The organism is Streptomyces sp. NPDC039480 (assembly GCF_055597165.1).
On sequence record NZ_JBVITX010000014.1, the window covers coordinates 1 to 115343 of the forward strand.

General features: G+C 68.6%; 98 protein-coding genes and 15 pseudogenes (1 of these 113 running past the window's edge). 65 read left to right on the forward strand and 48 right to left on the reverse strand.

All coding sequences use genetic code 11. The features are described from left to right. Positions 1-216 precede the first annotated feature (216 nt). Positions 217-966 carry an SDR family NAD(P)-dependent oxidoreductase gene (locus tag ACZ56E_RS34265; protein ID WP_471220295.1) on the reverse strand — a complete coding sequence of 250 codons (750 nt, stop codon included), beginning with the start codon at positions 964-966 and terminating at the stop codon, positions 217-219. Between the two features lie 123 nt (positions 967-1089). On the opposite strand from ACZ56E_RS34265, the gene ACZ56E_RS34270 reads away from it, so the two are divergent. Then, complete coding sequence (locus tag ACZ56E_RS34270) at positions 1090-1524, forward strand: Rrf2 family transcriptional regulator (RefSeq protein WP_471220296.1); 435 nt, start codon at positions 1090-1092, stop codon at positions 1522-1524. 385 nt (positions 1525-1909) lie between these two features. Here ACZ56E_RS34270 and ACZ56E_RS34275 read toward each other — a convergent pair. After that, positions 1910-2138: pseudogene (locus ACZ56E_RS34275) on the reverse strand (Asp23/Gls24 family envelope stress response protein); the annotation flags it as partial. A gap of 491 nt (positions 2139-2629) precedes the next feature. Between ACZ56E_RS34275 and ACZ56E_RS34280 the strand changes: the two are divergent. From ACZ56E_RS34280 to ACZ56E_RS34295, 4 genes are all read left to right on the forward strand, one after another. Then, entirely contained in the window at positions 2630-3079 is a 450-nt protein-coding gene (locus tag ACZ56E_RS34280) for an STAS domain-containing protein (RefSeq protein WP_471220298.1), read from the forward strand. Beyond that, positions 3079-3741 carry a hypothetical protein gene (locus ACZ56E_RS34285; RefSeq protein WP_471220300.1) on the forward strand — a complete coding sequence of 221 codons (663 nt, stop codon included), beginning with the start codon at positions 3079-3081 and terminating at the stop codon, positions 3739-3741. The genes ACZ56E_RS34280 and ACZ56E_RS34285 overlap by 1 nt, the downstream gene beginning before the upstream one ends. After that, the gene (locus ACZ56E_RS34290) at positions 3738-4496 is read left to right on the forward strand and encodes an ANTAR domain-containing protein (RefSeq protein ID WP_471220301.1); all 759 of its coding nucleotides are present in this window, start codon (positions 3738-3740) and stop codon (positions 4494-4496) included. The genes ACZ56E_RS34285 and ACZ56E_RS34290 overlap by 4 nt, the downstream gene beginning before the upstream one ends. A gap of 86 nt (positions 4497-4582) precedes the next feature. After that, entirely contained in the window at positions 4583-5299 is a 717-nt protein-coding gene (locus ACZ56E_RS34295) for an ANTAR domain-containing protein (RefSeq protein WP_471220303.1), read from the forward strand. A gap of 176 nt (positions 5300-5475) precedes the next feature. Here the strand turns inward: ACZ56E_RS34295 and ACZ56E_RS34300 are convergent, their stop codons facing one another. After that, positions 5476-6309 (reverse strand): DUF1206 domain-containing protein, encoded by an 834-nt coding sequence (locus ACZ56E_RS34300; protein ID WP_471220305.1) that lies wholly within the window; start codon positions 6307-6309, stop codon positions 5476-5478. Between the two features lie 170 nt (positions 6310-6479). On the opposite strand from ACZ56E_RS34300, the gene ACZ56E_RS34305 reads away from it, so the two are divergent. Beyond that, a complete protein-coding gene (locus ACZ56E_RS34305; protein ID WP_471220307.1) occupies positions 6480-7775 on the forward strand; it encodes a diacylglycerol/lipid kinase family protein in 1296 nt (431 codons plus the stop codon). A 508-nt stretch (positions 7776-8283) separates the two neighbouring features. Here ACZ56E_RS34305 and ACZ56E_RS34310 read toward each other — a convergent pair. The 5 genes and pseudogenes from ACZ56E_RS34310 to ACZ56E_RS34330 form a co-directional block, all read right to left on the reverse strand. Beyond that, entirely contained in the window at positions 8284-8562 is a 279-nt protein-coding gene (locus ACZ56E_RS34310; RefSeq protein WP_471220309.1) for an ANTAR domain-containing protein, read from the reverse strand. A 141-nt stretch (positions 8563-8703) separates the two neighbouring features. Further along, positions 8704-9060: a PRC-barrel domain-containing protein gene (locus tag ACZ56E_RS34315; RefSeq protein ID WP_468560865.1), complete on the reverse strand. Its 357-nt coding sequence runs from the start codon at positions 9058-9060 to the stop codon at positions 8704-8706. A gap of 55 nt (positions 9061-9115) precedes the next feature. Then, positions 9116-9475: an ANTAR domain-containing protein gene (locus ACZ56E_RS34320; RefSeq protein ID WP_471220311.1), complete on the reverse strand. Its 360-nt coding sequence runs from the start codon at positions 9473-9475 to the stop codon at positions 9116-9118. 80 nt (positions 9476-9555) lie between these two features. Beyond that, positions 9556-9825, reverse strand: a complete 270-nt coding sequence (locus tag ACZ56E_RS34325) for a hypothetical protein (RefSeq protein ID WP_471220313.1) — start codon at positions 9823-9825, stop codon at positions 9556-9558. 132 nt (positions 9826-9957) lie between these two features. Next, positions 9958-10137 (reverse strand): annotated as a pseudogene (locus ACZ56E_RS34330) (DUF6328 family protein); the annotation flags it as partial. A 456-nt stretch (positions 10138-10593) separates the two neighbouring features. Here ACZ56E_RS34330 and ACZ56E_RS34335 point away from each other — a divergent pair. The 4 genes from ACZ56E_RS34335 to ACZ56E_RS34350 all read left to right on the forward strand — a co-directional run bounded on the left by ACZ56E_RS34335 (position 10594) and on the right by ACZ56E_RS34350 (position 12258). After that, a complete protein-coding gene (locus ACZ56E_RS34335) occupies positions 10594-10770 on the forward strand; it encodes a hypothetical protein (protein WP_471220315.1) in 177 nt (58 codons plus the stop codon). A gap of 142 nt (positions 10771-10912) precedes the next feature. Next, complete coding sequence (locus ACZ56E_RS34340) at positions 10913-11098, forward strand: hydrophobic protein (RefSeq protein WP_471220317.1); 186 nt, start codon at positions 10913-10915, stop codon at positions 11096-11098. A gap of 117 nt (positions 11099-11215) precedes the next feature. Continuing rightward, positions 11216-11842, forward strand: a complete 627-nt coding sequence (locus ACZ56E_RS34345; protein WP_471220319.1) for a hypothetical protein — start codon at positions 11216-11218, stop codon at positions 11840-11842. Next, on the forward strand, positions 11839-12258 hold the full coding sequence (locus ACZ56E_RS34350) for a hypothetical protein (RefSeq protein WP_471220321.1): 420 nt from the start codon (positions 11839-11841) through the stop codon (positions 12256-12258). The genes ACZ56E_RS34345 and ACZ56E_RS34350 overlap by 4 nt, the downstream gene beginning before the upstream one ends. Positions 12259-13052: 794 nt before the next feature. On the opposite strand, the gene ACZ56E_RS34355 is transcribed toward ACZ56E_RS34350, so the two are convergent. The 4 genes from ACZ56E_RS34355 to ACZ56E_RS34370 are packed head-to-tail and all read right to left on the reverse strand — an operon-like array spanning position 13053 to position 23463. Further along, a complete protein-coding gene (locus tag ACZ56E_RS34355; protein WP_471220323.1) occupies positions 13053-14282 on the reverse strand; it encodes a hypothetical protein in 1230 nt (409 codons plus the stop codon). Between the two features lie 26 nt (positions 14283-14308). Continuing rightward, positions 14309-17950, reverse strand: a complete 3642-nt coding sequence (locus ACZ56E_RS34360; RefSeq protein WP_471220327.1) for a hypothetical protein — start codon at positions 17948-17950, stop codon at positions 14309-14311. Further along, on the reverse strand, positions 17950-20178 hold the full coding sequence (locus ACZ56E_RS34365; RefSeq protein WP_471220329.1) for a hypothetical protein: 2229 nt from the start codon (positions 20176-20178) through the stop codon (positions 17950-17952). Before ACZ56E_RS34365 ends, ACZ56E_RS34360 begins: the two co-directional genes overlap by 1 nt. A 6-nt stretch (positions 20179-20184) precedes the next feature. After that, entirely contained in the window at positions 20185-23463 is a 3279-nt protein-coding gene (locus ACZ56E_RS34370; RefSeq protein WP_471220331.1) for a DUF6603 domain-containing protein, read from the reverse strand. 1232 nt (positions 23464-24695) lie between these two features. On the opposite strand from ACZ56E_RS34370, the gene ACZ56E_RS34375 reads away from it, so the two are divergent. Together ACZ56E_RS34375 and ACZ56E_RS34380 are read left to right on the forward strand one after the other, a co-directional pair. Further along, positions 24696-24998: a transposase gene (locus ACZ56E_RS34375; protein ID WP_471220671.1), complete on the forward strand. Its 303-nt coding sequence runs from the start codon at positions 24696-24698 to the stop codon at positions 24996-24998. 15 nt (positions 24999-25013) lie between these two features. Further along, positions 25014-26225 (forward strand): IS110 family RNA-guided transposase, encoded by a 1212-nt coding sequence (locus ACZ56E_RS34380; protein WP_471220333.1) that lies wholly within the window; start codon positions 25014-25016, stop codon positions 26223-26225. Between the two features lies 1 nt (position 26226). On the opposite strand, the gene ACZ56E_RS34385 is transcribed toward ACZ56E_RS34380, so the two are convergent. Next, complete coding sequence (locus tag ACZ56E_RS34385; protein ID WP_471220335.1) at positions 26227-26703, reverse strand: hypothetical protein; 477 nt, start codon at positions 26701-26703, stop codon at positions 26227-26229. 605 nt (positions 26704-27308) lie between these two features. Here ACZ56E_RS34385 and ACZ56E_RS34390 point away from each other — a divergent pair. Continuing rightward, positions 27309-27584, forward strand: coding sequence for a hypothetical protein (locus ACZ56E_RS34390; protein ID WP_471220337.1), 276 nt, complete (start codon positions 27309-27311; stop codon positions 27582-27584). Between the two features lie 252 nt (positions 27585-27836). Here ACZ56E_RS34390 and ACZ56E_RS34395 read toward each other — a convergent pair whose 3' ends face one another. Next, complete coding sequence (locus ACZ56E_RS34395; RefSeq protein ID WP_471220339.1) at positions 27837-28373, reverse strand: DUF4240 domain-containing protein; 537 nt, start codon at positions 28371-28373, stop codon at positions 27837-27839. A gap of 181 nt (positions 28374-28554) precedes the next feature. Between ACZ56E_RS34395 and ACZ56E_RS34400 the strand changes: the two genes are divergently transcribed. The 8 genes from ACZ56E_RS34400 to ACZ56E_RS34435 all read left to right on the forward strand — a co-directional run bounded on the left by ACZ56E_RS34400 (position 28555) and on the right by ACZ56E_RS34435 (position 37460). Next, positions 28555-29079 carry a hypothetical protein gene (locus ACZ56E_RS34400; RefSeq protein ID WP_471220341.1) on the forward strand — a complete coding sequence of 175 codons (525 nt, stop codon included), beginning with the start codon at positions 28555-28557 and terminating at the stop codon, positions 29077-29079. A gap of 66 nt (positions 29080-29145) precedes the next feature. Next, positions 29146-29637 (forward strand): hypothetical protein, encoded by a 492-nt coding sequence (locus tag ACZ56E_RS34405; protein ID WP_471220343.1) that lies wholly within the window; start codon positions 29146-29148, stop codon positions 29635-29637. A 1364-nt stretch (positions 29638-31001) separates the two neighbouring features. After that, complete coding sequence (locus ACZ56E_RS34410; protein WP_471220345.1) at positions 31002-31502, forward strand: hypothetical protein; 501 nt, start codon at positions 31002-31004, stop codon at positions 31500-31502. Positions 31503-32183: 681 nt separating this feature from the next. Next, entirely contained in the window at positions 32184-32651 is a 468-nt protein-coding gene (locus tag ACZ56E_RS34415) for a hypothetical protein (protein WP_471220347.1), read from the forward strand. 1418 nt (positions 32652-34069) lie between these two features. Next, the gene (locus ACZ56E_RS34420; RefSeq protein WP_471220349.1) at positions 34070-34723 is read left to right on the forward strand and encodes a sigma-70 family RNA polymerase sigma factor; all 654 of its coding nucleotides are present in this window, start codon (positions 34070-34072) and stop codon (positions 34721-34723) included. Then, positions 34707-35372, forward strand: a complete 666-nt coding sequence (locus tag ACZ56E_RS34425) for a hypothetical protein (protein ID WP_471220351.1) — start codon at positions 34707-34709, stop codon at positions 35370-35372. Before ACZ56E_RS34420 ends, ACZ56E_RS34425 begins: the two co-directional genes overlap by 17 nt. 119 nt (positions 35373-35491) lie before the next feature. Further along, positions 35492-35701, forward strand: coding sequence for a hypothetical protein (locus ACZ56E_RS34430; protein ID WP_471220353.1), 210 nt, complete (start codon positions 35492-35494; stop codon positions 35699-35701). A 628-nt stretch (positions 35702-36329) separates the two neighbouring features. Then, a complete protein-coding gene (locus tag ACZ56E_RS34435) occupies positions 36330-37460 on the forward strand; it encodes a serine hydrolase domain-containing protein (RefSeq protein ID WP_471220355.1) in 1131 nt (376 codons plus the stop codon). Positions 37461-37492: 32 nt separating this feature from the next. Here the strand turns inward: ACZ56E_RS34435 and ACZ56E_RS34440 are convergent, their stop codons facing one another. The 3 genes and pseudogenes from ACZ56E_RS34440 to ACZ56E_RS34450 all read right to left on the reverse strand — a co-directional run. After that, the gene (locus ACZ56E_RS34440; RefSeq protein WP_471220357.1) at positions 37493-37825 is read right to left on the reverse strand and encodes a hypothetical protein; all 333 of its coding nucleotides are present in this window, start codon (positions 37823-37825) and stop codon (positions 37493-37495) included. Between the two features lie 57 nt (positions 37826-37882). Further along, on the reverse strand, positions 37883-38692 hold the full coding sequence (locus ACZ56E_RS34445; protein ID WP_471220360.1) for a hypothetical protein: 810 nt from the start codon (positions 38690-38692) through the stop codon (positions 37883-37885). Positions 38693-38753: 61 nt separating this feature from the next. Further along, positions 38754-38994: pseudogene (locus ACZ56E_RS34450) on the reverse strand (IS110 family transposase); the annotation flags it as partial. A gap of 238 nt (positions 38995-39232) precedes the next feature. Here ACZ56E_RS34450 and ACZ56E_RS34455 point away from each other — a divergent pair. Continuing rightward, positions 39233-39439, forward strand: a pseudogene (locus ACZ56E_RS34455) (ATP-binding protein); the annotation flags it as partial. Between the two features lie 30 nt (positions 39440-39469). Here ACZ56E_RS34455 and ACZ56E_RS34460 read toward each other — a convergent pair. From ACZ56E_RS34460 to ACZ56E_RS34470, 3 genes and pseudogenes are all read right to left on the reverse strand, one after another. Next, complete coding sequence (locus tag ACZ56E_RS34460; protein WP_471220690.1) at positions 39470-40042, reverse strand: hypothetical protein; 573 nt, start codon at positions 40040-40042, stop codon at positions 39470-39472. 272 nt (positions 40043-40314) lie between these two features. After that, positions 40315-41072: pseudogene (locus tag ACZ56E_RS34465) on the reverse strand (DUF4253 domain-containing protein). 943 nt (positions 41073-42015) lie between these two features. Next, positions 42016-44046, reverse strand: a complete 2031-nt coding sequence (locus ACZ56E_RS34470) for an alkyl/aryl-sulfatase (protein WP_471220362.1) — start codon at positions 44044-44046, stop codon at positions 42016-42018. Positions 44047-44699: 653 nt separating this feature from the next. Between ACZ56E_RS34470 and ACZ56E_RS34475 the strand changes: the two genes are divergently transcribed. Further along, a complete protein-coding gene (locus tag ACZ56E_RS34475; RefSeq protein ID WP_471220674.1) occupies positions 44700-45365 on the forward strand; it encodes a hypothetical protein in 666 nt (221 codons plus the stop codon). Between the two features lie 334 nt (positions 45366-45699). Next, positions 45700-46387 (forward strand): annotated as a pseudogene (locus tag ACZ56E_RS34480) (transposase family protein); the annotation flags it as partial. Between the two features lie 143 nt (positions 46388-46530). Here the strand turns inward: ACZ56E_RS34480 and ACZ56E_RS34485 are convergent. After that, complete coding sequence (locus ACZ56E_RS34485; RefSeq protein ID WP_471220364.1) at positions 46531-46884, reverse strand: acyl-CoA-like ligand-binding transcription factor; 354 nt, start codon at positions 46882-46884, stop codon at positions 46531-46533. 60 nt (positions 46885-46944) lie between these two features. Between ACZ56E_RS34485 and ACZ56E_RS34490 the strand changes: the two genes are divergently transcribed. Continuing rightward, a complete protein-coding gene (locus ACZ56E_RS34490; protein ID WP_471220366.1) occupies positions 46945-47391 on the forward strand; it encodes a zinc-binding dehydrogenase in 447 nt (148 codons plus the stop codon). 113 nt (positions 47392-47504) lie between these two features. Here ACZ56E_RS34490 and ACZ56E_RS34495 read toward each other — a convergent pair whose 3' ends face one another. Beyond that, positions 47505-48419, reverse strand: a complete 915-nt coding sequence (locus ACZ56E_RS34495; RefSeq protein ID WP_471220368.1) for an NmrA/HSCARG family protein — start codon at positions 48417-48419, stop codon at positions 47505-47507. 99 nt (positions 48420-48518) lie between these two features. Between ACZ56E_RS34495 and ACZ56E_RS34500 the strand changes: the two genes are divergently transcribed. From ACZ56E_RS34500 to ACZ56E_RS34510, 3 genes are all read left to right on the forward strand, one after another. Next, entirely contained in the window at positions 48519-49151 is a 633-nt protein-coding gene (locus ACZ56E_RS34500; protein ID WP_471220370.1) for a TetR/AcrR family transcriptional regulator, read from the forward strand. Between the two features lie 1164 nt (positions 49152-50315). Continuing rightward, positions 50316-51374, forward strand: coding sequence for a DUF6461 domain-containing protein (locus tag ACZ56E_RS34505; RefSeq protein ID WP_471220372.1), 1059 nt, complete (start codon positions 50316-50318; stop codon positions 51372-51374). A 118-nt stretch (positions 51375-51492) separates the two neighbouring features. Then, a complete protein-coding gene (locus tag ACZ56E_RS34510; protein WP_471220374.1) occupies positions 51493-51717 on the forward strand; it encodes a hypothetical protein in 225 nt (74 codons plus the stop codon). Positions 51718-52530: 813 nt separating this feature from the next. On the opposite strand, the gene ACZ56E_RS34515 is transcribed toward ACZ56E_RS34510, so the two are convergent. After that, a complete protein-coding gene (locus ACZ56E_RS34515) occupies positions 52531-54330 on the reverse strand; it encodes a sensor histidine kinase (RefSeq protein WP_471220376.1) in 1800 nt (599 codons plus the stop codon). 1 nt (position 54331) lies between these two features. Continuing rightward, entirely contained in the window at positions 54332-55066 is a 735-nt protein-coding gene (locus tag ACZ56E_RS34520) for a response regulator transcription factor (protein ID WP_471220378.1), read from the reverse strand. Positions 55067-55395: 329 nt separating this feature from the next. On the opposite strand from ACZ56E_RS34520, the gene ACZ56E_RS34525 reads away from it, so the two are divergent. From ACZ56E_RS34525 to ACZ56E_RS34545, 5 genes are read left to right on the forward strand one after another with little or no spacing between them, the layout of a single operon-like run. Beyond that, positions 55396-55770: a hypothetical protein gene (locus ACZ56E_RS34525; protein WP_471220380.1), complete on the forward strand. Its 375-nt coding sequence runs from the start codon at positions 55396-55398 to the stop codon at positions 55768-55770. A gap of 58 nt (positions 55771-55828) precedes the next feature. Next, a complete protein-coding gene (locus ACZ56E_RS34530) occupies positions 55829-57127 on the forward strand; it encodes an efflux RND transporter periplasmic adaptor subunit (protein WP_471220382.1) in 1299 nt (432 codons plus the stop codon). After that, positions 57124-57837 (forward strand): ABC transporter ATP-binding protein, encoded by a 714-nt coding sequence (locus ACZ56E_RS34535; RefSeq protein ID WP_471220383.1) that lies wholly within the window; start codon positions 57124-57126, stop codon positions 57835-57837. Before ACZ56E_RS34530 ends, ACZ56E_RS34535 begins: the two co-directional genes overlap by 4 nt. Then, positions 57834-59099, forward strand: a complete 1266-nt coding sequence (locus ACZ56E_RS34540) for an ABC transporter permease (RefSeq protein ID WP_471220385.1) — start codon at positions 57834-57836, stop codon at positions 59097-59099. The genes ACZ56E_RS34535 and ACZ56E_RS34540 overlap by 4 nt, the downstream gene beginning before the upstream one ends. Further along, positions 59096-59293 carry a hypothetical protein gene (locus ACZ56E_RS34545; RefSeq protein ID WP_471220387.1) on the forward strand — a complete coding sequence of 66 codons (198 nt, stop codon included), beginning with the start codon at positions 59096-59098 and terminating at the stop codon, positions 59291-59293. The genes ACZ56E_RS34540 and ACZ56E_RS34545 overlap by 4 nt, the downstream gene beginning before the upstream one ends. Here the strand turns inward: ACZ56E_RS34545 and ACZ56E_RS34550 are convergent. Further along, a complete protein-coding gene (locus tag ACZ56E_RS34550) occupies positions 59255-61924 on the reverse strand; it encodes an AAA family ATPase (protein ID WP_471220389.1) in 2670 nt (889 codons plus the stop codon). The two genes, ACZ56E_RS34545 and ACZ56E_RS34550, sit on opposite strands and share 39 nt — an antisense overlap. Before the next feature lie 267 nt (positions 61925-62191). Here ACZ56E_RS34550 and ACZ56E_RS34555 point away from each other — a divergent pair, with 267 nt between their 5' ends. The 3 genes and pseudogenes from ACZ56E_RS34555 to ACZ56E_RS34565 form a co-directional block, all read left to right on the forward strand. Further along, the gene (locus ACZ56E_RS34555; RefSeq protein WP_471220391.1) at positions 62192-63514 is read left to right on the forward strand and encodes an MFS transporter; all 1323 of its coding nucleotides are present in this window, start codon (positions 62192-62194) and stop codon (positions 63512-63514) included. 2 nt (positions 63515-63516) lie between these two features. Beyond that, on the forward strand, positions 63517-64890 hold the full coding sequence (locus tag ACZ56E_RS34560; RefSeq protein WP_471220393.1) for a carotenoid oxygenase family protein: 1374 nt from the start codon (positions 63517-63519) through the stop codon (positions 64888-64890). Positions 64891-65166: 276 nt separating this feature from the next. After that, positions 65167-65354, forward strand: a pseudogene (locus ACZ56E_RS34565) (IS110 family transposase); the annotation flags it as partial. Here the strand turns inward: ACZ56E_RS34565 and ACZ56E_RS34570 are convergent. Further along, entirely contained in the window at positions 65347-65832 is a 486-nt protein-coding gene (locus ACZ56E_RS34570; protein ID WP_471220394.1) for a hypothetical protein, read from the reverse strand. The pseudogene ACZ56E_RS34565 and the gene ACZ56E_RS34570 sit on opposite strands and share 8 nt — an antisense overlap. A gap of 185 nt (positions 65833-66017) precedes the next feature. Here ACZ56E_RS34570 and ACZ56E_RS34575 point away from each other — a divergent pair, with 185 nt between their 5' ends. Together ACZ56E_RS34575 and ACZ56E_RS34580 are read left to right on the forward strand one after the other, a co-directional pair. After that, complete coding sequence (locus ACZ56E_RS34575; protein ID WP_471220396.1) at positions 66018-66392, forward strand: hypothetical protein; 375 nt, start codon at positions 66018-66020, stop codon at positions 66390-66392. Continuing rightward, positions 66392-66736: a hypothetical protein gene (locus ACZ56E_RS34580; protein WP_471220676.1), complete on the forward strand. Its 345-nt coding sequence runs from the start codon at positions 66392-66394 to the stop codon at positions 66734-66736. The genes ACZ56E_RS34575 and ACZ56E_RS34580 overlap by 1 nt, the downstream gene beginning before the upstream one ends. Before the next feature lie 218 nt (positions 66737-66954). Here the strand turns inward: ACZ56E_RS34580 and ACZ56E_RS34585 are convergent, their stop codons facing one another. From ACZ56E_RS34585 to ACZ56E_RS34610, 6 genes and pseudogenes are all read right to left on the reverse strand, one after another. Further along, positions 66955-67284 (reverse strand): hypothetical protein, encoded by a 330-nt coding sequence (locus ACZ56E_RS34585; protein ID WP_471220398.1) that lies wholly within the window; start codon positions 67282-67284, stop codon positions 66955-66957. Between the two features lie 95 nt (positions 67285-67379). Further along, positions 67380-70178 (reverse strand): hypothetical protein, encoded by a 2799-nt coding sequence (locus ACZ56E_RS34590; protein ID WP_471220400.1) that lies wholly within the window; start codon positions 70176-70178, stop codon positions 67380-67382. A gap of 14 nt (positions 70179-70192) precedes the next feature. Continuing rightward, complete coding sequence (locus tag ACZ56E_RS34595; RefSeq protein ID WP_471220402.1) at positions 70193-70738, reverse strand: hypothetical protein; 546 nt, start codon at positions 70736-70738, stop codon at positions 70193-70195. Positions 70739-71220: 482 nt separating this feature from the next. Then, positions 71221-71379 (reverse strand): annotated as a pseudogene (locus ACZ56E_RS34600) (IS110 family transposase); the annotation flags it as partial. 6 nt (positions 71380-71385) lie between these two features. Further along, entirely contained in the window at positions 71386-72066 is a 681-nt protein-coding gene (locus tag ACZ56E_RS34605; protein WP_471220404.1) for a hypothetical protein, read from the reverse strand. Between the two features lies 1 nt (position 72067). Beyond that, positions 72068-72970 (reverse strand): hypothetical protein, encoded by a 903-nt coding sequence (locus tag ACZ56E_RS34610; RefSeq protein WP_471220406.1) that lies wholly within the window; start codon positions 72968-72970, stop codon positions 72068-72070. A 520-nt stretch (positions 72971-73490) separates the two neighbouring features. Here ACZ56E_RS34610 and ACZ56E_RS34615 point away from each other — a divergent pair. The 7 genes and pseudogenes from ACZ56E_RS34615 to ACZ56E_RS34645 form a co-directional block, all read left to right on the forward strand. Then, positions 73491-74128, forward strand: a pseudogene (locus ACZ56E_RS34615) (Tn3 family transposase); the annotation flags it as partial. Between the two features lie 219 nt (positions 74129-74347). Beyond that, a pseudogene (locus ACZ56E_RS34620) lies at positions 74348-75179 on the forward strand (transposase); the annotation flags it as partial. 66 nt (positions 75180-75245) lie between these two features. Beyond that, positions 75246-76022 (forward strand): PIG-L deacetylase family protein, encoded by a 777-nt coding sequence (locus ACZ56E_RS34625; protein WP_471220408.1) that lies wholly within the window; start codon positions 75246-75248, stop codon positions 76020-76022. 86 nt (positions 76023-76108) lie between these two features. Further along, positions 76109-76471, forward strand: a pseudogene (locus ACZ56E_RS34630) (NUDIX domain-containing protein); the annotation flags it as partial. A 230-nt stretch (positions 76472-76701) separates the two neighbouring features. Then, the gene (locus tag ACZ56E_RS34635) at positions 76702-77166 is read left to right on the forward strand and encodes an NUDIX hydrolase (protein ID WP_471220692.1); all 465 of its coding nucleotides are present in this window, start codon (positions 76702-76704) and stop codon (positions 77164-77166) included. Positions 77167-77274: 108 nt separating this feature from the next. Then, on the forward strand, positions 77275-77619 hold the full coding sequence (locus tag ACZ56E_RS34640) for a M15 family metallopeptidase domain-containing protein (protein ID WP_471220410.1): 345 nt from the start codon (positions 77275-77277) through the stop codon (positions 77617-77619). 301 nt (positions 77620-77920) lie between these two features. Continuing rightward, positions 77921-78601 (forward strand): hypothetical protein, encoded by a 681-nt coding sequence (locus ACZ56E_RS34645; protein WP_471220412.1) that lies wholly within the window; start codon positions 77921-77923, stop codon positions 78599-78601. Between the two features lie 112 nt (positions 78602-78713). On the opposite strand, the gene ACZ56E_RS34650 is transcribed toward ACZ56E_RS34645, so the two are convergent. Beyond that, entirely contained in the window at positions 78714-78953 is a 240-nt protein-coding gene (locus ACZ56E_RS34650; RefSeq protein ID WP_471220414.1) for a hypothetical protein, read from the reverse strand. An 88-nt stretch (positions 78954-79041) separates the two neighbouring features. After that, positions 79042-79178, reverse strand: a pseudogene (locus ACZ56E_RS34655) (IS5/IS1182 family transposase); the annotation flags it as partial. Positions 79179-79200: 22 nt separating this feature from the next. Here ACZ56E_RS34655 and ACZ56E_RS34660 point away from each other — a divergent pair. From ACZ56E_RS34660 to ACZ56E_RS34670, 3 genes are all read left to right on the forward strand, one after another. Then, positions 79201-79383: a hypothetical protein gene (locus tag ACZ56E_RS34660; RefSeq protein WP_471220694.1), complete on the forward strand. Its 183-nt coding sequence runs from the start codon at positions 79201-79203 to the stop codon at positions 79381-79383. A gap of 852 nt (positions 79384-80235) precedes the next feature. Continuing rightward, a complete protein-coding gene (locus tag ACZ56E_RS34665) occupies positions 80236-80616 on the forward strand; it encodes a nuclear transport factor 2 family protein (RefSeq protein WP_471220415.1) in 381 nt (126 codons plus the stop codon). Next, entirely contained in the window at positions 80616-80972 is a 357-nt protein-coding gene (locus ACZ56E_RS34670; RefSeq protein WP_471220417.1) for a nuclear transport factor 2 family protein, read from the forward strand. Before ACZ56E_RS34665 ends, ACZ56E_RS34670 begins: the two co-directional genes overlap by 1 nt. 67 nt (positions 80973-81039) lie before the next feature. Here ACZ56E_RS34670 and ACZ56E_RS34675 read toward each other — a convergent pair whose 3' ends face one another. The 6 genes from ACZ56E_RS34675 to ACZ56E_RS34700 form a co-directional block, all read right to left on the reverse strand. Next, complete coding sequence (locus ACZ56E_RS34675) at positions 81040-82980, reverse strand: right-handed parallel beta-helix repeat-containing protein (RefSeq protein WP_471220420.1); 1941 nt, start codon at positions 82978-82980, stop codon at positions 81040-81042. Positions 82981-83036: 56 nt separating this feature from the next. Beyond that, the gene (locus ACZ56E_RS34680) at positions 83037-85541 is read right to left on the reverse strand and encodes a discoidin domain-containing protein (RefSeq protein WP_471220422.1); all 2505 of its coding nucleotides are present in this window, start codon (positions 85539-85541) and stop codon (positions 83037-83039) included. Between the two features lie 61 nt (positions 85542-85602). After that, positions 85603-87165, reverse strand: a complete 1563-nt coding sequence (locus ACZ56E_RS34685) for a glycoside hydrolase family 13 protein (protein ID WP_471220424.1) — start codon at positions 87163-87165, stop codon at positions 85603-85605. A 75-nt stretch (positions 87166-87240) separates the two neighbouring features. Further along, positions 87241-88122, reverse strand: a complete 882-nt coding sequence (locus tag ACZ56E_RS34690; RefSeq protein WP_471220426.1) for a carbohydrate ABC transporter permease — start codon at positions 88120-88122, stop codon at positions 87241-87243. A 5-nt stretch (positions 88123-88127) separates the two neighbouring features. Further along, positions 88128-89078, reverse strand: coding sequence for a carbohydrate ABC transporter permease (locus tag ACZ56E_RS34695; protein WP_471220428.1), 951 nt, complete (start codon positions 89076-89078; stop codon positions 88128-88130). Then, entirely contained in the window at positions 89078-90445 is a 1368-nt protein-coding gene (locus ACZ56E_RS34700; protein ID WP_471220430.1) for an ABC transporter substrate-binding protein, read from the reverse strand. The genes ACZ56E_RS34695 and ACZ56E_RS34700 overlap by 1 nt, the downstream gene beginning before the upstream one ends. Before the next feature lie 547 nt (positions 90446-90992). Here ACZ56E_RS34700 and ACZ56E_RS34705 point away from each other — a divergent pair. Beyond that, entirely contained in the window at positions 90993-92021 is a 1029-nt protein-coding gene (locus ACZ56E_RS34705) for a LacI family DNA-binding transcriptional regulator (RefSeq protein ID WP_471220432.1), read from the forward strand. An 88-nt stretch (positions 92022-92109) separates the two neighbouring features. Here ACZ56E_RS34705 and ACZ56E_RS34710 read toward each other — a convergent pair whose 3' ends face one another. Then, positions 92110-92580: a hypothetical protein gene (locus tag ACZ56E_RS34710; RefSeq protein ID WP_471220434.1), complete on the reverse strand. Its 471-nt coding sequence runs from the start codon at positions 92578-92580 to the stop codon at positions 92110-92112. A 289-nt stretch (positions 92581-92869) separates the two neighbouring features. Between ACZ56E_RS34710 and ACZ56E_RS34715 the strand changes: the two genes are divergently transcribed. From ACZ56E_RS34715 to ACZ56E_RS34725, 3 genes are all read left to right on the forward strand, one after another. Beyond that, positions 92870-93448, forward strand: coding sequence for a YbhB/YbcL family Raf kinase inhibitor-like protein (locus tag ACZ56E_RS34715; RefSeq protein WP_471220436.1), 579 nt, complete (start codon positions 92870-92872; stop codon positions 93446-93448). An 8-nt stretch (positions 93449-93456) separates the two neighbouring features. Continuing rightward, entirely contained in the window at positions 93457-94149 is a 693-nt protein-coding gene (locus ACZ56E_RS34720; RefSeq protein WP_471220438.1) for a metal-dependent transcriptional regulator, read from the forward strand. Positions 94150-94356: 207 nt separating this feature from the next. Beyond that, complete coding sequence (locus ACZ56E_RS34725) at positions 94357-94713, forward strand: winged helix-turn-helix domain-containing protein (protein ID WP_471220440.1); 357 nt, start codon at positions 94357-94359, stop codon at positions 94711-94713. Positions 94714-95000: 287 nt separating this feature from the next. On the opposite strand, the gene ACZ56E_RS34730 is transcribed toward ACZ56E_RS34725, so the two are convergent. Next, complete coding sequence (locus tag ACZ56E_RS34730; protein ID WP_471220442.1) at positions 95001-95258, reverse strand: helix-turn-helix domain-containing protein; 258 nt, start codon at positions 95256-95258, stop codon at positions 95001-95003. Beyond that, positions 95258-95884, reverse strand: coding sequence for a hypothetical protein (locus ACZ56E_RS34735; RefSeq protein WP_471220444.1), 627 nt, complete (start codon positions 95882-95884; stop codon positions 95258-95260). Before ACZ56E_RS34735 ends, ACZ56E_RS34730 begins: the two co-directional genes overlap by 1 nt. Before the next feature lie 837 nt (positions 95885-96721). Here ACZ56E_RS34735 and ACZ56E_RS34740 point away from each other — a divergent pair. Then, positions 96722-97527, forward strand: a pseudogene (locus tag ACZ56E_RS34740) (helix-turn-helix domain-containing protein); the annotation flags it as partial. Positions 97528-99076: 1549 nt separating this feature from the next. Then, positions 99077-99779 (forward strand): annotated as a pseudogene (locus tag ACZ56E_RS34745) (transposase); the annotation flags it as partial. Between the two features lie 374 nt (positions 99780-100153). Here ACZ56E_RS34745 and ACZ56E_RS34750 read toward each other — a convergent pair. Continuing rightward, positions 100154-100873, reverse strand: a complete 720-nt coding sequence (locus ACZ56E_RS34750; protein WP_471220446.1) for an NADPH-dependent F420 reductase — start codon at positions 100871-100873, stop codon at positions 100154-100156. A 33-nt stretch (positions 100874-100906) separates the two neighbouring features. Here ACZ56E_RS34750 and ACZ56E_RS34755 point away from each other — a divergent pair. The 4 genes and pseudogenes from ACZ56E_RS34755 to ACZ56E_RS34770 all read left to right on the forward strand — a co-directional run. Further along, a pseudogene (locus ACZ56E_RS34755) lies at positions 100907-101111 on the forward strand (helix-turn-helix domain-containing protein); the annotation flags it as partial. Between the two features lie 116 nt (positions 101112-101227). Next, the gene (locus ACZ56E_RS34760) at positions 101228-101827 is read left to right on the forward strand and encodes an isochorismatase family protein (protein ID WP_471220448.1); all 600 of its coding nucleotides are present in this window, start codon (positions 101228-101230) and stop codon (positions 101825-101827) included. A gap of 10 nt (positions 101828-101837) precedes the next feature. Further along, on the forward strand, positions 101838-102746 hold the full coding sequence (locus tag ACZ56E_RS34765) for a GlxA family transcriptional regulator (protein WP_471220450.1): 909 nt from the start codon (positions 101838-101840) through the stop codon (positions 102744-102746). Between the two features lie 107 nt (positions 102747-102853). Continuing rightward, positions 102854-104092, forward strand: a complete 1239-nt coding sequence (locus ACZ56E_RS34770; RefSeq protein WP_471220678.1) for an FUSC family protein — start codon at positions 102854-102856, stop codon at positions 104090-104092. Between the two features lie 61 nt (positions 104093-104153). Here ACZ56E_RS34770 and ACZ56E_RS34775 read toward each other — a convergent pair whose 3' ends face one another. After that, entirely contained in the window at positions 104154-105602 is a 1449-nt protein-coding gene (locus tag ACZ56E_RS34775) for a CoA transferase (RefSeq protein ID WP_471220452.1), read from the reverse strand. A gap of 217 nt (positions 105603-105819) precedes the next feature. Between ACZ56E_RS34775 and ACZ56E_RS34780 the strand changes: the two genes are divergently transcribed. Then, positions 105820-107031, forward strand: a complete 1212-nt coding sequence (locus ACZ56E_RS34780) for a TolB family protein (protein ID WP_471220454.1) — start codon at positions 105820-105822, stop codon at positions 107029-107031. Here the strand turns inward: ACZ56E_RS34780 and ACZ56E_RS34785 are convergent. Further along, entirely contained in the window at positions 106962-107915 is a 954-nt protein-coding gene (locus ACZ56E_RS34785; protein WP_471220456.1) for an MBL fold metallo-hydrolase, read from the reverse strand. The genes ACZ56E_RS34780 and ACZ56E_RS34785 overlap by 70 nt on opposite strands. Positions 107916-107985: 70 nt before the next feature. Here ACZ56E_RS34785 and ACZ56E_RS34790 point away from each other — a divergent pair, with 70 nt between their 5' ends. Together ACZ56E_RS34790 and ACZ56E_RS34795 are read left to right on the forward strand one after the other, a co-directional pair. Then, on the forward strand, positions 107986-108441 hold the full coding sequence (locus ACZ56E_RS34790; RefSeq protein ID WP_471220458.1) for a winged helix-turn-helix transcriptional regulator: 456 nt from the start codon (positions 107986-107988) through the stop codon (positions 108439-108441). Positions 108442-108556: 115 nt separating this feature from the next. After that, a complete protein-coding gene (locus ACZ56E_RS34795; protein ID WP_471220460.1) occupies positions 108557-109054 on the forward strand; it encodes a DinB family protein in 498 nt (165 codons plus the stop codon). Between the two features lie 114 nt (positions 109055-109168). Here the strand turns inward: ACZ56E_RS34795 and ACZ56E_RS34800 are convergent, their stop codons facing one another. After that, positions 109169-110110, reverse strand: coding sequence for an endo-beta-N-acetylglucosaminidase H (locus ACZ56E_RS34800; protein ID WP_471220462.1), 942 nt, complete (start codon positions 110108-110110; stop codon positions 109169-109171). A 192-nt stretch (positions 110111-110302) separates the two neighbouring features. Further along, a complete protein-coding gene (locus tag ACZ56E_RS34805) occupies positions 110303-110899 on the reverse strand; it encodes a hypothetical protein (RefSeq protein WP_471220464.1) in 597 nt (198 codons plus the stop codon). A 283-nt stretch (positions 110900-111182) separates the two neighbouring features. On the opposite strand from ACZ56E_RS34805, the gene ACZ56E_RS34810 reads away from it, so the two are divergent. The 4 genes in view from ACZ56E_RS34810 to ACZ56E_RS34825 are tightly spaced (at most 57 nt apart) and all read left to right on the forward strand, a layout consistent with a single transcriptional unit that may run on beyond the window. Beyond that, positions 111183-112163 carry an ABC transporter permease gene (locus ACZ56E_RS34810; protein ID WP_471220466.1) on the forward strand — a complete coding sequence of 327 codons (981 nt, stop codon included), beginning with the start codon at positions 111183-111185 and terminating at the stop codon, positions 112161-112163. 1 nt (position 112164) lies between these two features. Beyond that, on the forward strand, positions 112165-113097 hold the full coding sequence (locus ACZ56E_RS34815) for an ABC transporter permease (protein WP_471220468.1): 933 nt from the start codon (positions 112165-112167) through the stop codon (positions 113095-113097). Next, positions 113094-115247: a dipeptide ABC transporter ATP-binding protein gene (locus ACZ56E_RS34820; protein ID WP_471220469.1), complete on the forward strand. Its 2154-nt coding sequence runs from the start codon at positions 113094-113096 to the stop codon at positions 115245-115247. The genes ACZ56E_RS34815 and ACZ56E_RS34820 overlap by 4 nt, the downstream gene beginning before the upstream one ends. A gap of 57 nt (positions 115248-115304) precedes the next feature. Next, positions 115305-115343: the 5' end (the start) of an ABC transporter family substrate-binding protein gene (locus ACZ56E_RS34825; RefSeq protein ID WP_471220471.1), read on the forward strand. The gene runs 1644 nt beyond the window's last position; only the first 39 of its 1683 coding nucleotides appear in the window; the start codon lies at positions 115305-115307; the stop codon falls past the right edge of the window.

The following is a 115343-nucleotide window of genomic DNA, read 5'->3' on the forward strand; positions in this document are numbered from 1 at the left end:
ACCTCATGACCCGCCGCCTCACCGGCGAAAGCACCCTGAACTGGCGCGGAACCTAACCCGGGATCAAACACACCTCACAGGGCGAAACACTCAGTAAGAGCTCGTAACACGATCACGATCCGGGCTTCTTGAGGTGTGTCCACGCACACGCGGGTCGTTGGCGGTGCGCGCCCCGAAGGCGCGATGTCCTTCGGAGCGCGCGGCAGGCGTTCGGGTTCAGGCGTTGTAGCCGCCGTGGGCGTCCAGCACTGCGCCCGTGACGTACGACGCGGCGGGGCTCGCCAGGAAGGCGATCGCCGCGGCGATTTCGTCGGGGTGCCCCATGCGTTGCAGGGACAGCGAGCTGACCAGGGACTTGAGGGTCTCGGGGTCCGGCGGTTGCATGCCGCCCTCCATCAGTCCGGCCTCCACGACGTTGGCCGTGATGTTCCGGGGCCCGAGGTCGCGTGCGACGCCCATGGTGTACCTCTCGATCCCGGACTTGGTCGCCGAGTAGTCGGCAAGGCCCGGGGCGCCGACCCGGGAGCCCAGTCCGGAACTCACTGTGATGATGCGGCCATTCTCGCGCAGCACTCGGGAGGCGGCCCGGATGACGGCGATCACGCCGAGGTAGTTGGTGGCGTGCATCCGGTCCAGTGCGGCGGTGTCGGCGTCCGGGTCGTCCACCGTGCCCGCCACGGAGATCGCTGCGTTGTTGACGAGGATGTCCAGGCCGCCGAAGTGCGCGACCACATCGTCGATCAGCGCCGACGCTCGGCTCGTGTCCGCCTGGTCGGACTGGAAGGCGACGGCCTTGGCTCCCTTGCCGTGCACCTCGTCGACGACGGCCTGCGCCCGTTTTTCGGAGCTGACGTAGGTGAAGGCGACGTCGGCGCCCTGCTCGGCCAGCAGTCGTACGGTCGCGGCTCCCAGTCCGCGCGACCCCCCGGTGACCAGGGCGACTTTGCCCGTGAGTGGCTTGCTCATTCTTCTCACCTCGTTGATTGACCCTTCCCGGCCGTCGCAACGTTAATTGTTACGACAGGATGTTGCAACCTTCGCTGTTACGACTGCGGTAATATGAAGCGTCGCGGTCCAGAGGAGGAGTCCATGAGCGCCAACAGCAGGCTGACCATCGCCGCCCACGCGCTGGCCTGGATCGGCCTCTACCAGCGCCAGGGCCATGAGGTCGCCACCTCCGAGCAGATCGCGACCAGCGCGAACACCAACCCGGTGGTGATCAGACGGCTGCTCGGCGAGCTGCGCCGGGCCGGGCTCGTGGAGTCCCGGCGGGGCGTGGGCGCGGGCTGGTCGCTGGCGCGCAAGCTGGAGTCGATGACCCTGCTCGACGTGTACGAAGCAGTGGAACCCGGCCCGCTGTTCGCAATGCACCGCACCACCCCGGACCAGGGATGCGTGGTGGGTCACGGCATCCAGCCGGCGATGCAGAGCATCTACGAGGGCATCGAGGAGACCCTGAGACACGAGCTGGCCCGCGTCACGCTCGCGAACGTACTCCGGGACGTACTCGCGGCACCTCGCTAGCCTCCCCTTTACGCCCTGACATCACCAAGACCCCATCCATGCCCGGGCCGGCGAACAGCCTGGCAACCAGTCACGCCGAAGACCGTTGCGGCGCAAACAAGTGAAAGAAGATCGCAGGTCAGGACAGGTCGGGAGCAAGCCGAACAGAGGCACGGTGCATTACGTGCACTGCAGGCGCTATGTGCGATCTCTTGACGCACGTTCCCAACCTGCGCAGAAAGCCCTCCGCCTCGACCGACACGGAAGCCGTCGAGGCGCTCACCACCGACCAACCAGGCTGTGCTCTTCGTCATCGCAGTCGCCGTCCGAGCCACCGAGACGTTACCGAGGCGAGCTTCAGCCCTACGAGCCTCATGCTCGTAGGGCTCGCCCTTCTCGCCATGCACTCGACGACCACCTCCAGGTCGATGGCGGTCTGCTTCTCGCCGACCTCGACACCGCGTCCCGCGCCGGCGCGTGCGCCGGGGCCGCGGTCGCGCATCGCGCATCGCGCCCATGGTGCGCCTGAATCCGCCTTCCGGAGCATGGATTCCGGTCACTTCGCGTGCGGCGATCCCGGCGATCTTCTCCACGGTTCCGTCCGCGATGGCCGTCTTGCCGCGGGTGGCCGCCAGCTCTCTCGCTCAGGGTTACAGCCTCGTGCCTACGACGGTCGCGAAGCCGCCTCCTTGGGGTTCAAGGGTTTCCCCACGCAGGCGGCTGTCGGCCGCCGCGTGTCGTACCAGTCTCCAAGTGCCTTGTGGCACAGCGGACATGCAATCCGGGTGCCGCTGAACCAGGCCGCCGTCCAGCCCATGAGGACGGGTGGCTTCCAGCCGCCTGCTTGGTGCGGGATGGGGGCTATCCTGAGGTACGGACGTCCTGGACCCCGGCGGACCTGTTGTTGCTCGACACAGATGGCTGCGGGGATCGGGCTCCTTCGTCCGATCACCTGGCGCATCCCCTGGAGGGAACGGGGCGGGCTCTCTGTCCCCCTGGACAGATTGCCGGACCATCCGTTCACTGCCTCCGCCGAATGCATTCCCTTGCCGTGAGCGACCGTGGAGGAGCCAGTGGTCCGGCCCCATCCCATGGCTCTGCCGGCAAGTCTCTGGAACGAGGCGTCATGCCCCTGCCCCCGTTGAACATCTATCGGCACGACAGAAGGACCCGGGCCCTGATCACCCTCGCGGGCGAGATCGACCTGGAGACGGTGCCGCTGATACGTACGAGCTTTGAGCGGTGTCTGCGCGATGGCGTGCGCACCATCCACGTCGACCTCACCCCTGTCACCTTCTGCGACTGCAGCGGCCTCAACGCCTTCATCGAGATGTTCCTGCACACCGCCATGGCCGGTGGGACGCTGCGTCTGCACTACCCGCCGCCCACGCTGGCCCGGGTGATCGACTTCACCGGTTCCGGCTTCTTGCTCGATGGTCCTTCGGCCGTACCGGGCCCGGTTCCTCGCCCTGCTGCTCTCTTCGCCACCGCGCCGGTCCCGCTTGCCGTAGCGGGCTTCGAGACGTCTCGTCGGCTGGTTCCGGGCACCCCCACTGTTTCGGGAGGTGTGCTGTGATGGCCTGGCCCCGGCGGGATTCTTCACGGGCGCCCGTTGGCGACGGATCGTCCGACATGGCCGGAGTACGGCTACGGCGGGTGAACCGCTGGCTGGCAGAGGGCATGCGCCAGGATCTGGCGGATCTGCACACGGCTTCCGATGAGACCGAACCCGAGGAGGAGTACCGCGGTCACGGTCGGGAGGAGTTCCTGAGCCGCCTCACCGGTGACATCCGTCGGCCGGGGTTCGCCATGGTGATCGCGGAGACGGACGGCCTGGTGGGCTGTGCCTTCGGATTCCCGGTCCGCGGCGACGGCACCTGGTGGCACGGCTTCGAAGGTGCGTTGCCCCGCAGTATCGAGCAACTCACGAAGTCCGATGTAGTTTTCGCGGTCACCAACGTCCTGGTCCGCCCTCACCCGCAGGACGATGACCTGGCACGCCGTCTGCAGGAGCGGCTGCTGGCCGGCCATCAGGCGTCGCTCGGGACGACCTTGGTGGATCCGACCGATCACCCGGCGCTGAATGCCTTCCGGTCCTGGGGATGGCAGGACATCGGAGAGATCTGGCGGCCGGGCCTGCCCACGACGTTCCGCGTGCTGGTGCTTCCCCTCGGAGAGCGAACCGTGGAGCGGCTGGAAGGGCTGGGCCATCACGCCTGGACCCGGTGGCCGGGGTGACACCCAACCGCCGGTCGTCCCGGATCCGCGTGCTGGTCGCCGAACAGGCGGCCCGACGCGGTGCCCGGGTGGGCGTGATGGATGTGTGCACCGCGGCGGTGACCTCGCTGCCGGTCGGCGGGGCCGGGATATCGGCGATGTCCAGGACTGCGGCGAGTCATCCGCTGTGCAGTACCGACGACATCAGCGAACGGCTGGAGGAGCTGCAGCTCACCCTGGGCGAGGGGCCGTGCGTGGACGCCTTCACACACGGCGAAGCCGTCCTGACGCCCGACCTGCAGGCCGGTGAACTGCAGAACAGCTGGCCCGTGTTCGCCGATGCGGCTCTGGAAACCGGAGCACGTGCGGTCTTCGCGCTCCCTCTGCAGATAGGAGCCATCAGTTCCGGCGTCCTGGATCTGTACGCGCAGGACCCGGTCCGGCTGAACGCGGAGGAACTGGCCGACGCACTGGCCTTCGCCGAGTTCGCTACGCTGGTCCTGCTCGACGCCCGGATCGACGCGACGGGCGCACCACCCGACGACGCGACCAAAAGGCACATCGAGGACCTGGGCGGCTACCGGGCGGAGATCTCCCAGGCCACCGGCATGCTCACCGTCCAGCTCGGCGTCGGCATGGACGAAGCCTTTGTCCGACTGCGCGCCCACGCCTATGCCCGGGGGCACCGGCTCACCGACGTGGCCGCCGACGTGGTGGCCCGTCGGCTCCGCTTCCCTCCGGGTGCGGAGCCGACCCGGACCGGCGAGGACACCTGATGCCCTCGCCGGGTCCGAGGAGCGCATGACGCCCCGCACTTCCCGCCCCACTCCGGCGGGACTAGTTTCTATCAAGGGTGTTGACGATGAATGAACGGCTCCTGGCCAAGACCTTCGTCGAGTTGGCGGACAATCTGGTCGCCGACTTCGACCTGATCGACTTCCTGCGCCTGCTGACCGACCGCTGCGTGGGGATGCTCGGGGCGAGCGCCGCCGGAGTGCTGCTCGCGGACCGGGACGGCGAATTGCGCGTGATGGCAGCCTCCGACGAACAGGTGCGCCTCCTGGAACTCTTCCAGCTGCAGAACGACAAGGGACCCTGCCTGGACTGCTTCCGCACGGGCGCCCCGGTGTCCGCCCCCGATCTGCGGAGGGAGGCCGCCCGCTGGCCTCGCTTCGCCGCCCAGGCCCAGCTCCGCGGGTTCGGCGCGGTCCAGGCCTTGCCCATGCGGTTGCGCGACGAGGTCGTCGGCGCGCTGAATCTCTTCCGGTCCACTCCCGGCCCCTTCGACCCGGTCGGCACGTCCATCGCCCAGGCCCTCGCCGATGTCGCCACCATCAGCCTGCTGCAACAACGGTCCGCCCAGCGCACCACGGTCCTCAACGAGCAGTTGCAGACCGCGCTGAACAGCCGCGTACTGATCGAGCAGGCCAAGGGCAAACTCGCCGAACGCCACGGCGTCGACATGGAACAGGCATTCAGCGCTCTACGCCGCTACGCCCGCGCCCACAACCGCCGCCTGTCCGACGTTGCCCGCGCCCTCATAGACGACAGCGAGCCCCTGGCCGGGCTGGTGTCCTGACCCAGGCACGGATCTGTCTCCCGGCCCGGTGCGGCCTTCTGCCGCGAACGCCGCACCGGCCCATCTCGGAACAGAGGACTCCCATGGGTGCCCATGTACTCTCGCGCCACCCCCGTCCATGATCGAGGTGAGCCCGACCGCGAGTGCCGGAGAAGGGCGGCCGTGGTGGCCCCTGCTCACAGGCGGCGCCAGCGGGCCGAGGCGAAGGAGAAGGCTCCGAAGAGGATCAGCCCGATCGCCACGACGACCAGGAGCCAGGGGCCCACCGGGGTCTGCGTGAAGCTGCGGAGCGTGGCGTCCACCCCCTTGGCCTCGTCCGCATCGAACTGGACGGCTGCGGTCAGGATGAAGATGCCGGCCGCCGCGAACACCGTGCCGCGGGCCACGCCCCCGCCCACCCCCAGGCCTGTCACGATCTGCCGTGTACGGTGACTCATCGCGCCCACGTCCAGCTGTCGCAGGAACTTGCGCATCGCCGCCCGGGCCGCGAGCACGACACCGATGCCTATCAGGAGGCAACCGGCGGCCCCCACAAGGACTTGACCGTACGACAGCTTCAGCACCGACGCAGTCCAGTCCTTCGACTTCGCATTGCCGCTGGAACCCTGGCCACCACCGGCGGCAAACGCCGCGGTCGCCCAGCAGACCGAGGCGTAGAAGACCGCCCGGCCGCCGTCCAGAAGCCGCGAGGCGGCCTTCCGCTCGGGCCCCCTGCTGAGCACCGCGCGGGATCCCCGCCACAGCGCCATGCAACCGAAGCCCACGGCCAGCGCCCACAGCATCACCTTCCCGAAGGGCTGCTCCGCGACCTGGTCCAGCGCTCCTTGGCGGTCCGCCGACTCCCCGCCGCTCCCCAGGGCCAGCTGGATCGCCAGGGCGCCGATGAGGACGTACACGACACCACGCGCCATGAAACCCGCCCGGCCCGCGGCGGTCAGCGTCTCCTCCTTGGCGGCATGGGCGGCAGAACCTGCGCCCCCACCCCTGTCCTGTGCATGAGACGACGTCACGAGGTCCTCCCCACGGCCATGGAGCGCGCAATGCGCGTCCTGGCCCCTGAGTACCCCCGGAAGGCGACGTGATGCCGTACTCGCAGCAGCCTGTTCACCGTTGGCAGGGGTACTCGGCCGGTATGCGAACCCATGAGCCGCGTCCCAGTGAACGCACGAAGCTCGCCTCTTTGACCGCGAAGCGCCTGACCGGCAACCGCAGCGCGCGCCGGGCCGCCCTGCGCGGCACCGGCTCGCTGGCCCTTGCCTGCGCCGCCATCCAGGTCGCTACCAAGGTGCTCGACAAGCGTCGACCGCTGCGGCATCCGCCGAGCGGGGCGGCGTCCTCCCACCGCACGGCCGGTGCGGCCGCCTTCGCGACGGCTGCCACCTTCGAGACACCCCGGCTGGGGGCCATCCTCCTTCCCGTCGCCGCGGGCATCGCCGTCTCCCGCCTTCGCGCGGGAGCACACCCTCCCGGCCGCGTGCTGGCGGATGCCGCGTTCGGCGTGGGCATCGCCGCGGCAACCTGCCGCTGGTGGCCGCTGCACCGCGACGAGCCCGCAGACAGCGCCTGGCCGAAGCTCCCGGTCCCCGCTCTGCCGTCCGGCGAGGGTCTTGTCGTCGTCGTCAACAGCGACGCCGGCGGCGAGGTCCCGGCCGAAGTCGAACTGCGCACCCTGCTGCCCAAAGCGGACCTGCGGGTCTGTGAAGCCGGCGCGGACCTGTACACCGTGCTGCGACAGGCCGCCGCGCAGGTACAGGCGCGCGGCGGCGCGCTCGGGGTGGTCGGGGGCGACGGCACGGTCAACGCGGCGGCCGTACTGGCCGTCGACAACCGACTGCCGCTCGCGGTGTTCCCCGGCGGCACCCTCAACCACTTCGCCGCCGACCTCGGCCTTTCGACCTTGCGGGAGGCCGCCGAGGCCGTGGAGGCGGGCCGCGGCGGAACCGTCGACCTCGGCCGGATCACCGGCGACGGCACCTGCACCTATTTCCTCAACACCTTCAGCATCGGCGTCTACCCCGAACTCGTCCGGGCCCGCGAAGCGCGCGAGACGTCCCTGGGCAAATGGCCGGCCCTCGCCATCGGCCTGCTCCGCGTCCTGGCCGACGGCACCCCTGTCGACGTCACCCTCGACGGACGGCCCCGGCGGCTGTGGCTGCTGTTCGCCGGAAACAGCCGCTACGACCCGCCCGGCTTCGCCCCCTCCTACCGCCCGACCCTGGACGACGGACTCCTCGACCTGCGCATCGTCGACGGAAAGCACCCCTTCGCCCGCACCCGCCTCGTCGCGGCCTTCCTCACCGGCACTCTCGCCCGCTCCCGCGTCTACCAGGAAACCACCGCCACCCGGCTGCGCATCGACGGTGTGGGCAAGGCAGGCGACTACACCCGGGACGGCGAAGTGAGTCCGGCCGCCGACACCCTCGTCCTCGACAAGAGGAGCCGCGCCCTCACCGTCTACTTGCCCGCCCCTCAGTGATCCCGTGCCATCGGCACACGGCAACACAATGCCCGTCCGGGGCAATGCCGCAAAGCAGACGCCCCAGACCCCGGCCACGCACTGCCAGTCGGGCACGATGCCTGTCCAGCACGTCTTTCGGGCACCTGAACCGAGGCGCCCCATGCACACTCAGCAGCACCCACACGAAATCGACAGCTCAGAGCCGTCCGCCATGGACGCCGTGCGTCCGCGCCGGCTGAACCGCTGGCAGGCCGAGGACCCGAGTGAGGATCTGGCGGACCTCTTCGTCGAGTCCTCCTTGGCCGCGCCTGGGTCGCGCTCCTCGCCCTGAGCGCGAGCTCGACGACACCGGCCGGAGTGCCCTCCGGCGCAACGGGCACCGCCCGCACCAGCATGCCCCTCCCCGTAAAGGTTTGGGATCCATGTGCAGGGCCACCCGATGAGGGCGTCCGCCGATCGGCCGGGACGAAGGCACCGGAGAGTTGAGTTCACAGCTCCCGGTGCCGCCCGCTGGACACCCGAGCCGTCACCAGCGGTCATGGAGGCGCCTCAGCGCACGGCGCAGTTCCCGCCGCATCTGCTCGGGGAGCTCCTCCTCTCGCGTCGTGGCGACCAGAGCCGCCGCCACGTCACGGAGCTTCACGTTGCAGTGCTGCGACACGTCCACCAGCAGGCCCCAGGCCCGCTCACTGTCACACGGAGCCAGGGCCATCAGCATGCCGCGCGCCTGGTCGATCACCGCACGGCTCGACAGCGCCATGGCCAACTGATCGTTCTCCGCGCGCAGTTTGATGAGCTCGGCCACCAGAGACGCATCCCCTGCCGAAGCCCCAGACGTCACCTGCTGTGCGGCGTGGGGCATGGTTGCTCGACGCATGGTGCCTACCTCACAACGCAGTGATCAGGAGCCATGGCCTAGGCATGCCTTCCTGGGTGCCACAAGCGGTCAGCGGCGGGCGAGTTGCCGCTCCCCGGCCGCACCGGGCTCGTAAGGCAGCCCGTAGTGCTTGAAGATCCCCGCCTCGTCCTCGGCGGGCAGAACGTCATCGGTGCCGATCGAGGGAGCCGTCTTCACCAGTGCTTTGGCATAGGCGACCTTGAGGTAGCCCGGCCCGGTGATCGCGTCGTCGAGGGGGACGAACATCAGCTGGTGCCGGGTGGGCAGCCCGGTCCTCACGGTGGCCATGGCCGGTTCGTCGGTGGTGGTGTCCACGTAGATCGATTCCAGGACACCGATCTTGCGCGAGTCCGTGTCCACCACGTCGAGGCCGCGCCACTCACGGACATCGGCTGACTGGATCATGGTCTTCTCCTGTCTGGGTTCATCCGCTGGGTGACGCGTGCTCGGCGCAAGTTGGTCATGTCCGGTCTGTCGCGTGCAGGCGCCCCAGCGCACCGCGTAGCGCCTGGTCCAGGTGCTTGGGGAAGGGGCTTCCCTCGGAGGTGGCGACGAGAGCGGCAGCCACCTCTCGGCGTGAGAGACCACTGTGCCGCGCGACGTCCGTCAACAGGGTGCCGGCCTCCCTGCGGGGGCACGGAACCAAGGCCATCATCATCCCGAGGGCCCGGTCGATCACCGCCCGGTCGCCCAGGGCCCGGCGCAACCGCGCAATCTCGGTGTGCAGTTCGACGACAGCCGGGTCCAGGGCTGCATCGCCCCAGGCCACCTCGGTTGCCATCATCCACCGGTCTTCCTGGATCCTGAGTTTCTGCTTCATGACACCTGCCTCACCACGCACTGAATGCGCCCGCCCGACCAAGTCGGCGCGGGACGCATGGGCACCGGAATCCGAATCGGTCACCGGTGGTGCTGCTCGTCCCGACGGTCCTGGCGCCTCCAGAGTCCCTGGCGCTGTCGCCGGTAGCGACGGTCCCATCGGTTCTCGCGGTCTCTGTGGTCCCGGTAGTCGCGGTACTCGAAATTTCCGCCCTGCACCCGGCTGCCCCCACGCCCCCGGCCGTAGCGCACGGCCACGAACATCAGCACGGCCGCGACGGCCCACCACAGGGGATTGAGGAAGCCGAGGCCGAACAGGACCACGATCAGGATGGCGAACAAGGCGATCACGGTGGGCCTCCCCGGGCGGAACGGAACCTCGCTGCCGGGGGCTTGGGCCTCGCTGCACAGCGTAGTCCTTTCAAGAGGCTGTGGATACGCCCGGACCGACGACGAGCAGGGCGGAACCGGTGAGAGCCCGCATCAGAACGCTCGGCCCCCGCCCGAACTGGATCCGCACGGCGCGCGATGTACCTCACCATGCTGTTGAAATCGGAGGGTGAGCGCCGACGTCAGCAGGCACGCGAACAGGATCTCGACCCCGCTTTGGATGTTCCTCAGTTCCTGCAGCGGCTCGCCGTAGTTCCGGTCGGCCCACTCGAGCGCCGTCTCATCGCGGCGTGCGGATGGTGTCCGCGGCGTCCTCGGTCACGTCCCGGCAAGCCACTCGTCGCCCGCCGTCCAGCCCTCCTGTGGGTCGTGACCGCCCGGCTCGTCCCGTCGGCGGGAACCGGGCTGCGGGGTGCGTCAGCCCTCGTCCTTGCCTCTGCTGCCTTCCGGCACCGCCTATCGGGCTGGCTGCTTGCGACCTGTTCAGTGCATGTGGCGGAGGCTAGCGTGCGCGGTGCCGCCCCGGTCCCCGGCAGGCATCCCTTGGTTGTCGCGCCCCAGGGCGCCCCCGCGTATCGGAGCAGGCATCCACCGCGGCACGATCACGCGCGGCGCCGCCTCCACCCTCCGCCGCCCCCACAGCGATTGCGGCTCAGGCCCGATGCGCCCCGCGCGGGCAGCCCCGCCGGTGCCCGTCCCACCGCACGCACGCTTCAGCAGGCGGTACCCATGTACGCGCTGGTCGTTCTCGTTCCCTTCGTACTGCTCGCCACGGTGATGGGCCTGTCCTGGTGGGAGGACCGCATCCTGCCGTCCACCGATCCGGACGACGCTCCCGGCACGGTCCGGGCAACCTCAACAGCCCCGGACCAGGCGTCCGACCCCGCCCTGCTCAAGGGCCGTTGACACAGGAGCCGGACAGGCGTTGACTGACGGCACGGCGTAGGGCGATGCCACTCCGGACCGTTCGGCGACGCATTCCACCTTCCCGCTTCGCCCGGACCCCGCGGATATCAGGAACCATTCCGCGCGATCTGGAGGCCCGGCGATGCTCATGTGGATTCTCCTCCTTCTGCTGATCCTGGTGATCTTCGGGGCCGGCTTCGCCATGCAGATCCTCTGGTGGGTCGCGGCTGTACTGCTGGCCCTGTGGGTCATCGGCTTCCTCATGCGAGGCCGCGGTGGCAGTCGCAGCAGCGGCGGGCGGCGCCGGTTCAGCCGCAGCGGCAGGTGACCTCACACCCGCCCCACCCGGTGGACGAACCAAGGACAGCCAACTCTTAGGGCGCTAAAAGAGGTTGAGGGAAATGGAGCACAGCAGCGCACGAGGCCCGAGCCGCAGAGGGCAGCCATGATCACCGTCGTGATCATCGCCGTGGTGGCCATCGCGGCAGGCACTCTCCTCTTCATCGGACGCACCCGGGCTCCCGGCGGTGGCAGGCGCAGCCTGCAGCGGCGATTCGGCCCCGAGTATCAGCGGTCCGTCGACCGCCACGACGGCGACGTGAAAGCGGCCGGGCGGGAACTCGGCGAGCGCGTCAAGCATCACCCTTCGCTCCACGAGCAGACGCTGCCACCCGAGGCCCGCGCACGCTATGCGGCCCAATGGGCGGACTGCCGGGAGCAGTTCGTCGAGTCACCACACAAGGCTGTCGCCGTGGCCGACGCGCTCCTCGCACGGCTGGTAGAGGACCGCGGCTATCCCGACGGCGACCGGTTCGAGGAGCAGCTCGCCGCGCTCTCCGTCCACCACGCCCACTACGTCCACGGCTACCGCAGCCTGCACACGGTCGCCCGCGGCCAGAGCAGCACCGAAGAAATGCGGGAGGCCATGTTCGACGCCCGCCCCCTCTTCGAGGCCTTGGTCACCGATCAGTCGGCGGGCTCGCGCCGGCGCCATCCGCAAACCCCCGACGCCCGCAGCCACACACCGTCGACACAGAGCCGGCGCCACGCGAAGGGAACTGGCACACGATGATGTACGACCAGGAACGCGCACAGCAGCCTCAGACCGACAGGCCGAACCTCGCCGAGCAGCATGCCTCGCAGTTGCCCCGCTCCGAGCCGGCTCGCACACTCGGTCAGCCGGTCATCAGCACCACCGACCCCGACCACACTCCCAGCCTCGTGCTTCTCCCCCGAAGCGATCGGGACAAGCTCACCATGCGGCTCCAACAGGCCCTCAGCACCTTCGTGGAAAGCCCACGACAGGCGCTGGAGGAGGCCGACGGCGTCCTCGACGAAGCCGTCACCCAGCTGACCGCGACCCTTGCCGAGCGGCACCGTGTCCTGCATGCAGGCTGGCGGGATCAGGGCACTGAAGCGCGGACGGAAGAACTGCGGCTCGCGCTGAGGCAGTACAAGGAGACCACAGAATTGCTGCTGCGCATGTAGCGCCCGCCGGTCAGTGACGCTGCCACGCAACAGGAAGCACAGCCGCCGCAGGAACTCGGTGCGCGAGCCCGCACCGGTTGACATGCGGTGGCTGTCTCCTGGAGTCGGCTCGGTCTGATTGACGCCCGGCGACATGGGCCTGGAGGTACGAAGGCGGTGTCTGCGCGACGTCCGCAGCGGTACCTTCGGCGGCGTCCCGGTAGACGGAGTACAGCTTGTCGTTGCAGACGGTCATACCGGGACGGGAAGCGGACACCAGGTGAGGAACGGGGACGGGCATGAACCATTTCCAGGCTCGACGGGCTCCTGCGCGGCCTCTGCCGTCGGTGCCGGAGCTCCCGCGGAGTGCACCCGGAGGTCGACGGACTGGCCCCGCCGGGACCAGAACAGGGTCAGCGTCTTGAAATAGCGCCAGACGTCAGAGATCACTTCTGAGTATACGTAGAACGCCTGGTCCTTGCGCAGCGGAATCGAGAGCGATGCCATGCTGGCAAGCGCCGGAGGGGTGACGTAGTTGTAGCGGCCCACGCTATAGACAATCAGACTGGCATTGGTGCCGGAGACGCCGCTCGCACGCCTCACGTGTACCGGTCAGGATTCCGTCAGTGGGGGCGTCCGCGAGGAACCAGTTGCTGTAGCCCGGCACGCCCTGTGACCAGGAGCGCCGGTAGCCTGGGGGGCGGAACGCCTCCACTGTTACGCATCGCCGATCAGAATGGTGCCCGCGCCGGCAGAACTGACGGTGACCGGGGCCAATGCGTGAGCTGCACCGGCGCCCCCCCCCGGCGGCCGGGTCAGAGTTCCGGGTCTGGGGTGACGGTCCGCTCATCCTGTGCGAGGTCTTCCGGCTCCTGCATTTCCTCCGGCTCCTTTCCGAACGAGCTGGCAGAGGAGAGATGCTGTGTCCGCCAGGCGGCGTTGCTGTAGAGGGTCCTAGAGGTTTGGGCTACCTCCTTCTCGCCGCCATAGTCGGGCCCCTCCTGCAGGTACCTATTCTTGTGGCTTACGAAGCGGAGCGTGTCGCCCGCCCGGAGCACCCGATTTCCTCCGGCCTTGATATTGCCTGCGGCGGTGACATCTCTGATGGTCGTGATGCTGTTGTTGAAGGTGCTCGCCCCGGTGACGTTCAGGACCGCGTCGACCTTCAGGCCCGCGTTCTGGCTGACCCGCAGCGGGTTGCTGCCCGCACCGCGCACCGATCCGGCGACCGTCAGGTCCTTGGCGGTGTTGCTGAGGCTGACGCTGTCGGCGAATGTGGCCGGGCCCTGGACGGTGAGGTTCCTGACGACGAGGTCAGGAATGCGTACGGTGACCGCCGTGGTCAGGGTGTGGGTGAGGGTGACGCCACCGGCTGTGACTTCGGCGCGCAGCATGAAACCGGTGACGGTGGTCAGACCGCGCGGGGTGGACCAGACACGTTCCTTGTCGAGGGAGACTCCGGCGGGGGTGTCGCCCCAGTGCATCGTGTACTTCGCGTCCGAACCCTCCCAACGGAGCACGGCGACTTCACCGTTCTCCACCATGATCTTCTCGGGCGCGAAATTCCGGAACACGAACCCGGCCGGGAACTTGTCCACCTCGACCGCAGCGTCCTTGTTGGTGAAACTCCCGTTCGTCCTTGACGAACTCTCGACGATCGCGATGGAGACCTGACCCGCCGTGCGGTTGACTGCGATGTTGGACAGGGTGAGGGTGACGATCTGCCCGGTGAACTGCACCGCGCGGGCCGGGGTGAAGGTGATGACCGCGAAGCCGCCGGAGACGGTGGGGGCGGACGGCGTCCAGCCGGTGCTGGCACCGGTCTTGATGTCGGCGCCTTCGGTGGTGAGGTGCTCGGCCCCCGCGCCGACCGGCACCCGGACGGTGATTTTGTTGCACCAGGCCGACGTGGTGATGCCGCCGCCGACATTGATGTTGACGGAGCCGTATTCGGTTTCCTCGGCGGAGCTCACCCGCAACGGCTTCGGGTCGGTCGATGGTTCGTACGGCAGCAGGTTGGTGGCGTTCACCATGACAACGCTCATGCAACGGCCTTTCTGTAAACGGAGGTTCAGGATGTTTCGGTTGCGTCGAGCAGCAGGTATCCGTACCGGGCCTCCGCCTGCGGATCCCCGAAGTGCGCCGCGGAATCAGCCGGAACGATCGGCAGCTCCACCCACTCGGTCTCCGATCCGCGCGGCTCAGCCCAACTCCACGCTCCGTGCCACGACGCGGGCTGCGGTAGCACCACACCTGCCTCCGTCGGCTCCTCCCCCGCCCGTGCCCGCCGGGCTTCCTCGGCCTTGTCGACCCGCTCGGCCGCGAGCAGTGGGCCGAGCCGGAAAGACGCCCGGATCCGCCGCATCGCCTCGGACACCAGGTCGTCGGGCAGCTGCACCTTGGTCACCGGGAGGATGTCCGTGGTGGCATGCACCGCCGCGTACGGATCCATCAGCAGCGTCAGGTGGTGCGTCACCGGCTGGTCCGGGGTGCGGGCGGGCACGGCCAGGCCGTGGCCTTTGTCGATCGGGGTCAGGTAGCCCCCGCCGCCCTGCGGCATGACCGCGTGGAAGAGTTCGTATGAGGTCTCCTGGTCGGGCCCGGTCGCCCCGGCGAAGTATCCGATGAGGCCGTCGCCGAGCCGCTTCTCGTTGCCGAGCCGGACCGGCCAGCGGTAGCCGTCGTACTCCTCCTCCGACTCCCCCAGTACCTGGTCCCAGCTCGGGTTGCTCAGCAGCGGCCCTTCGAGCTCGACGCCCAGATCGGCGCGCACCAGTGCGAGCGGGCGGCCGATGAGCCGCAGCGGAGAGCCGTCCTCCTGGGCCGCGTCGTCGAGGATGGTGTCGAGGGTCTGGTCGATGGTGGCGAGCAGACCGGTGAGTGCGGTGGCGGGTTTGTCCTTCAGGGTGCGGACGAACCGGGCCAGGTGCGGCATGGCGTCCTCGAACTCCTGGGCGTCGACGTCGGGATGGGGCGAGCCGGGGAGCGGTAGCCACACGCTGTCGTCCGTGCCGTCGATGTCCTTGACGACGCGGAGTTCGCCGAGGGAGACGCCGTCGGGGCCGTGGACGACGAGGGTCTGGTCGAGATGGTTGAGCAGCAGCCAGCCGGCCAGGGGGTTTTCCGTCGTGGCCGCGCGGGCCATCGGCGAGAGCCGCTGTCCGTCCACGGCGCGTACGGTCTCCAGCCGGACGCGGGCGCCCTGGAGGAGACGCGGGCCGAGCTGGACGAAGCGGGCCGTGCCGATGAGGTCTTCGTGCAGGACGCGGTCAGGGGCAACGCTCTCGGCGAGGGTGAGGGAGACCTGTTCGTGGTTGCCGCTGTTGACGATGTCGTAGGTGCGGCCGAAGCGGTCGACGATGCGCAGGTCGTGGAAGGTGAACTGGCCGGCGCGGACCGGCTGGAACGGTGTTCCGGGGTCGTCGGCGGGCGGTTCGAGCGGGCCGCCTTCCGGGACGCTCTGGATGTCGCCGACGAGCCTGGCGGTGGCCTCGGGGACGTGCACGGTGGTCCTGGCGGTGCCGTCCTGCTGGACGAGCCAGTCGTGGAAACCGTCGAGGCGCTGGGAGAGCATTCCGGGGTCGCCGAGTTCCTCGCGCAGGGCGAGCAGGCCTTCGGTGGGGGCGCCGGAGTAGGTGTCGAGGTAGCGGTCGATCTGCTTCTGCAGGACGAACGGCGCACTCGGGGTGAGGAACGCCCGGTTCTTGAAGGTGAGCCACCGCAAGTTCGCTTCGCCGCTGCCGGGTTGGGCTCCTCGGCCGGACCATTCGTAGCGGCTGCCGTTGAAGCTCCAGTAGGTGGTGTCGCCGGCCTGGAAGGGCGTGGGGCAGTACTTCAGTTCGTATTCGAGGTGCATGGGCAACCAGGGCTGCCGCCACGGCGCGGTGTACTCGGGGACGGGCCCGGCGACGGCGGCGGGGTCCGCGAGAGCCGCGTCGAGAGCGCCGGGGACCCGGGCCACCTGGTCCAGGAGGGCGAACTCGGCGAGCAGCGGGGTGCAGGCGTCGGGAAGTCCGGCCAGTCCCGGGCTGGGCGGAGTGGTGGGCCGGTCGTAGGTTTTGCCGTCGACGGTGATCCGGGTGATCAGGGCCTCGGGAAGGCGGCAGGGCAGCGGGGTGTCCCGGGTGAGGGGTTCCTTGGCGCCGGTGTCCTTGATGAGCACGACCGGGTCGGCGGGGCGGTAGTAGGACTCGCGGGCGGTGCGCTCCAGTTGGTAGCGCGGGTCGAGTCCGCGTTCGGTCGCGTACTTCCCGATGTCGGCCGCGAGTTCCTCCGGGGTGCCTCCGGTGGGCAGTTGCCTCAACAGCACGAACTGTTCGCCGAGCAAGGCCTTGGTCCGCCCGGCCAAACTCGTCGCATCGCTCTCGTTGAGTTGGACATCAGCTGCGGCGTCGAACCCTGCGGGGTGCTCAGGGGTGAACGCGGGAACCGGCTTGTTGCGCAGCCACCAGATGTTCCACAGGCGCTGCTGAGAGCGGCGGAGCCTGGGCGTGAGGTCGTCGTACTGCCGTTGGACATCGTTGAGTTCGGTCAGCCACCCGGGTTCCGGCGGCGGGGGCGGCAGCTCGTCGTCGCCTTCGACGGGGCGCGCGGTCACCTGCCACACATGGCCGCCGTCGGAGCCGGAGAACCAGGAGTGATGGGTGAGGGTGTCGAGGTCCTCTTGGCCGTCGGCGGTGTCGAGTGTTTCGAGGGTGCCGTGGAAGAGCGAGCGTACGAGGTCCCCGGTGCGCGCGGACCGGGTCTGGCGGGCGGCCAGCCGGCCGAGGGCTTCGGCGCTGCTGCTGCCCAGCGTGAGGATCTTGCTGAGCTCGATGTTGCTCGGTTTTTCGGACTCATAGGTGGCACCTTCGCGCTGCCAGTCGACTCCCAGCGCCGAGCCGCTGTAGAGGGTGCGGTCAAGGGCTTCGGCGGCGGTGTCTTCGGGGGTGTCCCAGCCGAGGGCTTCGAGGAGGTCGGCCGTCCCGCCCGCGCCCGGCGGGAGCAGGCCGGGCACGGACGCGGCGCGGTTGAGGTAGTCGAGTGCGTCGTCGCTGTACCAGCCGACGACGAAGTAGCTCAGCGTCGCGTCGGGTGGGTAGTTGTCCAGGTCGCCTTTGAGGTCCTCAAGGGTGTCGTGGATCGAGAACACGTCTTTGTTGTACGGCTGGTAGGCCGCGAAGCCGGGCAGCCCGGGCCCGGCCGCGGTCAGGTGCGGCTTCTGGGCAGGTGGTTCGGTCCAAGGCGCCTGGGTGAGGTCGTGGCGGCGGCCGAGGAAGGTCAGCTCCAGCGGAGCGCCCTCCGGCGAATCGGGGTTCGGGTGCTTGGTGGTGCCGTAGACGTCGTTGCCGTCGGCGTCCTGGACCGGGCGGCTCTCCAGGTAGTCGCTCTGCACGATCCACCCGACGGCCTTGCGGTCCGCCGCCGCCGCTGTGGTGCTGTAGCGCACGACCAGCCAGCGGTTGGGGACGAAGGGGAAGGTCGTCTCCCCTGTCGTCTGGTCGTAGTGCCCGTTGGCCAGCGCCTCGGGCAGCTGCCAGTGGACGTAGACGCCTTCGCTGTCCGGGCCCATGGTCTCGGTGCCGACGCCGGGGGGCGGCTCCGCGCCCGCGCCCTCCTCGATCATGGCGTCGAAGTTCGGCGTCCACCGGTTGAACGTCTCGGCGGTGCGGGTCAGCCGGTTGACGACAAGGGCGTTCACCTTGACGGGGACGATCAGGTCCGTGGCGCTCATCAGGCGGTCTCCGTCCGGGCAGGGGTGCCGGTGGGGCTGAGGATTTCCTGTTCCAGCGGGGCATTGACGAGTTCCAGGGCCAGTTGTCCGGGGTCCAGGTCGGTGAGCCCGAATTCCCGGGCCAGGGCGGGCACCAGGCCGCCGGTGCCGAACATCTGAAGCACCGCGGGTCCGGTGTCCGGGTCGGAGCGCAGGTGGAGGTCGAAAAGGCTGCCGGTGGCGGGGTAGTAGGTCTCCAGCGGGGTGCCGATCGGCGGGTCGGTGGCCAGGCTGCGCAGGCCGAGGCGGTTCCCGGCGTCGATGCCGTAGTGGATGCCCTGTCCCGGTTCGCGGATGACGACCTTGTCGGGAACGCCGTCCCAGAGGACGAGCAGGATCCTCTTGTCCGGTTTGGCGCGGCGCAGTTCGGTGAGGACGGTGCCGTCCTCGAGGTAGGCGTTGACCTTGATGTCCAGCCAGGCGGGGATGAGTTCGGAGTGGATGAGCAGCCCGCCGGCGGCCCGCTTCGTGTTGCCCGACCGGGCGGTGGCCCGGTTGAGTTCGGGGGCGAGGCGGCTGTCGACGGAGGTGTGCACGCCGACGTCGGCGGCTCCGGCGACGAGCGCGTCCAGCCAGCCGTGGTCGAGGCGGAACATCCGCAGGGATTCCAGGGGCAGCATGCGCGGGTCGGGCACGAGGTGGTGGAACGGCACGCCCTGGAGCAGGCCGAGGCGGGCCTGCCAGGCGGCGATGGTCTCGGCGTTGCGTTCCGCGGTGGTCCGCAGCAGGGAGACGGCGCGTTCTTCCGCGAGCACGGACCTTGACTGTGCACGTGTCATTCTCAACTGCGGTGTCCTGCGTCCGGCGTCGTCCGGGAGCTGCGGGCTCGTGAGCCCGGAGCTGAGCCGCTCGCGGAAGCCTGCGGAAGCGAGTTCGCGCAGCGCGCCGAGGGCGGGCGGGACATCCGGGTCGACCGAGGCCCGCGCCGGATCACCGGCCAGCGCCATCAGTGTCGTCGCCCGGTTGGCGAGTTCGCGGCGGGCCCGGCCGACGGCGGTGGTGTATTCGGGGTCGGCCAGGCCGATGGTGCGACCGAGAGTCCAGGCGACGGCATAGCTGACGTCGAAGATCCCGTGCTCGGGCTCGTAGATGAGCGCGTGGTCGGAGGTGGTGTGCGGGCCGGGGCTGTGCTCGGTGGGCACGTCGAAAGCGGTGACCGGCGTGGCCGGGCCGCGGTACCAGGCGAAGGTGCGTTCGCCGGAGAAGGTCAGCTGCGGGACGGCGGTGTAGCCGAGGGCGAGGCGGTCGCGGACGTAGTCGTCCTCGGTGTCGTCGGTGACCGGTGCGGTCACCGGCAGGCGCAGGGCGAGGTCTTCGGGGTCCGCGGCGCCGGGGGCGACGAGGTTCTCCAGCAGCGCTCCGGGGTCGGCGGCGGGCCCTTCGCTGCTGGTGAAGCTCCAGCTGTGCAGCGAGCACAGGCGGACGGCGGTGGTGCCGCCGGGCAGGGTGCCGGACAGGCGGCCCTCGAAGCCTTCGAGGGAGACGAGGTGGACGGCGTAGTTACCGGGGTTGTGGGGGAAGCGGTTGGCGTTGACGACCGCGTACTCCCCTTCTTCGAGGACTTCGCCGTCGGCCCGGGTCTTGTTCGCGTCGACGACCTTGCGGACGTGGGCGAGGTAGTACATCTCGTCGTCGCGCGGGGCGACCGCGTTGAAGAGGTCCGCCGGGACGTCGATGGTCTGGCACTTGCTCCGAGCCTCAGTCTCGTCGACACCGCCGGACGGCAGGTTCGGGCCCTTGACCCCCGCCTCGGCAGGGTTGCGGAGCTCCTCGACGGTGCGCAGCACGGTGTTCCCGGACGCGGCGGGGTCGTCGGGCAGTTCGTTCTCGCCGAAGACGAGCAGGGCGAGCCAGGGCGGGCGGGCCGGGGGCTGCTCGGCGCGGGTTCCGGCGAGGTTGCGTTCCCAGGGCAGGATCGACCGGCTGAGCGTGATGTGCGGCAGGGTCCTGGTGTAGGCGCCGGTGCTCTCGCGCGGCGGGTAGTAGGCGTGGACGGACGCTTCGCTGAGCACGAAGCGGACGGCCTTGATCTCGAAGGTCTCCTCGGAAGGGAGCAGCTTGTCCTGGGCGTCCAGTTCGCCGCCGGGGTCGCTGAGGGTGTTCTTGACCACGACCCGGTAGTCGCCGGGGGTGGCACGCGGGATCAGGTGGTCGAGGAAGTGGATGCGCAGATCCGGTTCAGCGGGCACGGCCGGTCACCTCGTCGCGGTGGTGGTCAGGGGCGGGGTGGTCAGGCTGCGGCCGGCGAGTGCGGCGTAGCCGGTGAGCGGACTGTCGCTGTCGGCGCCGGGCCCCGCGCCGAGCCGGGCGAGGGTGCTGAGCACGGCGGTACGGCGGGCCTTGACGGTGGGGGCGGCGACGGTGTCGACGATGATCCGGACGCTCTGGTCGTCGGCCCGCGGCTCGGGCCCGGCGGGGTCGGACACGCGCAGGGGCATGCGCCCGTCCGGGAGTCCTTCGTACGACAGCGCCTTCGAGGTGACGGGCCCGGTGTCGGTGCCGTAGTCCGGCGTGGGGAGGGTGATCCTCAGTCCGGTGAGGCGGTTTTCGAGCAGCTGGTCGCCGTCGAGCGCATCACCGGGTTTGGCCAGGGGCTTGCCCCACAGGCCGGGGGCGACCGTGCCGGTGACCGGCTTGACCACCCAGTGATGGTCGGTGGGGTGGAAGGTCGTGCCGTCCTTGGTGATGGTGACCCCGTGGGCGGAGGTGACACCGGTCTTCCGCATGGGGCGGATGTCGATGCTCCCCTCATCGGACTGCTTGATCAGCCGTTCATTGATGTACAGGTGCGAGGCGGGGATGCCGGATTCGGTAGTGAAGGTGAATCCGGCCGAGGAGACGAGGGTCGGTTCCTTGGTGGCCTCTCGCCGGGCGATCTCGCCTTGGTCGGCGTCGGCGAGCAGGCCCTCGTTGGGGATGACCCGGGCGGGTGCGGGGATCTGGGTGCGGAACTCGGGCCAGTCCACGGTGGGGGTGTTGTCGCGGGAGGAGCCGAAGCCGAAGCTGAAGGAGATGAACCAGAGTTTGACGGTGGCCCGGCCCCCGAAGGGCGGCAGCCACAGGTGGAGGTCGATGCCGACCTCGACGGAGATGCGGACCCGGACGAACCAGACCTTGATGGTGGCCGCGACACCGATGCTGATACCGAGCCGGAGATCGAGGTAGAAGGGCTTCCACTGGACCAGCACCTCGAGGTGTGCGGTGAACCACGCGGAGAAGATGCCCTTGTCGTAGACGGCGGCCAGGCGCCCGCCGAACATGAGCGCGGCGGGGGTGATCGCGGCGTAGGCCTCGGCCCGCACGGTGATGTCGCTGGCCGGGGACCACACGAACCCGAGTCGCTTGGGCCGGGGGTAGTGGGCGGGGACGTTGTAGTCGGGGTGGTAGCCGCCGAGGCTGATGGCGAAGTCCCCGGCGCGGCCTCCGCCGGTCCAGACATAGACGGCAATGCCACCGGTGAGTTCGATCGACGGATCGAGCACATAGCTGCCGGGCAGCAGGGCCACGTCCATGGACAGGCAGTGCTCGGCGGAGCTGAAGCCGAGGCTCAGACCGATGTTCACCCTGGCGATGGCCCGGGCGCTCGGGTTGAGGGTCCGCGGCAGGCTGACGGAGGTGCGGCCGAGCAGCATGGCCTTGACGGAGTCGCCGAATTCGATGACGGCGAGGGCCTTGGTCTCGATGAAGCCGAAACTGGTGAACTTCACCCCGGCGGCGACCCAGTACTGGCCCTCGGTGGGGCGGATCCAGCCGGTGGGTCCGGTCAGGGCCTTGAGCGCGTCCTCGGGGGTGTACGGCGTCGGGGCCGGCAGGCCGGGCAGGGCCTGGGCCGCGTCCAGCCGTGCCACCAGAGGGAATTCGGCGATCTCGGCGCCGGTGGGGACCTTCTTGAAGGAGCTGTTGATCCCGAATCCGGCGGAGAAGCCGGTGACGGTGAAGGGCGGCGGGCCGAAGACTGAGGCGCCACCGAGGAGGGAGATCTCACCGTAGATGAAGACTGAGTGCCAGCCTTCGACGCTGCGTGCCCACACGGCCTGGGCGCCGAGTTCGACCGCCATCGCCTGGACCAGGATCAGTCCGGCGAGTTCGAAGTCGAGGGTGGGGTCGTCAGGTGTCTTGTTGAGCAGTCCGCCCTTGAAGCCGATGAGCCCGTCGGCGGCGGTGGCTTCGATGTTCATGCCGTGCAGGAAAGGCAGCAGCGGGAAGCCGCCGCTCATGCCGACGTAGAAGCCGAGTCCGGCGACCTGCCAGGTGAGAGAACCGATCGTGACCTGGCCCTGAAGCTCGATCAGCAGGCCCTTTTTGAAGTCGTAGCGGAATACGATCGACGAGAGGTAGACCGGACCGAACTGCTTGCCGATCACAAACTCGTATTCGAGCTTCGGCTTCTCCGGGCTCTGCGGATCCGGTCCGAACTTCGGCGGGACGGTGATCACCAGCGCCGGGGTCGGCTTGCCCATGACCGCCAGGTAGACCGCCGCACTCACCTTCTTGCCCAGCGGGACCCCAGCTGCCGCGTTCACCACCGGCAACTGCTGGAGCGGGCCGAGGTTGTACTCCGTGACGACCCGGTTGATCTTGATGACGTCTTCGGCGCTGAGGTTCTCGGAGACGTACATGATCTGGAGCGCGGGCAGGGACAGCAGCCCGTTGCCGATCATCGGTCCGACCACCGGCAGCCCGGAACCGCCCCAGTCCGTGCGGACCCGGACCATGGCGACGGTGGTGGCCTTGGGTTTGCCGTCCTGGCCGGTGCGGCCGAGCGCCGTGGTCCGCAGCACCAGCAGTTCCACCGGGTTCGCGCCGGTGCCATGGTCCACCGGCGCTTCGGCGGTGACCATCAGGTTGTCCATCTTGCCCATCGGGTGCTGGTGCAGCTGGACCCGCTCCAGCCAGTCGACCAGCGGTCCGGGCAGTTCCACGCCGTACTCGCCGAGGGCTTCGAGCAGCGGGGTGATCAGCAGCGGCGGTCCGTCGAGGGGCTGGGCCGTGCCGATGGACTCCTTGCGCAGTTCGGCGCGGAACTCCAGCGGTTCGGCGACTGCCCCGCCGAGCTGGAAGCCCACCCAGGGCCCGTTGCCGGGGCACCGTCCGGCCGCGGCCGCGGCCTGTCCGGCGGCCAGCAGGACCCGCAGTGACCGGCCGCCGGACAGTCCGGACAAGTCGACGCGGGCGACGGCGGTCTGGAGCAGCCAGGTCGCCGGGCTCGCCTCGAAGAGCAGCGCGTCGACCGCCGTGCCGGTGGCGAAGAACCGGGCACTGGCCGGCATCTCCTCACCGGCCAAAGTGACTTTGCCGGTCACTGTCAGAGCGGTGCTGTCGGCAGTCGCCTGAGTGAGGGTCAGAATGCCGCTGGGCAGGTGCTCCAGGGCCTCGGACTCGCCGGTCAGCCCGAGCCGCCCGGTGTCGAGCTCGAACGTACCGGCACCCCCCGCCGGGAAGAGTGCAACTAGTTCGTCGACCGTCAGCGCCATGGGTGACCCCCGCCTGTGGACACGGTTGGTTGAGGCGCCCGCGGAAATGCGGGGCCCCTGTGCCGTTATGTGCCGTTACGGAAAATAAAATAGGCGAGGGGCACGGAAACATCAATAAGGAGTGTGCGCATGGTATAGCCATTCGGCCATCACGTCTGGAAAACACCGGCCAGGAACCTGAAAATGGGCACCTCTTTCCCGCCAAACATGATTTCACGCATGTGAGGGGATTTAGGATATTTTACGCGCCACCGAAAGCGGACGCTTGAGCGAAGGGCCGTTCCGAGAATCGATTCGGCCAGCACATTTGCTGACGACCGAGTCCGCTGTCCGCTTCACTTCGCGATCCACCATCCTGAATGAATGACAGAATTGCGGGATTCAGCCATGTACCCCCAGGGCAGCGTCAAAGTCAGTTGGTCAGGTAGCGGGGCGGTCCAGACCGACGGGCGGGTAATCCGACCATGGGAACGCTCGGTGTGGACCTGCTCCCCCACTTCGGGGACCGCGGGTGACAGAGCTGACTGGACACGGGCGAGCAGGGCTGCCCGCTTGGCCTTGACCGCCAGGACGCAGTGCGCGTGTGACGCTGTTCCACCAGGTAGGCACCGGCGGCGCAGCAAGTGTGGGCGGCGTCGACGTTCTGGAGCATCCGTCGGATGGTGGGTTCGCTGGCCGCGCCTTGCCGGCGGGACATCGGCGGTCGGCAGCTTATCGACTAACTTGCGATGGAAATCGCTGGAATTCGAAGTGGCCCCCGCCACGTAGAACGACACACTCAAGTTACGCTCTGCGGGGCGCCCGACTTTTCCCTCATGGTGACATAGATGCAAAAACACGGCTCCTGTGTCGACGACGCTAGATCGATGCCCGTGAAGTAAAGGGCATTTCCAACCCTGATGACATCGTAGACACGAGAGTAACCGGGAGTGTTGGAAACTGTCAGATGAAGGGGACCGCCCGAATGCGTCACGAACTCCAGCAGAGCGGGGTGCGGGTTAGAACAGCTGATTGTTTCGCGTTCCGCCACCTGTACCACTTACCCACACGCCCGGACTGACTGCGTCGCCTCGTGGCTCGATGAGGGCCGGCCGGTTCGGGATCAACCTCAGTCACTGCGGGGTCCAGTCAATGAGTGGCGTCGCCGGGGACGACGCCATCGCGCTGCGGGGTTCGTTGTCTGAGAGCATCACCAACCTCAACCGGACAACAGCCCTGTTCAACTCGGGCGACTGCCCGATGCCGAGTCGGAGTTTGTCCGGCCGTTGCTGCCCGAGTCCTTGCTGGGGCGGAAGCGGCTGGACGACCGCAGGGTCCTGAACGGGATCGTGTGGAAGTTCCGGACCGGGACAGCCTGGCGGGACGTGCCCGAGCGTTACGGACCGTGGGCCACGCTCCCTACGCGCTTTCGCAGGTGGGCGGCGGACGGGACGTTCGACCGGATGCTGCGGGCCACGCAGGCGAAAGCGGACGCGGCGGGCGACATCGAGTTTGGTGTCTGCTCAGTGCCCTGGCAAGGCCGGACGAAAGCGTGATGGAGGGGCCTGCACATGATCGACACCGGCGGCATCGACGTCTTCCTCGGCCTGGACGTCGGCAAGGGCGAACACCACGCCACCGCCGTCACCCAGGCCGGGAAGAAGGCGTTCGACAAGCGGCTTCCCAACACCGAGCCCAAGCTCCGCGAGCTGTTCGCCAAGCTGCAGGCCAAGCACGGAACAGTGCTGGTCGTGGTCGATCAGCCGGCCTCGATCGGGGCTCTTCCTCTGGCGCTCGCCCGCGACATGGACTGCCCGGTCGCCTATCTGCCGGGTCTGACGATGCGGCGGATCGCCGACCTCTATCCAGGTGAGGCGCAGACGGACGCGAGGGACGCGTTCATCATCACGGACGCGGCCCGCGGGATGCCGCACACGCTGCGGACGATCGACGGCGAGGACGAGACGATCGCGGAGCTGGAGATGATCATCGGGTTCGACGACGATCTCGCAGGGGAAGCAACCTGGGGCGCGAACCGGCTGCACGATCTGCTGACCCAGATTCATCCGTCGCTGGAACGGGTGCTGGGTCCGCGGTTGCAGCACCCAGCCGTCCTCGCGCTGCTGGAGCAGTTCGGGTCACCGGACCAGATACGCAAGGCCGGCCGTCGGCGGTTGGTCACCCTGTTACGGCCGAAGGCCCCCGGGATGGCCGAACGGCTGGTCGAGGAAATCTTCGCCGCGTTGGACGAGCAGACCGTCACCGTCCCAGGGACGGAGGCGGCCGCGCTGGACGTCCCTAGCCTCGCCGCCTCGCTCACGGCCGTCATGGACCGGCGCAAGCTGCTGGCCGGGCGGATCGAGGAACTCCTGGAGGCACACCCTCTTTCCGAGGCCCTGACGTCGATGCCAGGAGTCGGCGTCAGGACTGGAGCCAGGATCCTGATCGAGGTCGGTGACGGCAGTAACTTCCCGACCGCCGGCCACCTCGCCGCCTACGTCGGCGTCGGCCTCGCCCCCGCGACCCGCAGCTTGGGCTCATCGACCCGCGGCGAACAGTCCTCCAGACGGGGAAACAAGCAGCTCAAACGGGCCTTCTTCCTCTCCGCGTTCGCCACTACGGGCGACCCGGCATCGCGGGCCTACTACGACACGAAGATCGCCCAAGGGAAGCACCACACCCAAGCCCTGCTCTGCCTCGCCCGACGCCGGGCCGACGTGCTGTTCGCCATACTCCGCGACGGAACCTTCTACGAACCCCGACCGTCTGCCTCGGTCACCTGACCTACGGGTCTGTGAGGAGAACGACTCGATCGGCCTCAACATCGAAGCCGAGCACTGGGTGGCCATGGTGGCCTTCAGGGTCCATCAGCACGGGCTTGGCCAGCCGTCGTCCAATCGCTCGGAGGAAGCCACAGAACACATCAAGTCGATCCTGGCCTTGCAACTCCCGCAGGTCGACGTCGAAGTCGAGTTCATCGTCAGCATAGAACCGGAAGATCGCCAACACATCGGCAGTCGGCCAGACCCGCAGATTCGGGCACTCGGCGTCCGCCGGACAGGACAGCACGGCCTCCGCCCGGGGCGCCGGGAGCACTGCCTCTCCCCCGGAATACTGGCACTTCCATCCCTTCTCCGCGACAAGATCGACAACTGCCTGCCAGTCCTCCACCGAGGCATCAGGAACACGCATGTCCGGCAACGCCCCCATCAAGTCCGGGTCGAAGAAGGAACTCACGTCATCCCACAGCAGGTCAGCCACCCCGCCATATTGCCCAGCTCGCCGACCCAATGCACTCGCGTTTCCCTTAACCAAAGACATAGGGGCCCCCGGCTCGCCCCCTACGGGCACCGCGCTGCCGTGCATGATGCTGGCCCGGGCATACGCCGCCCGCCGAGCAGCTGACCCTCATCTGAGAGAGGACGACGTGGCACCTCGCAAGGAAGCACTGGCACCGGCCGTAGTCAGCAGGATGTCCCCGCTGGAACTGCGGGCATTCGCCCACCTGGCCTGGGCCTCGGCCGCGCACCGGGCCGTCAGCTACCGCGACATCGGCCGGCTCTCGATGCCCAACGGTGACTTCATCGGAGTGCGTACGGCTGTGAAGGTCAGACAGGGTCTGGCCGACAGCGGCCTGCTCGGAGTCCACGGAGCAACCGATGTCCTGCACGCGCCGCTGAGCGTGCGCGTGGCCGGCTATCAGCCGCGGCCGGACCGCGGCCCGCAGAGCGAGCCGGTCGGCCCCGCTGCCGGGTCCCTGGTTCCCTCGGCACGGGACAGATTCGCGGATGCGCCCGATCCTGGAGCGGCCGAGACGATCCCGGCGAGCCAGGCGCGGCCCGGGATGGTCGACGTTGTCTGCGCAGATGAGGCTGCGTCGGCGGTTGTGGGGTGTGGTGCGCGGCAAGGGCCCGATGATCTGTTCTCGCGCCGCTCAGTTCGAGAGGTCCAAGGGGCGCCCGCCCACCGCGCAGGAACTTGCCGTTCTCCTGGGGTGGCAGGACGGCACGCCGGTGGCTCAGGCGCTCGGGCGTCTCACGCAGACTGGCTGGCTGGTGCAGATGCACGGCCTCCTGCGCGTCGGCCCGGCCTACAGGAAGCATCTCGCGGAGGTGGAAACGGCGTCGGCCGCTCGGGCCTGAGCGGGCGCGGCCGCCGGTCAGGGACGTCTTTCGGCTTCCTTGGCAGGGGGGTGTTAGCTCTGATGGACGGGGCAGCCCCCGAGTGGTTCACCCGCTGGGGCGGGGCGGGGAGGACAGAACGTCGCGAGCCCTGGCGGCGGGGCAACTGCCGTCGTCCGGCCACCCGGAGGGCACTTCGCGCGAGGCCCGGCAGAAGGGGAGCCACGGTGCCTCGCGCCTGCTTGACCTTGTCTTGTGATGGCGAGCTTCCGTTTACTCCAGGTAGAGAGCTGCCAAGCGGGGCAGTCGGCGAGTCATTTCGTCGTGGTCATCGAAATCGAAGTTCCAGGTGGGCTCCAGCTCCCGGTAGCGGAGGGTGGGTGGGCTCGCGGGGAGTTGATGACCGGTCGCCGAGATGTGTGCGTCCCAGGCGATGCCCAGCATGTCCTCACCCTCCAGGTCGACACCGTCGGCTGCGGAGGCTCGAACGATGGGCAGTTCTGCCAGGGCATCGGGATCAGTGACTACGCGCTCGAAGACTTGACGGCCCTGAGCGATCAGCCAGCCGCGGAAGTAGTCGAAGCCGTCGTCAGAGCATCCACCGTTGGCGATGTAAGCAGCGGCCCACAGAGGATTGGTGTAGGAGTCGACCATCAGGTCCCACAGAACCCGCTCAGCTGCGACGATCTCCTCGACCGGCCGGGAGGCCAGCAGCGAGGTCGCCTCGCGAGCAACCGCTTCGCCGTCATTCGGGTTGGACGCCTGATTGCGGGCTGCCTCAACGAGCTGCCAGAACTGCTGCTTGTTCATGGAGGCAGAGCCTGCCACCTGGTACTGACATCGGGCCGGTCGCGGGCCCGACCGACCCTGTGAGCGCCTCCATCGCGGCCTCCACCAATGCCGAAACCGGCCCCCCCCGGACGGGGTTCACCGCGAGGCGCTCAGGTTAGGAAAGACTCACGGGAAAAGCTGCCGTGCGAACGGGGGATGCATGTTGCAGGACAAGCTCACAAAATACTGCTCCCAGGCAGAGGAAAGTGCGGAAGTCGCCAAGCTCAGCGCCCAGGGCAGAAATCCCGCGGTGCCTGAGGTGCTGGTCACCGTCACGATCACTCCTTTCGTCACAGCGATAGCCAGCCAGCTCGGAACCGACTTGGGCGAGCGCATACGACAGGCCCTGACGCCGCTTTTGCGCCGTGTCCCCAAGCCCGCGATTTTGCACAGGAGTGCCAGCCTCGACACCGAGGTTGAGCCCTCCACCCTGAAGGTCACCTCGGAAAACGGTTCCCGGATCGAGATCAGCTCCTGGACACCGGTCGATGCCTTGACCGCGCTCCCTCAGATCGACTTCTCGGGGCTGGACGGGCTTGGGAACGTACCTGCAACCGTCCGCTGGATCTCCGACCGATGGCACGCCGTCAGCATCAAGGACGGGGAGATTGTCGACGTTTTTTGGAACCCGACGTCACGCGAGTGGGATAGGCACTGGCCGCAGGGCGATCAGTGGTACCCCTGACGGACCAGGCCAGCGCCAACCTCCCCGCCCGCCGCGGCCGGCCCATTCGAAGCGGCACTCGTCCGCATGCGTGAGCTGCTGCGGCCTGGCGGCACCCTGGTTGTGGTCGGTCTGGCCCGCGAGGCGAGCGTGACGGAGTGGGCGGCGTTGATCGCGGCTGCCCCGATCGTGCGGATCACGAAGGTACGGCGTCGCGCGCGTGGCCCGCAGGGCATGCCGGTCGCCGACCCGCAGATGAGCTACGGGCTGCTGCCCGACGTGCGCTACCGCCGGCATGTGCTGCGCCGGTACTCGCTGACCTGGGAGAAACCGTCCACTGATCCGGCACTGCTGCGCAAGAGCGGTGAGTCCAGTCACCCACCCGATGATGCGCCAGGCGACCCCCGTCAGGTGCTTCGCGCGGTCGACGGCCTCCCGGTAGTCGCGATCGTCGTCCCAGTCCCGGTCCATAGGCACCCCCGGCAGGAACCTACACGTACCGCTTATCCACAGGAACGCACGTTCCCTGGAGGTCGGCTCTACCGTGCTGCTCCTACGATCACGAGGGGGCCTGGGTGAAGCGGGTGGAGTTCACGCGCACGGCCGACGAGGCGCTGGCCGCGATGCCGGACGAAGTCCATGAGGAGGCGCTCGCGCTCATCGACTCCGTGGCCGACGAGCGCGAGCGTGGCGCCGGGCCGATGGCAGCGGCCGACGCCGGTGCTGCGGGGACGGTGCTGGATCGTCTGCGCAGCACTCGGTGGCCTGCTCGTGGTGCTCGATGTCGAACAGGCCGGCTGACCATGCGCAACGGGTGCGGTCGGCGAGGGGTTCCAGCATGCCGGGATGAATCGGCATGGGCTACCCCCTCCCCGATGCGGCATGATGAAAGCCGTTGCGTGGAGGGGGCTTTGGTGCCCAAACGAGTCGACGCCGATAGCTGGCATGCATATGAAGCGGCTGTAAGGGCCCTCCGTGAAGCCCTGCGGGATGTCCCGTTGCCAACCGCCTCTTCATCGTGGACAAGGCCGGACAGGCTGTTTGCCATCGGCCCTCGGCCAGGGTCTGGCCGGTGCCGGCCGCGCGGCAACCCATGCTTGCCTTTGCAGAAGATGACCCGGAAGCAGCCTTGCAGCGGTTCTCTGGGAACCATCCCCTGGATCAGACCCATGACGTGCTGCTAGTCCTAGCCACGGCAACTCTCATGCCGTTCGTTCAGGCGGTGGCTGCGACGCTGGGGACGAGATTCACCAATGCCGTCGACCCTTGGACACGTATGCGGCTCCGTGGGCTCGTGCGCGGTGAGATCCGTCGCGCTGGTTCAGAGCACGGCCCCGGCCCCTGGTTCTCACACGCAATCACATTGTGGTGTCCGTGAACGCGGATATTCCCGCAGAGACACTGGTCCGACTCGTAGAGCTTGACTACGCAGCCTTGGAAGATCATTACGACCTTGGTGCCGCCTCAGTGGAATGGGACGCGGCTAGCGACACATGGTGGGCGCAGGGTGCGTGCCAAGGACGGCTTGCAGCATCGCGCTGGGACCCAGCCCGTAGCGAGTGGATTCACGGTGTCTGGAGGGTCTGAACGGTGAAGCCCCGGACTGTCCGTTGATCAACTGGGATAGGTCCGACAGGATCAGGCACCATTGCGCCGGTCTCTCGAAGGATCGCGGCGACCTCGGCCTGCACGTCTACGTCGTCCCACTCCGGGTGAAGGATCTTCACCTTCGTCGACGTCGACACGGCACCTGTGCGGGCGAGCAGGTCGAGGGTGGTCGCCGTGTTCTGCTCGCTCTCTCGGCCTGTGCGTACAGGTCGCGGGTCCGCTCAGCAAGGGGCTCAACCATGCCTGGGTGGATCGGCATACTCGCCCCCAGGGATTTCGGTAAGTTGCTGACGATTTGGGCCCAGCACTGCAACTCTTGTCGAGGGGAGGGATCAATGACAGATGAGCACACGCCGTCGGCGCCTCGTCGGACGGTGACTCAACACAACGCCGGCAACCTCGAATTGGTAGTCAGCGTGACCACAGGCATGGCCCTGGCTCCGTTCGTGCAGGCGATCTCTCAGCACTTCGGCGGGCGATTAGCTCAGAAGATCGATGAGAGCACGCAGCGTGCCTTGCGGCGCTTCCTGCGGAAGGAGCTTGGAGAGGAACAGGCAAGGGAAGGCGATACAAACCGGGTGATCATGCAGTCGGTGCGTCTGGAGAGTTCACGCGGTTGGACAGTAACGCTCAACGCTGGCGTGCCAGCGGAGGCAATCGCTCAGCTCCTCGTTCTCCACGATGCGCCCACTCCTGACATGCGGACGCCACCCATACCGAGTCTCTTCTGGGTGAACGGACAATGGCTCCTTACAGGCATCGACCCAACGGGCGACAGCGTGATGTTCCACTGGAATGTGGACACTGAAACATGGGCCTCAGCCGGAATGCCCTAACGGATGCGGTGGGGCGGACCAAGAAAACATCACCCGGTGCCCCGTGGTCACGAACATGGCCCAGGCATCCTGAGCGGCGCAATGTACGGCCACACCTGCTTTACGCGGCGAGCGGGTACGTACCCCCTGGATCTGGCGCGTCTGCGGCGCCGGTCTCCCGCAGAATCGCGGCGACCTCATCCTGTACGTCGGTGTCGTCCCACTCCGGGTGAAGGATCTTCACCTTCGCCCGCACGGGCGAGCAGGTCGAGGGTTGTCGCCGTGGCCTGCTCGCTCTCGGCGGCGCCGTCGCCAAACTCCACGCGGGGACGCTCAGGCGTGATGCGGCGGGTGAAGTGACGGCATCGAGAGCCACGCCTAAGGGCTGCCTGAACGGCTGGTGCGCCCGGGCTCCAGGACACGGAGCCAGGGCGGCATGATGTCCTGCGTGATGAACAGTGCAGACCTGCATCCTGCCCAGATACCGGGTTACGGCGGCGGTCCCCTCACGTACCAGGTCGGGCTCTTGGGCGAGCCGCTCTTCTGGCTGGGGCGCCTGTCCTCGTGTGTCCAGAGCGAGGAGGCCGAGGAACTGCTGTTCGGCGCGGACTATGACGCGGCCGGTGACTTCCAGCGGCAGCTGTGGGAGCGGGCGGAGTGCCGGCATTCACGGTTCCGCTCGCTGCTGATCACCGTCTTCACGTGGTCTACCGGACAGTTGCAGACGGCACCGGAACCGACTACCTCCTCCACCACCCCGACTGGGGCCAGGCCGAGGTCCTCGCTCGGGATGACGGGCACTTCATGGGCCCGGGTCTGTCCTGGCCTGAACTCGTGGCAGCCGCGGACAACATGCTGCCCGGCGGCAGCACCACCGATCCCCACTCCCGTCTGTTGCTCCTGCTGCCCGCGTTCGGCGATGCTGCACTACCCGACGACGCTGTTGGCCGCCTGGCGGGTGCGCTATGTGCCCGCACGAGCGTGGAAGACCCCGAGCTACTCGCCGCTGCTCTCCTGGAGGATCAAGGAGCACCCGGACCCGCGCGCTGGACGGCAGCCGGGCGCGGATTCCCCGTGAACGATGGCGAGTACTCCTTCCGCAACCCCACCAACCTCTCGGCCTTGTCAGCCGATCGCCTGGCTCAGGTGGCCACCGCGCTGGCGCCTTGACCCGCACAACAATGTTCAACAGCAAGGGGCGGTGTTTAGAGTCGATTTAGGCTGCTTCCTTCGGATCGCGAAGCGGGAGCCTCTGTCGCCAGCCTGAAGGGGGCGATCGGTGCAGCTAGCCTGGCGGCGTGTCCATCTCCTGGCGGTCCAGCGCCGCAGCGTTCGAGCACATACTGGGTCGGCATGGCGTCGCCGCTGGTGCCTGCGGCGTGGGCTGCCTTTGAGGAGTTCGTGCAGGTACCGGTCGAGGGCATTGAGGGGCCTGAGGACGACGGGGACGGCTTCATCGTTGAGTGGGGCGTCTGGGACTGGACCTGCAACCGGCCCGCGCTGTCTCTTGGGCGACTGCCGGCGGTCAACGAGGACGGGCGATCGGCAGGGCCCCTACGGGCAGCCCCAGTACTGGAAGGTTGAGTTCCAGGCATGCTTCGCCGAGGACCCCGCCTGGGCGGACCTGCACATCAGCGGTGGCGGAGACAGCGGCTTCGATCACGCTGCCATCGGTGAGCCCAGAGCGGATGTGCTCGCCGGGACACGCCTTTTCATCGACCAGGATCCGCTCCTCAGCGCGATGTGGCGGTCTGCTCCGATCGACGTCGAAGTCACGCTCGACCGGGCAGATTAGCCACACCTCCGGGTCATCTGCCCGACCAGAAGAAGATCCCTGCGAGGTAGATGGGGGCGGTCTTGTCGTAGCGGGTGACCAGGCCCGGGATCTGTCCGACCGCGACTACGCCTACGTCTGGCCGACGGGATACACCCGAAGTTCCGGCCCACTCGTGCGTCCTGGTCCTGCTCGGCGCCCGCCTGGACGGCACGAGGCTCCGGTCGCCCTGGCCGAAGGCCTGCGGGAGTTCGCCCAGTTGACGGCGGCCTGCTGCGCGACTCCGCCACGAAGACGTCTTGGGACCCGTCGATTGGCCTCGCCCTGTGCGGGATCTGTTTCACGCATCTCGCCAGGCTGGCGTGCACGTGACCACCCGTGCGGTTCTCCATTGATCTTTTGGCGTACTTGGCGGCCAGCTGACGCGCGGCATCGAGGGTCGCCACTCCTGCCGTCTTGGTCGCGCAGTATGAGCGTTCGGCGCATGGGTTTTGCGTGGCCGCTGCCCGACTTGGCGCAACTTCCGTGTGATGCACGCCACTTACTGGCGGGAACCCTTCACGCATCCGTAAACGGCCGTTCACCTCGGCTGCTCACGGCGTCATTCTGGACTGATGCGCACCCTTCGTGAACACGTTCGGCAGTGGCGCATGATCACGCCGTCACATTTTTCCGGGTCGCGTTGAGTGAGCGGCCCCGATTCTCGACAAGGTGGTCGTAGAGCCGCCCGGCTCACTGGTGAGCGCCCCGGTGGGACACGCGTGCACCAACTTCCGTACGTACAGGGACGTGTGATGACCACTGTGAGACCCGCGTGAGCAATGACGATCACGCGCTGACGGATGCGTTCGGGGTGCCGCTCCAGCGCCGTTCCGACCCGCCCGCTGCGCCCCGCAGCAAGCTGCCGATCGACTTCGAGGGCTTCTTCCTGGCCCAGCAGGAGTTCTTCCACGCCTTCGCCGAACTCCACCTCGGTCACCGCAGCGCCGCCGAACTGGTGGTGCATGACGTGTTCCTGGAGATACTGGCGACATGGGATGAGCTGCTGTCCGAGGCCGACCTCGAGCAGCGTGCGATGGCGGTCCGGAGCCGTCACGTGCGTGAGCGCCTGGAGGCGGAGAAGCGGCCGCCGGCGTTCGTCATCAACGCCCCGATATCGCGCAACCGGGCCGCGGTCCGCGCCGAGATGGAGCTCGCGCCGAGCAACACCGGGCTGTATGAGGCGATGTTGGAGCTGCCGACGCCCCAGTACAACGTGATCGTGCTGCGGTACGTCCTCAACTACCCGGTGACGCGCATCGCCTGCTACATGGGGCTGGATCCGCGGACCGTGGACTACCACATCCGCAAGGGCCGTGAACGCCTGCGCGTGCTGCTGGACTTGCCCGCCGAGCAGGACCGCCGCAAGAAGGCCGCCCCGGCCAAGAACGCCAAGGAGAACAGGGGAAGCGATGAAGACGCTCGATGATGTGCTGGCCGAGGGCGCCATGCCGGTGCGCACGCCCAGCAGGTTCGACGTCGGGGCGGCGCTCAGGAAGCTGGCCGCCGACGCCGGCCGGGACAAGGCCAGGTCCACCATGGACTCCCGGCGCGCGGCTCAGGCCGGGCGGCGGCTGACGGTGATCGCCCGGTGGATCCTCAACGCTCCGCACGCCGCCCATCACGTCGACCGGCTCGCCCAAGGTGACCCTGACGTGCCGGTCGAGGAGGACAACCTCGACGTCGAGGGGGCCGCCGTGTTCGCCTCGCTCCTTCACCTGACCGGACAGCACCCCGAATCCGCACAATTCTGGTGGCAGCTGGCCGCGGGCGCCGGCCACCGCGCCTCCGCGTACTGCCTCCACCTGCAGCACACCTCTCTGGGCGAGCAGCGCGAAGCCGCCCACTGGCTGCACCAGGTCCTCTACGACCTCGGAGACAGGCTCGACGACGGCTTCTTCGACACGGTCGAGGCGATCGCCCGCTACGTCTATCCCCGCCCCGACAGCGCCGCGCCGCTCACCGGCGGCTTGGAGATGGAAGTCGACCGCCTCGCCGACGACGGCGCCCCTTGCATGATCGTGCCCCGCCCGGACCGGCGCCTGGCCCAGGCTCTGCGCGAGCTCACCCGCGCCTGACCCGGACAGCAGCAAGGAGCCCCAGCACGCGCCCCCGGTTTCCTAGGCCAACGGGACGCAGGGCTCCTCGCATCGCACGACATCCCCCACCAACTCACAAGCAGCGAAGGACATCCACCATGCAGACTAGCCCCTGGCGCCGCGCTGTACACCACGTCCGAGACACCGGCGCCGCTGTCGGCTGCGCGCTCACCTACCGCGGCCGCCGCCTCCGCGGCTGGGCCCGCGCCCGCCGCCGTACCGCACTCAGCCAGCTGCTGCGCGGTATCTGCTTCGGCAGCGGCAGCGGCCTGATCACTCTCATCGTCTTCTGGCTCACCCACCGCTGAGCCGCCCGGGCCCCACTGGATCCGACGTTGGCAAGACCACCAGACGCTCCGAAAGCATCACCGAACGCGACCAGCTCAGAAGCTGTGTCACATCCCTTTGCGCAGGTCACGGGCATGATCTGGGAAGGTGATCCTGGTTGCCGTTCGGTTTGGCGTCGATGACAGACGGCCGAACGGCAGGAGTCAGGCGGCTGCCGTGAGCTGTTCCTGCGCCAGCACCGCCGCGGAGCGGCGGTGCTGGCGGGCGAGCCGGCGGGTCATGAGGGTGATGAAGGCCCACTGGATATGGGCTTCGGCCTAGGACATGAGGCGTTCGGAGTCCCGCGTGTTGCGCCTGGCCCGCATCGGACCCGGTGCTCTTCGATGCCTGGGACGACCCGGTGCCCGCTCCGACGCCGACTGTGCGCCGTGTACTGAACCGCGCTTCGCACGGTGCTCCGCCCACTAGCGGCCCTCGGTACCGACGTATCGAGAAACGCGTACGTCACCGTAACTGTCCCCTGTTTCCATGGAGGTACGGACCACAGAGGGCCGTGCCGAGGGCATTGTGCTCCGGCTTCGGGAAGGTGCTTACGAAGGGGCATGTGCCGTGTTATCTGGGAACGCTCGTTGGGGGCTGAGGAAGGCCGTGCTGGCCGCCGGTGTCGCCATGCTGATGGTGGCCCATGCCGGGCCCGCCACCGGCACCGCCGTCCCGGCGCAAAGTGGTGGGAACGTGCAGAAGGCGATGGAGGAGCTGGCCCAGATTCCCGGGGTTGTCGGAGTCGTGGGCGGGGCCTACACCGACGGGAAGTCCCTCGGTCTGGGCAGTGCAGGCTCCCGGCTGCTGGACGGGGAGGGCGGGAGGATCCCCGCGAACGCCCGCTTCCGGATCTGGTCACAGACCAAGCAGATGGTGGCCACCGTGGTACTGAAACTCGTCGAAAAGGGCGAGTTGGGGGTGGATGACAAGCTCGGTGACCTGCTGCCGGAGGTGGCGGAGAAGGGCCTGGTGACGCGGGCCGACGAGATCACTGTACGGCAGATGATCCGGCACACCTCCGGCATTCCCGACTGGTACGCCGAGAAGCCGAACCCGGACGGGAGCGAGGGAGACCCCTCGTTCGACGTGTTCGACTTTACGACCCCCTACCGGCCGCTGGATCTGGTGCGGTGGAGCCGTGATCGGCCCCGGACCGGGGAGCCGGGCGAGAAGTGGACCTACTCCAACACCAATTACACCCTTCTCGGCATGATCATCGAGAGGGTGACCGGCCATGATCTGGCCACCGAGCTGCGCACGCGCCTCTTCGAGCCGCTCGGGATGACCAGGAGCTACCTGATGGTCAAGCCGCCGGACGGCGTCAAGGGGCCGCACGGCCACGGCTACTACCCCGACACCGATGGCAGGCCGCGCGACGTGGACCGGTACAACGCCGGCCTCGCGGGGGCAGGGGCCGGCGGGGTCGTCTCCACCGCGCACGACGTGAGCACCTTCAACCGGGCGTTCTCCCAGGGCAAGCTGCTGCCGCCAGAACTGCAGCGAATCCTGACCGACCGGCCGACCGCCGCACATCTCCGAGGCAACAACAGCAACAGCAGTTGCAGCGATGACTTCTCCGTCACAGGCGGTTCGGCCCCAGGCTCCGTGGCCATGACCTTCTACTCGGCGGACGGACGTCGCCAGCTCGCGTTGTCGTTCACCCTGAGCGTCAAGCCCAACGCCGTGCAGCTCGACTTGGGCAAGGCCGTGGAGAGCATCTTCTGCCCATCCTCCTGAGAGGACGTCAATACCTGCGCATCGGCGGCTTTTCATTCTCCAGATGACCTGAGCCGGGTGAGTCCGTCGATTGCTGCAAGTTCGGTGCTCAGGAGCTGATCTCCGGCTGGTGCGGTGACGATAAGGAGAACAGTCACGTCGGGGTAGTCGTCCTCGAGGAGTTCGTCTTCGCCGTCGTCTCCAGGAATGGCGTTCGACTGGACCTTGATGCGGGTCGTGTCCGCCAGGGTGGCGAGGAAGTAGACCCCGAAGTAGTCGCTCTCGCGCTCGGCAAATACCGCTGGCAGCAGCTCGGCGAGGAGGTCGGCCAGTTGCTGGGCAGCATAGGCGTTCGTGCCGTAGGTGTCCGTGACGGTGACGGTCATCGTGCCATTCTCCCCGGGCCGCGTGGTTCTCGGTGCGTTCCCTCAAACTGCCATCGCTCACCTGGCCGACGCACCCGACCCCGTGCGCCCTCGGTGAGACTGCTGGAGAGCGTCCTTGGTGTGGCCTTGGGCGAAGTCCCATGGAGCGGGTGCATTGGCAGCCGCGTACTCGTCTGCGATGCCGAAGACGCTCCCGCATCCTGGGCATTCCGCCTGGCCGAACAGGTGCGTCAGGCCCCAGGCGCGCCGTTGCTGGCCATCCCGTACGGCCGACTCGTGCAACATTCTCCCGGCGCCGGTCAGCTCGTGCGGGACGGCCGGCCGGAGGGGGATCTGGTGGACGTCCCCCAGGTTCCAGTCCCGGATCGAGGAGTAGCAGCCGTAGTCGCCGACCGCGATCGTTACCGGTGCGTCGCAGTGCGGGCAGGCGACAGTGAGGAAGGAATCGGTGAAGTCGTCCAGGGCCTCGAACCACAAGGGCTGGCTATCGAACGCGAGCATGGCCCGCAGCAGGCTCAGGTAGATTTTCCCGTCCAGGCCAGACCGCAGCCGGGCAGCGGCCATGGCGCGAAGCTCGGCCAAGGTCGCCGCACAGCGGGCGACTTCTTCGTCGGCGCCGTGATGCTGAAGGAGGCCACTCGCTATGGCTCCCAGATCGAGCGCCCAGTCGCCGGCGTCCTCGGTCTTCGCGATGTCTGCCAGCTGCGGCAGCGCGGCGATGCTTGCCGGGGTGATCGTCCCCTGGTGGCACAAACGCCCCCAAAGCCTGTCGATGGCCCCTTGGTCACGACCAATGGCTCGATCCAGCAGCCCGGGTATCGCGTGTGCCGGACCGTAGGCGTCGTGGAGGGTGGACCAGTCGATCATCCTGTGATTCAAGCACGCTGCGGAGCGATCTCCGGGGGCGGTGAGTCATGAGCGGTATCACTTACGCCACCGTCGACCCTGGGGCCTGCGGTGCGGGGAACGCGGTGTGCTCATCGAACAGGCAGCGGTTCTTGGGCAGTGGTGGAGCTTGACCTAGCAGTCGGTTGAACCAGATTGCGCTGGCCAGCGGCGTGCCAGTCTCCGTGGTCGTCACGTCGCCGCCGGTAGTGGGCTTTGGCCCCGGGCGAGGCAGTGATCGCTGAGAACGCCCAGAGGTAGCCAGCGTGATTGAGCCGGTTGTTCTAGGAAGCAGTGAATCGGACGGTGGCCGAGTACTGGACGTGGGCCGTTGCCCACGAACGTGACGTCGTCTCTGGCTGATCCCCACGCAGGGGTCACCACCGCGGTCCTCGCGGCAGGCCCTGGCGGTCGACCGCCAGGACTTGTGTGGGGTCGTTCGTGGTTTTGGCAGTTCCTGAAGCCCGCGAGAGCGGCCCGCGGGTAGGCTCATCCGCTCTGCGTGCTCGAACTCGACCGGCGGGTGCCGAGATGCTCTTCCGGGTTTTGACCGAAAGGGAGGAAGGACAGTGTGGCCATCGCTTCGAGCGAATCGTTCGGACGCTGGACCAAGACCATCAGCGACCCCCGGCTCTGCGCTGCCATCGTCGACCACCTCACTGCAACGGTGCGATCATCGAAACCGGCACTGAGTCCTACCGCCTTGCCCACACCAGGGCTCAGCAGCAGCTGAGGCTGTCTGAACCGGATCCGTGGGCGTCAACCGTTCGGGGCCTCGAACGTATTCACCGCAGTCCGGAAGGTTCCCTGACCGGGCTGAGCAGGGTTGATCAGCACCACGAAGTCCGGAAGGGCTCCCGGACCGGGGTGCCCGACCGCGTCCTGGTCCTGGCTGTCGGCTTCGGCCTGCCAGTCGATCAAGTGGACGACCGCGGCATAGCGGCCCTCGGGCACTGGATGTTCGATCACGCCGTCCGAGGTATCCGCGCTGACATCTTCGATGCCACCCACGAGCGCGCGACCACGGGAGACGAAGAGGTAGGGCTGGGAAGCGACCAGCTGATGGGCTGTCTCCCGCTCGGTCAAAGCAGCCGGCGCGGCCGCAGTGCCCGACCGGACCAGCACAGCGAACGAGCCGTCTCCGCCGACATTGAGCGGAACCAGAGCACCCGCCTGGATATGACGGACGATGTCCTCGTCCTCCAGGAGCTCGTCCTCCCACGTGTCGTAATCGACGACCGCCTCGAACCTCTGCGGATCCCACAAGACGAGCATTCCGGCGTCCGTGACGACCGACGCGGGGACCTCGTCAAGGGGCTGCTGAGCAGTCACTCGAACCTCCGGTCATTTCACTGCCCGCACTCGAACCAGTTGATTCTCCCAGCAAAAGACAGCGACCTATCCGCCGGGGCCGCATTACGCGGAGACCTGGGTCCGCATCAGGCCGCCACCACCCCTGGACCCGCCCCTTGCCGGGACCGGTTCCAACCGCCCGGCCGGGGCCGACACAAACGTCATGGCCAGCACGGGCCGCAAGGGCGGCGTCCGCCCACAGCGCCAGGTCGACGCCCCAACCATCGGCGCGGGCACTCATGCCGTTCGGCTCAGTCCCACCAGAAGTCCCAGCTGTTCATACCGACGATGCGTTCGGCGTAGGCGGCCAGGGTGTAGGGAGGGGAGCCCTGCCAGACGTTGTCCGGGCAGAAGGCGAAATGCTCGGCGGCGACCAAGAGGGCGTCCCCGGTCCCCATCGGCGGTGCCGCGACGCTGAGGTGGAGGGTGTCAACGCCGACGGCTACGACGCGGACCCCAAAACGGTGCTCCAATCGCGTACGACGGCAGAGAACTTGGTGGTGTCATTGTCGTAGTTGGCAGGGCCGTCCCAGCCGAGAGCCGTGAGGGCGTGTGCACCGCAGGCAGCAGCGACGAGCCCGAGACGTGCCTGAGGATGTTGCTCGCTGAAGACCCGTGCATACTGAGCGGCCATCTCATCAGAGCCGATCACGGGCTCGTTGTGGAGAACTGGATACGGCCAGGCCTGCCCGAACGGTGCGGTGACAGTGGCACGTTGGTCCTGCGTGAGCAGGTCATCGTCCTCGCCGGTCTTCGTGTATTGGCTCCACCATTGCGCCAGGAGAACGGCCGGGTCGTGCACGTGGGGTGACGACAATTGCTCGGGAAACAGCTCGCCGGACGCCCAGGGCCTGAACTCGTTGCCTTGGCCGTGGGCGTCGAGAAGGAGTGGCCACAGGCCCGAGGTGCCGTGTTCGGCCAGCAGACGAGCCCACAGCTCGGCGGAGGCCGGGGGCTCGCTCAGCCATACTGGCTGCACAGCACCGTCGCCTTCGTCGGATGTGATCATCCGGCCTTGCGGGAGCGGGACAGCCAGTGAGGCAAGGAGTTCAGGGGCCACAAGCGGACCCTAGGTCGAGGGTCTGAAAGCCCAGAGGTCCGATCGCTGCGCTGGTCGCGTCTCGGTAGTCTGCCGCGGTGAATGAGTCTTCCTCGCTTCCCGGCGATCCTACCGAGCTGCGCCTGCGCATCTCCTACGACGACGACCTCGGCGACACTCCGCAGGCCGACACCCTCGAGCGGTGGGACGTGTCGATTCTTCACTGTCGGCGCACCCATAGCGACGCATCCGCTCCGGCTGCCGCTGCGTCGATGAGAACTGCGCCTCGTGCACCGTGGAGGAGGCCGCTGTCGGGTCGATGACCTTCTACCGTGTCCATCTCGACCGCGGCCGGAATGCCTTTGGGCCATGGCGGAAGAATCCGAGGACCTGTATGCGACGGCGCAGGTACTCCTTGATCCAGAGACCGGGTCGTTCACGAGTGAGGTCAGCGAACTGCTGGAGTACGTCGGGTCTGCTCTGCTCGTCATGGACCGGGTGACTTTGGAGCCCCGGTGGCGCGGTCACGGGCTGGCCTCCGTCCCTCTCAGCGAGGCGATTCACCGGCTCATGTCCGGGTGCCGGGCGGTCGCCTGTTCCCTGGGGGCCCAGCTGTTGCCGTTACCAAGTGGCTCCGCACTGATGCAGCTCAACGCTGGTGCGGCTGACTCTATCCATGGCAACAGCTGTGGTGCTATGCCTCATTCAGGTGATGGTGGGGCTACCGCGGACCCAACTCTCTCCCCTGCCCGGTACGAAACACCGCTGCCGGAACTCTGCGGTTTTCTGCTCCTGAGGTGCAACGCTGCCGACAGCAACGCCTCGGGCGGATTCGGTTGTCCTGGGGTGGGCCGCCGATGCGCCTGGCCCCTTCCGGGGGAAGGGGCCAGGCGCGGGCTTTGGGGTCATCGGGTCATGGGGTGACGATGGCGAAGTTGGTGTCGGGCTTGGTCACGTAGCCGAACACGGTCGCAGGGGCGGTGGGGTCGTCGCCCGTGACGGTGATATCGCCGTCGGACACGGCGGATTGGAAAGCAGCCTGCAGGGAGCCGCCGGGCAGGGCCGCTTTGATCAGCACCTTGTTGAGCGCGTTCCGGGCCAGAGTGATGGTGGCCCGAGGCTTGGGAGCGAGAACGTCCACGCCCGCCAGGTGGATGAGGGCGCCGTTGCGTAGCGTAGTGGTGGCCGCCTGCTGCTGTGGTTCGGTCAGGTGCCACTGCAGGGCGACCGGCTCGCGTTGTTCGCGTGCGGCTTTGGGGCCGTCGATGGCCTGGGCCAGGGTGTCGAAGATCTGGTCGAGGCTGAGGCTCTGGATCAGGTCGAGTCCGGCCTGGCTCGGGGTGCCGCCGGGGCCGTCGAGGACTTCCTTGGCGCCGGTGAGGAAGAAGTTGCGCCAGGTGCCGTTCTCGGCGCCGTAGCCGAGCTGGGTCAGGGCCTGGGCCTGGAGCTGCTTGGCCCTGCCTGCCTGGTCGTCGGGGATGCCGGGTGCGAAGACGGCGTGGTTGACGAGCTCGACCACCCAGCGGTAGTCGCCCTCGTCGTATGCGACCTGGGCCTTGGCCAGGAGGTTGTCGATGCCGCCGATGGCCTCGACGTAGCGTCGGCCGGCCTCGGTGGGCGGGTAGGTCCACAGGTGGGCGGGGTTGCCGTCGAACCAGCCGATGTAGCGTTGGTAGACGGCCTTGACGTCGTGGTTGATCGAGCCGTAGTAGCCGCGGTTGTACCAGTGGGCCGCCAGGGTGTCGGGCAGTTCGAAGTTCTCGGCGGCCTCGATGCCGGTGGACCCGGTGTTGATCAGGCGCAGGGTCTGGTCGTTGAGGTAGGCGTACAGGTCCCGCTGGTTGCTGAGGAAGTTGGTGACGTTCTCGTTGCCCCAGGTGGGCCAGTGGTGGGAGGCGAAGGCGACGTCGGTGTGCTCGGCGAAGGTCTGGATCGCCTCGGTGAGGTACTTGGACCAGGCGTGCGGGTCGCGTACCTGGGCGCCGCGCAGGGTGAGGAGGTTGTGCAGGGTGTGGGTGGCGTTCTCCGCCATGCACAGGGTGCGCTGCTCTGGGAGGTAGATGTTCATCTCCGCAGGGGCCTCGGTGCCGGGCGTGAGCTGGAAGATGAGGCGGACCCCGTCCACGACGACGCGAGTGAGCCCGGCACGCCAGGGGATGACGTCCTCGGCCTGCCACTGCTCGCGCGGGACGGCGGTCTCCTGGCTGATGGTCTGGTTCGGCGGGATGAGAGTGACTTCGCCGGTGGAGACGGTCATGCCGAGGCCCGAGCCCACCTGCCCGGAGGGAGACTTCTCCAGTGCGGCCGCGTACATGAAGGAAGCGCGGCGGGCCATCGCCGGGCCGGCGTAGATGTTCTCGCTGACCGCGTGTTCCAGGAATCCGTCGGGCGCGATGAACGGGATCTCCGGGACGCTCTCCCCTTCGAGGCCGAACAGGCCGCGTACACCGCCGAAGTGGTCGACGTGGCTATGTGTGTAGATCACCGCGCTGACCGGGCTCTGGTCTTCCTGGGCGTCGCGGTAGAGCTGGAGCGCGGCGTGGGCGGTCTCGCGGGAGGCGAGGGGGTCGATGACGACGAGACCCGCCTGCCCCTTGATGATCGTCATGTTCGACAGGTCGTAGCCGCGCACCTGGTAGACGCCGTTGGTGACCTGGAACAGTCCGGCAATGTTGGCGAGTTGGCTCTGCCGTAACAGGCTCGGGTTGACGGTCGGGAGCTCCATCCGCAGCGACGGGTCGAGGAAGTCGTATTCAGTGAAGCTCCACACCACGCGGTCGCTGGCGGTGTGCGAGTAGATGGCGTTCTGGCGCGGCACCGCCACCTGGTTCCGGGACGCGTCCTGGAAGTCGGTCGAGTCGTTGAACGGCAGAGCCTCCTGCACCGCGCGGTTGGCTGCGGTGATGAACGACGACGGCTCGATGGGCTCACTGTTTTCAGGCATGCAAAAACCTCCCTGATCAGGCACGGACCGTTCGCACCTGAGCGCGTTCGGTGAGGCCGAAAGTACGGAAGGGCTCAAAGGGAAACAAGACGGCAGAACAAGCCAGATACTGCCCGCCCTTGCCCACAATGCCGCGCGGCAGCAATACCTCAAACCTCCTTCGCTGCACACCCCGTTGTTGCCCCGCTCAGACAGGTAGGTACCCGTGGCCGGACCGCCGCCTGGTCGACCTCGCGCCGTCAGGGCAGCAGTTCATGACCGTGGACCACGGGCAGGCGGACGTCGCCTTCCACGATCACCCCGACGGGGACGTGCTCTTCACCCTCCCCATTGAAGTCTTCGGGTACGACCCGGAGGATTCCTTCGTGGAATGGAGCGGCGGCTACCTGACCGAGGACACGGCCATCGTCACCCTGGGCGGTGAGAGTCAGGACGAGGAGGAGTGGTTCCGTTACCACCTGGTCGACGTACACACGGGCACCCTCAGCGGCGAGTTCACCGTCGAGGTGAGCGACCCGTACGAGCTGGTGCCCCTGGGTGACGGTTCCTGGCTCACCTGCGCCGGCGGCGACCCCGCCCGTTGCCCGCGCTCCGCAGCCGTTCGCACCGCCGCGCCCGGCCGTACCAACCCCTCCCTGCGAAAGGCAGAAGTGATGACGGCGGACACTCGATTGCCACTGATTCCTCAGGCGCCTGAAGGCCTGAGCCGACGAGCCCGTTACTTCGTCGAGGGGCACGGGCTGCGTGTTCCACACCGTGACCTCACGCTCGATCGGGAGGTATGGCGCAAGCATGGGATTCCGGATGACGAGATCGACCGGGCTGTCGCCTTTCAAGAGCTCTGGGGCGGTCTGGCCCTGCCCCCGGCCCCCGAGTACGAGGGCGGCCCGCGGGTTCTGGAAGCCGATGTGCCCGAAGGCTCGGCCGGGAGCGGGTGGCGGTTCTCGGCAGGTGGCTGTCGCGTCTCGATGGCCTACGGGTTCATGATCGGGCCGGGAGGCGAGTTCGGGATCGACGCCGACCACTGGACACCGCTGCACGCCAGCACAGAGGGTTGGGTGGAAGCCCTGGCTCTGGCCGACCATGCGGGTTTCTGGGCCAAGACGATCACGAAGATCAAGGGCGGCGCCGTTGAGGAGCTGGACCTCGACGGATTCGAGCCGGTACCTGAAGTCCAGGGACTTGCTGACACCTGGTGGCGGGGCAAGGACTCCCTGATCGCCGTCTACCGCGGCGTAGCCTCGGGCTTTGACGCCCCCTACTGCCTCAGGGCCCACATCTACGGCGGACTCGATGCGTGGGGCCTGGGTGGCACCTGACCCCCGATGAGCCGGAGCACGTTAGTTGTCATATAGGCAGGCTTGCTGTCACCGTTGGTCTTGACCAGGTAGTGGTTGCGGTGCACGAATCGGTGGTCGGTCGTCACCGTCTCTGGAGTGAAGAACGGCAGGGTAGCCAACGGGTGTCCGGCGAATTCGGCGACCACCGCGGTGGGGATGCCGGGGCAGGGCCACTCCAACTCCTCACCCCAGTCCGCCCCGGCGGGCGCTGCCGAGGGTTACAGCGCCGGATACGCCCTAGTTATCCAGTCTGACTTCGCGATCTTGCTGCGAACCCGGCTGGGGACGCGTACGGCCACCGCGCGATCATCGAGGCTGGCAGCTGGCCGAACAGGCTGGCCATGTCCGGCCCGGACCGATGCAGCGCCTGCTGCGTTACCCCCGCTGGGACGCCGATGCCGTCCGTGACAACCTACGCGCCTATGCCGTCGACCACCTCGGCAGGGCCAGCCTCGGCGGGCGTCAACGGCAGTGCACCGGCACCGAGGGACGCATCGAGAACTCACAGGTCGGCGGCCTGGGAGATGATCGAGACCGCGCTGGACGCCAGGATCACCGCCTCCCGGGTGACCGGCGACGAAGCTTACGGACAGGACCCTCATCTACAGCTTGCTCTGGAGACACGCGAAACCGGCTACGTGCTCGCCGTCGCCTGCTCGACGAGAGTGCGGATCAACAAGGGCCGCGCCCCTGCCCGCGCGGACACCGTCGCCGGCCGTCTGCCTGCCACGGCCTGGCAACGGCACAGTGCCGGCAGGGGCGCGAAGGGCCCGCGCTACTACGATTGGGCCTGGGTCCACATCGGCACTGGCAGCCACCGCCATTTGCTGATCCGCCGCAACCGGACCACCGGCGAACTCGCCTTCTACCGGTGCTGGTCACCCACCGAAGTGACGCTGACCGAACTGGCACCGGCACATGACCCTCGCCATGCTCGCCTGCTCACTGCGTCGGCCATCACCACGGCCAAACTGCTGCACTGGTCCAGTTGGCGCCGACACCATCAGTCAGCGGCCGGACGCAGTCCCTGCCGGCGACGATCTCTCAAGGAACCCACTAGATGGACCAGGAAGCCGCACTGAGGTAAGGCCGTTTCCGGGACAACCGGTTCTACGCTTACCTGCGAGGCGTGTTTGCGGCCGACTCAGCGGATCGTTGGAGCTGGTGGCGCGACCACTTCGCGCAGCTCGGCGGCGGCCTGAGCCATGAGCTGAGCGAGGGTGGTGTCCGGCTCGGCTAGCCAGCGGGGCATGGCGCGCCGGTGGATCGCCAGTACCACGTCGATGATGAGGCGTGCTTTTCCGGGCTCGACGCCGCGGCGCTCGAGCGCCGGTGCCAGCGCGTCGGCGATGTCGGCGAGCTTGATCAGATCGCGCTCGGCCAGTGCCGGGTTGGCGGCGATCACTCTTCCCCGGCGCAGCAGGAACTCGCGTGGGCGGAAGATCTCCTCGGCGCGATCGGGGTGAGGCCCGGGTCGGCTGCCCTGCTGCTCGTCCACGGCGCGGGCACCACCGTAGGTGAGGCGGCGGTGCGCTTCGCGCTGCACCGGGGTATTCGGGTGATCGCCACAGCCGGGCCGGCTCGGGCCGCCGCCCTGGAGGAGATCGGCGCCCAGGTGACCGCCTACGGCGAGGGCATGGCTGAACGCGTCAGCGCACTGACCCCAGGCCTCGTGGACCGCGCGCTGGACACCACGCCGGCCGGGGGCCGGATCGACCGCGCCGACCAGCCCAGTCCGGCCGGCGGCTCGCTACCGACCTTGATCGGGCTGGCCGGAGATCCCGACCGTGTCCTCACCGTCTCGGACTTCGCCGCCGCAGCCGAACTGGGCGTCCGGATCCCTACCGAGATCCGCTACGCCCAGATGAACGAGTTCGCCAGGCTCGCCGGCGAAGACATCCTGGTCGTACCGATCGCCCGCACCTACACCCTCGACCAGATCCAGGAAGCGGCCGAGCTCAGCCAATCCCGGCGCCCCGGCGGCAAGCTCATGCTCGTCCTGTGATCACCTTGCTGGCCTGGTCAGGCAAAAGGAGTTCACACACCCCGATGATCACATGGCGACCGCACCCGTTCCCGACCAGGATCACTGCAAGGTCGTGAAGTCACACTGGAGTACTAGCCGGACACGGGTGTCAGCTGCTCATCCGCCCACTGGGCGAAGGTGGTGACCGGGATGCCCAACTCCCGGGCAAACTCGGGCCGGGCGGGCTGGAGAACCGCGTTGTTCCACTCGTGTCCGGCTCCCCACGTCGGCATACCCGCGTCGAGGGCCTCTTCCAGGCTCATGGAGGGCACGGTCACGGGCACGCCCCAGGCGGCGGACAAGGTCTGCGTGATCTGCTCCATCGTGCGCAGGTCACCGGCCAGTTCCAGTTCCATCTGGTGGAACCGGTCAGGGTCTCGAAGGGCGTACGCCGCAGCCGTGCCGATGTCCCGCACGGCCACCAGGGCCAGTTCGGTCTCCGGCTTCAATACCGTCAGCAGTCCGCCGCGCGGCCCCTTGGGCGCCAGCAGGAGCAGGTTCTCCATGAAGAAGGCGGGCTTGATCACCATCCAGCGGGCAAAGCCCGCACCCCGCACCGCATCCATGATCGCCTGCTTGGTGTGGAAGTAGTCCGCCATCGCCGCCCAGCGGCCCTCGGCCCAGCCGGGGGCCCGGGTGTGCACACCGACTCCGCTGGTCGAGGACTGCACGAACTGCCGTACTCCCTCAGCCTTCGCCGCGTCCACCAGGTTGGCGGCTTGGGCGAGTTCGCCCGCGAAGTCCACGCTGGTCTCGGTCATGGGCGGCATCTGCACCGAGAACACCGCGCGGACCCCCTCGACCGCCGGGCCGAGGGAGGCCGGGTCGGAGAGATCCGCCCGCACCAGTTCGGCGCCCAGCGCCTCGAGCGCTTGGGCGGACGTCGACCGCGGATCGCGTACGAGTGCGCGTACGGGCACCTCGGCGGCCAGGAGTGCGCGGGCCGTGGCCCCGCCTTGCCGACCGGTGGCTCCGGTGACCAAGACTGTCTCGCTATCGATGGGCATGGTTGCTGCTCCTCACGGACCGGAGAGAAAACGGCGGGGCCCGCCGTTTTGTCTGCCGCTAAGATATGGCGGGGACCGCCGTTTAGCAATGAGGAGATCATGACCGGTCAGCGCTCGGATGCCCGACGCAATTACCAGCGCATCCTCGCCGTCGCCGAAGCCGAGGTCGCCGCGCACGGCGCCGAGGCATCCCTGGAGCAGATCGCCCGCACCGCAGGCGTCGGTTCGGCGACCGTGCGCCGTCACTTCCCCACCCGCCGCGCCCTGCTCGAAGCCGTCTTTCAGGAGCGCATCGAGGGCCTGCGCGAGCACGCCCACCGGCTAAGTGCGACCGAGGACGGCCGCACTGCCCTCCTGGAGTGGCTCCACGCCCTTGTCCTCTACGCCGTCTCAGCCCGCGGATTCGCCGACACCCTCAGCTACGAGCCTCCCGCCGAGGAACCCTCCCCGCACTCCTGCGGCAGCAGACTCGCAGCGGCCGGAACTCCCTTGCTCCAGCGGGCCATTCGCGACAAGGCGGTTGCACCCCACGTCACCTTTCACGACCTGCTGACCCTCGCCGTCGGCATCGCCCTGGCCACCGAGCACCACAAGGCCCCCGAGACCCAGGCCGACCGCCTCTTCCGCCTCGCTGTGGAAGGGCTCAGCCCTGAGCCCGGCATCGCTGAGGTGTCCGAGAACTCAGGATCTTCGGTACTGGTGACAGAAAGTCTGCCGAACGGGCGGTTGTGACAAGCGGGATGCCTAGTCGGTGACAACCAACGTGCCTTGACCAGTCCTCTCCGCCAGCTCATCCGGCGTCACCGGTGACAACTCCTGAGCTTCGGCTCACCCGAAGGCCAAGCTCATCGGTCCCAACGCTGAGCGTTCGGGTTGGCCATAAGGGTCAAATAGAGCGCTAAGTCACATTTGTGTCGCTGGGGTCAGAGGTGACCGGGGGAAAAGCCGGTGTTGACCAGCCCGGTGGGGTTGCCGGCGCACCAGAGGCTGTTCTGAGGTGTGTTCTGGTTGACCTCGGTCATAACGGGGGATCAGTCGTCGGCGTTCGCGGTGGGCTCGGTGAGAACGGCGCCGCCGAGAGCGAGGGCGAGGCCGCCCAGAGGCGGCATTCCGGATGCCCCTCCCTTCTACCGGCCCACGGACGGACAGTGGGCATCGTCCCCTTCGTCGGCGCGGCGGCACCCTCAATGTTGATATCGGGCAGTTCCCGCCGGTATGCACGAGTCGCGCGGTCGAGGATCGGAGGCAGCTTCTCAGATGGCGAGCCGTGTGTCGTTGAAGCGGATGTCGGCCGGGACGAGGTGGCGGAAGGGCAGGTCGGCGGATGCTTCTTCTGCGGCCAGGACGCAGGAGACCTGGGCTCCAGGGGCCAGCGTGCGCGGACCGTCGGTGGACGCGGTCAGTTCGATCCGGTTGCCGCGCTCGGTAGGGCTTGTGCACCGGCTTCATCCGGGTGCCGGACCTGACCTGGGGCTGGATCAGCCATCCCTCCGAGGCGGTCGAAGCCAGCCAGTGGATCACCGCTGAGGTGATCATTGCCGAGACGCGCTCCAGGTAGGTCACCCTCTCGTTGAAGGCTCTGCCGAGGTTGACCTCCAGCGTCACCGGGTGCGGCTGGGCGTCGCCGGTGGAGCCCGCCGGTAGTGACAGGACAGCGGGGCATCTGCAACCCGACGCCCCGAGCCGGCCGCAGACCAGCGCCACACGCTCCGGCCGCCAGCCGTCCGGGGTCTTCGGACAAGCGCCGGCCACTGGCTGACCCAGCCGATCCTCACCCGGCCAGGAGTCCGCTGTGCCCACCGAGATCGCTTCCCACGCTAAAAAGCAGCCGCGCGGCAGCGGACACAGTCCGCCCGGCCGGGCACAGTTGTCAGTGGGAGTGGCCACAATCCCCCTATGACCTCACCCCAACGCCTCGACGAGCTTCTCACTCACATGCACTTGGAGGAGGCCGCCACGTTCACGGCCGTGCACGGCGCCGACGAGGACGCCGTGATCCGCCTCTTTGGCGGTGCTCCCGGACGAACCCGCCCCTTACGCCTGGTGGACTTGGGCGAGTACTACGACGGGGATTTGATCCTGGTCTCCCGGTCAGGGCCGGCGGTCGTCGTCGTTGAGCACAACGACTATCAGGGTTCGCGTGAGGAAGTGCTGCGCCCACTGTCCCGCCTTGGCCGTACCGCCAGTGCTCACTGGAGCGTCAACGCAGCCTGCCGCCTGAGCCTGGCCGACAACGGCCTGATCTCCTCCTCCTTCGACACGCTCGATCCCGAGAGCGTCTACGGTGCGCGCCCCGACGCCTGGCGGCCTCTGCTGCACGGCCTTGGCCTGGAAGGCAGGAGAGGCTGCGGCGCGAGCCTGGTGGCCGTCGAGCGCGCCACGGGCGCACGGTTCGACCAGGCGTGGGTACAGGGCACGCACCGCGGCGTGCAGATCACGCCGGTGCCTGACTATCTGCTCGGGCAGGAGCTCATCCACTCCCCCCTGCTGAAGCGGGAGCCCTTCCTCAGCTACCTGGCCGCTCTGGGGCCCGCCATGCTGGGGCGGATGCGCCGCCACGCCCTAGACCTGGCCCTGGCCCACGCCGGCCTGCGCGAGCATCCCCTGACCCTGGCCGCCCTCACCGCGGACGCCCTCCCGGCCGCGGCGCGCGAGCGGCTGCGCGAGGATCTCGTGGCCGCCCACGACCGGGCGCTCCCGCGGGCGTTTGCGATGCTGGACAAGGAGCCTGAGGAAGTCGAAGTCGAGTGGGAGCGTGCATCACACCTCGTCTTCCGTCAGGCCGTCGTCTTCGACGCCCTCGCCCAGTGCGTCGCCGCCCACCTGCCCACCCCGGCCAACCGCCTGCCGGACGTCCTCAGCGACCTTGCCTCGGCGATGACCGGGGGCGGTGCACAGGTCCGTGAGTTCTCGATGGTTCAGCACCTCCACGACACGGCACAGCGCACAGCATGACCACTGGTGCACCATGCGGCCTGGCCGGCCGGCCTGCGGGCGATGACAGTCCGACCTGCCTGGTCACCACGACGGGGCGGAGGTCTCCCTTCCGGTGGCTCTGGGGCTGGTGCGGGCCATGTTCCGCGACCAAGGTGCCTGGTGCCGGCTGGAAGCGGGAAGCAGCTTTGCGGTACACGTCGGCTGGGACAAGTACGTGTACGTAGGCAGCGAGCGGCCCTCCTCGGAGGCTATGGCTCGCACACGGGAGCTCGGCCTCTTCCCGGAATCGGTCGCGACCTCGCCGTACGCCGTCGAGCCTGAGGAACCGGAGGTGACGGAGGTAGCCGACGCGGACTTCTAGGGGCGGGTACGCACGGTGTTGGCTTCGGGCCAGACGGCACTTCTGGAGGCCTACGTTCGTAACGCCGCACGCTGGCACCGTCTTACGGAGCAAGACCTCGACGCGGTGCGGGCCGGTCCTAGCCCGCGAGCTGTGCTGACCGTCGGGCCAGAGCTGTCCCCTGACGTCGGCGCGGTCCTCGCCGCGCTGCCCGAGGAGGAATCCGTGGAGTTCGGCTGGGAGACGCAGGCACTCTGGCCAACTCTGCGTCCAGCTGGCCGAATTGGTCCTCGCTCAGTCGCGGTGGGAAGGCCGAGCCAGTCGAACGCAAGGCCCGCGGGCCGCCCTTGGTCCACGACTTCCGCCAGCATGGCACCTACCGGACGCTGACCCGCAGACCCTTCGCAATCACCGAGCTCTGCTCGTCGCGGGCGAATCGCGGCGCAGTAACGTTGACGTCAGAAGTCAGTTCCTTCTGTCGTCGCTCCCGGTCACGATTAACGGGCTCCGCTCACATTCGCACGCGCCCGCAGTCCATGAGTTGCCGGAATGGCCACCAATGGCACGACGGCAAACCCCCATACGCCTGGTGGCAGGGCAAGGAGAAGCGCGCCGGCTTTGCGCCGGTGACCTGGCTTTCCTGCTCGGGGCCGCGGGTCACAGCCGCCGGGATGACGTCCGACACCGGCGCCTTGTTCACGCCGGAGCGCGCGGGCAGAAGCGGCTCGCTGCCTCGATCACCTCGATAACCGGGGAAGTTCGCGCAGGTAGACCCTGATCCACGGCTCGCCCTGCGACTGCGGTCACGTGTTGAGGTAGAAGTAGGTGAGGACATCAAGGGGCCGCCGTCGGCTGTCGGTCGTGCGGGAGGCGCAGGGTGAAGGTGCTGCCTTCGCCGAGAGTGCTGCGGACCGTGATCGATCCTCCGTGGGCCTCGGCCAACTTGCGTGCGATGGACAGCCCGAGGCCGCTGCCTCCGGTCCGGCGGCTGCGGGACTTCTCCGCGCGCCAGAACCGGTCGAAGAGGTGCGGGAGGTCCTGTGGTGCGATGCCCGTCCCGGTGTCCTCGACCTCCAGGACGATGCCGTGCTCCTCCTGCCGGGAGCGCAGCGTGACCCTGCCACCGCTCGGGGTGTGGCGTACGGCGTTGCTCACCAGGTTGCTGATGATTTGCTGGAGTCGCATCGGGTCGGCGTACACCTCGTGGATGCCGCCGGCGAGGTGCTGGTCGAGTCGCACACCTGCCTGCTCGGCGGTGCTGCTGTGGGCGGAGGCGGCCCGGCCGAGCACATCGGCGGTCCGTACCGACTCGATGCGCAGAGTCAGCTTCCCGGCGTCCGCGGCGGCCAGATCGGACAGGTCGTCGATGACGTGCTGGAGCAGCACCGCCTCGTCGAGGAGGAGGGCGAGGAGTCGGTCGTCCGTCGGGGTGAGGCCGTCCTGGGCCGCTTCCAGCCAGCTGCGGATGCTGGTCAGTGGACTGCGCAGTTCGTGGGCGACGTCGGCGACCATCGACTTGCGCTGCTCCTCAAGCTGCTTGCGGCGTTCGGCGAGATCGTTGAAGGCCACAGCGAGGTGTCCGATCTCGTCGTTGGTCTTCACCGGGACCTGCACGATGTGCTCGGCGGGCTGCTGGGCGGCGGTGATGAGCGAACGCAGCGGGTGGATGAGCCGGAGCCCGATGGCGACGGTGAGGGCGACGGCGACGGCCAGGACAAGGGCGGCGGCAGCGGCGATCCGGCCCACAGTGCCGTCGGACGGTGTGAACCCGATCGACTCGTCGAGATCGCCGGAGGTGGCGACGAAGAGCAGGGCGGGCGGTGCGACGTAGGGGCGGAGCTGCTTGCGGCGTGAGTCGTCGACACATGCCTGGGCCGCTGTGTCGGTCACCGTCTCCCGTGCCGGTCCCTCGATCTGCCAGGTGAGGTCGTCCGCGACTTTGATGACGTCCGGTTTCCGCAGCCTCAGGCAGGTGGCGGTGAGTGTTGTCAGCTCCCGCAGCACCGCGCGCTGGGAGGGCTGAGGCTCCTGATGAATGGTCAGGTTGCAGACTGCTGACGCCTTCTGCCCCAGGCCGGGATCGGAGAACCGGATGTCGAAGCGGCCGCTGGGCAACTCGACGACCTGAGGGGGAGCGCCGCTCTCCCTCAGACACGGGGTCGCCTCCGTCACGGCTTCGCGTACGCGGCGGTGTTCTTGTGTCGTGAGGCGGTACGGTCCGACGGCTCGCGGATCGATGGAAGCGCGGTCGTCCGCCAGTGCGGTGTCCGGGTGCAGGGGATCGACCTGGGCCGAGGGACGGGCCGGCAGCGGACGCGGTCCGGACGCGGAGGCCGCGATCCGGGTACGCGACGGAGTGGTGAGCGTGATCGCCCGCCCGGTGTCGGCGGCAAGAGCGGTGACCAGCCCTTGGACTCCGTCCCAGCTCCGGTGCTCGGCCGCGTAGCCGATGAGTGTGTCGTGGATCCTGATGTCGTCGGCGAGGGACTGGCCCTGCTCGGTGCGCAGCGCGCTCGTGGTGGTGGTGACGGCGATCCAGGCCGTCGCCGCCACCGCGCAGACGGCGACGAGGACGGACGCGGCGAGCAGTCGGGCGAGAAGGCTGCGGTGCAGTGGCACCCTGCGTCGACGCATGTCAGCCGCCGTCGGACGCGGAGGGCGAGGTCGCCCGGGAGCCGTCTGCCGGGCCGGAGGGCATCTTGTAGCCGATGCCGTGGACGGTCAGCAGGTGCACGGGGCGGCGCGGGTCGGCTTCCAGCTTCTTGCGTAGATTCATGATGTACATGTCGATCGTGCGGAGGGTGGACATGGTGTCCCAGCCGCGCGTCCGCTCAAGCAGTTGCTGCCGGGTGAAGACACGCCCCGGTTCGGCGGCCATCGTCGCCAGCACGGTGAACTCACCGGGCGTGCAGCCGATCAGCCGCCCGTCCACACGCACCTCGTGCCGTGCGGGATCCACGGATATCCGGCCCGCCCGCAGTATTCCGTCGTCCGGGGGAGCCGCCCGTTCGACCCTGCGAAGGAGCGTCCGTACCCGAGCCGTGAGCTCGCGTGGGCTGTAGGGCTTCGTCATGTAGTCGTCGGCCCCCAGATCGAGCCCGAGCAGCAGATCGTCCTCGCTCGTGCGTGCAGTCAGCATGAGCATGGGCATCGATGTCTCCTGCCGCAGGACGCGCGCCACGTCCAGTCCGTCGACCCCCGGCATCATCACGTCGAGCACGAGGAGCTGGGGGCGCAGTCGGCGGACGGCATCGATGGCGGCGCGACCGTCGTGGACCACGAAGACGTCGTATCCCTCGGCGCTCAGGTACATGCGCAGCACCTCCGCCTGACGCGCGTCGTCCTCGGCGATCAGCACGTTGTGGTTCATCAGGCGATCCTAAGGGCGGCCGGCAGGCATTCGCCCAGGTCGGGAGAGTCTGACAAGTTCGATACTTTTCACTGACCGCGCTCTGACGACGCGCTGCCAAAGTCGGCGCCATGAAACGAGATTCGACGTGGCGCCCGGTGTTCGCCCTTCTCGCGACTCCTGTATGCCTCGGCCTGCTCACGGGCTGCTCACAAGGTGACGGCAGTGCATCCGACGAGGGAACGGATTCGCATGTCGCCTCCGTGAAAACACCCGGAGGGAAGGAATCCGACGGATCCTCCGAGGCGAAGACTTCCGGCGGATCATCCGGCTCCGGAAAGAAGGGTGTCATGATCAGCATGACCATGACCGACGAGGAGAAGGACGGCATCCACGACGCCTGGTACGCCTGCCTGAAGGCCAAGGGCGCCCCGATGGCCATGAAGGGCGATACGGAGGTCGTCAAGGACCTGGACAAGCGACAGCCGGCGGCGGCGTACACGGCCTGCGAGACGAAGGAGCCCTATCTCGACCCGCTGTACACCAAGGACGGCAATCCCAAGTACGCGGAACAGACGAAGGCATGGCTGGTCTGTGTGAATCGCGAGGGCATCGAAGTCAGCGGCAACTGGGACGACGACTTCTTCACGTTCGGAAAGGTCGACCCGAAGGTGACGAACAAGCAAGAGGTCTACCGCAAGTGCTATTCGGTGTCCTACAAGTGACGGACTACCGACCGCGCAGGTGGGCGTCCACATCAGAACGCGTACGGAGGTCACTTTCGTGACCACCGGGACCGATGCCGACCAGGGACCTCAGCGCCGCCGTACGCGGATCCTCGTCTCCGTGAGCGCAGCGGCCCTGCTCGTGACGGGAACGGCCGGAGCCATTGTGTGGAACCGCGACGGGGGCAGCCCGGCAGGAACGCGGTCCGAGCCGACCGCGCAGACCGCCACGATCACCCGGGGTGACCTCAGCAACAGCCAGACCCTGGACGGCACTTTGGGATTCGGCGTTCCGGCGACCGTACGCGCCGCAGGTGGCGGCGGCACGGTGACCTGGCTCGCCCCGAACGGCACGAGGGTCTCCCGGGGCAAGGCCCTCTACCGCGTCGACGACCGGCCCGTGTCCGTCCTCTACGGCGACCTGCCGCTGTACCGCAGACTCGCCACGCCCAACACCGTAGGCCGTGACGTCCGTGTGCTCGCCGACAACCTGCGGGCCCTGGGCTACTCCATCGGCAGCCAGCCCTCACCTGGTCAGACGGTCCTCGTGCGGCCGGAAGGAGCCGGGGACGGTGCGGGCGCGCCCCCCGCTCCCGGCGCGATCGGACCGGCGGAGGATCCTGGGGCGGGGAACACCCGTCAGGAAGAGCCCAAAGCCGGGGACAGTGCGGGCGCGACGCCGTCCGCCGGCCGCACCTCCCCCGCGCCCACGCGGGTGACGGTCAAACAGGGCGAAGCCGTCCTCACTCAGGCCCTGATCAACGCGGTCAAGCGCTGGCAGACCGCTCTCGGCGTACCGGCCAGCGGGGTGGTGAAGTTGTCCGACGCGGTCGTGCTCAACGGCCCCGTACGGGTGGACAGCGCGCAGGTCCAGGTCGGGCAGCCGGCGGAAGGGCCGTTGCTCCGGGTCACCCCGACGGGCAAGGCCGTTACCATACCGGTGGATGCCGACGAGTCAGGGCCCATCAAGCGTGGCGGCCGCGTCAGCGTCCGCCTCCCGGACGGAACCCCCCTCAAGGGCAAGGTCGCTTCCGTCGCCACCAGCGCTGAAGCCCCCCAGGAAGAACCGGGCGGCGACCAGACCCCCCAGGTCGATGTCATCGTGACGCTCGACGAACCGGCCCGGGCCAAGAAGTTCGACTCCACGCCGGTGAAGGTCGAATTCGTCCACGAGACCCGCCGCAACGTGCTCATCGTCCCCGTCACCACGCTCCTTGCGCTGCGCGAGGGCGGGTACGCGGTCCAGTACAAGGACGGGAGGCTGGCCGCTGTCACGACGGGACTCTTCGCCGGTGGGCAGGTCGAGATCACCGGGGAAGGCATAGCCGAGGGCGACCGGGTGGTGGTCGCGTCATGACCGCGGTGCTCTCCGTACGGGAGGTGACCGTCGCCTATCCGGGCGGCGTCAAAGCCCTCGACGCAGTCTCGCTGGACATCCATCCGGGAGAATTCCTCGCCATCGCCGGTCCTTCCGGCTCGGGCAAGTCCACTCTGCTGAACGTCATGGGCACGCTCGCCCTGCCCACCAGCGGTCACGTCGCGATCGACGGCCACGACGTCGCCGGCCTCGGTGACCGGCAGCTGTCTGCGCTGCGCGGGCGCCGACTCGGCTTCGTCTTCCAGCACTTCCACCTGTCCGAGGGACTCACCGCCACCGAGAACGTCGCCACCGGCCTGCTCTACGCCGGCGTACCGAGGCGCAGGCGGCGCCGGTCGGCACGGGCTGCGCTGGACCGGGTCGGCCTCGCCCATCGCTTCGACCACCTGCCCCACCAGCTCTCGGGAGGTGAACGCCAGCGGGTCGCCATAGCCCGGGCCCTGGTCCACCGGCCCTCACTCGTGCTGGCCGACGAACCGACCGGCGCACTCGACACCGCGAACGGACAGTCCGTGCTCCAACTCCTCGTCCAGCTCAACCAGGAGGGCACCACCATCGCGCTCATCACCCATGACCGCGACATCGCCCGCCGGCTGCCGCGCCGGGTGGAGATCCTCGACGGACACGTCGTCACCGACACCGGTCCGGTCCCGGGCGCCCATGACGATGCCCGAGCGATGACGTCATGAACGCACCCCCCGACCAGACCGCCACTCGCTCCTCCTCCATGCGCCCTTCCCCGCCCTTGCCCCGGCCGGTCAGGCTGGCTCTGTCCGACCTGTTGCTCCTGGGCATGATCGGTATCCGCACCCGCCGTATGCGGGCCGCGCTCTCGGCCCTCGGTATCTCCATCGGCATCGCGACCATGATCGTGGTCACCGGCATTCCGGTGTCCAGCCAACGCGCGTTGGAAGCGGAGCTGACCGCCCTGGGCACCAACCGGCTCAAAGCCGTGGCCGACTCCAGTCTCGTCGCGCCGGGCGAAACGGCGGCCTTCCCTCAAGAGGCCGCCGCGATGGTGTCCCGCATCGGTCCGGTCGAGGCCGTCACCGATGTCGCCAACACCGGTGCGAAGGTCCGCCGCTCGGACCGGATCGACACCAGGAACGCCGCAGGTCTGATGGTCCTGGCCGCCAGGCGCGACCTCCCCGACGTGCTCAACGCCGAAGTCCGGTCCGGCACTTACCTGACGAAGGCGACCGAGAAGTTCCCCACGGCCGTGCTCGGCTCGACCGCGGCAGCGCGTCTCGGCCACCTTGACCTCGTACCCGGTGAGCCGCCTCCTCAAGTCCTGCTCGACAACCGCTGGTTCAGCGTCGTCGGCATCCTGCGCAGCATCCCGCTCGCGCCCGACATCGACCGCTCGGTCCTGGTCGGCTGGGATGCCGCACGCGACAACCTGGGCTTCGACGGCTGTCCGACCCAACTCTTCGTCGAGGCGCAGGAGTCGGCCATGGAGGACGTCCACGGGGTACTGCCCGAGACCGTCGCCCCGGAAAACCCCGGACTGGTCCAGGTCAGCCGCCCCTCGGACGCGCTCGCCGCGAAGCGCTCGGCGCAGGCCACCTTCTCCGGCCTCTTCGTCGGTCTGGCCGGGGTGGCCCTGCTGGTCGGGGGGATCGGTGTCGCCAACACCATGGTGATCTCCGTACTCGAACGCCGCCGCGAGATCGGCCTGCGGCGCGCTCTGGGCGCCGGCCGGGGCCAGATCCGCAGCCAGTTCCTCACCGAGTCCGTCGCCCTGTCCGCTCTCGGAGGCATCGCCGGCGTCGTCCTCGGCGTACTGGCCACCGTGGGCTATGCCGGTTACCGGGCATGGCCTCCGGTCATCCCGCTGCCCGCGGCGGCAGCCGGTCTCGGCGCCGCGCTCGCCGTCGGCATCCTGGCCGGCGTCTTCCCCGCCGTACGCGCCTCACGCCTCCCACCGACCGAAGCCCTGTCCGCCACATGACCACCAGGAGTGGCCGCCTGGGTGGCAGGCGTGTGGTGGCGGATCCCGCGCTCGTCGCGCTGGTGTCCGAGGCCTGCCGGGGCGAGTACGGGCTGCAGTGGCCGGGGCCGGTCGAGTCCGTGAACGGCGACGAGGCCGCGGCCACCACCCTGTGGCTAACGGATGCCGGGAAGCCCGCGCAGCTGCCTGCGTGAGGTGAGCCCGAGCTTGCGGAAGATGTTGCGCAGGTGCGCGTCGACCGTCCGAGGGCTGAGGAAGAGCGTGGCGGCCACCTCCTTGGAGGTGGCGCCCTCGGCCACCAGGCGTGCGATGTGCGTCTCCTGCAACGTCAGCTGGTCCGACGCCTGCGAGGTACGGCTGCGTGCCTGCTCGCCGGTGGCGCGCAGTTCCCCGGCGGCACGTTCGGCGAACGACTCGATGCCGAGGTCGGTCAGCGGCTCGTGCGCGCTGCGCAGTGCGGCGCGGGCGTCCCGCCGCCGGCCCTGGCGGCGCAGCCATTCCCCGTACAGCAGGTGGGCTCTGGCCCGGTAGACGGTCAGGGTGCTGTCCTGCAGGAGGTCGATCGCCTCCCGGTAGGCGTTCTCGTCGTCGGTCACCAGGGCGCGGGCGTAGGCCTCCACACCCAGCCCCCAGGCGTGCCCGCCGGCTTGGGTGCGCTCCTGGAGGTCCGACAGCGCTGCCGCCGCGGTCCCGGGCCGGCCGCAGCGCACGGCCGCCTCGATCAGCTCCGGCAGGGCGAGGCCGGCGGTGCCGACGGCCCCGTACTCCACCGCCCGCCGGGCCGCCTCCAGCGCGGCGGCATAGTCGCCCAGGCCGTTGCAGAGCACGGCTGTCGCCCACTGCACGCTCAGGCTCATCCGCTGGTCCACGGACGCGAAAAGTTCGAGGGCCTCCGGGCGCCGGCCGCGCAGCGCGGCCAGGTGAAGGCGCGGGTAGACGAGGGGGGCGGCGCCGGTGGCGTCGGCGATGGCCTCCTCCTCCGAGATCAGCTCCGTCGCGGCGCCGAGGTCGCCGGTGTGCGCGGTCGTGGTGGCCTGCATGGCCAGTCCGGCGGGCAGGGCGTGGAACGAGCCGGAGCGGCGGCCGGCCGCGGCGGCCCGGGCGGCGATGCCATGCATGGCGTCGAAGTTCCAGAACTCGGCGGCCAGCAGGTAGCCCAGCGACGGCCGTGCGGCCCAGACTTCGTCGTCGGGGTCGCCGACGACGGGCCCGAGGATCTCTCCCGCCGCCCGGTGCCCCTCGCCCACCAGGGCGATCGCACCGGCGAGGAGTCCGGTCGCGCTGGTCGAGGGCCCGTCCGGCAGGGAGGCGTTCCTGGCGGCCTCCACCACTTGGTCGAGGCCGCCGAGCAGGATGCCCATCTCGACGGCGTCCAGGTAGCACTCCCGTGACCGGTCGGGGTCGACGGCCGCCAGCCGCGCGGCGGCACGCAGGAGGTGGGCGGTGGGGCCCTCGTCCCCGCGGCGGCGGGCGAACGACAGTTTCCCGCGCAGCAGGTCGGCCTGGGCGGCCGTCCCGGGATCCTCCCCGGTCACCGTGGTCAGCAGGTCGGCCGCCGCGTCGAACTCGCCGACCGCCAGCTTGGCCCGGGCGGCGGCCAGGGCCCGTTCGGCCCGCCGGACCGGACCGGCCGTGAGGGCGGCCGCACGTTCGAGGAAGGCCGCCGCCGCTGCGACACCGCCTCTTTCCTGGGCGCGGGTCGCCGAGGCCTCGAGCGCCGCGGCGACCTCCTCGTCGGGTCCGGCGGCGGCCTGGGCGCGGTGCCAGGCCCGCCGGTCGGGGTCGGCGAGCGGATCGGTCGCGGCGGCCAGCGCCTCGTGCGCCCGGCGCCGGTCCTCCGGCGCGGCGGCCCGGTAGGCGGCGGAGCGGGCGAGGGGGTGGCTGAAGCGGATCCGGGTACCGAACTCGACCAGCGGCACCGAACCGGCGGCGGCGGACGGGTCGATGCCCAGCAGCTCGGCCGCACGCCACAGCAGGCCAGGGTCCCCGATCGGGTCGGCGGCGGCGACGGTCACCAGCAGCCGCGCGGACGGTGCCAGGAGCTCCAGCCGGGTCCGGAAGCTCTGCTCGATGACGGCGGGCACCGAGTCGGGCTGCGCGAATCCGCCCGCCATCCCGGCGAGCCCGGCCGTCCTGGGCAGCTCCACCAGGGCCAGGGGGTTGCCGCGCGCCTCGGCCAGGATCCGGTCGCGCACCCGCTCGTCCAGGGGGGCGCGCAGCGCCGCGCCCAGCAGCGCCCGGGCGTCCGCCTCGCTGAGGCCGCGGAGGTGGTGAGCGGGGAGCCCGGCCAGTTCGGGCATGGTGCTCGCCTCGCGGGCGGCGAAGACGAGGGCGACCGGCTCGGCCGCGACACGGCGGGCCAGGAAGGCCAGCGCCTTGGCGGAGGCCCGGTCCAGCCACTGTGCGTCGTCGACGACGCACAGGAGCGGGCGTTCCGCCGCGGTTTCCGTGAGCAGGCCCAGCGAACCGACGCCGACCAGGAAAGGGTCGGCTACGCCGGACTCAAGACCGAAGGCGACCCGGAGCGCGGTGCGGTGGGGGCCGGGCAGGGCTGCCAGCCCGTCGGTGACCGGTGCGAGCAGCTGGTGCAGCGCGGCGAACGGCAGCTCCATCTCGAACTCCGCGCCGGACGCCCCCAGCGTGCGGAACCCGCTCGCGCTGCGGCGCAGATGCTCCAGCAGCGCGCTCTTGCCGATGCCCGGCTCACCACGCAGGACCAGGGCACCTCCCCGCCCCTGGCGTGCCTCGTCGAGCAGCGCGTCGAGCCGGCGAATCTCGTCCTGGCGGCCGAGCGGTACATCGGTGTCCGTGTTCGTTGCGGGCATGATCGACAACCTATGCGGTCGTACGCCGCGCGGGAATCGGGGAGCGAGTCGTTCCGCTCCTGCCGCCGAGCCCGGGTACGGAGGAGTGCGCCCCAGGCACCGCACCCTCGCCCCTGTCCACACCCCCGCCCATCCCCCGCCCCGCCCACGCCCTTGCCCACGCCCCCCGCCCTGCCCACGGCGGCTGCCTACGGGATCGAGATCCGGCCTACGTATAGGTGATGACCACCGACGCGAACGACCCGCTCCGGTCGCGAAGCTGGGGCCATGAAACGCACCGCACCGCTACCGGCCGGTACCGGCCCGGCACCGCGGACCGCCACCGGCCGGACACCGCTGGCGGTCCTGGCCACCGCCCAGTTCCTGGTCGTCCTGAGCGCCTCGATCGTGAACGTCGCCCTCCCGGACATCCGGAGCGGGCTCGGGCTGTCGGAGACGGGCCAGGCCTGGACGGTCAACGCCTACGTCCTCTCCTTCGGCGCGCTGCTGCTGGTCGGCGGGCGAGCGGGGGACGTCCACGGGCTCCGCCGGGTGTTCCTCACCGGCACCGCCCTGTTCGCCCTCTCCTCCCTCGGGGCCGCCCTGGCGCCCTCGGCGGCTGTGCTGATCGCCTCCCGGGCGGTGCAGGGGATCGGCGCCGCGCTGTTGGCTCCCACCTCCCTGGCCCTTGTCCTGACCCTCCATCCGAGCGGCAGGGCACGTAACACCGCACTCGGCGTGTGGGGGGCCGTCTCCGGGGCGGGCGGGGCGGCCGGCGTCCTGCTCGGCGGAGTGCTCACCGGGCTGTACGGGTGGCGTGCGGTGTTCGCGGTCATGGTGCCCCTCGCCCTGGCCGTACTGGTGGCGACACGGATGCTCGTCCGAGCCGATCGGCCGCGCGGCGGAAGCCTGGACGCACCCGGCGCGGTCACGGTGACGGCGGGTCTGGTCGCCCTCGCCTACGGCCTGTCGGGCCCATGGCCGATCGCCCTGGCCGGACTGGCACTGCTCGGGGTGTTCGCGGCCCTTCAGCGCCGATCGCCCGCACCCCTGGTGCCGGCCCGCATGAAGGCGGTGGCGCTGCCCGGTGTCCTGATGGCCCTGCTCGGCGCGGTCTGGCTCGGCCTCTTCTACTTCCTCCCCCTCTACCAGCAGCGCGTCCTCGGATACTCGCCCCTGGAGGCGGGGCTGACCCAACTGCCCCTCGCCCTCATGACCAGCCTGTCCTCGTGGGCCACCGGCAGGCTCTCCGGCCGGCGGGTACTGCCCCTGGGCCTGCTGGTCCTCGCGGCCGGACTGGCCTGGCTGTCGCGGACACCGGCCGACGGCGGGTTCCCCGCGGACCTGCTCGGCCCCACCCTCCTGATAGGCACCGGGCTCGGAGTGGCCTTCGTACGGCTCACCGCACTGTCCTCGGCGGGCGTCGCCGCTTCGGACAACGGCCTGGCCGGCGGCCTGGTCAACGCCACCCGGCAGATCGGCGGCGCCGTCGGCCTGTCCTTCCTGACCCTGCTCCCCTCCTACGGCGCGGCCTTCCTCGCCTGCGCCGCCCTGACCCTCGTGATCTCCCTCCTCTCCGCCCTCACGGCGCAGCCCACGCGAAAGGCCTGACCATGACCACGTCCCTCTCCACGACTACGACCACGACCGCGGACCTCGACAAGGCGTACATCACCGGCCACTTCACCCCCGTGATCGACGAGATCACCGGACACGACCTGAAGGTACGCGGCGCCCTTCCGCCCGAACTGAAGGGCCGATACTTCCGCAACGGCCACAACCCCAAGCCGGGCATCACCCCCAGCCACTGGTTCAGGGGCGAAGGAATGATCCACGGCATTCGCCTCAGGGACGGCCGCGCCGAGTGGTACCGCAACCGCTGGGTGCGCACCCCCTTCCTGGACGGAGTACCGTTCACCGGAACCGAACTCGACGTCAGCGCCGCGGCCACCAACATCATCTTCCACGGCGGACGCTACCTGGCCCTCCAGGAGGCCAACCTGCCCTACGAGGTCAGCGCGGAGCTGGACACGATCGGCGTCCACGACTTCGGAGGGAAGCTCACCGGCGCGATGACCGCCCACCCCAAGGAGGACCCGGTCACCGGCGAGCTGCACTTCTTCGGCTACGGCCCCTTCCCGCCCCACCTGACCTACTACGTGGCCGACGCCTCCGGCGCCGTCATCCGCTCGGAGGTCGTCGAAGGCGCCGGCCCCTCCCTCATGCACGACTTCGCCCTCACCCGCGAACACGTCGTCTTCATCGACTCACCCGTCGTCTTCGACCATGCGGAACACTCCGGCATCCCCTACCGCTGGCACGACGACGTCCCGCTGCGCCTCGGCGTGGTGCCGCGCGCCGGAGGGCCGGCCCGCTGGTTCGAGGTGCCCGACCAGGCGGCCCTGCTCCACGTGGCCAACGCCTACACCGACGCACGCGGCCGGATCGTCCTCGAAGCGCCCGGCTTCGACCGGTCGGCCTGGGAGAGTTCCTGGAAGTGGTGGGTCGGCGCCCCCGGGTTCGGCAGCAGCCCGGCCACCGGGTCCACGTTCCGGCGGTGGGTCATCGACCCGGCCACCGGCACGGTCACCTCCGAGCCCCTCAACGGCCTGGTCACCGAGTTCCCGTCGATCAACGACGCCCGCACCGGCAGCGACTACCGCTACAGCTACGCGATCGCCTTCCCCGGCGCGGGCCTCTCCGGCTACCACACCGTCAAGTTCGACACCCGAACCGGCCGGGAGCGGCTGCTGGCGCACGGCGAGGGCCGAATGCCGGGCGAGGCTGTCTTCGCCCCCGCCGCGGGCGGCACCGCGGAGGACGACGGATACCTGCTCACCATCGTCAGCGACCTCGCCGCCGACACCTCCGAGCTGCTCGTCCTGGACGCGGGAGACCTCAGCACCGTGGCCGCCGTCGAACTCCCGCGCCGGGTGCCCGCGGGCATCCACGGCCACTGGATCCCCGACACCGAGCAGCCCGCCTGACCGGCGCCTGACAGCCCGTCCGACCGGTCACCCGCGCCGGACCCCGACCGCCCGGACCGCCGCTCATTCCCCCGCAGCGACGGTCCGGGCCCCACCACGACCGCGACGCTGGGCGGCTGCTGCGCGCGACTCGGTCCGGTCGGGGCGTGGCAGGTCGGTGAGAAGCCACGTCGGCAGGACGGCCAGTACAACAACTGGCCCTGTCCACTTCGCACACAGACCCACGAACACTCCCCCGCGACCGACCATTCGGCCCTCGATCCGAACGGACGGGCAGCCTTCTTCCTCTCTGCGTTCGCCGCCCTGGGCGGCCCGGCATCGCGGGCCTACTACGACAAGAAGATCGCCCAGGGCAAGCACCACACCCAAGCCCTGCTCTGCCTCGCCAGACGCCGGGCCGACGTGCTGTTCGCAATGCTCCCGGCACCTTCTACGAACCGCAGTCGTCGGCCGCAGTCATCTGACCTGCGGGTCTGCAAGGAGAACGACTCGATCGGCCTCGACATCGAAGCCGAGCACCGGATGGCCATAGTCGCCTTCCGGGTCCATCAGCACAGGCTTGCCCAGCCGCCGCCCGATCTCCCGGAGGAAGCCGCAGAGCACATCAAGTCGACCCTGGCCCTGCAACTCCCGCAGGTCGACGTCGAAGTCAACTTCATCGTCGGCATGAAAACGGAAGATCGCCAACACATCGGCAGTCGGCCAGACCTGCAGGTCCGGGCACTCTGCATCCGCCGGGCGGGACAGAACGGCCTCTGCCCGAGGCACCGGAAGCACCGTCTCGCCCTCGGAGTACTGGCACTTCCAGCCCTTCTCCGCGACAAGGTCGAGAACCGCCTGCCAGGCCTCAACCGAGGCATCCGGGACACGCACGCCCGGCAACAACCCCATCAAGTCCGGATCGAAGAAGGAACTCACGTCATCCCACAGCAGATCAGCCACGCCGCCATGCTGCCCGGCTCGCCGACCCAATGCACCCCGGGTTCCGAGAGGGGTTCTGAGCACGGGGCGGTGCGGCGGGCGAAGGCAGTGGCGCTGGGCAGTTCTGGCTGGCGCGCGGCGACCGGACTGCTGAGTACCACCGCAAGCAGATCCGTGAGGCCCTGGGCTTTCGGCCCTCAACGGTCGTGGACGAGAGGGCGCTGGCCGAGTGGCTGGCCGCGGAGGTCTGTCCGGTCAAGCTGGTGGAGGACCGGCAGCGCGGGGCCCTGCTGGTCGAGTGCCGGGCCCGGAAGATCGAGCCGCCGGGCCGTACCCGGGTCGAGAAGGTACTCGTCGCGCCGCGGGGCAAGTGGGAGAAGACGTTCTGCGCCCGCACGATCGACCGCCTCGGCGAGGCGTGCACGGCCCGGCTTCTGTCCTTGGTGGCCGAGGACAACGAGGCGGGTACCGCCCTGCTGGCCGCGCTCAAGCGCGACCCGGGCGCGGTGGGCCTGGACTCCCTGCTCACAGCACCGTCCAGGAAGTCGACCGCCTCGGCCGCAACCTCCTCGAAGGGCTGATCGTCCTCAACGACCTCTTCCAACGCAGCATCTCGGTCAAGGTGCTGGACGGCATCGCCACCGGCGAGCACACCGAACGCTCGCTCATCCTCGACCTGGCCCTCGCCCTTTCCGAAGACCGGCGCCGCGACATCCTGAAGAAGACGAAGAACGGCCTCGACTCCGCCCGCGCACACGGCCGCGTCGGCGGCCGACGCCCCGTCGTCGACGACGACAAGCGCCGCGTGATCCTCGCCCGCCGAGCCGAAGGCCACTCAATCCGCCAGATCGCCGCCGCCGTCAAAGTGTCCGTCAGCGTCGTACACATGACCCTCACCCCGGCAGCGGCGCCCGTCGACAGCTGACCCCCCAGGGGCAGGTCGAGGGCCAAGGAGACAGAAACACCCTGGCCACGGGGGCAAGGACTCAGCAGGGCTCAGAGGAACACACGGGATGTCGCAGACCCGGTCCGCAGCCCCTACCACGCCCGTACCCGAGCCCTGCGACGTCGTCCTCCGGCCCGGGCAGTTGCCCTGGCCTGATCCAGGCCAAAGCTCCGCATACAGGTCGTCACATCCCGCCGCTACTGCGTCTCCGTCATGCAAGCGTCATTCAAGTCGCCTATGGCTACCACGAGTCGCAGCCTGACGAGGCCCTCCACATCCCGGCGCAGGCCCGGGTCCTCGATCTCGATCTCCGCGAACTCGAGAGCGTCCTTCAACTCACGCGCCTGCTTGCGGTACTTCGAACCGGGGCGGGCAAGGTCTTTGAGGGTGAGATTCATGGCGTACGTCACCTTCTCCCCGTACATCCATGGCTGCCACTCCATGAGGTACCTGGTGCACAGAAACTCCATGTAGTCGGAGGGCGTCGGCAGCGCCGATATGGTGGCGGTCGCCGTAGGCGTCTTCACCTTCGGCAATGAAGGCTGCTTGGGGGTGGGAGAGCACGCACCCAGTCCGACCGTGAGCGCAGCTGTAGCGCACACAAGGCGAAGCCTGAGATTCTTCATTCCGCGACACCGATCCGTCTGAAGAGGTCATCCAGGGAATCGAAGTCCAATTTGCTGGACTCATCTGAGATGTCGTAGAGCGATACGTCGCCATCCTCAAGGCCTTTGCTGCACCTTTGGCTCATGCCGCGGACATCGGAAGAGATGGCTGTCCACTTCACCTGCGCCCTGCGGTCAGGTATGGGAATGAAGCGCTCGGCGCGCTCCACAGTGGCGGCCAGTCTGCGGCAGACCCGGGCGGCGTCTCTCAAGACGCGGAAGTGCGTGCGGTAGATCGCGACAGTCTGCCCTGCTGTCGTCTTCTCGGTCAGTTTGGGAAGCTTGGCCCAGTGGCCTGCGAGCAGGACCAGATACGAGGAATCGATGCCCATCCTGGCGTAGATGTCGAAGCCGCCCGCGTAGTACCAGCCGGCGACCTGTGCGGCAGAAGTCTGCTGTGTGGACGGGCTGCCGGCCGAGTCGCGCTCGGAACCGGAGTCGTCCGTGCCCAGGGCAGTGAGGGATATCAGCACGGCGGTGAGAGTGACCAGGGCCACGGAGGCCGTCCAACGCCGGCGACCAGGTCGGTCCGGGGCATCGCTGGTGCGGCGCGGGGCAGCTCCGACTTCTCGCGCCAGCCTGCGCTGGTAGCTGGATACGGCATCGCGTACCGCCAGACCCCCCACTGCCGCCACCACTACGGCCAGCGCTCCCAGCACGGGAACGGCGAGTGCGGGGCGCAGGAACGTCACGATATCCGGCGCCGCCCGACGCACTTCATCGTCCGGGCAGGCCGAGAAGTTGGCGTTCGCCGGTCCGACGCAGCCATCGAACATCCACAGAAGGCCACAGCCGACGAGGCCGAGGAGTACAGCCAGGCCCCCGGAGAGTACCGCGTACGGGACGGCGGTTCTGGGCAGCACGAAGGCGGCAAGCAGAGCGGCGAATGCCGCAGCAACGATCAATGCACCGACCCACCAGGCCTGGTAGAGCCAGACGGTCGCGGATCCCGCGTCAGGTCGCACCAGCTCCTCGTGCCACCAGTTGTTGATCACTACCACGGACGCCAGCGCGACGGCACCGCCGGCGATGCCCGGGACCGTGATCCGCAGCAGAACCGGCGGGCGGCCCCGCTCCCGGGGCCGCAGCAGTACCAGGACCAGGAGAATCGCCGGCACCAGCCACAACAGCACGGAACCTGCCACCGCAGCCGCGTCCAGAGAGAGCAGCAGCGAACTCTGGTGCAGCAGCGCTGCGGCGCGCGGGAGGGGCAGCCACGCACCGTCCGCGAAGACTCCGCTGGCGCCTAGCCCCTGTCCGGCTTGCTGCGGGCTCACCAGAAGTAGTGGCCCCCAGAAGTAGAACACGATCAGCGGCGCACCGATGGTCACGATGCTCGCTGCCGTGCAGGACCAGAATGCGGCGGTCCGCGCGCGGACGGGCACCAGGTCGGTTGCCAGGTGGGCCACCTGGGCAAGCCATACGCCGGCCACCACCGCGCCCGCGAAGAGCACACCGAGAAACCAGTAGTTGTCCGGTAGCCAGACCCCGGCGTCGGCAGGGAGGGAGAGCACGGTGCCGCACACCAGGCCGACGCCTAATGCGGCTCCCTCGCGCCAGCCGCGGGGCGGGGCTGCTTCTTTGTCCGCCGCATACATCACGGCCCGCCAGATCGGCGCGGCCACTGCCAACAGCGCCAAGGCCACGCTCAGCCACAGCAGGACGGTGTCCAGCCCGAACTCCTCCAGACTGCTCTGTCTGCTGGCGGCCAGGCCGGTCAGGATGCCGACGAGGCCGATGGGCACCAGGTTCGTACGGTACAGGCGGCCGTCTTCCGCAAGCATTCGCAGGCGCGCCGCGTCGCTCGGGTGCCACAGCCGACGCGACTCGTCCCGCAGCCGCATGCGCCACGAGCGCGACTCCGCTTTGCCACCGGACGCGGCCAGCAGGCTTCGCACGTCACCTCGCCAGCCCGGCTCCAGAACATCGGCGTGATATTCACGGAGCCGCAGAATGTCCGCGCGCGCTATATAGACAGCCGCGACCACACCGACGACGCGCACCAGATTCTGCAACGGCTCCTCAAAGCCGCGCGAGGTGTCGGAGAATACCGGAGCCACGTACCACACTAGCACCGGCCCCATGACCACGAGCAGAAATGCCCGCCAGAGCGCGATGGTGGCATAGGTCAGGCCCACGTCGTGGTTGGCAGCGTGGTTCAGTTCGTGCAGCACCACGCCCCGGCACGCCTTGAGATCCGGACCCCGGCGCGCAACCGACGCAGCGCCGTCGCGCCTGTTCAATGCCGCCGCATAATTGCGCAATAGCCCGGCATTCAGCGCAATGGTGTGCCGACCGAAGCGCCCGAATACCACCGCACTGCAACTCAGGTCATACGGGTTGATCATGAAGCGCACGCGTTTGCGGGGCACGCCGGTGAGGGTGCACAGCTCATCGAGCTCGCCCGGCAGCAACTTGGCGCTCGTGGCCTGGCCGCCATCCCACGATGCACCCAGGTCGACCAGCCGAGATCTGCGGCACTTCCAGGTAGGCAGCAGCACGTAAATGAGGAGGGCGACGACGATGACACCGGACAGGGAAAGCAGTGCCTGCTCCCTGACCAGACCGAGAACGAGATCCTGACCCTCCAGGCAGCGCTCGAAACCGCCGCTGTCCTGGGTGGCGATGCGGCACTGGCGCTCTTTGACGACTTCCGGGGCACGGCTCTGTTCCGCCATCTCGAACAACGACCCGAGCGTAGAAACCGAGATGAGTGCCAGCAGCAGAAGGAAACGGAAGGTGGTGCCGGTGTCCAACCCCCGACGCACCGCTATGTCCTGCTGGTCTGCTCGTCGGAGCTGTCGTCGCCGTCGCCGCGGGCTGTGTCTGCCTCGCCCTCCGCTACGGCTTCCCTTCCGAGCGCCAGACACCCGACGACGCGTTCGGCGACCACGCGAGCGGTGTCGTCGGAGATCCCCGCCTCCACCAGCTTGTCCAGCATTAGGTCGTGTACGGCACGCAGCCGCTCACGGGGCAGTTCGTGCAGACTCGTGACAACGGGCTCACGACGGAACAGCCGCTGCAGCCAAGTCCCCAGCAGCACTCCAGTAACGCCCGCTACCACCGTGCGATAGCTCTCCTCGAGCGCCATCATCAGCGCCGGACCGAGTACGCCTACGGCCTCGCCCAGGTTGAATCCGAGAGGGTCACCGTTCCTGCGCCGCCGCCGCAGCCGCCGAACGATACGCGCATCGTCCGCTGTCGTCAGCAGTGCGCTCAATATCTGTTGCTCCTCTGCGGGAACATGGCCGCTTTCGACGGCGAACTGCACGCCGTCCTCGACCACATCACGCAGGGCCATCTGGCGCTGCTGCATCGATGACACCCTCCCCGTAGGTCCAACCACCTGTCTCCTGCAGTCAGAACTACGACCTTATCGATGCAGCACACACCCGTGCCAGACAATCGCGAGTCTCTCGACACCCAGCTCCCGGCCCTGAGTTCATGCCCCGGAACACGTTGATCCCGTGGGCACTCGACGACCCGCCCGGTCATCCGATGGATCTCGACCTTGTGCCGCAGCTCCAGGAACAGGAAGTACGTGGTCAGCGCCTGTGCGCGGGCCAGCCGGGTGCCACTCGGCGAGCCTCGCAGCACCTTCCCGAAGTAGGGGCGCCCGTCGACAGCTGACCCCCAGGGGCAGATCGCTACTTTGCGGCTGGTGTCTGAGCCAGGACACCAGTGCCTACTCGGCCGCTCAGCCGATCAAGAACGCCGAGGGCTGGGAATCCACCCTTAGCAAGCTTTCCCAGATGTGGCAGGAGCAGGTCGTCATCGAGATGGAGTAGGCGAAGACGGTCAAGCCGCTGTGACGATCCGGGGTGCTGCGGTGTCGAGGGTTTGGTCCCGGATCATGGCACAGAGGACGTTGACGCGACGCCGGGCGAGGGCAAGGACAGCCTGTTTGTACTCCTTGCCCTCCTTCCTCTTCCGGTCGTAGTACGCCTTCGAGACCGGGCACGACTATGGACTCGAGCACGGCAACCGCTCTGTGGACATCCTCGCCCGCGTCCAGTCGAGCCGGGCGAAGGACCGGGAGTTCAACGCGGCCTTCGCCGCCTGGCGGCGCGAGCCGTCCGTCCGCGACTTCGTCCAGCGCACCCTCAAGGAACTCGGTGTCGCCGCCTGCATCAGCTGCAGGACCCGAACGCCGCGCCCCCCGCCGGGCGTGCGCGGAGGCAGACGGGCGACCACGTCGCCGGCCTCGGCCTGCTGCGTCAGCAGTGAGCGCAGCCGTTCGATCTCGTCGTACTGGGCAGCCAACCGGGAGATAGCCAGGGTCTTGAACTCGGTCAGCTTCGCCACCTCGGCGTCCCGTCGGGTGACCCGGTCCGTCAGCTCGGCGTTCTGCTTCTTGAGGCGCTCAAGCTGTGAGGTGCGCGGGTCGACGATCTCGTCCGCGTCCTGCAGCGCCTGGAGGCGGGACGTGAACTCCTCGGCCAGGTGTTGGTAGGCGCCGGGCCGGCTCGTGCCGTCGCGGTTGCGCTTCGGGGAGAAGCCGGTGCGGGTCACGCCGGCGAGCTCGGCAAGGGTCTTCAGATCGGCCTTGGCGCCAGGCGGGAGGTCGCCCCGCAGGATCCGCTCCATGGCGGCCCGTACGGCCGCTTCGTTACTGGCCTTGTCCTGTGCGTTCAAGCGGGGCACGTCACGCCATCCCTTGCGACATCGCGGCATCGAGGTCGGCGACCGCGAGCAGGGCCCGCTCACGTTCGGGGATCAGACGTTGCCGTTCGCCGCGGGGCACCCGCGGACTCTCGATGAATACGGTGAGTGAGGCGGCTTGCCCCGCCCAGACCGGTCGGTGGCACGGGTGGTGCGTGGCCTGCGGACAGCGCGCTGAGTCGCACATACCCACCAGCGGCTTCGTCGCCTCCGGGGTCCCGGCGAGCCGGAGGCACAGGGCCTTGGCCGGGTCACGGAACCAGCAGAAGTTGGCCGGCCCGACGTGCAGGGTCTGGGCCAGCTTGCTCAGCAGGTTCTCCAGGTGGGCGTCGTCGGTGAGGACCTTGGGGTCGGACAGGGCCGCTTCGGCCAGTTCGGCATCCACCTGGGCGAACGCCTCGATCACGCTCCGCGTCCCGGGGCCGGCGGGCAGGCGGCCGGCCTGGACGTCGCGGAACGCCTGCACGGTGAGCTGGACATGTTCCTTCCCCTCGGTCTCCGCGATCTCGGCGTGGAACCGCCGCTGTGATCCGCCCGGTCGCGCGGCGTAGCCCTCCGTGGTGGCTACGGAGATGTGCTTGAGGGCAATCTTCGCGGCGAGCAGACCGCCCGGCCGCTCGGCGATGGCCAGCGCCAGCGTGCGCCGGAGCATGCGGGCGTTGACCGGTCCCGCGGGGATGAGCGGCAGACCCCACCGCTCGCGATTACCAAACTTCTCCAGCCACTTGCGCAGCTTGGCCAGCCGGTCACCGATCAAGGCCGCGCCGAATAGAGGGGTGCCGGCGGGGCGGCCGACGAGACGCTCGGCCAGGGCGACGGCAAGGTCGACTTCCTCGATGACCACCCACTCGTCCGGCACCCCGCCGAACGGCTTCCACTTGTTCACCCGGCTGGCCAGCCGGAACCGCGCCCCGGCGGCCCGGAGCCGTCGGCTTGCTGGAGCGGCCCCCGACCGCAATTTCGGCCAGCTCGCTGGTCCGCATCCCACTGAGGGCACAGGTCAGCACGAGGCAGGCCGTGAGCACGTAGCCCGCCATGATCTCCACGTCTCCGTCGGCCAGCGGTGTGGTCCAGGGCACCGGCTGCTTGGTGTCGGCCCGGGGAATCGGAGCGGCATCACGAGCCCACGCTCCGGCGAAGCCGACCTCGGCGGCGAGTTGAAGCAGTGCGGGATCCTCTTTGAGCTGCTGGTACGGCTCGGAGCGGCTGAGCTCCTGTACCCCGATCTTGCGGCCGAGACGGCTGGCTGCCAGGTATGCGAGCGGCCCGTGCTTGCCCTGCTGCGCGGCCGCTGCCGCCTTCTGGGCGGAGATGGCGGGCAGAGGTTCGAGCGGCCCGCATCTGCACCAGGACGTCCCGCATGGCCGGAAGACGGTCCACGGTGAAGCGGGGCAGCGACCGGTGGCTACGGTCCGCTGGAGGCCGTGGCACGCAACCGGGTGAACCTGAAGAAGGTGATCACGCACTGGCCGGACATGCTGCGGGTGGCTGGCTCCCTGATGACCGGCCAAGTGAGGGCGTACGACCTGCTGCGGATGTTCGGCCGCGATGGACGCCCCACCCCGCTGGGACAGGCGTTCGCCGAGTACGAGCGCATCGCCAAGACGCTGCACCTGCTGCGCGTGGTCACCCCCGTCGATGACACCTACCGCCGGCCGATGAACCGGCAACTCACCGTCCAGGAATCCCGCCACAAGCTGGCCCGGGATATCTGCCACGGCAAGCGCGGGCAGATCATGCAGGCGTACCGCGAGGGACAGGAGGACCAGCTCGGCCTGGTCCTCACCGCCGCAGTGCTGTGGACGACCCGCCACCTCGACGCCGCAGTCACGACCTCGCGGGAGGCTGCCCGCCGACGAGCGAGAGCACGAGGTCCTGGACGAGGACGTTGCCCGAATCTCCCCGCTGAAGCACGCCAACCTCAACTGTCTGGGGATAGTACGGCTTCCGTGCCTCCACCCCTAAGGACCGTTCCGAATCAGCGGCGGCAGGACAGGGGCAGCGTAGCCACGACAAGGTGTGCAGCGGTGCGGAGGGTCAGTAGCGGTGCGACAGCGTCGATCTCTTGTGCATCGACGAGCTGGGCTGTGCGCCACGCGTCTGCGGTAGCCCGGACGCCACCGCCTTGAAGGCAACTCCCGACATGTCAATACGCGATGCCGTCAGTAGCTGGTGCGCCGTATCGCGTGCAGTGGAACTTCGTTGACGGGTTGTGGCAACGACTCATCTGCGGGCTTGTGATGTTCCAGAGGTCCGGCACGACTTGGTGGCATGGGCGGAGCAGGACTCGCTGTGGAACCGGCAGCAGCTCGCCAACCAGCTCCAATCCCTGCTTCGGGACTACTACCCGGCCGCCCTGGACGCCTTCGCCATCTGGACCAATGGCCTGTGCCGTCCTGAGGCCCGCGGCGCTCCTGAGGGCGGCCCCGACGCCCGCTCGGGCCACGCGGCTGACCCGTTCCCAGCTCCAGGCCACCCTGAAGCGGGCCGGCCGCAAGCGCGGCATCGAAGCGGAGGCCGACCGCCTCCGTGACGTCTTCCGCGCCGAGTGGGCCCACCAGCCGCCGCTGGTCGAGGACGCACTGGGCAAGCAGATGCTCGCCCTCCTCGTCCAGCTGGAAGCCGCCTGCACCGCCGCCGACGACCTCGCAAGGGCGGTCGAGGAGGCGTTCCCCCAGCACCCGGACGCCGAGATCCTGCTGAGCTTCCCCGGGCTCGGCATCCAGCTCGCCGCCCGGATTCTCGCTGAGATCGGGGACGACCACACCTGCTTCGCCGACGCCCGCGGCTTGAAGGCCTACGCCGGCTCCTCGCCCATCACCGGGGCCTCCGGCAAGAAGAAATCCAACACCCGCCGCTGGGTGAAGAACGATCGACTCAACCACGCCGGCTATCTCTGGGCCTTCTCCTCGCTCCGAGCTTCCGCCGGGGCCAACACCCACTATCGGCGACGACGCGAGCACGGAGACTGGCACGCAGCCGCCCAGAGGAACCTCTTCAACCGCATGATCGGCCAGCTCTACTACTGCCTGCAGCACGACGAACTGTTCGACGAGCAAACCGCGTTCCCCACTGAACTCGCCGCTGCAGCTTGACGCGTTGGCATCGTGAGGTGTCTGACCTCTTCGCCCCGTCCGCCACTTCGAGGAGTCCTCTTCGCCATGAACCAGCCGTCGTTGCCTTCGCTGATGGGGGTGTTCGCCCATCCCGATGACGAGAGCCTGCTGGCCGGCGGTGTGCTCGCACAGCACCACGCCGCCGGCGCCCGCACCTCTGTCGTCACCGCCACCTGGGCCCCGACGAGCCACCGAGTCCCCGAACTCGCCGACGCCCTGAACATCTTGGGCGCCAGGACCCCGCGGCTGCTCGGCTACGCCGATGCCCGCAACCCCGCCTCGGCCCCCGACGGCGCCGTCCGCCTCGTCGGCGCGCCCCTCGACGAAGCCGTCGGCCGCCTGGTCGCACACATCCGTGAGGTCCGGCCCGACATCGTCGTCGGCCACGACGCCCTGGGCCAGCTCACCGGGCACCCGGACCACCGGCGCGCCCACCAGATCACCCTCCTCGCCGTCGAGGCCGCCGGCCTGCCGCACCTGTATCCCGACGCCGGCGAGCCCTGGCAGCCTGCGGCCCTGTACGCGGCCACGCACTCGCAATCCGGTGTGGGCCGGCTCGGCCCGCTCCTTCAGAGCGTCGGGAAGACGCTCCTCGCGGTGCCGGACGCGTACGTGACCACGACCGTCGACGTCTCCCCGTGGGCCGCGGTGAAGATGGAGGCGATCCTCGCGCACCGCAGCGAAGCCGCCCGCGAGCGGCCTCTGCCCGGCCTGCTCGCCCGCCTGCCCGAAGCAAAACGCGACGAGATCATCCGCACCGAGTCCTTCACCCGGCTCACCCCCGGCCCCGCGCCGGATGACCCTCACCGGCTCGTCGCCTGACCGACCGCTGTTCACATGGTTCCGCCCGCACGATCGGAGACGAGATGACCGCCACGCCCTTCCCTAATGCGCCGCCCAGCACGATGATGACCGACGAGGAGTACGGGGCCCTACGCGCCTCTGCCGCCTTGTGGGCCGATACATCCGTCCTGATCACCGACCAGCGCGGCCGGGTCCTGATCCAGCACGTCGACTACCGCACGACCTGCCTCCTGCCGGGCGGCGCCGTCGACGCGAACGAGCCCCCAGCCCAGGGCGCCGCGCGGGAACTGCGCGAGGAGCTCGGCGTCACCACTACCGTCAACCAAGGGCTCGCCATCGACTGGGTCAGCGCCGACAGCCTCAACGCGCCCGCCAGCATGCGCTTTCCCGGCGAGATCCTGCACGTCTACGACGGCGGCACGTGGGACAACGAGCAGATCGCCGCCATCCGGCTGCCCGACCGCGAGATCAAGTCCATCGAATTCGTCGAACCCGCCCGGCTACCGGACCTGATGTCCCCCGGCGACGCCCGCCGGGCCCTGTCCGCCCTGCGCGCCCGCATCAACGCCGCCGGGCCCGCCCTGCTGGAGAACGGCCTCCCGATCACCCCAACCGTCCTGGACCGGGCCGGCGCCCTTCGCACCGCCCGCGCCACCACCTGCCCTTCCACGCCGACCCCGCCGCAGAGCAGCTCTCGGTGGGCCAGGTCGGGGGCTGGCTCCTGGGCCCCGACGGCCGCGTCTTGGTGCTTTTCGAACCGGACACCGGCACGGCTCTCCTGCCGGGCGGCGCCCCTGAACTCCCAGACCGCGGCAACCCCCTCGTCACACTGCGCCGGGAGGTACGCGAGGGAGCCGCGGCTGAGTTCGGCGAGCCGCTGTTCCTCGGCCACCTCTGCGACCCCGACAAGTCGTACGCCCGCCTCCGCTACGCCGCGCCCCTCACCCGCCTCGGCCCGCCCTCCGTCGGCCCGGCCACCGGCCGCACCCACATCCGGGCCCTGGCCACACCCGAGCAGGCCCTGAAGCTCTTCGACTGGGGGCTCCCGGCGGCCGACCAGCTCGCCGCCGTCCACCAGGCCCGCGCACGGCTCGGGATCACCCGTGCCGCCCGGCAGCCCCTCACCGAACTGCCGCACGCCACCGACCTCACCACCTTGTAGCCCCCCGGCCCATCTCGAAGTGAGGACTCGCATGAGCGACACATCACCCGCCCTGAACACGCCCCCTGTGGCCTGCACGTCACCATCGCGCCCGATCAGATCGTCCTGATGTCCGACCCGCGCCTGGCGGCCATCCCCGTCGCCGACTGCGGCGAGCCGCTCATCGACGGACAGGGAGCCCTGCTGGTCGACGACCGCAGAGCCGACACGACCGGCTCGTACGCCTATCTGTGCCGCGGCGTCCTGGATCGGCTCGTCCATGCCCAGTCGCTCCTGCCCGACGGGCTGCGCCTGCTCCTCATCGAGGGCTACAGCCCGCCCGACCGGCAGCGGCGTCACTTCGAGGAGTACGCAAACAAGCTCCGCGCGGCCAACCTGGCCTGGCCCGACGACCAGGCCCATCAGGCCGCCAGCCGGTCGGTGTCGCGGAGGTACCAGTTGATTTCCAGGTAGGACGAGGTGCGGAACTGCAGGTCGCGCTGGTAGCCGTAGTGACCGGCCAGGCCAGCCAGCAAACTGGTCGGCGGTGTGGCGGCGACCCGCCAGTACGCGCCGAGGGCCTGGAGGAACGGGGCGACGGTGTCGGCCTCGTGGCCCGGATGGCCATCGGGCCGTCCGCCCGGTAGACGAAGCTGCTGTTCATGTCGGGCCGGTCGGGGCTGACGGAGTACTGCCGCCCCTAGATCCGGTAGCGATCAGCCCCGGGCGAATTCAGTCTTGAAGGGGCGATGCCAGGGCCGATACCGTCACGGCCGTGACGATCGACACCCGCGGGCTCACCGCCAACTCCGCCGAGGCCACTGCGACCTGCGCCGGCCAAGGGAGCACTGCCCGGCTGGCTTCCGACATCACCGTTGTACTGGTGCCCATCGTCATGTTCGCTGTTCCCGTGGCTATGGTCCGGGCTGAGCTGATTCATGAAGGGTTCCTCCTCCTCAACGTGGCCTCGCTGTTGATCAGCGGCATGGTGGCGGCCTATGCCCACATGGGCTGGCACGCCCGACTGCACGATGGTCACCTCCTCTCCGCCCGCACCCTCACCGGGCGGCGCACGGTCGATCTGGCCCGGCTCACCAAGATCGGCCGCCTTGAGGTGCCAGGCCAGGTGCGGACCGACGATCGGCTGATCCTGACGGATACGCACGAAGTGCGGCTCATCCTGAACAAGCTCAAGGGCGGTGACGACACCGTCGACGCACTCGTTCGTCGGGCACTGATGGCGCGGCCGCCCGGCGCCGCCGTGGTCGTATCGGACCGCGCCGCTGAACGCCTCGACCTGCACAAGGAACTGGCCCGCCCGCAGGGCCGGATCCGGGCCGGCCGCAGAATTCGCCCGGGGCTGATCGGCTTCCTGCCGCTGTTGGCCGTCTTCGCGGTGACACCGGTGTCCTTCGGGCTGCTGGCCCTGGCCCTGACACTCGCTGACGTGCTCTAGGCGCGCGCACTGAGCCTGGACCAGCTACGCACATGAGGGCCTGGAACAGCGCTCGACCTGGCCTGACGCCCCCGAGGTGTTGGGCCGGGGTCAGGAACTGAGGTCTGCTGGCTCAGCTGCTGGACGCCTCTGCATGCGGTACGGCGGCCGCCCCGGCCAGGGAAGCCGCAGTGTAGAAGACCGCCGAACCCTGCTTGGTGCGCTCAGCCCGGCCCTTGGCAACCAGGTTCTCTACCGTGGTGCGCACGACGGTGACCTTGATGTTCCGATCGGGATGGGCCTCGGCGAGGGCTGTGGTGATTTCGGCGGCCGAGCGAGGCTCGCTCTGCTGGCCAAGGTGGCGGTGAACCAATTCGACCAGCGTCGGTCCCGATGCTGGCTGATCGGGCTTCTTCCGAGCAGCCTTACGTGCATTCTTAGCCGCCTGGTCCTTTTTACCGGTGGCTGCGGCCCTTCTTGCCGCGGTCGGTCGGATTCGGTCCCGCCAGCTGCCCCCTTTGAGCGCCCGGACGCTGACGGAGTCGATTGCACACCGCGACCAGTCCACCCCGCCCTGGGAACCAGGTTCGTCCAGGACCAGGCGGTGGAGCCGGTGGAGCTTGGCCCACACCCGGGCCTCGGTCCACTCGGTGAACCGGCAGAAGACGGTCACGCCCGACAGGCCGAAGCCGACCGAGGGCCGTTCCTGGGACGGCTGGCACCGCCACGTCACCCTCGTGACGGCGGCCCACCTGTTCTCGACCGAACAGCGCACCGACCCAAAAGCCCTTGCCGGGGCCTGACCCTCTATCAGGCCCTCGCCCAACTCCAACATCTGCTGGCCACCTGGTCAGGACGTTGCCCGACCTGTCACCAACCCGCACCCTGGCAGACCTACGACACCACCTAACAAAGTCCTACTAGGACTTGTCTTGGGCGATCTTGCAGGGCTCGTGCGATCAGGTCGTGGACCAAGAACTCGCCAGGCACACGGTTCTCTGTGCGCTGGTCAAGGTTGTCGGGGCCGAACCATCCGTAGGCGGAGTGCTGTCATCGACCGCCGCTACGCCCTCTCCGGAGGCCAGCCTGTCGAAGCCTTCACCCAGGTGCTGAACATCGCCTGGGCCGAGCGCCCGCCCGTCGAGACCACCCCGGCAGGAGCCGTATGTGGCCCGGACGACACCTGCGCCGTCCCGCCCGCCACACCGTAACCAGCCGGCGACAAAGCGCCGGGGGCGCTCGCCCACGGCGTGGGGCCCGGCACAGGGCAGCCAAGCCCCCTGAAGAAGTCCCCGGCGGCCCCATCGGCCGGGCCGAGCCGGAATGACCGGCTGCCGCGACGGCCGGGGAGGGGCCAGGGGACTTTCGGCCCACTGAGCGGGGCCCTCTGCGGCAGGCGTGGTGCATACGGACTGGGTAGTGTCGTGAGTGCGACAGGAGACCACCGCCGGATGGCGACAGATCCCGCTGCACGCCCCCTATCCGTGCGGGGCAGCAAGAGAAAGTAGAACCAGCGTCGGCGTGCCCGCCCAGGCAGCCGCTTGTGACGCGTGGGCGAACCCAGTCGAGTAATCCTGGGTTCCCGGTTCTACGTACGGATCTTCTTTGTCGAGGCCGAGGTTTCCGGGAACCCCTCGCGGAAACGGACACCCTTCATGTCTGACATCGAGCGCAACAAGCAGGTCGTCGTCGACTACTACCAGACCGCGTTCGGCGGCAATCCGGCCAAGGCCATCGCCGATCACTTCGGCCCGGTCTACGTCCAGCACAACCCCGATGCCCAGGACGGCCCCGAGGCGTTCACCGGCTTCGTGAACTGGCTGCGCAGCGAGTACCCGAACCTGCGTCTGGACATCAAGCGGATCATCGCCGAAGGCGACATGGTGGTCACCCACTCCCACCTCGACCTCGAACCCGACAACCCTGGTCGCGCGCTGGCGGACTTCTTCCGCTTGGAAGACGGCAAGGTCGTCGAGCACTGGGACGTCATCCAGGACGTTCCCGCTCACGCGGCCAACAACAATGGCATGTTCTGATGCCCACGCCGCCCCTCCCGCCCGAGACGGCTGACACGCCCGCCGCTGTGGTGCGTCGCCAGTATCTGGCATCGGCCACCGGGGACCTCGACCTGTGGCGTACCTCGGTTGCTCCTGACGTGGAGTGGATCGAGGCGGACGGGTTCCCGCTGGCGGGCACCTACCGCAGTCCGGACGGCGTGATCAGCGGCGTGTTCGAGCAGTTGGCCGCCGCCTGGGACGACTGGATCACCCACGACGACACCTACGTCGTCGATGGTGAGCGGGTCGTCGTCCTCGGCCGCTACATTGGGTGCCCTGACAACCGCCACTGGACGACCGCGCACCGCCGGCATCGTCGGCTCGCGGTAGCTTGACCGGCAGACCGTCGCAGGTGACGGGACCCGCCCGGCAGGACGGGTCCCTCACGCTCCCCGAGGGTGTCTACTTGCGCTGCCCGGACTTCTTCGCGGAGGACGCGGCCTTCGCCGCCACCTTGTTGATCACGAACTGCGAACCGGGTTCGACGAGGATGTCGCCGTCGGCCGACCCGCTGATCGTCACGTTCGACAGCGTCGCGCTGCCACGTGCCCCACCGTGGGCGCGGATGCCCGCACCGTTGTTGGACTTCGAGATCTTCACGTTGCTGATCTTCACGTCCGGCGTGGCGCCGCCGCCCGACTTGAACTGGATGCCGTCGTACGTCGAGTCATGGATGACCGTGTCGCGGATGGTCACTCCGGGGATGTTCTGCCCCTGCGCGAACAGGGTGATGGCGCCGAACTCCTGCGCCTCTCCCCAGAACGCGCCGCCTGTGCGGTACAGCCCGTTGTTCGCGATCAACGTCTGCCCGGAGAAGGGCAGCGGGTCGTGATCCGTCGCGAGCATGATGCCGGGGTAGTTCATCGTGTCGGAGACGGTGTTGTTCTCGATCTTGTTGCCGTAACCGCCGTAGATGGCGATGCCGTTGGCACGCCACGGCAGCTGGACCGTATTGTCGCGGAAGGTGTTGTCGTGACCGATGTCCACCGACGGGTCCTTCACGTACCGGTTGGCCCATACGGCGAGGGCGTCGTCACCGGTGTTGCGGAACGAGGAGTTGACGACCGAGGAATTGCGCGTGCCGTTGGTGAAGTTCACGCCGTCCGCGTAGGTGTTGCGGATCCGCATACCGCTGAACTCCAGGCCGTCGCCCGGCCCCCACAGCTCGGGAATGTTGCTGTAGTCGCGGCCCACCCACGCGCCGACGTTGGCGTGCTCGATCCACACGTTGCTGATCTTGGTGTTCTTGCCGAAGCGGCCGTTGAGGCCCACTCCGCCCTCATGATTGCCGTCTCCGCCGCGGATGGTGCCCGAGCCGAAGATGGCGATGTCGGAGATCTTGGTGTTGTCGTCGATGTCGAAGCCGAAGTTGCCCTCGTGCGGGTGGTTGATGCCGCCCGCCTCGTGCGGCGGGGTCAGGGTGTAGAGCTGGGAGTGCCACATGCCCGCGCCGCGGATCGTGACGTCGCGGATGCCCAGCTGGTTGTACTCGCCCCGGTTGTGCGGGTCGTCGGTGAGGATCTTCTTCTCCTGCCGCCAGCGTCCCGCCGGTATCCAGACGCAGGCGATGTCGCCCTTCTGGTCGGCGGTCACCGCGTTCTGGATCGCGGTGGTGTCGTCCTTCCCGTCGTCCGGGACGGCGCCGTACTGGGTGATCGACGTACACTCAGCCGGTTTGGCCGCGGGCGGAGCCACCTCCTCCAGGTCGATCAGGTCGATGATGTAGTACGCGGCGTCGTCCCCGGCATCCCGTTGCAGCCGGAACTTGGTGCCCTGCGGGTAGGACTTCTTCAGCAGCGCGTGCGACTCGTCGAACAGCCGCCGCGCGTCCCCGCCGGGACGGTTGGTCAGCCCTTCCGGACTGTCGGTGTTGCCGTACAACCAGCTGTGCTTCGACGACAGCGCCACCTTCTGCACGAACGTGCCGTTCGCGTACAGACTCAGCGTCTTCTCCTGGCCGCCACCGCCCGGCGCGTCCGGTATCGCGTTGCGCACCACGATCGAGTTCGTGCTGTTGGCCGAGGTGAACTCCACGTACTGCCCGGTGGAGTTGAGGCGCACCGACTTGCGGCCCGAGGACTCCGTGGCGAAGTTGGTGTGCCCGAAGGGACGGTGAGGTTCGGCTTCCAGGAGCGTGCCGTTGTACGTGCCGTTCTCCGCCTCGTACTCCACGTACGGCAGGGCAGCTCCGCGTACGTCGGCCTGCGTGCGCGCGGAGGTCTTCGCCGGGTTGCCGCCGGAGGGGCCGTCGGCGGCGCCGGCCGCCGTGGGGAGGAGTACGGAGGCCGCCAGTCCGGCCCCGAGCGCTGCCGCCAGGAGGCGACTCCCTTGCTTGTGTCTCATGAATGATTCCTCTGTTCCGTGGGGTTACAGGTCCCTGGGGTTGCGAGGGTGGGGGCTCATTGCACGTTGATCTTGAATGTGGAGGTGGTGTTCCGGATGTCCTGGGCGTTGTCCCTGAGCGTGAGTCCCCTGAAGGTGGCCTCGCCGACCGCCGGGCCCTGGCCCGGTTCGGGCATCTCGTTGGCCCAGATGCCGAAGCCGGACTTCGCGTCGAACGCGTCACCGGACTTCCGCGCGCCGGAGATCGCGATGTTCGACAGGACCGTGTCCTCCACCGGGTTCTGTGGCCGACCGCCCACGTAATTCGTCTGGAACATGACACCGTGGTAGGTCGGATCGGTGATCCGCACGTTGTCCACCCGGATGGCACGGAACGGTTTCGAGGCGGAGAAGAGCCAGATGCCGGGGAAGGTCTGCCCGTTCCAGAAGTGACCGCCGACCCGGTCGACGGTGATGTCCGCGAGGTTCGTCGGGTCGGGGCCGAACCCGTTCGTCGGGTAGCCGAAGTCGAGGGAGGAGATGGTGATTCCGGAGTAGACCAGCGTGTCGGCGATGTGGATGTGGCGGAAGGTGTTGAGACGGCCGCCGTACACCGCCAGACCGGCCGCCCGCCAGGTGAGCTTGGCGGTGAGGTTCTCGTAGATGTTGCCCGTCTGCTCACCGCCGCCCGCGTCGGTCGCCGAGAAGAGGGCGAACGAGTCGTCCCCGGTGGCGCGGGCCTCCGAGTTGGCGACCAGGTTCCCGGCGGAGCCGTTGGTCATGTTGACGCCGTCGGCGAAGGTGTTGCGGATGCGGTTGTTCCGCAGCGTCATGCGGTCCGTGTTGGCGCCCCAGTACAGGCAGACCACGTGCTCGGCCCAGATATTCTCAATGGTGATGCCGGAGACGTTCTGGAAGTCGAAGACCTTGCCCGGGCCGTCGATGCGCGAGGTGTAGTTGCCGAAGTACGCGAAGCCGGAGAAGACCGAGCCGCTCGCCTGCTGGTCGGCGCGGAAGCCGACATCGGTGTTCTCCTGGTCCGTCGGCGCGTGGAAGCGCGTGAACCACGGTCCGGCGCCGATCACCTTCACGGGCTTGCCGTAGACCTGGAACTTGCTGTTCGTCCGGTACTCCCCCGGCGGCAGATAGACGCCCTGAATCTTGCCCGTGGTGTCCATGCGTGCCTTGTCGAGCGCGTTCTGCACGTCCTGGTGGGTGGTGCCGGACGGCTCCACATACGCGGCCGGGTCCGGGTTCGCCGCGGCTGTCACCTTCTCGAAGTCGGCGAAGTCGATCGCGTACGCCGAGGAGTTGTCACCGTCCTTCTGCAGGCGGATCTTCGTACCCGCCGGGACGGTGCGGCCCAGGTTGACATGCGCCTCGTCGTAGATGTGCCGGGGCGCCCCCGCGCCCGGGTCGTTGCCCGGAGACGCCTCAGGGCCATACAGCCAGGCGTACTTGGAGGTCAGGTCGAGCGCCTTGGTCTTCACGCCGTTCACGTAGACGTTGAGGGTGGCGTTCGTGCGGTCCGGGATGGAGAAGCGGGTGACGAGGGTGTTGGTCTCGACCGAGGTGGTGAACTCCACATACTGACCGGTCGCGTTCAGCGTCACCGCCTTACGGCCCGACGCCTCGCCCGCCAGGTCGCCGATCTTCCGGTTGGGCCCGACCACCTGCGCACCGCCGCCCACTGAAGCCGACTCGGCCTCGACGGTCGTGTACGGCATGCCGGCGCCACGCGTCGCCGCACTCCCCTCGGCCCCCTTGGTCCGCGCGGCGGCCCGGCCTGCCAGGGCCGCACCACTCTTCGGTGGCGTGAACGCGGCCCGGGAGCGTGCCGCGGGCCCGGCCGGAATCTCCCGGGTCACCGTGCGGCTGTCCGCGGACTGGTTACCGGCCGCGTCTCTGGCCCGTACCGAGTAGGTGACCTTCTCGGAGTCGGGCCCGGGTGCGGTGGTGTCCTTCCAGCGGAGCTGCTCCGCCGGGAGACTGGCCCGCAGGTCACCGTCCGCGTGGACGTCGTACGCGACGGCGTCGGCGGTCCTGTGCCAGCTGAGCGTGGTGCCCTTCAGCGCGGTACCGGCGGGGGCCCGGGGCGGTGTGGTGTCACCGGCCCGCGCCGCGTACACGGCGATTTCGCCCACCTTTGTCGGGCCGACGAGGCGCAGTCGGCGCACGGCGGCGCCTTTCAGCGTGAAGGTGACCGTCCCCTCGCGGGCCTTGACGTCGGACAGTTCGTTGTAGTCCTCGCCGTTCGCGGAGCCCTCGAGGCGCACGGTCTGTGCCGGGCCGGGCAGGTGGACCACGACGCGGTCAAGGCGCCGGGTCTCCCCCAAGTCCGCGGTGACCCAGCTCTTGCTGCTGCCCTTGGCGTACGTGGCCTTCGCCCCGTCCTGGGCGCGGTCGGCGTTCTCACCGGTGAGCCGTACCGCGAGGGGCTCCGGCTCCGCGGCCGGCTCGGCCGACACCGGCTGCCCCTGGGACAGCAGCAGACCGGCGCCCAGTGTCGCGGCCAGGGCGGTACGCCATCTGGCGGTGCCACCGGCGCGGCTCGTTGGTGCGTTCATGACATCTTTGTGCATAACCGTCCTTCCGGGCGGGGGGTGGAGTGGTGCTCGGAGGGAGCGGTCCGGTCGCGGACGCTCAGGCCCGCAACCAGACCGCTGTGTCCTGCGGCAACAGCCCCAGCGGGGACAAAGGGCTGCTGGCCAGCAGGAGTTCACAGCCCGACGGCAGCGCGACGTCGTCGGGGCCGAGATTGACCAGGGTGATCCAGGTGGCCCCGTCCCGCTCCGAGGTGCGGGCGAAGGAGAGGACGCCGGGTTCGTCCGCGCGCAGCCGGCGAAGCGGACCCGCGTCGCTCAGGGACCGCCGCAGCCGTAGTGCCGCGCGGTACAGGGAGAGCATCGAGTCGGGGTCCCGTTCCTGCCGTTCGGCGGCGTACCCGGCCCAGTCGGGCGGGGCCGGGAGCCAGCTCGGCTCAGGGACGCCGTCCCAGGGCAGCGGTACCCGGCAGCCGTCCCGGCCGGGGTCGAGGCCGCCGGAGCGCGCGTGCATCGGGTCCTGGATGAACTCCCGTGGGATCTCGACCTCGGGCAGCCCCAGCTCCTCGCCCTGGTAGAGGTAGACGGAGCCGGGCAGGGCCAGGGTGAGCAGGGCGGCGGCGCGGGCCCTGCGGGTGCCGAGTGCCAGGTCGGTGGGGACCCCGAAGCGCTTGCGGGCGAAGGCGAAGCCGGTGTCCTCGCTCCGGCCGTAGCGGGTGACGGTACGGGTCACGTCGTGGTTGGCGAGAACCCAGGTGGCGGGCGCCCCGACCGGAGCGTGGGAGGAGAGCGTGAGGTCGATCGACTCCCACAGCGCCGCCCGGTCCCAGGGGCGGGAGAGGAAGTCGAAATTGAACGCGGTGTGCAGCTCGTCGGGGCGCAGGTAGCGGGCGAACCGCTCGGTGTCCGGCAGCCAGATCTCACCGATCAGTGCCGCCCCGTACTCATCGGCGATCCGTCGCCAGGAGCGGTAGATGTCGTGCAGTTCGGGCCGGTCGTGGAAAGGGTGCGGGCGCGTGGGGTCCATCGAGGGCAGCCCGTCCTCCTTGACGAGCAGTGCCGCGGAGTCGATCCGCACTCCGGCCGCGCCGCGCTCCAGCCAGAAGCGCAGCACGTCCTCGTGTTCCTGCCGGACCTCGGGGTGGTTCCAGTTGAGGTCCGGCTGCTCGGGGGCGAAGAGGTGGAGGTACCACTCGCCGTCCTCCGTACGGGACCACGGCACCCCGCCGAACTCGCCGACCCAGTCGTTGGGCAGATCCGGCGAGTACGGGCGGAAGTGGAACCGTTCCCGCTCCGGGGAACCAGGGCCCGCCGCCAGAGCGGCCTTGAACCACTCGTGCTGGTCCGAGACATGGTTCGGGACGACGTCCACGATGCAGCGCAGCCCGGCCTCCTGGGCCTCGGCCATCAGTTTCTCGGCCTCGCCGAGCGTGCCGAAGGCGGGGTCGATGGCGCGGTAGTCGGCGACGTCGTACCCGCCGTCCGCGAACGGCGACTGGTACCACGGGGTGAACCACAGTGCGTCCACGCCCATTTCGGCCAGGTAGGGCAACCGGGCCCGCAGTCCGGCCAGATCGCCAGTGCCGTCGCCGTTACCGTCGGCGAAGGAGCGGACGTACACCTGATAGATGGCAGCACTGCGCCACCACTCCGTGCTGGACAAGAGAGTGTCCTTTCGTGCGAGACGCGGACGCGTACGGACTCGTGGTCGGGGTGAGTGCGGGCGGTCGGCCGCCGCTCAGCCCTTGAGGCTCCCGGCGCTCAGTCCGGCGATGATCTGGCGCTGGAACACCAGGAAGAGGGCGATCAGCGGCAGAGAGGCCATCACCATCCCCGCGACCAGGGAATTGAGCGGGGTGTCCTGCGCCACTCGTTGGAGGAAGACGCTCAGCGGCTGCCGGGCCGGGTCCGGCAGGACGAGCAGCGGCCAGAGGAAGTCCTTCCAGGCCGTGACGATGGAGAGGATGGAGACCACCGCGAGGATCGGCCGGGACAGCGGGAGCACCACGCGCCACATGGTCGTCAGCGTCCCCGCGCCGTCCATCTTCGCGGCGTCGAGGAGCTCGTCGGGAATCCGGTCGAAGAAGTTCTTCAGGATGTAAATGTTGAAGGCGTTGGCCGCGGCCGGGAGCCAGACGGCGCTCGGGCTGTTGATCAGGTTGCGGTTGAACAGGGGGACGTCGACGACCGTGAGGTACACGGGCACCAGCAGTGCGGTGGCCGGCATCATCAAGGTCAGCAGCATCAGCCCGAGCAGCAGGTTCCCGAACCGCGGGTGCAGTTTCGACAGGGCGTACGCGGCGGGGACCTGCACCGCCAGCTGGACGAGCCAGGCGCCGCCGGCCAGGACGACTGTGTTCAGGAAGTAGCCCGCCAGGTCCATCTCCCGCCACGCCTTGGCGTAGTTCTCCGGGTGCCAGGACTGCGGTACGTAGGTGGGCGGGGACTGCGCCAGCTCCGCGGAGGACTTCATGGCGCCGGTCGCCGCCCAGTACAGCGGCACGAGAAAGGCCACCGTGAACAACGCGAGCGCGAGGGCGAGCACCGACCAGTAGATCAGTCGTCCCTTGGTTGTCCGCAGTACGGCGGGGCGGACGAGGGTACGCATCGAGGCGGACATCCTGCTCACTCCTTCGCGGCGCGGGTGACCCGCAGATAGAGGGCGGAGAAGGCGCCCAGGACGAGCAGGAGCATCAGGCTGAGTGCGCTGGCGGTGCCGAAGTCGTTGTAGACGAAGGCATAGCGGTAGACCAGGAACATGACGGTGACTGTGGAGTCCTCGGGGCCGCCGCCGGTCATCACGTACGGCTCCGTGAACACCTGCATCGTCGCGACGATCTGGAGCAGCAGCAGGACGAGCAGCACGAACCGGGTCTGCGGGACGGTGACGTGCCGCAGCCGCTGCCACACGCCCGCGCCGTCCAGCTCCGCGGCCTCGTAGAGCTCGCCGGGGATCGTCTGGAGCGCGGCCAGGTAGATCAGAGTCGTGGTGCCCATGTTGGCCCAGGTCGAGACGATGACCAGGGAGACCAGCGAGGTGGACGAGGAGTCGAGCCAGGCGGAGGTCGGCAGGTGCAGCGTGCGCAGGACTTCGTTGAGCAGCCCGGGGCCCGGGTCGTAGAACCACTTCCACATCAGCGCCACCACGACCGGCGGCAGCATCACCGGCAGATAGACCAACACCCGGAAGTACGCCCTCGCGTGCCGGAACTCGTTCAGGAGAACCGCGGTCAGGAACGGCACCGCGAAGCCGAGCACCAGCGCGTACAGGGTGAACAGGCCGGTGTTGCGCCAGGCGGTGAGGAACAGCGGGTCGGCGAAGAGCTTCTCGAAGTTGGCGAAGCCGGCCCAGGTGTTGCCGGTGGCGAAATTGACGTGCTGGAAGCCGAGGATGATGTTGCGGACGATCGGCCACCAGGAGAACAGCGCGAAGATCACCACGGCGGCGCAGAGGAACCCGTACGCCGTGACGTGCTCGCGCAGGGCGCGCCGCCGTGCGGTCTGCCGCCGATGGGGAGCGAGCGGCGGCGAGGGCGCGGCCGTGCGCGGGGGCGGGGTCTTCAGCGACATGCTCATCAGGAGGCGCCGTAGACCGCGTTGACCTTGTCCTCGGCGTTGTCGAGGAGGGCGTCGATGTCGGCGTCCTTCTTGGTGAGGACGGCCTGCATCACGGAGTCGAGCACCGCGTAGACCTGTTGCGCCTTCGGGGGTTCGATCACGCCGGGCACCTTCGGTGCGGCGTCCATGAAGGCCTGGTAGTTGCCGGTCGGCATGTTGGCGTTGTCCTGCTTGACCTTCTCGATCCGGTCGCGGACCGCGCCCTCGAAGATGTCAGGGACGGTGGGCATGGGGATGCCGACGGGGAGGTCGGCCTTGGCGTAGTCGGCGACGTTCTTCTCGATGAGGTCGGGGTTGAGGTACCGCCACTGCACCCACTTGACTCCGGCCTTGATCTTCTCCGGCGATGCCTTGGGGTTGAACATGTACCCCTCGCCGCCCAGCAGCGTGCCCTTCGCGTCCGGCACGGGTGCGAGGGCGTAGTCCTCGTACTTCCCGCCGAACTGCTTGGCGATGACGGTGATGTTGTCGGCGGCCGAGACGTACATCCCGAGCCTGCCCGAGCCCATCATCCGCTGCACGTCCTCGACCTGGAGCAGCTGCTTGCTGCCCATCGAGTCGTCCTTCCAGCGCATGTCGTACAGGTCCTGGAGGGTGGCCTTGCCCTCGGCCGTGTTGAACGCCGCCTTCCACTGGTCCCCGTCCTGCCGCGCGACCCGGCCGCCACGGGAGTACAGCTCGGCGGTGAAGTGCCAGCCGCCCTGGTTGTTCGCGGAGAAGTCGGCGTATCCGACGGTGTTGTTCCCGAGCCCGGCGATCTTCTTGGCCGCCTCGCGGACATCCGCCCAGGTTTTCGGCGCCTGGTCGGGGTCGAGGCCGGCCTTCTTGAACAGCGCGCGGTTGTAGACCAGGCCCATGGAGTAGTTCGAGGTCGGAAGACCGTACTGGCGCCCCTGCTCATCCTGGAAGATCTTCAGCAGCGGGTCCTGGATGTCGCCGCGTCGCGGCATGTCCTCGACGGCCTCTGTGATGTCCGCGGCCTGCTTCTTCTCTATCAGCGACCGGACATCGGTGAAGTAGACGTAGAAGACGTCCTCCAACTTGCCGCCGGCCAGCTTCGCGTTGAAGGTCTTCGGGTCCATGAAGCCCTCGTGCGGCACGATGTCGATGTCCGGGTTGGCCTTCTCGAACCGCGCCACGTGCTTGTCGAAGAGCTTGCGTTCGAATGCCTGGGTCTTGGGCGGTTGCCCGTTGACGTCGAGCGTCACCTTGCCGCCCGTGTCCGTGTCACCTCCGTCGCTGCTGGTACCGCAGGCGGACGTGGCGACCAGCGCGAGAACAGTGACGGTGGCGAGCGCGAGCGTACGACTGCTCGTGAATGTCATCGGGAGACCCCCTCCGGGTCGTGCTGCACAGCGCGCGCTTCCCCCAGCGCGCCAGCGCGTTGGCGCGCCGCGTGGGCCCCGGACGGGCACATACGGCCCGCCGTGGTGCTGTGGCTGTCGGTTGCGCGCACACTCAACCACCAGCAACAGCGGAGCACAATAACTCGCGCATAGACTGCAAAAAATTGATTGCGGGCGAGGCACCGAACGCGGCACCCATCGAACTCCGCCGAGCCAGGCACCTGCCAACTGTGCCCCGTGCAGGCGTAATGACTGCCCTGCACCACTGGACTGCGCCCCCGTAGGCGGACCGGGGTGAAACGCAAACTATCGCCGCATCAACGCAAAACTTGCGCTCCGTTGCAAGTGGCGAGAGCGATCGGCCGGGCAGCAGTTCCCGAGCTGCCACGGCGGCCCCAGGCTTGCTCGACTCGGCGTCGGCTCGCTTCCCGCGCCCCTCGACCCCTCGCAGAGCGGCGCACGTCCTCGATCGCGCGAATGCCCGGGAGCGCAACCGGCTTGCGCTCCTTGCGATACTGTTGCGTGTATGGCGCGACGACTTGCTCAAGTTGCGAAGAAGGTGGGGGTCAGCGAGGCCACGGTCAGCCGTGTTCTCAACGACAAGCCCGGCGTCTCCGCAGCGACACGACAGTCCGTACTGACAGCACTTGACGTCCTCGGGTACGAACGGCCGACGCAGTTGCGCGGAGAGCGCGCCCGGCTCGTCGGCCTCGTTCTACCGGAGTTGCAGAACCCCATCTTTCCCGCGTTCGCCGAGGTCATCGGGGGCGCACTCGCACAACAAGGGCTCACGCCCGTGCTGTGCACGCAGACCAGGGGTGGCGTGTCCGAAGCCGATTACGTGGAACTGCTGCTGCAACAACAGGTATCCGGTGTGGTGTTCGCAGGGGGCTTCTTCGCGGAGATCGACGCTCCGCACGACCACTACCACCAGCTGGCGGAGCGGAACATCCCGGTCGTCCTCATCAACGCGTCGATCGAGGGCCTCGACTATCCCTGCGTCGCGTGCGACGACGCCGTCGCCGTCGAGCAGGCCTGGCGCCATCTCGCCTCCCTCGGACACGAGCGGATCGGCCTGCTGCTCGGCCCCTCCGACCACATCCCGTCACGCCGCAAGTTGGAGGCCGCACGAAACGTGGCGAAGGCCGCGGGCGCGAAACTGGCCGACGAGCACGTCGAGCGGTCGATCTTCTCCCTGGAGGGCGGTCAGGCCGCCGCCACCCGCCTGCTGGGGCGCGGGGTCACCGGCATCGTGTGCGGGAGCGACCCGCTGGCTCTGGGGGCCATCAGGGCGGCCCGCCGGCGAGGGCTCTCCGTCCCGTCGGACGTGTCGGTCGTCGGGTTCGACGACTCGGCCTTCATGACGTGCACGGAGCCGCCTCTGTCGACGGTGCGCCAGCCCATCGAGGCCATGGGCCGCGCGGCGGTGGACCTGCTGTGTGCCCAGATCCAGGGCAGCCACACCCACCCGGGTGAACTCCTCTTCGAACCGGAGCTCGTCGTCCGTGGCTCGACCGCGCAGGCGGCGACCGCCCCGTTCCGCATGGCGACGTAGACGCCGTACGCCCGGCCGGTGGAAGGGCATGACGCTGAGGATGGCCGCCCGTGCACATCCTTGGCCCTGCGGTTGAGTTGACGGGGCCTCAGAAACCGCCGGTGCTGCCGCCGTTGTTCAATGCGGTGGCGAATGCCTCGATCGTGCGGCGACGCGCGGTGAGGAAGGCGAGCCATGTGCCATCCGCGTAGTGGACGCGGAAACGTGCCATGAGCTGCAGGCGGGGGCGGCGCTCCACACGGGCGGTCCAGGTGCGGGGGACTTCCCAGACGGGAGTGCCATCCAGGTGCCGTACGAGACCGACCCGCTGGTCCGTCACCCGCATCAGCAGCGCCCCGGACGTGGCCGGCATGGCCGCCGCGATGCTTCGCGCACCGCCAGATTGGGCGCCGTACCGGTGCATCAGGTGGTCACCGAGCATCCCGCCGATCTTGCCGTGCTTGATTTTGACACCTTCAGCACTCTTCACCGGAACGACGATTCCGTAGGCGAGGAGCCGCTCACCCGGCGCCAACTGGCTCAGAGCAGCCTGATGCTGGACGGATATGACTTCCGGCATGACGCTGGCTCCCTGTGATCTTCTCGACTCCGACGAGAATCCTATCGGTCTGACCCGCCATGGTTGGTGCGGTCGCCTCGTTGCCCTTCCGAGTCGGCCACCGGGAGGGTGCCGGCCGGCCTGCGACGTGGCAACGCTCGTCTGGCCCTGGAGCAGGTGTCCATTCGGCTTCGTGGCGTCTGGCGACCTTCTGGCCTCGTGGCCGCTTGGCCTCATGGCGTCGCCGTGTGCCCCCGAACTGGCAGATCTCGCCCTCCCTCCCACACCACGACCTGAAAGGAACGACGCGATGAGCGCCAACGACCCCTTCGCCCGCCTCCCCGAGGCGGCCTCCTTCACCGTGACCAGTACAAACGTCGCCGACGGAGCCACCTGGTCGCCCGAGCAGTACTCATCCGGCGTCCCCGGCGGGAAGGACGTCTCCCCGCAGCTGTCCTGGCGCGGCGCCCCGGAAGGCACCAAGAGTTACGCCGTGACCGTGTACGACCCCGACGCCCCCACCGGGTCCGGGTTCTGGCACTGGGCGGTCGCCGACATCCCCGCCGCCGTCACCGAGCTGCCCGAGGGAGCCGGCGACGACACGGGCTCAGGCCTGCCCGAGGGCGCCTTCCAGCTGCCCAACGACGTCCGAGCGGCCCGCTTCATCGGCGCCGCGCCCCCTGCCGGGCACGGCCCACACCGCTACTTCGTCGTGGTGCACGCCCTCGATGCCGCCTCCATCGGTGTCCCGTCCGACGCCACCCCGGCCGCCCTCGGCTTCACCATGACCGGCCACATACTCGGCCGCGCGGTCCTGACCGCCACAGCCGAGACCCCTTCAGCGAAGACCCGCACCGCAGAGACGCCCACCGCGAAGACTGCCGACTGACGAGCAGCATGTCCCGACTCATCGACGCCACACAGATGTATCTCCGCACCATCCTGGAGCTCGAAGAGGAGGGCGCGGTCCCCATGCGCGCCCGCATCGCCGAGCGCCTGGACCAGAGCGGGCCGACAGTAAGCCAGACCGTCGCCCGCCTGGAGCGCGACGGCCTGCTGCGTGTCGCCGCCGACCGGCACCTGGAACTGACCGCGGACGGCCGACGGCTGGCCATGCGCGTGATGCGCAAGCACCGGCTAGCCGAGTGCCTGCTCGTCGACGTGATCGGGCTGGAGTGGGAGCAGGCCCACGCCGAGGCCTGCCGCTGGGAGCACGTGATGAGCGAGGCAGTCGAACGCCGCCTCCTCAAACTGCTGTTGCACCCGACCATGTCGCCTTACGGCAACCCGATCCCGGGCCTGGAGGAGCTCGGCGAGAAGAGCACGGTGGACCCGTCCCCCGACGAGAGCGTGGTCAGTCTCAGCGACCTCGCGCCCGGACCGAACGGCACGAGCGCAGTCGTACGGCACATCAGGGAGCTCATCCAGACCGACTCCCAGCTGATGTATGCCATGCGGCACGCCGGGGTGCGGCCCGGCGCGGTCGTGAGCGTGACGTCCTCGCCCGCCGGTGTGCTGGTCCACAGTGGCGGTACGGCCGCCGAACTCCCCACGCGGGCCGCCTCGCACGTCTTCGTGGCGAAGCGCTGAGTCAGTAAGGGCGCGCCTGCGCCGACCAGCACGGAGGCCGGGTGCCCAAACCGCGCATCCCGTACGGCCCGTGCGTCCATACGACCCGTACAGGCAGGAGGGTGGCTCTCGACGCGATCGTGGTCGAGAGCCACTCTTCGCTCGCGGCAGGGCGAGGAACTCTCTAAGCAGCAGGTTCCGAGACGGGTTCTCTACGGCGAGGCGGATATGAAACAAGTTGCCGTGCAGATCGGCCGGGAGCCGAACCGGCCGAACCGACGTGCAGCCGGGGTAGCGGGTGAACACGGCGACAAGGCCGCGGCAACCTCACCGGACTCCATCACCCAGCTGCCTCCCTACCAACGGACCGCCGCAGCCCTCAGGCGGCAGATCCTGTCGGGACAACTGCGGCCGGGCGAACAACTGCCCTCCGTACAGCGCCTCCGGGAGCAGCGCCTACTGCGCGCCGAAGGGCTGGTTGACGTCGTGCACGGCCGGGGCAGCTTCGTCACCGGACCTCCTCCAGGTCCTGTGGTGCCCCTTCGACCACGCAGAGGCCGCCCACCCCCAACAGCCCTGTTCTGACGCTCCGCCACCACCGTCACCGACTACCCCAACCCCTCGGAACTGAGCGAGGAACTTCGGAACCAGCTGGACGACATGAACCGCTGGCAACAACCCGCAACTCTACGTATACCCCGCCTCTCCGAGGCACCCCCACTTCCAACTGCTCCAGTAACCAGCCCCTACAGGGATGGCAAGTACGCGACACTTACAACGGCCGATGCAGTAAGCGGCAGCGCCCCGTCGGCCATCACGCAACGACACGAACGAGGTTGGGGGCAAGCTGAGCACGATGATCAGCATGTTGTTCAGCCATCATCCGGCCGTTGGGCATGGGCCGGATGATGGCTGAGCAGGTCCCCCGGCTGGCAGTCCAGTACCTGGCAGATACGGGTGAGGGTGGTGAAGCGGATGGCTTTGGCCCGGCCGTTTTTGAGGATGGAGAGATTGGCGATGGTCACGCCGACGCGGTCCGCCAGTTCGGTCAGAGTCAGCCCTCGCTCTGCGAGGAGGCGATCGAGGTGCACTTCGATCGCGTGGCCGTCCGGCGACTGTTCGTCCGCCATCAAATGGTGGCCTCGACGTCTTCACGCATCACGACGCCCGCGCGCACGATCCGGGCGAAGGTGAACAGACCCAGGGCCGTGAAGATGGAGAGGAAAGGGACGTCCCACACGTTGCCGAGAGCATCGGCCATGTCCTCCTCCACGAATGTCGCAAACAGTTCCGCCTTGGCGATGGCCTGCGCGACTGCGGTGGTCAGGCTGCCGGCCAGCAACCACCAACCCAGCATCCGCAGCCGGGAAGCGGTTTGCGCGGTGTAGACCCCGTCCCGGGCCGCTCCCCTGAGCAGCCTGTTGAGCAGCAGCAGCCCGCCGAACATCAAGATGAACGACGGCAGGTCACGAAGGACCTCAAGGGCCTGCTGCCCGCGAGAGGGATCCGATGTGCAGTACTCAGGGGATGTGTTGACGGTGACCCCCTCTCGTGCACCGAACATCGCGTCGGTGTCGGATGAGCTGCCTGATATTCCGTCCGCAGTAAGGCATACGTCACCTCCGATGGAGGCGACATGGACGCCGCCGACGAACAGGCTCATGATGAAGCCCGCTACGACCAAGCCGAGCACCACGCGGAGGACCAGGGATACGGCGCTGAAGAGGGGCTCGAGCAACTTGCGGTCATCGACCATGACTACCATCCCGTTGAGCTTGTTATCGAAAAACGATGTTATCGAATAACGATACGTTTGGCACTCGCCGAAGACAAAGACGGACCTCGTGCTCGCTGCCGGACCGGCCAGCCCCACGCGTAGGGTCGGTGACGTCGGACCGGCCAACCCCATGGCGCGAGCAGGGGAGTTGGGTAGGTTCTGGTTGACTTAGGACGTAGTGGGCGCCGTTACTGCGGGAGGAAGCCGGTGAACGGGGGCATACCACCGATGCGGGACCGAAAGCTCGCCATGGGTTTCATCGTCGTCATGTATCTGCTGATCGGAGCCACGTTGGCTGCCTTGGTCGCTGCGGGTGTCTGGCGCAGTGAGGTGGGGACAGGTGTGGCGACTCTTACGGGTGGGGTTCTGGGAGGGGCATTCGCCGTGTGGCGTATCCGACGTACCACCGAGGACGGGCGTGTGGACGACGGCGGCCGCTAGAACCACTAACGAAAACAGCGACGGAAGCGCCGGATCCTCCCGGTCCCGCAGGTGACAGAACCCGAACGGCGCAGATGGAAGAACGCGGGCTCGGCGACCCGGCGTTGCGTTATGTGTCGAGCCCCGGCCCGTGCCCGGATCCTTGACGAATGATCCGTGGTTGCCTGACGTAGGAGCCGTCGATCACCGCCCAAGGCGAACCGGTCGACACCTCCGCCAGGTCCGATCCCCTCGGCGCCGCGCCCACTGCCGGGCCGCCGAGCCGCGTCTGGTTGCGCGGTAACCGGCTGACGGCCGTTGACGTGCAACTACTGACCTTGCGGATGTGATGTCGCGGGGGCTGACAAGCTGTGGTGGTCGCGATAGGCCGGTCATTTGAGGAACCCGCAAGGGGGCGGTCTGACCGCGGAGCGACCGGCGTTTGGGGAGAACATCCGGATGCAGGCGGCCGAGTTGTTCGCCGTGGGACACGACAATGCCGCGGTCGCCAAGTAGTTGCGCGTCAGCGTGCGATCGGTACAACGGTGGCACCAGGCATGGGAACGGGGTGGAAGGTCAGCCTTGGAGTCGAGGGGTCCGGCGTCCAGGCCCGAGCCGAGTGAGGGACTGTTTGAGGTGCTCAAGCAGGAGCTGGCCAAGGGGCCGGTAGCGCACGGTTGGCCGGACCCGCCGCACGGTAGAGAGCAATGAGGAATCCGTCACGGCTGAGTGAAGGAGACCGACCTGGCCACAGGTGGAAACACCGTGACAGCGCTCGGGACCCCTGGCTCTACTTCGAAGACGAAGCCGGCTTCTCGATGACGCCACCGACCACCCGCACCTGGGCCAGGCGCGGACACACACCCATCATCCGGGTACGGGGACGCTCCCAGCGCCGCTCCTCCATCGCTGCTCTGGCCTGTTACGAGAAGGGCGAACGTTCCCGTCTGATCTACCGGCCCAAGCGGCACGTCGATCACAAGCGGGGCGGCAGACGTAGTTTCACCTGGGCCGATTATCGCGAGCTGCTGACCGCCGCCCGCCAACAACTCGCTGTGCTGATCGTGCTCGTACGGGACAACCTGAACGTGCACAAAGACGCCCGGATGAAGGCGTTCACCGACGCCCACGATTGGCGCACCTGCTGCTTCCTGCCGGCCGACCCCGACCACCTGATGCACGCCCTTCGGCACGGACTCCGTTAAATGCAATACCGCAGCCACCTTGTCGAAATAGAAGTCCCGCAGCCGGGGCTCGAAGTCAACGTGCAGCCACTCGCACCCCGACACACGCGCATGGGCCGCCGCCAGACGGACAACTGCTGTCCCGATACCGCGATGCTGGTGCGAGCCCCGGGTCTTCGTGTCGATCAAAAAGGCGGTGGTCTCCACCGTCCCTGCCCACGTTCACGAAACCGACAAGGACTCCCTCGCCATCACGGCCCCCCAATCCAGCCGAGGCTGTACTCATTGACCTTGCTCCACCAGCCGACAACGGCGTTGCCGCCATGGGAGCGGACAAGGTCGACCGTCTCCTCGTCAGCGATGGGGTCGCGCTATGCGTAAGAGATCGCTCCCCTCAGCCCGCCAGCATCACCGACCAGCCTCCAGAGCGACAACACGCCTACAATCTCAAAACGGATTCATGAACAGGCACTTACTGGCTAGTAGCGTCAGGGTGCATGGAACTTTTCGCACTCTTCGGCCCGCCCGCGATCACGCTCCTCCTCTTCATCATCGCAGCCTTCCCATACGCACTGTGGGTGACCAGGAAGAAGCCCACACGGACGGCTCGCCTGGCTGCCGTCGGAAGTGGAGTAGCTCTCGCCGCTTACGGTGCCGGGACCTTCTATGGTCTCGCCTACACGCACCCTCTCGACCTCTGTGCAACGAAGACCACCAGTGGCGACTACATGGACGTCGGGCGGGACTACACCTTGACGTCAGCGACCATCCACCACTTCCCCCCTTCCGTTACCTGCCATTGGAGCAGCGGATACAGCACCAACGATGTGTCGTTCTGGACCACGCCCCTGCTTTACATGGGGCTGGCCTGTGCCACCGTCTGCTTCGCCCTGTTACTCATCAACCGCTCTCAGCACAGAAGGCCCCCCAACAGAAGGACCCCCCATGACAATGAGCTTCACGCGTAGACGTAAGGCCGGTGAGCACCAGTCCCGCCTGAGCTTGTTCTTTATCTTCCGTCTGCGTCGTAGGGCGGGGACGGGCGGTTCCAGACAGCGTCTGACCGACTGACAACCTTTCGCAGTTCGCGGGCGCTTCCGGGTGACATAGCCTGCATCACGGTGTCGAGTAGGGCTCGAGCTTCGAGGGGGTTGCCGCAGCAGTACCAGTGCACGTTGCCCCACTCGTAGTCGTGCCACAGATCCCGCTCGGGCTGGTGGACGTAGTTCTTCCACAGGCTCACAGCCGTGCTGACATCGCCTGGCTGCAGATAGTTGCGGGTGTCCTCGAGACGGGTGATCTCGGACATCGCATGCGAAGACAGGCCGTTGATGACTGGCCGTGCACCCGTTGGCCGGTGGCTGCCAGCGGCGCCAGCACGGATCTGTCCTGGCCGTCTACGCGGCATGGACCTTTCGGTTCGTCGTCATGCGGTACATGGTGCCACGGTCTCGAATGGCGTCTCGGACGGATTCGCTCACATGGAGGTTCGCCGGACACGGGGGCGGCCTTCGTCTGATCCTGTGCTCCGACCAAGGTGCACCTGACCACGACGACGGCCGTGCGGGTGAGTCTGCTGCCTGATGCTGTCCGGAGGGAAGCGTTCGCGGAAGCGTCACGCTTCCGGGGAGAGTTCTACGAGTGCCTGACCGCACGGCGCGACGAGTTGTTCGAGCTGGTGGACGCGGTGCTGTGTGCGGACGGTGCGGTGAAGTCCCCGGTCGACCTGACGCTGCTGCCCGAACACCGACGTGGGCACGGAGCGATGTATGGCGGCCTGAGCCACGGCCGGGTCGATGCTGGTCGGTTACGGAGGGTGCTGGCCGGAATGTCTCTGCCGCAGTTCGACGACGGCCGACTGGTCCTCGCAGTCGATGTGTCCGTGGCTTCGCTCGGATGCGCCGTGCTCAGCGGACCGGCTGTTCTGCCGCGTCTATGGCCGGGCGAAGACGGCATCGCAGGTCATCCCCAGCTGGCCGTACTCCTTTGTCGCCGTGCTGGAGCCGGGTGCCACCTCCTGGACCGCGATCCTGGACGCTGTCCGGCTGAGACCTGCAGACGACGCGACCGCGGTCACCGCCGCCCAGCTCCAAAGAGTCGTTGAACGGCTCGTCGCGGCCGACCAATGGCAGAACGGCGACCCGCAGATCGTGATCGTCAGCGACGCCGACTATGACGTCACCCGCCTGGCCTGGGTCCTGCGTGACCTGCCCGTCGAACTCGTCGGCCGCGTCCGCTCCGACCGGGTCATGCGCCTGCCCAAGCCGCCCTCACCTGGCCGAGCTTCCCCAGGTGTACGCCGTCTACCACCAAGCCGTACTGAACCTCCTGGGCGCCGACTGATCGCCGAACTGCTCAGGATGGCGAGCGGAATGCCCGCCACGTTCTGGATCCACCTGCCGCAACACCCAGGACTGCGGCCGACATCGGCGGAACTGGCCAGCCCGCTTCGCCGCGTCCAGGCACTGCGGGACGGTGTGGAGACCCGTCCGTGGGAGTCGTATCGGCACACCATCTGAGTTGCGTCCGCACCGCCGTTGCTCCACTCTCCCCAGGATGGAGCCGTAGTGCATCGGGCAGAGTGTGAGCCCACACGCACGGACTGGCCACGAAGGGGACTCGGTGGTGAGGACTCAAGCTCGGCTCAGCGGACGACTTTGATGCCGAAGTGGCCGCCGAACTGGTGGCCCAGGCCGAAGCCGATGGCGGAGTGCATGTGCGCGTACATCTCCATGCCGCGGGCGCAGACGAGCGGGCCGAGGTCGAGGATGTCGGTCCAGCCGTAGGACTTCAGCAGCTCCGTGGCCTGCTGCTTGGCGTCCGCGTATTCGCCGGCCACGAACATGGTGTGTTCCCCGCCGCCGACGGACTTGGGGTCGACGACGGTGCTCTGTTCCTGGGTGACGAAGGACTTCACGACCTTGGTCCGGGGCAGGGCACGCTGGATCTGTTCGCCGAGGCTGTCACTGTCGCAGGGGTCCAGCTTCGGCATGATCCCCCACGGCGTGGGCCATGGGTACTCAGGCGTGTGCTGGTAGATGAACGGGACCGCGTAATCGATGAGGGTCTTGTCGGTGAGCCGGTCGGCGATGGCGGACAGTGCCTCCACTGCGTTGTGACCGTCGATGCCGTTGATCACCACGCTGTCGGAGGCAGTCGCGGCGTCGCCGAAGGAGTGCAGTTCGACGCCGGGGTGTTCGGCAAGGAAGTCCTTGAAGGGTGGGGTGCCCATCATGTCGGGCTCGGTACGGGCGAGAGTGGCCCGGGGGCCACGGGTACCGACGTGGACCTCGTGGCCCAGCTCGGCGAGCTTGGCGATGTGGGCGCGGGCACCGCCGCCGGTGCCGAGAACAGTGATCTTCATGGTGGAATCTCCCGTTTTGTTCCCTGTGGACGTATCCACCGTAGGCGCCTTTCAGGACAGTGGGTGTCCTTTGACTGGTCAGGCGCCGACCTCCCCGTACGGCTGGAGGTGACCGTGCGCACCCGTCCGCCGTGACATCGACCGCCTGCGCGGGCTCGGCTGCCCCGTCCACAGCGCCCGCAGCCGGGGCGGCTGCACGCTCGACGCCGGCTCCGAAATCGTCGACCACCTCCGCGACACGTACATCGGGGCTCGACGTCAGGTCTTCCGGTACTGCTCGTGATGACCGGATCGGTCCGCTTCGGGACCCGATGTGGCCTTCTGTCGGACCGTCCGGCGGCTCAGGCTTGGGGCATGACCCGAGCACTGATCGTCATCGACGTCCAAGAGTCCTTCCGCGCCCGTCCGCTCTGGGCGACCACCTCCGACCTGAAGATCACTGATCAGGTGAACCGACTGGTCCGGCTCGCCCGTCGGGCCGGGGACCTGGTCGTGTGGGTGCTGCACTCCGAGCCCGGCGCCGGCGATGTCTTCGATCGGGCCCTCGGCCATGTGCGGCTGATGGAGGAACTGGAGAGGGCGGGTGGGGAGCCGCTCATCCATAAGACCTCGCACAATGCCTTCACCACCACCAACCTGCAGCAACTCCTCACCGAGCGCGGCATCCGCGAACTCACCGTGTGCGGCATCCGCACCGAGCAGTGCGTGGAGACCACCACCCGCGTCGCCAGCGACCTCGGCTACCAGGTCACCGTCGCCATCGACGCGACCGCGACCAACCCCATCCCGCACCGCGACGCTCCCGCCGACCAGAGCGTCGCCGAGTTGCTGGCCGATCCCCGTACGCTGCCCGCCGAAGAGGTCATCAGACGCACCGAATACGCCCTCGCCGGACGCTTCGCCACCATCACGACGGTCGACCGACTGGAGGCCGCGGCAGGGCTTCCGTCATGATGACCGAATCGTGAGCCACATCGTCTTCTTCCTCGTGCCCGGCGTCCACCTCCTGGACCTGGCAGGGCCCGCACAGGTCTTCTCCACGGCCGCCAGATTCGGGCATTCCTACACGCTCTCGTACGTCGCCGAGCAGAGCCAGGTCTTCACCGCCCAGGGGCTGCCGGTGGTGGCGGAGCTCGACTGGCCCGAGCTCGGGGCCGACGATCTCGTCGTGGTGCCCGGCTGGCGGGCAGCCGCCCTGGCCGACGCCCCAGCCATCAGCGTCGCCTCCTTGCAGGCCCTCCGGGATCATTACGCCGCAGGTGGGACTGTGGCCAGTGTCTGCAGTGGGGCCGAGGCGCTCGGCCAGGCCGGCCTGCTCGACGGCCGTCACTGCACCACCCACCACGATCTGCAGGACGAGCTCGCTCTGCGCCACCCCGGGGCGGTGGTCGTCCGTGACGTCCTGTTCACCGCCGATGACCGGGTGATCACCTCGGCCGGCATCGCCAGCGGCATCGATCTGGCCCTGCACCTGGTCGCGACCCGGCACGGCCCGACCGTCGCCGCCCAGGTGGCCCGCGACATGGTCGTCTACGCCCGCCGCAACGGCCATGAGCCGCAGTCCAGCGCGATGCTCCGGCACCGGTCCCATCTCGACGACACCGTGCACCGCGCCCAGGACCTCATCGACGCCCGCTTCGACCAAACGCTCCCGCTCCCCGCCCTGGCAGCGGCCGTCGGCGTGAGCGAGCGCACCCTCACCCGTCTCTTCAGCCGCGCCATCGGGCTGACCCCACTGCGCTATCAGCAGACTCTCCGCCTCGAACACGCCCAGCACCTGATCAGCCACGGCGCGACCATCGGCGCTGCCGCCCGCTCAGCCGGTTTCGAAGACCCACGCATGCTGCGCCGACTCCGCGCCCGCATGGCCTGACAACGGAGCTCGTGGACGTGTCACGTGACTGGCGGTGCAGCACGGCGTACGAGGGGTTCCTGGTGCTGAAGTGTGGTGAGAGGCTCATGATCGGGCACGTGAAGGGGATGCCGGACGTATCAGCCCCCGTGATCAAACTGGTGCGGCGGACCACCGAGCCCGTCGCGGTGCAGACGCTGCGCTCCACGGCCGCCGCCGTCATCTCCTTCGTCGTCGCCCTGCTGGTCCTGCCCGCACAACCCGCTCCCCTGACGGCCCCGCTGACCGCACTCCTGGTCGTCCAGGTCACCCTGTACGCGACCCTCACCACCGGTATCCGGCGCGTGAACTCCGTCGTCGTGGGTGTCCTCATCGCCATCGGCTTCACCAGCCTGGTCGGACTGACCTGGTGGAGCCTGGGCCTGACGATCTTCACCTCGCTGATCATCGGCCGTTTCGTACGAGTGAACGAGTTCGTGCCCGAGGTGGCGATCAGCGCGATGCTGGTCCTGGGAGTTTCCCAGGCCACGTCGGCGGCCTGGCACCGGGTGCTGGAGACACTGATCGGCGCGGGGGTGGGGCTGCTGTTCAACCTGCTGTTCGCTCCCCCGGTGTGGACGCAGTCGGCAGGAGCGTCCATCGACGGGCTTGCGCGCGGGATGGGTGGCATGTTCCGCACCATGGGTGCGGAGATCGCTGCGGGTCACCTCCCCTTTCCGCACGCGGCCGCCCGGCTGCACGAGGCGCGGCGCCTCGACCACGACATCGTGGAGGTCGACGCCTCGCTCCGGCAGGCGGAGGAGAGCCTGCGCATGAACCCCCGCGTACGGGAAGGGCTGCTGTCCCGGGTGGTGCTACGGACGGGTCTTGACACCCTGGAGATCTGTGCGGTGGTACTGCGGGTGCTGACCCGGAGCCTGACCGACCTGGCGAAATTCCGTACGGAGGAGTCGCTGTTCCCACCGGACGTGTCGACCGGCCTCCAGGAGCTGTTCGAACAGCTGGCCGACGCCATCGAGAGTTTCGCCCGGCTCATCACCACCCAGGTGGCCGCCAACGCGGAGCAGGCCGAGGAGCGGCTGACCGCCGCGTTGGCCGCGAGCCGAGTCACCCGTGACCGGGTCGCCGAGATGCTGCTGGAAGACGTACAGGAGCACCCCAGGCAGTGGCAGCTGCACGGCGCGCTGCTCGCCGAGGTCGACCGGATCCTCGATGAGCTGGACCTCGACAAGCGCACCGAGCGCCTCTTGCAGGAGCTGGACCGCCGCGCGGCGGAGCACAGCGAGCGCTACCCGAGGCTCGCGGCGCTGCGCCGCCGACTGCGCGGCGACAGTGGCACGGAGCGGCGGCCGGCTGTGGAGGCCTGAGTCCCCGTGGGCGTGACTCTTGTCGCCGTCACTGCCGTCGTCATCGTCGTCGTGACTGCCGTCAGGCGCCGCTCCAAATCGGGGCGTCCGTCCCCCATCGACCCGACGGGCGTGTCCAGTTCACCGGGCCCCCCTCGTACCACAGCGGCGGCAGCGCGTGTCGCAGTCTGCCCATGGGGCTGTCGGTCTCGGTCAGCCAGTATTCGGCGTTGAAGCCCTCACTCTCACCCTCGCCCGGAGCGGACGCCGCAGGTGCTGCCGGTACCGCGGATGCCGCTGGTACCGCGGATGTCAGGTCGTGGACCAACCAGTGCGCGGTCTGTGTCAGGGCCAGGCGGATCAGCCGGGTGCCGCCCGTGCGGTGCTGCTCGGTGAGCGCACGCAGTACGCCGGCCGCGAGCAGATAGCCGGTGCCGTGATCGAGCGCCTGGGCGGGCAGCGCGCCGGGCGAGTCCGGTGAGCCCTCCAGCTCGGCGATGCCGGTGGCCACCTGGACGAGGCTGTCGAAGCCGCGCCGCTCGCGCCACGGACCGTAACGTCCCCATGCGGAGAGCTGGGCTATCACGAGGCCCGGTCGGCGCTCGGCGAGCGCCTCGGGGGTCAGTCCGAACCGTTCCAGCGCGCCCGGCCGATAGCCGGTGACCACCACGTCCGCCTCGTCGAGCAGTTCCTCGAAGCGCCTACGGTCGGTGGCCTCCCCCAGGTCCAGGGTGGTCGAGCGTTTCCCCATCCCTGTGTCGTTGTGGGCTTCCTGACTTTCCGGCAGCTGTGGGGCGTCGATCCGCAGCACGTCGGCGCCGAGCAGCGCCAGCGTCCGGGTGGCGACCGGCCCCGCCAGCACTCGGGTCAGGTCCAGGACGCGCAGCCCCGCGCACGGCAGTGCGGCACCACCTAGCGTCCGGTCCGGAGCGTCACCGATGCGCGCCGTCGTCAGCAGCGGCTGTCCCGCGACCGCGATCCCCTGCTCGGTCTTGGCCCACTCCTTGGGGCCGCGTGCCGCCACGGCCAGGCCGCCCGCCGCGTACACGGCCTCCTCCACCTCCAGCGCAGTGAGCCCCGCGATCGCCCGGCCCACCACGTCCACCACGTCCGCCGCCTCCTTGCCGACGCCCTCCCGCACTCCGAGAGCGGCGAGCAACCGGGCCCGGTGGTGTGGGTAGTTGGCATGCGTACGAACCCATCCGTCGGTCGCCCGCCAGAACCGGGACAGCGGCGAGAAGGTCGACCACGCCTGCCCGTCGACCCGCACCAACCGGTCGCTGAGGAACGCCGTCGCGACCGCCTCGTCATCGACCCGCACGCGTGGCACGGGGCGCCCTGTGCGTACGGAGGTGAGCTCGGCGGCCGCGAGCGAGCACACCGCGACGGTGGCCCGCGCCAGCTCCATGACGGGCAACCGCGCCGGCAGTCCGCCGGAAGGTCCGCCGTAGGAGACCCGGTTGACCAGCGAAGCATCGGCACCCAGTGCCGCCCAAGCCTGCGAGGTTCCGGAGGTGATGGGAGAGTTCATGTCTGCACTATGGCACTGAGTGCCACCCGGGGGAAGGTGAAAAGTCGTCCGCACATGCATTGACCCACGGCACACACCGCGCTTTCATCGCGTGAGTCCTCCGCACAGACCGTGCCGGGGCGTTACCGGGACAGGCACCAGAGAGGCGCGCGGGGTGGCTGTGGCCGCCCTCGGGCCGAAGGGGGACCACCTGATGAGACCTTCTTTACGCATCTCCATGAGCACCGCCTTGGCGGCGGCCGCCGTCACTTGTCTCGCCTGGCCCGCGGGGGCAGCGGGGGCAGCGAGCGACAACGGCCGGGCCCTGCGCACCGAACGGATCAGCGTGGCGCCCGACGGCACCGGCGGCAACCATCACTCGGTGGATCCGACCGTCAGCGCCGACGGACGCGTCGTCGCCTTCATGTCGTCGGCGACCAACCTGGTGCCCGGAATCGACGTGCCCAACAACGTCTTCTACCGGACGGCCCCCGGCGCACCACTCAAGCGCGTGGTGCTGCCGGGTGAGTCCACGATGTTGCCCCGGGTGTCCGATGCGGGGCATCACCTGACGTTCACCTCGTACTCGGCCACGACCCAGAAGTACTCCGTCCATGTGACGGACCTGCGCACCGGTCGCATCGACCCCGTGGCGCCCGCGCTGGACGGCGGCTACCGCGCGGACTTCGGCGCGGCCCCGCTCAGCGCGGACGGCCGGTACGTCGCCTTCGTGGCGAAGACCGCCGCCGACGAGAACGGCACGTCCCGTTGCCGGATCATGCTCCTGGACCGCCGGACCCAGCAGCTGTGGCGGGCCGGCCCCACCACGAAGCGCGATTGCCAGGACATCTCCATGAGCGCCGACGGCCGGAAGGTGGCCTACCGGGTCGGCTACTCGGGGCCGTCCGACGACGACCAGGCGGACATTCTGGTGTACGACCGCGTGACCGGGCGGACCGTGCAAGCCGACGTCACCCACAACGGAGCGCCGGCCGACAGGTCGGAACTCGCTCCCGTGCTGAGCGCCGACGGATCCAAGGTGGGCTTCAACTCGGTGGCCACCAACCTGGTCCCGGGCACCGACCCCAACGGGGACACCAGCACGTCCTGGAACGCGTTCGTCCGCGACCTGCGCACCGGCACGCTCCAGCGGTACGACGGCCACTCCCCCACCGATCTCACCCAGGTGTCGGATCTGTCGGCGGACGGCTCGAAGCTGCTCCTCAACACGGCCGACATGAACGGCACGACGCTGGGCCTGATCCTGCGCGATCTGCCCACCGGCCGCGAGGAGTTGCTCTCACCCGGCCAGGACGGCAAGCCCGTCACCGTGGCCCGGGCGGCACTGAGCACAGACGAGTCGACGGCCGTCTTCAGCTCCTACCACCCCGGCCTGGTCCCCGACGACACCAATCTGATCGGAGATGTCTTCATACGCACCCTGCGCTGACCGGACGTAGGAGTGTTCGGGGCAGCGAGAGCGGCGAACTCCCACGGGTCATGTGCGCTGAAGACGGTGATCTCGTCCCTGTGGTCGCGTCGCAGGGAGCGCAGTCGGTCGCGGGTCGCCTCGCGCGCCACGACGTCGGTTTGCGCTCCTTGCTGGACCGGCTCCATGACGGGGTGGACACGGGGCGGCGTGTGCTCGAGCTCGCCGTGATACATGTACGCGTCCCCCGCATGCAGCAGCCACCGGCCGTCGCCGTCGCGCACGGCGACACCCGAGTGCCCCGCCGAGTGGCCGGGCAACGGCACCAGCAGGACCTTATGTGTCAGCCCCTGCGGTCGCGCCACGCCGGGGAAGCCGAACCACTCTGTGCGGTCCGCGAGAAGTGCTGGTGTGAGCAGGGGGATGTGCGCTCGGTGTGCCGGCATGAAGCTGTCGAGGCTGTGCCGGTGGTGCGCCGCCGTGGAGTCGGTGACGGCTCGGTACTCGTCGGGGTGCACATGCACCTGGGCGTGAGGGAAATCCGGCAGCCCTCCCGTGTGGTCGCGATGCAGATGGGTGAGCACGATGTGCCGTACGTCCTCGGGCGCGTATCCCAGACGGACGACTTGGCGCAGGGCGCTCTCCTCGGGGTTCAGGGTGGGCTGGGCGTAGGCGACCCAGTCCTCGCCCAGCGACCGGTGTGGGTGCTGTAGGTCGGCGGTACCCAGGCCGGTGTCGACCAGGATCAGTCCGTCCGAGTCCGTCTCGATGAGCAGGCAATGGCAGGCGACGGCACGTTCGCCTTCGCCGTACGCGGTGTCGGCGTACGCGGTGTCGGCCGGGCCCTCTTCACCGAGCAGTGGAATCTTCCGGAGAGAACCGCAGTTGAGGTGGTGGATACGCACAAGGCCCCCTAGAGGCAAGCTGGCGGGGTGTTCTCGACGGACGTTAGGAGGGGCCTTCGTGACTCACCAAATGGTTGGACACGCCACGCGGGGTGATCGGGGCGGCCCGCTGACACATCAGGTAGGCCCGCCGGAACACCAGGTCGGCGCGCCGGCACACCAGAGCGGCCCGCTCGCAGACTGCCCGGACACCGCCCTCGTTCCGCCGGGCCACGAGCCGCGATGCCCCGTCGACATCACCCTCGCCGCGCTGTCCGGTCGGTGGACGCCGCTAGTGGTCCGCGAGTTCCTGCGCCGCGGTCAGGCCACGTACTCCGAACTGTCCGCCGCCTTGCCCGCCCTCTCGGACAAGGTCCTCTCGGAACGGCTGGCCCAGTTGACCGGCGCGGGCGTCATCGAGCGTCACCGCACCCCGGGCTGGCCTCCCCGCGTCCGCTACAGCCTGACCAGCCAAGGCCGGGCGCTCGAACCAGTGGTGCACAGCATGTGGGACTGGGGCACGGCGCAGCGGGACGTCCTTGACTGACTGATCGTTGTGGGAGCGGGTGGTTCCACTGCTGCCGCCCACTCCCACTCGGCGCCGCCGCCACTGCGCTCAGCGAACGAGCCCGATGTCAGTGGGGCCGCATAGGGTCCGGCCCATGGCTGACACTGAACTGAAGACCCTGCTCAGCGTCCTGAACAGCAAGCGCGAGCACGTCCTGGACATCCTGGAGGGCCTGGACGAGGAGGCGCTGCGGCGCCCGGTTCTCCCCTCCGGCTGGACCTGCCTCGGACTGGTGCACCATCTCGCCCTGGACGACGAGAAGTTCTGGTTCCGCGCGGTCGCTGCAGGGGAGCGAGCAGCGATCGAAGAGATCCTCGGGTCCGGGGAGAACGCGTGGCAGCCCGCCCCGGAGAAGACCGCCGAGGAGGTCTTCGCTCTCTACCGGAAGGAGGGGGAACTCTCCGACGCCTTCCTGGCCGACGCCGACCTCAACGCGGCCCCGAGCTGGTGGCCCGACTTCTTCGGCGACTGGCGCCTCGACAACCTGCGCGAAGTCGTCCTGCACGTGATCACCGAGACCGCCACCCACGCCGGCCACTTGGACGCCGTACGTGAACTCATGGACGGCAGACAAAGATTGGTCCTCACCTGACGGGAGAGCCGCTCCACTCCGTCGGTCCGGATCGCCGAGCGCGAGCCCCAGACTTCGACGCGACCGCGACCGCGCCCCGACATCGTTGTCGAAGGCGCGGCGCGCGCGGTTTTCCTACGGCGTGTAGACGGCGTTACTGCCGTACAGCTCCCTGGTGAACGCGGAGACGTCGGCGCTGCGGTCGGAGCCGTCGAGGTTGTACGTCAGGTAGACGCCGTACCCCTCCGCGACGGTACGACGGGCGAGGGCTGCGGATGTGCTCTGCGCGGTCCCGCCGATCTCCACGGCCGCCGGCGACAGCTTCGACTTGGGCAGGGCGATGCGCGGGACCTGCCAGGTGCCGTAGTACGGATTCCACGCGTAGTCGAACTTGGACGAGATGTCGACGCCGCCGTAGGAGAGGCGTGATGCGGCCGGGCCGATGTTGTAGAGGCTGATGATCTTGTTCGGCATGTTCGTGCGCAGGGCCGTCACCAGGTGCACGAACGAGCTGGCGTTGGGCTGGCCGGTGCCGTTCTTGCCGTATTCGGCGTACTCGTCGTCGAAGTCGATGCCGTCGAGGCCGTACTTGGTCACGGTGTCCGACAGCTGCTTCGCGAACGCGGAAGCCGCCCGCTGCGAGGGGAAGTTGGCGAAGCCCGCGCCCTGGTGGTTGCCGAGCACCGAGAGGACGACCTTGATGCCCTTCTCCTGCAGCGGCCGTATCTCGGTCTTTGCGTTGTCGAGTACGCGCTGGACGTTCTCGTTGAAGTGCAGGTACGCCGACTTCGTACTCGTGTTGTAGTTGATGTTCGCTGCGAAGATCACGGCGACGTCGAAAACGTTGTCACCGCCGTTGGCGAGGGTGTACTTGCCGACGTTGCGCATGCTGTTGTTGTTCACCTCGACGTACGCCACCGAGGTCGGTCCCTGCTTCGCCGCAGCGGGGACGGGGGCAGGGCCGGGAGCGGGGGCCGCTGCCGCACCGGTCGTGGCGGTCGTGCCGAAGGCGAGGGCCGCGACGGCCGAGAGGGCGAGCGCGGCCGTCCGCGCTCTGCTCCGTACCAGACTGAACATCGTTGATCGGTCTCCCATCGTGGGTCGACGCCCGGCCTGTTCGAAAGCACCGAGCGAGCCTCAGAGTTTTCCGCTTTCGTGACCGATTCCTGAAGATCCAGCGCCAACTCTTCACGACTCCCACGCAGTTGCCCCGCCGACCGGTGCCGGGCGCGGAGCCCTCGAGCCCCGCCCCACCCGGCCCGGCCCTCGTCAGGTGACGACCTGATCCCCGTCGGGCACGTCCTGAACCGTGACGACGTTCCGGGGCAGGCCCAGCCCGGACGCCACCGCACGGGCCGTCCCGTCCAGGTCACGGCCCGTGGGGACCGGCACCTGCTCCCCTTCGCCGTAACTCTCGATCGCCTTGACGAAGTAACTCGGGTGCCAGGCACCCACGGCCCCCCTGACCTCGACCGCGGTCACCGAGCGGTTGCCGACGCGGCCCTTGAGCGCGGCCAGGATCTCGTCGGACCGCAGTGCGCCCGTCACTTGGAACAGGCTGGCGTGCGCACCGACGAGGCCGCCGTCCCGCAGCCGCACGGTCACCGTGAGGCAACTGGTCACACTCGGATACGTGATCACGCCGTCCGGTGCCACCTCCCTGACCTGGCCCTCCGTGACCGTCGCGCGGTCGGATGCCATCACGCCGCTCACCGCGCGCGGCCCCGTACCGACTGATTCCTGGGCCTGGGCCACGGTGCCGAGGCCGAGTTGCAGGGCCAGTAGTGCTGTCGGCAGGACCACGGCGCACACCACGGCGCCCCTGCCCCTTCGAGCCGTCGTCCCGACGGCTGGCTGTTCGTTCACCGTGCTCAGGCTAGATGATCACTCAAGGAAGATCATTTTGTTGCGGCCGCATTGCGAGTCCTACAGCGATGTTGCGGGTTCAACGACAACGTTGCGAGCTCATGGCGGAACCGGTCACAACCTGGCGTGACCGCTTAGTACGGACCAAGCTGACATTCGCCCCTTCGCGGCACCGTTCCGTACTCGTACGACCCCAGAAAGCTCCACCAGCCATGCACTCGACCTGTCTCTCCGACGCCGTACCGGCGCACCTCACACGTGTGGTGAGGGGGTGGACCGCCCCATGCGCTATGTAGTGCGCAAGGCGGGCGGCTGGCTCTTGATGATCGTGGTCGCGACCAACGCAACCTATTTCCTGTCCAGTTGGTTTCTGGACCCCCGGTCGAACTTCAAAGAGCTGCGTCCCGCCCGCAGCGAGGCACAGATCTCGCGGGCCCTCGCCCCGTACAACCTCGACCCCGGCGTGCCGTTGGTGCAACGGTGGTGGCACTGGCTCACCTCCGTGACCCTCGACTTCGACTGGGGGAAGTCGCCCACCGGTGTCTCCGTCAACGGCGAGGTGGGCTACCGCGCGCTGGTCAGCGCCCAGTTGGTCGTCACGGCGACCATCCTGTCCGTCGTCATCGGTGTCGCGCTCGCCGTCTACACCGCCGCGCGCCAGTACGGTCTTGCCGACCGCGTCTCACAGGCCATCTCCATCGCCGTGTTCAACGTCCCGACGTCCGTCGCCGCACTCGCCGTCGTGTTCGTCGCCATCTGGATCAACCAGCACGCCGGCCTCGACTTCCTCTACGTCGCCGGGGAGAGCTCCCCCAACGTAGAGGGACTACTCCCGACGATCGGTGACCGTCTCCTCCATCTGATCCTGCCGACACTCACCCTGACGCTGATGGGCTACGTGGGCTATCACCTGACGCAGCGTTCGCTGCTGCTCGACACCATCAACGCCGACTTCGTGCGCACGGCCCAGGCCACCGGTCTGACCCGCGGCCAGGCCGTCCGCAGGCACGCGCTGCGCGCCGCGCTGATCCCGACGGCGGCCTCCGTGGCGTTCAGCGTGCCCGCCATCTTCACCGGAGCCATCATCACCGAGACGATCTTCGGCTGGAACGGCATGGGCCGCTACTTCATCCAGACCATCAGCAAGAACGACGTGCACGGCACGGTCGCGACCGCCGCGTTCGCCGCGGTGCTCACCGCGATCGGCGCGATTCTCGCGGACATCGCCACCGTCTTCCTCGACCCGAGAGTGCGGGTGAACTGACATGGCGACGGGGATCGACACAGTGACCGATGCCGTCCTGCCGCGAACCGACCAGGCCGGGCCGCACGCCGAGCTCGGGCGCGGTCGGCTCTATCTGCGGCGCTTCCTGCGCAACCGCCTCGCCGTCGCCGGCGTCGTGATCTTCGCGCTGCTCGTGCTGTTCAGCGCCTTCGGCGGCCTGTTCACCTCCTACACCCACACCGACGCCGACTTCACCGCCCTCACCCAGCCACCCAGCGACGTGCACTGGTTCGGCACCAACCAGGGCGGCAACGACATCTACGCCAGCGCGGTGCACGGACTGCGGCGCTCACTGGTGATCGCCGTGAGCGTGTCCGTCCTGACGGTCGTCGTCGCCGCGGTCATCGGCTCCAGCGCCGCGTACTTCGGCGGCCGGGTGGAGAGGCTGACGCTCGCCGTCATCCACTTCCTGCTGATCGTCCCCTCGTTCCTCATCCTCGCCCTGGTCTCCAACCGGCTGGCCGGCGACTGGCGCGTCCTCATCGTCGTCCTCACCGTGTTCGGCTGGATGTCCACCGCCCGGGTCATCTGGTCCGTCTCGACCTCGCTGCGCGAACGGGACTACGTGACGGCGGCGGAGTTCATGGGCGTCAGCCCGCTGCGCATCATCCTGCGCCACATCATCCCCAACCTCGGCTCCCTGCTCATCGTCAACCTGACGCTGGGTGTCGTCGCGACCGTACTCAGCGAAACCGCGCTGTCGTTCCTCGGCTTCGGCGTCCAGACCCCGGACGTCTCCCTCGGCACGATGCTCGCCGACGGGGCGACCACCGTGACCAGTGCCCCGTGGCTCTTCGCCTTCCCCGCGGCCCTCGTCGTCCTGCTCACCGTGTCGATGACCTTCATCGGCGACGGACTGCGCGACGCCCTCGACCCCACCTCTGTGACCGGCGCGGCGGGAGGCCGACGATGACACTCACCACCACCCCTGTACGCGACGGCGAGGCCTCCCTCACCGGCGCCACCCCCGTGCTCTCCGTACGCGACCTGCGCGTCTCCTTCCCCTCCGAGGCGGGGCCCGTCGAGGCGGTGCGCGGCGTCAGCTTCGATCTGCTGCCGGGCCGCACCCTCGGCATCGTCGGCGAGTCCGGCTCGGGCAAGTCGGCCACCGCGATGGGCGTCATGGGCCTGCTGCCGCCCACCGCCGAGCTGCACGGTCAGGTGCTGCTCGGCGGTCAGAACCTGATCGGCCTCGACGACCGCGCGCTGTCGCGGGTACGGGGCAGATCCATCGGCATGGTCTTCCAGGACCCCCTGTCCGCGCTCACCCCCATCTTCTCCGTGGGCCGGCTGCTCTCCGACGCACTGCGGGTCCACCAGGACCTGTCCAAGAAGGCGGCGTGGGAGCAGGCCGTCGAACTGCTCGACCTCGTCGGCATCCCCGACCCCCGCAACCGGGCCTCGGCCTTCCCCCACGAGTTCTCCGGCGGCATGCGCCAGCGCGTGGTCATCGCCCTGGCGATCGCCAACCGGCCGAGCGTCCTCGTGGCCGACGAGCCCACCACCGCGCTCGACGTCACCGTGCAGGCGCAGATCCTCGACGTCCTGCGCCTCGCACAGCGGGAGACCGGCGCGGGGCTCGTCCTCATCACCCACGACCTCGGCGTCGTGGCCGGGCACGCGGACGACGTCGCCGTCATGTACGCGGGCCGCTTCGTGGAGAAGGCGGACGTGCACTCCCTCTTCCGCCGGCCGACGATGCCGTACACCGCGCGGCTCCTCGCAGCGGTGCCGACGGTGGACGGCGGGGTGCGCCGCCCCCTCGTCCCCATCGGCGGCGAGCCACCTGCCCTCGCGGACCTGTCCGACGGCTGCCCCTTCGCGAGCCGCTGCGCACTCGCGCTCGACGCGTGTCGCGCCGAGGAGCCGGAGCTGCGCCATGTCACGGGACATGGGGACGTGGCGTGCCTGCGCGCGGCCGAGGTGGCCGACGGGACCCTGGACCCGGCCGGAGGCATCACACCCGTGGACCGGCGGGCGGGCACGGCGAGCGCCGAGCTCGGCGATAGCAACGGCAACGGCAACGGCAACGGCAACGTGGTGCTGCGCGTCGAGGACCTCGTCAAGACCTTCCCCGTCACCAAGGGCGCGTTCGTCAAACGCCGGGTCGGAACCCTGCACGCGGTCAACGGTGTCAGCTTCGAACTGCGTGCCGGGGAGACGCTGGGCCTGGTCGGCGAGTCGGGCAGCGGCAAGACGACGACGTTGATGGAGGTCCTGCGGCTCAGACGGCCGGAGGGCGGCCGGATCGAGATCGCGGGAAGGAAGGTCGGCGCGACGACCGCAACAGATGCCGGTACGTCGGATACTCCTTCCGCAACCGGGCGCGCTCGCACCCTGCGCCACGACGTACAAATCGTCATGCAGGACCCACTGGGCGCGCTGGACCCGCGCCTGCCCGTCCACGAACTGCTCGCCGAACCTCTGCGGGCCGTCGGCCGCGACCGCGACGCGATCCGTTCCCGCGTCCGCGAACTGCTGACGCTCGTCGGTCTCGACCCCGCGGTGAGCGACCGCTTCCCTGCCGCGCTCTCCGGAGGCCAGCGCCAACGCGTCGGCATCGCCCGCGCGTTGGCCACGGACCCGAGGCTGCTCGCCCTCGACGAACCGCTGTCCGCACTGGACGTGTCGGTCCAGGCCGGGGTGATCAACCTCCTCGGCAGGCTCAAGCGTGAGCTGGGCCTCGCCTACCTCATGGTCGCGCACGACCTCGCCGTGGTCCGCTACATCTGCGACCGCATCGCCGTGATGTACCTGGGACACATCATCGAGACCGGCGACACGGAGACACTCTTCTCCGACCCGAAGCACCCCTACACACGGGCGCTGTTGTCCGCGATCCCCATCCCCGACCCCGAACGCGAGCGCACCCGTGAGCGGATCGTCCTGAAGGGCGAGCAGCCCAGCGCCACGGACCTGCCGCGCGGCTGCGTGTTCATCGACCGCTGCCCGCTGTACCGCCTCGCCGACGACGACGTCCGGGGGCGCTGCCGCACGGAGCGCCCCGCGCCCACGCCGGTGCCGGGGCAGCCGGGCCACACGTACGCCTGCCACGCCGCGTGAGCGGCGCCCATTCCCCCTCGATGTCCCACCCGACCTTCAACACAAGGATGCTCTCCCATGCGCGCAAGACTGGCCCTGCCCGTCGCCCTCATAGCA

Coding starts and splice junctions, on each gene's coding strand:
- ACZ56E_RS34715 (WP_471220436.1), top strand. CDS start 92,870: ATGAGCGCCAACGACCCCTTCGCCCGCCTCCCCGAGGCGGCCTCCTTC.
- ACZ56E_RS34725 (WP_471220440.1), top strand. CDS start 94,357: ATGAAACAAGTTGCCGTGCAGATCGGCCGGGAGCCGAACCGGCCGAAC.
- ACZ56E_RS34320 (WP_471220311.1), bottom strand. CDS start 9,475: ATGAAGCAGAAACTCAGGATCCAGGAAGACCGGTGGATGATGGCAACC.
- ACZ56E_RS34355 (WP_471220323.1), bottom strand. CDS start 14,282: ATGAGCGTTGTCATGGTGAACGCCACCAACCTGCTGCCGTACGAACCA.
- ACZ56E_RS34405 (WP_471220343.1), top strand. CDS start 29,146: ATGCGTGAGCTGCTGCGGCCTGGCGGCACCCTGGTTGTGGTCGGTCTG.
- ACZ56E_RS34410 (WP_471220345.1), top strand. CDS start 31,002: ATGACAGATGAGCACACGCCGTCGGCGCCTCGTCGGACGGTGACTCAA.
- ACZ56E_RS34545 (WP_471220387.1), top strand. CDS start 59,096: ATGACCACCAGGAGTGGCCGCCTGGGTGGCAGGCGTGTGGTGGCGGAT.
- ACZ56E_RS34295 (WP_471220303.1), top strand. CDS start 4,583: ATGAATGAACGGCTCCTGGCCAAGACCTTCGTCGAGTTGGCGGACAAT.
- ACZ56E_RS34335 (WP_471220315.1), top strand. CDS start 10,594: ATGTACGCGCTGGTCGTTCTCGTTCCCTTCGTACTGCTCGCCACGGTG.
- ACZ56E_RS34280 (WP_471220298.1), top strand. CDS start 2,630: ATGCCCCTGCCCCCGTTGAACATCTATCGGCACGACAGAAGGACCCGG.
- ACZ56E_RS34690 (WP_471220426.1), bottom strand. CDS start 88,122: ATGTCCGCCTCGATGCGTACCCTCGTCCGCCCCGCCGTACTGCGGACA.
- ACZ56E_RS34675 (WP_471220420.1), bottom strand. CDS start 82,980: ATGAGACACAAGCAAGGGAGTCGCCTCCTGGCGGCAGCGCTCGGGGCC.
- ACZ56E_RS34370 (WP_471220331.1), bottom strand. CDS start 23,463: ATGGCGCTGACGGTCGACGAACTAGTTGCACTCTTCCCGGCGGGGGGT.
- ACZ56E_RS34315 (WP_468560865.1), bottom strand. CDS start 9,060: ATGATCCAGTCAGCCGATGTCCGTGAGTGGCGCGGCCTCGACGTGGTG.
- ACZ56E_RS34400 (WP_471220341.1), top strand. CDS start 28,555: ATGTTGCAGGACAAGCTCACAAAATACTGCTCCCAGGCAGAGGAAAGT.
- ACZ56E_RS34505 (WP_471220372.1), top strand. CDS start 50,316: ATGACCTCACCCCAACGCCTCGACGAGCTTCTCACTCACATGCACTTG.
- ACZ56E_RS34475 (WP_471220674.1), top strand. CDS start 44,700: ATGACGGCGGACACTCGATTGCCACTGATTCCTCAGGCGCCTGAAGGC.
- ACZ56E_RS34495 (WP_471220368.1), bottom strand. CDS start 48,419: ATGCCCATCGATAGCGAGACAGTCTTGGTCACCGGAGCCACCGGTCGG.
- ACZ56E_RS34515 (WP_471220376.1), bottom strand. CDS start 54,330: ATGCGTCGACGCAGGGTGCCACTGCACCGCAGCCTTCTCGCCCGACTG.
- ACZ56E_RS34380 (WP_471220333.1), top strand. CDS start 25,014: ATGATCGACACCGGCGGCATCGACGTCTTCCTCGGCCTGGACGTCGGC.
- ACZ56E_RS34595 (WP_471220402.1), bottom strand. CDS start 70,738: ATGCAGCAGCGCCAGATGGCCCTGCGTGATGTGGTCGAGGACGGCGTG.
- ACZ56E_RS34525 (WP_471220380.1), top strand. CDS start 55,396: ATGATCAGCATGACCATGACCGACGAGGAGAAGGACGGCATCCACGAC.
- ACZ56E_RS34540 (WP_471220385.1), top strand. CDS start 57,834: ATGAACGCACCCCCCGACCAGACCGCCACTCGCTCCTCCTCCATGCGC.
- ACZ56E_RS34555 (WP_471220391.1), top strand. CDS start 62,192: ATGAAACGCACCGCACCGCTACCGGCCGGTACCGGCCCGGCACCGCGG.
- ACZ56E_RS34815 (WP_471220468.1), top strand. CDS start 112,165: ATGGCGACGGGGATCGACACAGTGACCGATGCCGTCCTGCCGCGAACC.
- ACZ56E_RS34750 (WP_471220446.1), bottom strand. CDS start 100,873: ATGAAGATCACTGTTCTCGGCACCGGCGGCGGTGCCCGCGCCCACATC.
- ACZ56E_RS34340 (WP_471220317.1), top strand. CDS start 10,913: ATGCTCATGTGGATTCTCCTCCTTCTGCTGATCCTGGTGATCTTCGGG.
- ACZ56E_RS34395 (WP_471220339.1), bottom strand. CDS start 28,373: ATGAACAAGCAGCAGTTCTGGCAGCTCGTTGAGGCAGCCCGCAATCAG.
- ACZ56E_RS34440 (WP_471220357.1), bottom strand. CDS start 37,825: ATGACCGTCACCGTCACGGACACCTACGGCACGAACGCCTATGCTGCC.
- ACZ56E_RS34720 (WP_471220438.1), top strand. CDS start 93,457: ATGTCCCGACTCATCGACGCCACACAGATGTATCTCCGCACCATCCTG.
- ACZ56E_RS34350 (WP_471220321.1), top strand. CDS start 11,839: ATGATGTACGACCAGGAACGCGCACAGCAGCCTCAGACCGACAGGCCG.
- ACZ56E_RS34265 (WP_471220295.1), bottom strand. CDS start 966: ATGAGCAAGCCACTCACGGGCAAAGTCGCCCTGGTCACCGGGGGGTCG.
- ACZ56E_RS34560 (WP_471220393.1), top strand. CDS start 63,517: ATGACCACGTCCCTCTCCACGACTACGACCACGACCGCGGACCTCGAC.
- ACZ56E_RS34770 (WP_471220678.1), top strand. CDS start 102,854: ATGCCGGACGTATCAGCCCCCGTGATCAAACTGGTGCGGCGGACCACC.
- ACZ56E_RS34775 (WP_471220452.1), bottom strand. CDS start 105,602: ATGAACTCTCCCATCACCTCCGGAACCTCGCAGGCTTGGGCGGCACTG.
- ACZ56E_RS34445 (WP_471220360.1), bottom strand. CDS start 38,692: ATGATCGACTGGTCCACCCTCCACGACGCCTACGGTCCGGCACACGCG.
- ACZ56E_RS34695 (WP_471220428.1), bottom strand. CDS start 89,078: ATGAGCATGTCGCTGAAGACCCCGCCCCCGCGCACGGCCGCGCCCTCG.
- ACZ56E_RS34670 (WP_471220417.1), top strand. CDS start 80,616: ATGCCCACGCCGCCCCTCCCGCCCGAGACGGCTGACACGCCCGCCGCT.
- ACZ56E_RS34795 (WP_471220460.1), top strand. CDS start 108,557: ATGGCTGACACTGAACTGAAGACCCTGCTCAGCGTCCTGAACAGCAAG.
- ACZ56E_RS34760 (WP_471220448.1), top strand. CDS start 101,228: ATGACCCGAGCACTGATCGTCATCGACGTCCAAGAGTCCTTCCGCGCC.
- ACZ56E_RS34700 (WP_471220430.1), bottom strand. CDS start 90,445: ATGACATTCACGAGCAGTCGTACGCTCGCGCTCGCCACCGTCACTGTT.
- ACZ56E_RS34710 (WP_471220434.1), bottom strand. CDS start 92,580: ATGCCGGAAGTCATATCCGTCCAGCATCAGGCTGCTCTGAGCCAGTTG.
- ACZ56E_RS34520 (WP_471220378.1), bottom strand. CDS start 55,066: ATGAACCACAACGTGCTGATCGCCGAGGACGACGCGCGTCAGGCGGAG.
- ACZ56E_RS34705 (WP_471220432.1), top strand. CDS start 90,993: ATGGCGCGACGACTTGCTCAAGTTGCGAAGAAGGTGGGGGTCAGCGAG.
- ACZ56E_RS34390 (WP_471220337.1), top strand. CDS start 27,309: ATGAGGCTGCGTCGGCGGTTGTGGGGTGTGGTGCGCGGCAAGGGCCCG.
- ACZ56E_RS34345 (WP_471220319.1), top strand. CDS start 11,216: ATGATCACCGTCGTGATCATCGCCGTGGTGGCCATCGCGGCAGGCACT.
- ACZ56E_RS34510 (WP_471220374.1), top strand. CDS start 51,493: ATGTTCCGCGACCAAGGTGCCTGGTGCCGGCTGGAAGCGGGAAGCAGC.
- ACZ56E_RS34285 (WP_471220300.1), top strand. CDS start 3,079: ATGGCCTGGCCCCGGCGGGATTCTTCACGGGCGCCCGTTGGCGACGGA.
- ACZ56E_RS34790 (WP_471220458.1), top strand. CDS start 107,986: ATGGTTGGACACGCCACGCGGGGTGATCGGGGCGGCCCGCTGACACAT.
- ACZ56E_RS34730 (WP_471220442.1), bottom strand. CDS start 95,258: ATGGCGGACGAACAGTCGCCGGACGGCCACGCGATCGAAGTGCACCTC.
- ACZ56E_RS34550 (WP_471220389.1), bottom strand. CDS start 61,924: ATGCCCGCAACGAACACGGACACCGATGTACCGCTCGGCCGCCAGGAC.
- ACZ56E_RS34430 (WP_471220353.1), top strand. CDS start 35,492: ATGCAGACTAGCCCCTGGCGCCGCGCTGTACACCACGTCCGAGACACC.
- ACZ56E_RS34810 (WP_471220466.1), top strand. CDS start 111,183: ATGCGCTATGTAGTGCGCAAGGCGGGCGGCTGGCTCTTGATGATCGTG.
- ACZ56E_RS34500 (WP_471220370.1), top strand. CDS start 48,519: ATGACCGGTCAGCGCTCGGATGCCCGACGCAATTACCAGCGCATCCTC.
- ACZ56E_RS34470 (WP_471220362.1), bottom strand. CDS start 44,046: ATGCCTGAAAACAGTGAGCCCATCGAGCCGTCGTCGTTCATCACCGCA.
- ACZ56E_RS34625 (WP_471220408.1), top strand. CDS start 75,246: ATGAACCAGCCGTCGTTGCCTTCGCTGATGGGGGTGTTCGCCCATCCC.
- ACZ56E_RS34680 (WP_471220422.1), bottom strand. CDS start 85,541: ATGCACAAAGATGTCATGAACGCACCAACGAGCCGCGCCGGTGGCACC.
- ACZ56E_RS34800 (WP_471220462.1), bottom strand. CDS start 110,110: ATGTTCAGTCTGGTACGGAGCAGAGCGCGGACGGCCGCGCTCGCCCTC.
- ACZ56E_RS34360 (WP_471220327.1), bottom strand. CDS start 17,950: ATGAGCGCCACGGACCTGATCGTCCCCGTCAAGGTGAACGCCCTTGTC.
- ACZ56E_RS34270 (WP_471220296.1), top strand. CDS start 1,090: ATGAGCGCCAACAGCAGGCTGACCATCGCCGCCCACGCGCTGGCCTGG.
- ACZ56E_RS34735 (WP_471220444.1), bottom strand. CDS start 95,884: ATGGTCGATGACCGCAAGTTGCTCGAGCCCCTCTTCAGCGCCGTATCC.
- ACZ56E_RS34535 (WP_471220383.1), top strand. CDS start 57,124: ATGACCGCGGTGCTCTCCGTACGGGAGGTGACCGTCGCCTATCCGGGC.
- ACZ56E_RS34780 (WP_471220454.1), top strand. CDS start 105,820: ATGAGCACCGCCTTGGCGGCGGCCGCCGTCACTTGTCTCGCCTGGCCC.
- ACZ56E_RS34820 (WP_471220469.1), top strand. CDS start 113,094: ATGACACTCACCACCACCCCTGTACGCGACGGCGAGGCCTCCCTCACC.
- ACZ56E_RS34665 (WP_471220415.1), top strand. CDS start 80,236: ATGTCTGACATCGAGCGCAACAAGCAGGTCGTCGTCGACTACTACCAG.
- ACZ56E_RS34640 (WP_471220410.1), top strand. CDS start 77,275: ATGTCCGACCCGCGCCTGGCGGCCATCCCCGTCGCCGACTGCGGCGAG.
- ACZ56E_RS34425 (WP_471220351.1), top strand. CDS start 34,707: ATGAAGACGCTCGATGATGTGCTGGCCGAGGGCGCCATGCCGGTGCGC.